Consider the following 115,343-nt stretch of genomic DNA (forward strand, 5'->3'; position numbering starts at 1 on the left):
GAACTACGGCCTCGGCCGCAACTGGCCGGTCTACCTGTCGACCAAGAACACGATCCTCAAGGCCTATGACGGCCGTTTCAAGGACATCTTCCAGGAAGTCTACGAAGCCGAATTCAAGGATCAGTTCCAGGAAGCCGGCATCGTCTACGAACACCGCCTGATCGACGACATGGTCGCATCGGCGCTCAAGTGGAACGGCAAGTTCGTCTGGGCATGCAAGAACTATGACGGCGACGTGCAGTCGGACCAGGTGGCACAGGGCTTCGGCTCGCTCGGCCTCATGACGTCGGTTCTGATGTCGCCCGACGGCAAGACCGTCGAAGCAGAAGCGGCCCACGGCACCGTCACCCGCCACTACCGCATGCACGAGCAGGGCAAGGCGACGTCGACCAACCCGATCGCGTCGATCTTCGCATGGACCGGCGGCCTCAAGTATCGCGGCAAGTTCGACGGCACGCCCGACGTGACGCGCTTTGCCGAAACCCTTGAACGCGTCTGCATCGAGACGGTCGAACAGGGCCACATGACCAAGGATCTCGCGATCCTCATCGGCCCCGACCAGGCATGGATGACCACGGAGCAGTTCTTCGAAGCCATCCGCGTCAACCTCGAAAAGGCGATGAGCGACTGGAAATAATGGCATGACGCGGACCGGCGGCACGCGCCTTGAAGTAAGGCAGGCAAAGCTGGCAGATGTGCCAGCGATCCAGCGTCTTATCTCGCGTGCCTACCCGGAACTCCCCGGCTACACAGCCGGGGTAATCCGCGGACAGTTGAACAATTTCCCGGAAGGCCAGTTCGTCGCCCTCTTCAATGGCAAGATGGTGGGTTACTGTGCCGCGATGCGGATATCAGGCGAAATCGCGCTGAAACCGCACGATTGGGAGGAAATCACCGGCAACGGCTTCGGCTCGCGCCATGATCCCACGGGAAATTGGTTATACGGCTATGAAATGTGCGTCGATCCGAAGCGCCGCGGCCTTCGGATCGGACAGCGCCTCTACGATGCCCGAAAGACTCTTGCCGAACGGCTCGAGCTTTCGGGCATTGTCTTTGGTGGCAGGATGCCCGGCTATTCGCGCGTTCGCCGCAAGGTGGACGGGCCGGACGACTATCTTCAGAAAGTGGTTGAAGGGAAACTTCGAGATCCCGTCATCACGTTCCAGCTGCAAAACGGCTATGAACCCATTGGGGTTCTTAAGAATTATCTCCCCGAGGACAAACGCTCACTGGGCAATGCCGCGCATATGGTGTGGCGCAACCCCTATGTCGACGAAATGTCGCCGCCCGCTTTTCGCGTTCCCCGCGATGTCGAAAGCGTCCGTCTGGCCACCTGCCAGCTTCAGGCGCGTGCGGTTGAAAGCTTTGAAGAATTTGTTCGGAACGTCGAATATTTCGTTGATGTTGCAGCAGATTATCGTTCAGACTTCATCGTATTCCCTGAACTTTTCACGCTGCCCCTCCTCTCCTTCGAGACGCGCAAGCTGACGCCTGTCGAGGCGATCGATGCGCTCACGGCCTATACGCCGCGGATCGAGAAGGAACTCGCGCGCATGGCGCTTGAGTACAACATCAACATCATCGGTGGATCGCACCCGACGCAGATGGAAGACGGCGACATCCATAACGTCGCCTTTGTCGCGCTGCGCGACGGCTCGACGCACACCCAGGAAAAGATCCATCCGACGCCGAACGAACGCTATTGGTGGAACATCAAGGGCGGCGATTCGATCGATGTGATCCAGACCGATTGCGGGCCGATCGGCATCCTTATCTGCTATGACAGCGAGTTTCCGGAACTGGCGCGGCGCCTCGTCGATCAGGGCGCCCGGATCATCTTCGTGCCCTTCTGCACGGACAGCCGCCAGGGCTATCTGCGCGTCCGTTACTGCGCACAGGCCCGCGCGATCGAGAACCAGTGCTTTGTGGTCCTCTCTGGCAATGTCGGCAACCTGCCCAATGTCGACAATATGGATATCCAATACGCCCAGAGCTGTATCCTGACACCCTGCGACTTTCCCTTCGCGCGCGACGGCATTGCGGCGGAGGCGAGCGAGAATGTCGAAACGCTCACGATTTCAGACGTCAATCTCGCCGATCTCACCTGGGCGCGCGCCGAAGGCACCGTCCGCAACCTCACCGATCGGCGGTTCGACCTCTATCACATCGAATGGGATGCCGGTCACCATGCAGACCGGCCACCGGCAGGCCCGCCGCCCAAGCATCAGAACAGCCCCGGCGGCGGCTGAGCGCCCGGTTCAGTTGGCCCGTGCCTCCGCGATCATGCGCTTGGCGATTTCCTTTTCGCCCATGATCGTTACATCTGCGCCCAGCTTTTCGAGATAGAGCACTTCGTCATCCGAATGCGCGCGGGCGACGATGCGGATATCAGGGTTGATGCTGCGCGCCTTTTCAACGATCTGCCCCGCCTCGAAGCTTTGCGGGATTGCGACGAACAGCATCCGGGCCTTTTCGATCCCGGCGTCGCGCAGGATGTCCGCACTCGCGGCATTGCCGATCAGCACCGTCACATTCTCACCCTCGGGCCCCTCGGCCAGATCGGGCTGCGCCTCCACCACGACGATTTTCTCGCGCGCGGCCGTCAGGCTGGCGCCAACGATCCGCCCGACACGGCCATAGCCGATGAGAACGACATGGCCGCGCGGCTGCGCTGCCGCCGGTTCGATTGTGGCGTCGAGCCCTGTCGTCGGTGCATCGGGCTCGCGCTTGGTCAGCCATTTCGCGGCGACCGAGAATACCAGCGGATTGAGCATGATCGAAATGATCGCGCCTGCGAGAATGAGGTCGCGCGCTTCGGGCGGAAACAGCTTCAGCCCAACGCCGAGCGTGGCGAGAATGAAGGAAAACTCACCGATTTGCGCAAGGCTCGCAGAGATGGTTGCCGCCGTGCGCCGCGATTTTCCGAAGGAGCGCACGATCCAATAGGCGGCCAACGACTTGCCGATCATGATGATCGCGATCGTGCCAAGCAAAGGCAGCGCGGCCGTCATCAGGATATTCGGGTTGAACAACATCCCGACCGAGACGAAGAACAGCACTGCAAATGCATCGCGCAGCGGCAGCGTTTCTTCGGCCGCGCGCTGGCTGAGGGGGGATTCGGAGAGGATCATGCCCGCGAAAAAGGCGCCCAGCGCAAAGGAGACGCCAAACAGCATCGCCGCGCCAAACGCCACGCCCAGCGCAATGGCAAGCACGCTCAATCGGAACAGCTCACGCGATCCGCTATGCGCCACGACATGGAGCATCCAGGGAACGACGCGCCGCCCGACGATCAGCATGAACGCCACGAACGCCACCATCTTGCCGATGGTGAGGAACAACGACAGCCCCAGTTCCTTGCCGCCATGCGCCCCGGCCAGCGCCGGGATGAGCACGAGCGTCAGCACCATCATCAGATCTTCGACGATCAGCCAGCCAATCGCGATGCGGCCGCGCTCAGTGTCGAGAATTCGCCGTTCCTGAAGCGCGCGCAGCAGCACGACCGTGCTCGCGACCGAGAGCGACAGGCCGAACACCACGCCGCCGACCATGCTCCACCCCATCAGATGGGCCAGCCCCATGCCGAGCAGCGTTGCAACCGTGATCTGGGCGATCGCGCCCGGTATCGCGATCTTGCGGACGGCGAGCAGATCCTTCAGCGAAAAATGAAGGCCGACGCCGAACATGAGCAGAATGACGCCAAGTTCGGCGAGTTCATTGGCGAGCCGCTGATCAGCGACATAGCCGGGCGTGAAGGGACCGACCACAACCCCGGCGAGAAGATAGCCCACGAGCGGAGGAAGCCGTAATTTGAATGCAAGCCCACCGAAAATGAACGCAAGGACAAGCCCTGCTACGATGATCGCGATTAACGGTGTGGCATGCGACATGCGGGCAGGCTTCTCCTCGGGCTGATATGTATTTCTTAGAAAGGTAAACGGTAATTTACGACCCTGAGCGCGATTTTTTATGACCGTCGCGCTAGAAATTGCCTCGGGCAGACGCGATGATGCGTCATGGCCTTCGGAACCAGTTCCACATTCATCAGCGATTCCCTTGTGATTCTTGGCGCGGCGGGGATCATCATCCCCTCCTTCGCGCGCTTCCGGATCAATCCGGTTATCGGTTTCATCCTTGTCGGCATGCTGGTCGGCCCGGCCGGGCTCGGCGCCTATGTCGCCGAAGCCCCGTGGCTACGGCATGTCACGATTACCGATCCCGAACGCATAGGGCCGTTTGCCGAACTGGGCGTCATCCTCCTTCTGTTTTCAATTGGTCTGGAACTGTCCTTCCGGCGCCTCTGGACGATGCGACGGCTTGTCTTCGGGCTTGGCCTCACCGAACTGCTGCTCTGTGCGCTGGCTATCGGTGCGACGCTTGCGATGCTTGGCCAGAACTGGCCTGGCGCGATCGGCCTCGGCCTTGCGCTCGCCCTTTCGTCCACCGCGCTCGTGCTGCCCATGACGGGCACCAAATCCCCCGTCGGCCGCAGTGCCTTTGGCATGTTGCTGTTCGAGGACGTCGCGCTGGTCCCGATCATTTTCGCGCTGGGCGCGCTGGCGCCCACATCGGCCGATGGCGGCATCGAAGGGCTCGCACGGACGCTCTGGATCGGCGGGGCCACGGTGGCCGCGATGCTCGTCCTCGGGCGTCTCATCTTGCCGCGCCTCTTTGCGCAGGCCGCGCGGACCAAGAGCCCGGAGCTTTTCCTCTCGGCCAGCCTTCTCGTCGCCATTCTCGCCAGCATCGCCACCTCGGCCGCTGGCCTGTCGCCCATTGTCGGCGCCCTGCTCGCCGGCATTCTCATCGCCGAGACCGAATATGGCGCCGAAGTGGAAGTCATGACCGCACCCTTCAAGGGGCTGGCGCTGGGCGTTTTCCTCATTTCGGTCGGCATGACGCTCGATCTGCGCGTGATCGCAGCCAATTGGCAGCAACTGATCCTCGCGGTCGCGGGGGTCGTGATTGCGAAGACGGCGATCACCACGCTCCTCTTGCGCCTGTCGGGTTCGCGGCCCGGCGTTGCCGCTGAAACGGGGCTGCTGATGGCATCGCCTTCGGAAACAACGCTCATCGTTCTGGCGGCGGCGGCACAGGCGCAGTTGATCATGCCCTCCACCGCAGCCTTCTGGCAGATCGTCACCGCGCTGGGGCTCACCATCACCCCGCTTCTTGCCCGTGTGGGGCGCAGCGTTGCGCGCCGTGTGGAAATGGCCGGCTATGACCAGTTGCCGCAGGAACCCGAAACCGAGGGGCGCACCGTCGTCATCGGCTATGGCCGGGTCGGCTCGCTCGTCGCCGAGATGCTGCGCCGCCACGGCATGCCCATGGTCGCGATCGAATCGAACCCCGACACCGTGGCCACCGCACGGCGCGAAGGGCTACCCATATTTCTGGGCGACATCAGCCGCCCGGGCATGATCGACCGGCTTGAGCTTGAGCGCGCGCGCGCCGTCATCCTCACCATGGACGATCCGGTGCAGGCGATCCGTATCGCGGAGAAGATCCGCAAGCGCCATCCCGATCTGTCGATCATCGCGCGTGCGCGCGATGCCGATCATGCCGCAGCGCTATACCGTGCGGGGGTTACCGACGCGGTGCCCGAGACGCTCGAAAGCTCGCTGCAACTATCGGAAGCGGTGCTGACCGATCTCGGCATCGCCATGGGGCCGGTGATCGCGTCGATCCACGAACGGCGCGACGCCTTTCGTCAGGAAATCAAGGAAGCGGGGATGCTCGATCGCGAGCCGCGCCTTGGTGGGACGCGGCTCGCCGATATCTGAACGTCAGGCGTTGACGCTTTCAAGGGCTGCCCGCGCAGCCTGTAGCGCATCTTCGGCCTTGTCGCCGTCGGGGCCACCGCCCTGCGCCATGTCCGGACGGCCGCCGCCGCCCTGCCCGCCCAGCGCGGCCACGGCAGCGCGCACCAGTTCGACCGCGCTGACGTCACCGGTCAGGTCGCTGGTCACGCCGGCAGCCACCGATGCGCGGCCATCATTGACGGCGATCAGCAGCGCGACGCCCGAACCCAGCCGGGTCTTCATCTCGTCGACGGCACCGCGCAGCCCCTTAGGATCGAGCCCTTCGACGATCTGCGCAAGGAAGGCATAGCCGCCCACCTGTTCGGGGCCGGCGGCTTCGGCCTTGCCGCCCCCCATCGCCAGCGCCTTCTTGGCGTCGGCGAGTTCGCGTTCGAGGCGCTTGCGCTCTTCCATCAGTGCGGCCACGCGGGCCGGCACATCTTCGGGTGCGGCCTTGAGCGTGGCGGCGGCTTCCTTCAGCCGCTCATCACGGCCGTTCAGCCACAGGCGGGCGCCTTCGCCGGTCAGCGCCTCGATCCGGCGAACGCCGCTCGAAACCGCGCTTTCGGAGACGATCTTGAACACCGCGATATCGCCCAGCGCGTTCACATGGGTGCCCCCGCACAGTTCGACCGAATAGGTCTTGCCGGCATCCGCGCCCATTGAAAGCACGCGGACTTCGTCGCCATATTTCTCACCGAACAGCGCCAGCGCACCGGCCGCGACGGCATCGTCGGGGGTCATCAGGCGCGTCGTCACCGCATCATTGCCGCGGATCTGCGCATTCACATCGGCCTCGATCTGCGCGATATCTTCGGCGGACAGCGCCGAGGGGTGCGAGAAGTCGAAGCGCAAACGATCGGGCGCGACAAGGCTGCCCTTCTGCGTCACATGGCCGCCAAGGCGGTTGCGCAGCGCCGCATGCAGCAGATGGGTGGCGCTGTGGTTGGAGCGCAGCTGCGCACGACGATCTGCATCGATCGCAAGATGCACGGTTTCGCCAACCGCAATGCTGCCGCTTTCGATCGTTGCCTGATGGGCATGGAGGCGACCAAGCGGCTTCGAGGTGTCGTTGACGACCGCCTTCAGCCCCTTGTCGTTGCCGATCACGCCGGCATCGCCCATCTGGCCGCCGCTTTCGCCGTAGAACGGCGTCTGGTTGGTCAGGATGACGACGCTGTCACCGGCCTGCGCGGTATCGACACGCGCACCGTCCTTGACGATCGCGACCACCTGGCCCTCGCCTTCGGCGGCGCTGTAGCCGATGAATTCGGTGCCGCCGAGTTCCTCGGCAATGTCGAACCAGACTTCGTCCGAAGCCTTTTCGCCCGACCCCTTCCACGCCGCGCGGGCCGCAGCCTTCTGCTCCGCCATGGCGGCGTCGAAGCCTTCACGGTCGACCTTCAGCGACTGGGCGCGCAGCGCGTCCTCGGTCAGGTCGTAGGGGAAGCCAAACGTGTCGTAGAGCTTGAACGCGGTTGCGCCCGGAAGCGTGTCGCCGACATTCAGCCCGGCGGTCGCTTCGTCGAGCAGCTTCAGGCCGTTGGCCAGCGTCTGGCGGAAACGGGTTTCCTCCTGCAGCAGCGTCGCTTCGATCAGCGGCTGCGCGCGCACCAGTTCCGGATAGGCAGCGCCCATTTCGGCGACGAGCGCGGGCACCATGCGGTGCATCAGGGGTTCCTTCGCGCCCAGCAGATGCGCATGGCGCATCGCCCGGCGCATGATGCGGCGCAGCACATAACCACGGCCTTCGTTCGCCGGCAGGACGCCGTCGGCCACAAGGAAGCCCGACGACCGCAGATGGTCTGCGATCACGCGGTGGCTTGCCTGATTGTCGCCGGTCGTCAGGGTTTTCGTGAGTTCACCCGACTCGGCGATGAGCGCCTTGAACGTGTCGGTATCGTAATTGTCGTGCACGCCCTGCAGAACGGCCGAAACGCGTTCAAGGCCCATGCCGGTATCGATCGAAGGACGCGGAAGATCCCGAACGATCTCATTGTCTTCCTGCTCATATTGCATGAAGACGAGGTTCCAGATCTCGACGAAACGGTCGCCATCTTCATCCGGGCTGCCCGGAGGGCCGCCAAAGATGTGATCGCCGTGATCGTAGAAGATTTCGGAGCACGGACCGCACGGGCCGTTATCGCCCATCGCCCAGAAATTATCCTTGGTCGCGATACGGATGATCCGGCTTTCGGGAAGACCGGCAATCTTCTTCCAAAGCTCGAACGCCTCGTCGTCGGTGTGATAGACGGTGGCGGTCAGCCGATCGGGCGCGATACCCCATTCGCGGGTGAGCAGCGTCCAGGCATGGGTGATTGCCTGTTCCTTGAAATAATCGCCGAACGAGAAATTGCCGAGCATTTCGAAGAAGGTGTGGTGCCGGGCGGTATAGCCGACATTGTCGAGATCGTTGTGTTTGCCACCGGCGCGTACGCATTTCTGCGACGAGGTTGCCGTCACATAGTCGCGTTTCTCAAGCCCCGTGAACACGTTCTTGAACGGCACCATGCCGGCGTTGACGAACATCAGCGTCGGATCGTTATGCGGAACGAGCGGGGCCGATGAAACACGGGCATGACCCTGACCCTCGAAATAATCGAGGAAGGAGCGGCGAATGTCGTTGGTCGAAGTCATGCCTGCCCAATAAGTGAGCAAGCGCGACGTGAAAAGGCCGCTTTTGTTCCCGATACGCCAAAAAATTAGGCGATCATGCCTCTTTTGCGCTCTGACGGCGCTGGCGCGGCGGGGTTCCGCGCACTAAGAATCAGTCATTGCGTCACAATGTGCCCCGCGTGGGAACATCGTCTCCCGCCGCGTTCGGCAAGATGGCGGCCGTATTTTCCGGCCAGGGAGAGGATGCATGGAAAAGAAAAACGCCACGCGTGTCATCGCCCTGGTGGGGCCACCCGGAGCAGGCAAGACCAGCTTGATGGAAGCGCTGCTGTTCGCGGCAGGCGCGGTGGGCAGACAGGGCAATGTCGCGGCCGGATCGAGCGTGGGGGATGCCAGCCCCGAAGCCCGTGCCCGGGGCGGATCCACCGAAATCAATCTCGCCCGGCTGGAATTTCTGGGGGAGCACTTCGTGATCGTCGACACGCCGGGATCGATCGGCTTTGCGGCTGACGGCGATGTCGCCCTGCCCGCTGCCGACATGGCGCTGGTCGTCATCGACCCCGATCCGGAGCGCGCCCTTCTCGCCGAACCGTTCCTGCGTAGGCTTGAGGCCGACGGCGTCCCGCATGCGGTGTTCGTGAACAAGGTGGATCAGTCGCGTGGATCGATCCGCTCGTTGCTCGCCGCGCTCGAACCCGCCAGCGCGGCCACGCTCGTCGCCCGGCAAATCCCGTGGCGTGAAGGAGACAAGGTCGTCGGCTTTGTCGATCTCGCGCTGGAACGCGCCTATCGCTACCGGCCGGGTGGACCGTCCGAAGCGATCGACATTCCCGCCGAGCTTGCGGAACGCGAGGCGCAGGAACGCACCCATATGCTCGAACAGCTCGCCGATCATGACGACGCGCTGCTCGAACAGCTGATCGCCGATGAAATGCCGAGCCCCGAAGCGGTTTTCGCCGATCTCGCCAGCGAAACGGCGCATGGGCAGGTGGTACCGCTGCTCTTCGGTTCGGCGCAGGCCGGCTTTGGCATCCGGCGGCTGCTCAAGCTGCTGCGCCACGAATGCCCAGATGCCGCGGCGGCCGCCGAGCGCCTCGGAATATCGGGGCCTGCCGCCTATGTCTTCAAGGTAACGCACGGCAATGCGGTCGGCCGGCTCGCGCTGGCGCGTATCTGGGGGGCCCCGCTTGCCGAAGGCGCCGAGCTTGTCGCCAGCGACGGTCAATCGGCCCGCGTAGGCGGGCTGTTTTTTGTCCAGGGCAGCGCCACCGAAAAAACCGCCCGCGTCGAGCACGGCGATATCGCAGCCATCGCCAAGGTAGACATCGCCCGCACCGGAACCCTGCTCGGGATCAACCAGCCCCCGTCGGGCGAACAGCCGATCGGGCAAAGCCCGGCGCCGCGCAACAGCGCGGTCGCGATCGTGACGCGCAATCGCCAGGACGATGTCCGCCTGTCGACCGCGCTCCACAAGCTCGCCGAAGAGGACCCCGCGCTCGACTGGGGGCATGACGAGGCGACGCACGAGATGCTGCTCCGCGGGATCAATGAAGAGCATCTCCAGAATGTCCTCGCGCGGCTCCAGCGGCGCTACAGCGTCGCGGTCGATACCCACCGGCCGCAGGTGGCGTACCGGGAATCGGTTCGCAAATCAGTGACCCAGCGCGGACGCCACAAGAAGCAATCCGGCGGGCATGGCCAGTTCGGCGATGTCGTGATCGAGCTTCATCCCGCCGATCGCGGTGCCGGTTTTTCGTTCGCCGATCGCATCACCGGCGGCGCCATTCCGAAACAATGGATACCCGCCGTCGAAATGGGCGTGCGCGATGCCATGCAAAAAGGGCCGCTGGGCTTTCCGGTCGTCGATATCGGGGTGACGCTCGTCGATGGCGGGTTCCACAGCGTCGACAGTTCCGAGCTTGCCTTTCGCACCGCGGGCCGGATCGCCATGGCCGATGCTCTGGCGACCGCATCCCCCTATCTCCTTGAGCCGGTGTGTCAGGTGACGATCTATTCGCCCGGCAGTGCCACGTCGCGGATCAGTTCGGCGGTTTCCAGTCGGCGCGGACAGGTGCTTGGGCTTGCGCCCCGCCCCGGCTGGTCGCGCTGGGACCAGATCGACATGCTTCTACCCGAGGCCGAACTCCACGGGCTGGACGCCGAACTGCGCTCGCTCAGCCAGGGACTTGCCAGCTATTCAGCGCGCTTCGACCATCTCTCCGAACTCAGCGGAAAACAGGCGCAGGAGGTGATCCAGAACGCGCGCGCATCCCCCGGCTGAACCCTCTAAATTTGGGCGGTCCTTGACCTCGCGGCCTCGATCCTTTTCTTAGTGCGGCTTAAGAACAGGGGAATGCCAGTGGCGAAACGCCTAACCTATTATATTCTCGCCGCGCTCGTGCTCGGCATCCTGTGCGGATGGGCCCTCAACGCCACGATCGGGGACGGAAGCCCCGAATCCGCGCAGACGCTTACCGATATTGCCGGTTATTTTTCGATCGTAACGACGATCTTTCTGCGCCTGATCAAGATGATCATCGCCCCCCTGGTGTTTGCGACGCTGGTATCGGGCATCGTCCATATGGGCGACACCTCGGCGCTCGGCCGGATCGGGCTGCGCACCATGGTCTGGTTCATCAGCGCCAGCCTTGTTTCGCTAACGCTTGGCCTCGTGCTCGTCAATCTGCTGCAGCCCGGCGTCGGGCTCGACTTTGCGGTGCCCGCCGCCAATGCGTCGAGCGGCGTCGAAAAGACGGCGTTCAACCTCAAGGACTTCATCAGCCATCTCGTCCCCGCTTCGATGATCGAGGCGATGGCCAAGAATGAAATCCTGCAGATCGTGATCTTCTCGCTGTTCGTCGGCGTGGCGATCACCGCCGTTGGCGAAAAGGCCGAAACGCTGGTGAAGGCGGTCGAAGGTCTGGTCGAGGTGATGCTCCAGATCACCGATTATGTGATGCGCCTGGCGCCGATCGCGGTGTTCGCCGCGGTGGCCGGCACGCTCACCGAACGCGGGCCCCAGGTGCTCGGCGATCTCGCCTTCTTCATGGGCAGCTTCTATCTCGGCCTCGGCACGCTTTGGGTTGTGCTGATCGGCGTCACCTTCTTGATCGTCGGGTCGCGGACCAAATTGCTCGTCCGCTATATTCGCGAGCCGATCCTGCTCGCCTTTTCGACCGCCTCGTCCGAAGCCGCCTATCCCCGCACGCTCGCCGCGCTCGACCGGTTCGGCGTGCCGCCGCGCATCGCAAGCTTCGTGCTACCGCTCGGCTATTCATTCAATCTCGACGGCTCGATGATGTACATGACCTTCGCGGTCATCTTCATCGCGCAGGCTTACGGCATCGATCTGACGCTGAGCCAGGAAATCACGATGCTCCTCGTGCTGATGATCACCTCCAAGGGGATTGCCGGCGTTCCGCGCGCGAGCCTCGTCATCATCGCGGCGACATTGTCGATGTTCGAAATTCCCGAGGCCGGCCTGCTGCTGATCCTCGCCGTCGATCATTTCCTAGACATGGGGCGTTCGGCCACCAACGTCATCGGCAATGCCGTGGCGAGCGTGGTCGTCGCCAAATGGGAGGGCAAGCTCGATCCGCTCGAACCGGCGGAAATCGAGCCGCCCCATGCCCCCTCAACCCACCATGTCTTCACCAATCCGGACAATCAGGAAAATCGGGGGCCGACCAGCTTCCGCGAATAGTTAAAGTCGTTCTGGATCAGACTGCCGGTCGCGCGTGTGTTTCCTCGCCGCGCGACACGGCGGCCGCGATCGCGAGATCGCCCGTTACGTTGAGCGTCGTCCGGCACATGTCGAGGAACCGGTCGACGCCCAGCACCAGCCCGATCCCCTCGGGCGGCACCCCCACCATCCCGAGTATCAGCGCGATCACCGGAAGCGATCCCGCCGGAACGCCGGCGGTGCCGATCCCGCCGAGGATGCAGATCACGACCACCATCACCTGTTGCCCGAAGGTCAGATCAACCCCGAAGAACTGCGCCAGGAACAGGACGGTGACCCCCTCGAACATCGCGGTGCCGTTCTGGTTCGCGGTGGCCCCGATGGTCAGCACGAAGCGCGACACACGCGGCGGAAGACCGAGCTGATGCTCCGCCACCCGGAGCGAGGTGGGCAACGTGGCGTTGGACGAGGCGGTTGAAAACGCCATCACCATCGCCGCCTGGATCCCCCGGAAAAAGGTGATGGGAGACATGCCCGCCAGCAGCTTCACGATCGCGGGATAGACGACCAGCATCTGCAGCCCCAGCGCCAGCAGCACCACGCCGACATAGGCGCCGAGCCGCACCAGCAGTTCCCACCCGAAGATCGCCGCCAGATTGAACATGAAACAGGCCACCGCATAGGGCGCCATGCGGATGACGATCTCGATCAACCGCATGGTGACGTCGAAAATGCCCTGAACCACCTCCTGCAGCCGGTTCGCGGCGGGGCTGTCGACCAAAAGCAGCCCGATGCCGAAGAAGAGCGCAAAGAACATCACCGCCAATATGTCGTTTGCCGCCGCGGCGGAGACGATGTTGCTGGGGATGATGTTGAGCACCGCATCAAGCCCCTTGGGCGCATCGCGGCCGCCCGCGACGATCGCGCCGGCGCTGTTGCCGGCATCCGCGAGCATCGCCTGCGCTGTCTCAGCCGGCACGCCGGCCCCCGGCTGCAACAGATTGACCGTCGCCACCGCGACAAGGACGGCGATGCTGGAGACCAGGATCGTCATCACCAGCGTCTTCACCCCGATGCGGCGCAGCGCGCGGATATCACCCATTTCAGCGATGCCGATGATCAGCGCCGAAAAGAGCAGCGGGATGACCAGCATGAACAGGAGGCGGAGGAATATCTGGCCGATCGGCTGGGTGACGTAGCGGGTGACGCCGTCCACCCAGGCGGCATCGGGGGCCGTCAGGTGGACCGCCATCCCCGCCGCCAGCCCGACGACGAAACCTATGAGCATCTTCATCTGAAGCGTCATGCCCGGCCTCCCAGCCACCCCAGTTCAATCCGCAAAGGCATAGGGACCACCCTTGTCGAGTGCCGCCCGGTAGGCGGGACGCGCATGAATGCGTTCCAGCCATGCGGACAGGTTGGGATGATCGCGCGCATTGAGCCCGGCGCGCTGCTGCGCGGCTTCCAGCGGAAAACTCATCATGATGTCCGCCGCGGTGAAATTATCCCCGGCAAACCAGGGCCGGGCGGAAAGCTCCTGTTCGAGCCAGGTCAGATGCTGGTCGATCATCGCCTGAATGCGCGGGCGCGCGGGTTTGCCGAGCAGCCCCAGCCTGCCGATCACGAGCATCACCAGCAGCGGCGGCATCAGCGAACCTTCGGCATAGTGCAGAAACTGGCGATAGCGCAGGATTTCGTCACGGTGCGGCGCGGGGCCGAGCCCCCCATCGGCAAGCTCGACCAGATATTCGACGATTGCGCCGGTTTCGACGATCACGCGCCCACCATGTTCGATCGCCGGGGATTTACCGAGTGCATGCACCCGGCGCAGTTCGGGCGGCGCCAGCATCGATTTGGGATCGCGTGCATAGCGCTTGACGTCATAATCCAGCCCGAGTTCCTCGAGCATCCACAATATCCGCTGCGACCGCGAATTTTCGAGATGATGAACGACAATCGACATCGGTACCCCCTGCTGTTCCAGCGGATGAGAACCGGCGCATAACCCCCTGATGTTCAAAGGGAGGAGCCGAAACCCGCCACGCAGAGAAGCCAACGCGCGGGCGCGTCGGATCGTTTCATTCAATCAACGGTATAGTGCGGAAGTGAGCGTTGAAATCGAACGAGCCGCGACAAAAGCGACATGAGATTTGGGAATCTGTCTCAGGCACAAAAAAGCCCGCCATCGAAATGGCGGGCCTTTTCATCGCTTGATGGAAGGGGACGCGAGCCCCCTGCCCTTATGCGTCGTCGTCGGGTTCCGGCCCGACCATCATTTCCTCGGCCACCGCGTCGGTGCGGGTGCGGATCGCCTTTTCGATGCGTTCCATGATCTCGGGATTTTCGCGCAGATAATTCTTCGAATTTTCGCGGCCCTGACCGATACGGATCGAATCATAGGAGAACCAGGCACCCGATTTCTCGACAATCCCGGCCTTCACGCCGAGATCGAGGATTTCGCCGACCTTCGAGATGCCTTCGCCATACATGATGTCGAATTCGATCTGCTTGAACGGCGGGGCAACCTTGTTCTTCACCACCTTCACGCGGGTGGTGTTGCCGACGATATCGTCGCGATCCTTGATCTGGCCGGTGCGGCGAATGTCGAGGCGGACCGAGGCGTAGAATTTGAGCGCGTTGCCGCCGGTGGTGGTTTCCGGGTTACCGTACATCACGCCGATCTTCATACGGACCTGGTTGATGAAGATGACAAGGCAGCGCGAACGGCTGATCGAACCGGTGAGCTTGCGCAGCGCCTGGCTCATCAGGCGTGCCTGCAGTCCGACATGGCTGTCGCCCATTTCGCCTTCGATTTCCGCGCGCGGAACAAGCGCGGCGACCGAGTCGATCACCAGCACGTCGATCGCGTTCGAACGCACCAGCGTATCGACGATCTCGAGCGCCTGCTCGCCGGTGTCGGGCTGCGAGACGATCAGTTCGTCGATGTCGACGCCGAGTTTCTTGGCATAGACGGGATCGAGCGCGTGTTCGGCGTCGACAAATGCCGCCGTGCCGCCATTTTTCTGCGCCTCGGCGATCGCGTGGAGCGCCAGCGTCGTCTTGCCCGAGCTTTCCGGACCGTAGATTTCGACGATACGGCCGCGCGGGAGCCCGCCAATGCCGAGCGCAATGTCGAGCCCGAGCGAGCCGGTCGAGATCGCCTCGATCTCCATCTTCTCGCGCGAGCCCAGCTTCATGGCCGAGCCCTTGCCAAATGCGCGGTCGATCTGCGCCAGTGCCGCTTCGAGAGCCTTTTGCCTGTCCATATTCTCCGTCTTCTTCTCGGAATCGATGAGCTTCAATTGTGCCGACATGGCTTGCTCCCTCTCGTAGATCGAACCGCGTTGACGTTCAACGTGGCGCAATGCGTACAGCATTTGTTCCGACGGAACAAGAGTGGAACAAATAGAGTTTCAGGCCGTCACCCCACGGGTCTGCGCGCCCGAAGTGCCTGTGCGAGCGTCCCGTCGTCGAGATAATCGAGTTCGCCCCCAACGGGCAGCCCATGGGCGAGCTGGGTGATGCGGATCGGGAAATTTTCCAGACGCTCGGCGATGTAATGCGCGGTCGTCTGCCCCTCGAGCGTGGCGTTCATGGCGAGCACCACCTCGTCAATGCCCCCTGCCTCCACCCGGCGGATCAAGCTGTCGATCCCCAGATCCTCTGGGCGCACCCCCTCCAGCGCCGAAAGCCGGCCGCCGAGCACATGGAAGCGCCCCGGAAACAGCCGGGCGCGATCGAGCGCCCAGAGATCGGACACCTCCTCCACCACGCACAGCGCGCGCGGATCGCGGCGCGCATCGGCACAGATGCCGCACGGATCGGACGTGTCGACATTGCCGCAAATGCCGCAGGTGGTGAGCTTTTCGTTCACCGCCTCCAGCGCACGGAGCAGCGGCGCCATCGACGTCTCCCGCTTTTTCAGGAGGTGGAGCACCGCCCTGCGCGCGGAACGCGGGCCAAGCCCGGGCAGCCGCGCAAGGGCCTGTGTCAGCAATTCTATCTCGGGCGATATCATGGCGGCATTGATAAGGGGTTGCGCAAGCGTCTGCCAAGCGGTTGAGAGAGATTATGCGCATTGCTTTCATGGGAACCCCCGATTTCGCCGTCCCGACGCTCGACGCCCTTGTCGGCGCCGGTCATGATGTCGTCGCCGTCTACAGCCAGCCGCCCCGCCGCGCGGGCCGCGGCAAGGCGCTGTCGCCCACGCCCGTCCATCGCCGGGCGGAAGAGCTTGGCATTCCCGTCATGACGCCGGTTTCGCTGAAAGGTACCGAGGAACAGGCCGCCTTTGCCGCGCTGGATCTCGATGTCGCGATCGTCGCGGCTTACGGCCTCATCCTGCCGCGCGCCATTCTCGATGCGCCGCGCCATGGCTGCCTCAACGTCCACGCCTCGCTCCTCCCCCGCTGGCGCGGCGCGGCGCCCATCCACCGCGCCATTCTGGCCGGGGACGAGACGACCGGCGTTACCATCATGGGGATGGAGGCCGGGCTCGACACCGGGCCGATGCTGGCGACGATCAAAACGCCCGTTGACGCCAAGACGTCGGGCGAACTCACCGCCGAACTCGCCGCCAGCGGCGCGACGCTGATGGTCCGCGTGCTGGCCGATCTTCCCACGTACCCGCCCGTCCCCCAGCCCGAGGACGGCGTCACCTATGCCAGCAAGATCGACAAGGCCGAGGCGCGGATTGACTTCACCCACGCCGCCGACGCCATCGAGCGCCAGATCCGCGCGTTCAACCCGCTGCCCGGCGCCTTTTTCGAACATGGCGGCGAGCGCATCCGCATCCTTGAAGCCAAAGTAGAAGCGGAGAGCGGTGCCCCCGGGAGCGTGATCGACGACACGCTCGGCATCGCCTGCGGCACGGGGACGCTCCGCCCCGTGCTCGTCCAGCGCGCCGGGCGCGGCGCCATGGCGCCCGCCGATCTGCTGCGCGGTTATCCGATCCCCAAGGGCACGGTGCTCGCATGACGCGCTATGCGCTCACGGTTGAATTTGATGGCCGCCCCTTCATGGGCTGGCAAAGGCAGGCGCACGGCCCCTCGGTGCAACAGACGATCGAGGATGCCGCGCACAAGCTGACTGGCGAGCCGGTTGTCGTCCACGCCGCGGGGCGCACCGATGCGGGCGTGCACGGCGTGGGCATGCGCGCGCATCTGGAGATCGAAAAGCCGCTGACCGCGTTTCGCCTGATGGAGGCGCTCAATTCGCTGATGCGCCCCAATCCGGTCGCGATCCTCGACTGCGTGCCCGTGGCCGATGACTGGCATGCGCGCTTTTCTTGCACGGGGCGGCGCTATGAATATGTCATCGTCAACCGCCGCGCGCCGCTGACGCTCGACAAGGGCCGCGCCTGGCGCGTGATCCACCCGCTTGACGCAGGCGCCATGCACGATGCCGCGCAAAGACTGGTCGGACGCCATGACTTCACGACCTTTCGCTCGGTGCACTGCCAGTCCGAAAGCCCGCTAAAGTCGCTCGACCGTCTCGATGTCGAACGCGATGGCGATAACGTCGTGATCCACGCGGCCGCGCGGTCCTTCCTGCACCACCAGGTGCGCTCGATGGTCGGCTGCCTCGCGCTGGTCGGTCAGGGACGATGGAGCGCGGACGACCTGCAGGCCGCGCTTGAAGCCTGCGACCGCGCGGCGCTGGGCCTCAACGCGCCGCCCGACGGGCTCTATTTCGTCGAGGCGACCTACCCCGCCTGACGGCCCGGGCCGAACAGCCTTGCAAGGGTTCGGTCGAGGATCAGAAGCTGCCATAGCAGCGCGCCGTGGTCGGCGCGGCCGTCGAGATGCGCGTCGATCAGCGCGGTCAGTTCGGCCCGGTCGAACCGGCCGCTCTCGATCAACGCCGAGCGGTCCGCCAACCGCCGGATCGCGGGGGCCAAAGGCCCACGCAGCCAGTGCGCCACGGGCGGCGGCGTTTCGCGTGCCTCTGCACCAATCACCTCTCCGGGCAAATGCCCTGCCATGGCGCGGCGCAACAGCCATTTGCCCTGCCCGCCACGCTGACGCGCACGTGCGGATTGCGACCGCGCGAAATCCATCATGTCGCGGCTAAGAAAGGGCAGATGCAGCGCGATGCCCGCGGCCTCGGCGCTGCCTTCATGGCGTCGCAGCACATTGGCGGGGAGTTCGATCACGATGTCGGCATATTGCGCCCGCGCCATCGGATCGCCCGAGGCAGCCTCCATCGCCTCGAAATAGCGCTGCTCCGCCCGGTAATCGCCCATTTCCTGTTGCGTCCTGGCGCTCAGCAAGCCGCGGCGGGCCTCGAACGACGTCGCGATCCGTGCTTCGACCGCGCGCAGGATGGCGGCCTCTCTGACGCGAGATGAAATCGAATTTATTCGATTATTTTTAAAAACATTACTGGCAATCTTTAAAATATTTTCGAGAATGTGATTGTTCGGATAAAGTCCATGGTCGCCGAAAAACTCGTCGCCCCCCGCCCCCGCCAGAACATCCCCGACATGCTCCGCCGCAATCGCGGTGCGGCAGAAGCGACCAAGCGCCTCGACATCGCCCTGCGGTTCATCGAACGCGGTGACAAAGGCATCGATCGACGCCAGCATCTGTTCGCTGGGCAGGCCGACTTGCTTATGCGCGGTCGCGTAGCGTTCGGCGAGCGGCGCGGTCGCGGCATCGCCCTGCGCCTTGCCATCCCAGCCGGGATCGATCGCGAGTGTCGGCACGGCGCGGCTGCTCGCCTCCGCCATCAGCGCGACGATGGCCGCGCTGTTCACGCCGGTTTCGACCACCGTTCCGGCAGTACCCGAATGTGTGACCTGCGCGATCGATGCGCGCAGTGTTTCCAGCAAAGCGGGCGCACCTGCCCTGGTGTTGGCCTTCTCATCGATTTTGAACTGCGCATCCCACCAGCGCACGGGCACGGGCAGATCGCGCCCCCGCTCGACGATGAGGTAATGACCGGCCGGCAGCTTGTGGACCCCGGCCAACAGGCAATTGTCATCGGGGACGAAGCCAAGCGCCAGATAATCGTCGAGCGCCGTTACGTTTATCTGCTTTCGAAACAAGGGGTTGGTAGCAAGCCCGGACAGGCTGGACGAAAAGACAAGCGCGCCGTCCGCCATGGCCGCAAGATGGAGCGTGCGGACGCCGACGCGGTCCCGCGCCAGAAACAGCCGCTGATTGGCGCCGTCATGGAGCGCAAGGACGAACTTGCCCTCAAGCTGCTGAAGCAGCTTCGGCCCGCTGTACCGCCAAAGGCGCGCGATCAGTTCGGCGGGGCTGTCCCCGTCGAACCCCTCGCCCGTCTCGGTAAGCATGGTGCGGAGGTCAGCGGCATTATAGAGCCGCCCGTCGAACGCGACGGCGATCTGGCCGGCATCGTCGGCCCAAATATCGGCGTCCTTGGCCGCGCCCAGCCCCAGCCCGGCGGTACCCCAGCTTCGGGCGGTCGCATGGGCATGGACATTCGCGCCCAGCGCCATCGCCTCCACCCGCGCGAGCGAAACGGGCTTGGGCGTACCGAGATGAAATGCACCTGAAATCATTATATTACAGAATGATAATTTGCATTTATTACACTCAACATGAACTAATCGAGCAGGATTTCAGGCGCCGGGCCATGGCCGAGAAACGCCGAGGGGCTGGCGCTGGCGCCATATGCCCCGGCCATGAACACCGCGACGATATCGCCCACCGCGCCGCGCGGCAGGAAGACCTGATCGCCCAGCTTGTCGAGCGGGGTGCACAGGCAGCCGACGACATTCACGACCTCCGTGCCTTCCGCACCGAATTGACTGGCGAGCGCGAGCGGATAGTTGCGCCGCACCACCGTGCCGAAATTGCCGCTTGCCGCCAGCTGGTGATGGAGGCCGCCATCGGTGACCAGAAAGGTTTCGCCGTGGCTCGATTTGCGGTCGAGGATGCGGGTGAGATAGACGCCCGCCTCGCCCACCAGCCAGCGGCCAAGCTCGATGGCAAAGCCGGTCGCTTCGAAACCGCTGGGTAGGGCCGCCAGCGCCTCCCCCAGCGCGGTGCCGATCCGTTCGATATCGAGCGGCTTTTCATTGGGGAAATAGGGGATGCCGAACCCGCCGCCGAGATTGACGTGCGGGGCCGCTGTGCCGATTTCCGCGCTGAGGCGCACCGCGAGCGCCAGCGTGGCGGCCTGGGCATCGACCAGCGCCTCCGCATCCAATGCCTGCGAACCGCCATAGATGTGAAAGCCGTGCCATTCGGCCCCCGCGCCGATAATCCGCTTCGCCAGCGCGGGCACATCGACGGCGTCGACGCCAAAGGCGGTGGGGCGGCCGCCCATCCGCATCCCCGATCCCTTCAATTCGAAATCGGGATTGATGCGGATCGCGAGCTTGGGGCGCAGCCCGAGCCCCGCGCCGATCGCGATCGCGCGGTCGATCTGGCGTTCGGATTCGCAATTGAGCGCGACGCCCGCACGAATGGCGGCCTCGATCTCGGCATCGCGCTTGCCCGGCCCGGCAAAGGACATGGTTTGTGGCTGCGCCCCGGCATCGAGGGCAATGCGCATCTCGCCCACCGACGCCACATCGATCCCGTCGGCGATCTCGACCATCAGCCGGACGAGCGGCGCGAAGGGGTTGGCCTTCATCGCATAATGGAGCGCGAGCCGTTCGGGCATCGCCTGCCGCAGGCTGTGCATCCGCGCGCGCAGCATGGCGCCGTCATAGACGAAGAGCGGGGTTTCGCCCGCGGCGTCCACGATCGCGCTTGCCGTCTTGCCGCCAATCAGCAGCTCGCCATCCTGAGCGGTGAATGCGGCGGGAACGGTTCCCATCGGCTTCATGCGGCATACTCCTGACGGATCGCGGTGCGATCCAGCTTTCCATTGGGGTTGCGGGGTAAATGATCGACGAAACGGATCTCGCGCGGGAACATATAGCCGGGCAGTTCGGCCTTGATCCAGGCGGTCAGACGCGCATGGGCGTCCTCTTGCGAAAGCCCCTCCGGCGCGCGCGCGATGAGCAGGATCGCCTGCCCCAGCCGGTCATCGGGCACACCGAGCGCGACGGCTTCGGCAACGCCGCCGCTCGCGATCGCGGCTTCCTCGATCTCGGTGGGGCTGACGCGGTTGCCCGCAGCCTTGATCATTTCGTCGGCGCGCCCCGAAAAGCGGAGCAAGCCTTCGGCATCGCGGACCACGGTGTCGCCCGACCACACGGCCACCCCGCCCAGCTGCGAGGCGGCGGGCGCGGGCTTGAAGCGTTCGGCGGTCCGTTCGGCATCGTTCCAATAACCTTGGGCGACGAGCGGCCCGGCATGGACAAGCTCACCCGGTTCATCGTCTGCGGTGAGGCTGCCATCGGGGCGAACGACCAGGATCTCGGCAAAGGGAATGGCCTTGCCGATCGACGAAGGATGCGCGTCCGTCAGGCCCGGATCGAGATAGGTCGAGCGAAAGGCCTCGGTCAGGCCGTACATGAGGTAGAGCGCGGCATTGGGGAACAGCGCGCGCAGGCGCCGGACCATCGGCACGGGGAGCGCGCCGCCGGTATTGGTGAGGCGCCGGATACTGGCGGCGGTTTCGTCGGCCCAGTTCGCCTCGGCGAGCTGCACCCAGAGCGGCGGCACGCCCGCGATGCTGGTGACGCCAAAGCGTTCCACCGCCTTGATGACGTCACGCGGCGTCAGATAATCGAGGGGCACCGCGCAGGCGCCCGCCGCCCAGGTCGAAAGCAGCTGGTTTTGCCCATAATCGAAGCTGAACGGCAGCGCGCCCAAAACCTTGTCGTCGGGCTGCACCTTCAGATAATGCGCCACGCTCACCGCGCCGAGCCAGAGATTGGCGTGGCTGAGCATCACCCCCTTGGGCCGGCCGGTCGACCCCGAGGTGTAGAGGATTTCGACCAGATCGAACGGGTCGTGCGCCGATGGCGGCATGACGGCGTCGCCGGGCAGTGCATCCTCATCGGTCTCCACCGCGCAATCGCCGAGATCGGCTGCGCTCAGCATCGCGGCGCGCGCGGGCTGGGTGATGAGCAGCCGTGCGCCGCTGTCCGCCAGAATATGCGCGACCTGCGCGTGCTTCAGCAGCGGATTGACCGGCACATAGACGAGCCCGGCGCGCGCCGCCGCCAGTGGCAGGATCACCGCAGCGCGCGTCTTGGGGAGCCAGGCCGCGATGCGATCACCGGGCTTCAACCCTTTGGCAAGGAGCCCGCTGGCATAGCGCCCTACCCAGTCGTCCAGATCGCCATAAGTCAGCGTTCCGAAGCGCGCGTCGACGGCAGTCGCGTCGCGATCGCCACCAAGAACGAGATGATCGAGCGGCTTTGGATCAGGCGATGGGGCTTGCACTGGGGCTCCTTTGAGGGGCAACGAGAAACAGACTGACATCGGGGGATAGCGACTTGTGGGTTAAGGGGGAATATTTCGACGATTTCGATCGTGCAGAAATTGCAGCGCGCGGCGTGCTCGATCGCGACGCGCAGCCCCGGCTGTTCGACCGGATCGCGTGGTTTCGCGCGGTCTGGGAAAACGCCCCGGTCGAAACCCGCCCCATGATCCTGCGCGCTACCGCCGGAAAGGCGCAGGCCTGGCTGTTCCTGACGCGCGGCGCCAACGGCGTCCTGTACGCGCTCACCACGCCCGAAAGCGCGGCGTTCCGCCCGATCTTCGTGAATGCCGATGACGCGACATGCCCCCGCCTGCTCTTCCCGCTGGTCCGCCGTCTGCGCCAATTGCGCGGGGTCGTCCGCGTCGAGCTGCCCTCGGTGCCGGTGGATGACGGCAGCGCAGAATTGGTTGCCCAGGCGTTCACCCGCGCCGGATGGGCCGTCCGCCGCCGCCCCGGGCGCGTGGCACTTTCAGGCGTAGCCGGCGAATTGCGGCCCGTTCCGGACGACACCCCAGCGCCCATCATCACCCAAGTGCCCGATACCCAGAGCTGGAACGCGCTGACGGCAGGCGCTGGGGGCGAGGCGCTTGCCGCGCTCGACACGCTCAAAGCCATTGCCGAGCAGGAAGGCGCAGCGGGCACGTTGCGTATCGGCCTTCTTCCCGCTTCCGCGGCCGGGGATGGTTGCATTGCCGCGCAAATCTGGCTGGTCGATCGCGGGCACGCGACGCTGCTTCATACCACATCGCCGTGCGGGGACGTTCAGGCCCAGCAGCTGTTGGCAGCACAGCTTCACAACCATGTCATCACCCATGACGGCGTGACGTCATTCACCGCCAATGCGCTGTTTTCTGGCCTTTCGCTTCCCTTCCTCACCAACACGCAGGAAAGCGAAAATCTGTCCGCCTATAATGGGCGCAGATTGGCAAATGCGGGAAATGTGATCGCCGCGAAGATCGAAAATCTTGTGCGCAGCCATCGCTTGAATTAGGAAGCCCGCCAAATTTTCGGGTCCATTCAGGGGAAATTGCGTGACAAGTGCTGCTGCCGTCCAGGTCGAAGAAGCGGTCCGTGCCGTTCTCACCGAAGTTCTGGGTTTGGACGCCGACCGGGTTGCCGGTTTTGACGCGGATACCCCGCTGTTCGGCGCGCTGCCCGAACTCGATTCCATGGCCGTGGCCAGCCTGTTGACCGAGTTGGAGGATCAGCTCGACATCATTATCGATGATGATGAGGTGGACGGCGAAATGCTCGAAACCTTCGGCAATCTCACCGCCTTTGCGGTCGCCAAGAAGCTGGGCTGACCGAATATGCGGCGCGCCACCGGCGCGCCGCCATTCCCTTCGGGGATCAGGCCGGTTCCATCACGAAATCGGCTTCCGCCAGAAAGCGTTCGGCGTCCAGCGCCGCCATGCAGCCGGTTCCGGCCGCCGTCACCGCCTGACGATAAACCTTGTCCATGACGTCACCGCAGGCGAACACGCCGGGAACGCTGGTGCGCGTCGATCCGGTTTCGACGTCAAGATAGCCTTCGCTATCAAGCCGCAGATGTCCGCGGAAAATTTCGGTCGCCGGCGAGTGGCCGATGGCGACAAAGGCGCCGTCGGTATCGATGGTCGACAGCGCGCCCGTCTCGGTATCGCGCAGCTCGACGCCGACCAGACCTTCGGGATCACCGTCACCGACGAAACGCTCGACCGTCTTGTTCCACAGCACCTTGATGTTGGGGTGCGCGAACAGGCGTTCCTGCAGGATCTTTTCCGCACGCAGCGAATCGCGGCGATGGATCAGCGTCACATCCTGGCTGTGGTTGGTGAGGTAGAGCGCTTCCTCAACGGCGGTGTTGCCGCCGCCGATGACGACGACCTTCTTGCCGCGATAGAAAAAGCCATCACAGGTTGCGCAGGCGGACACGCCCTTGCCCTGCAGCAGATTTTCGCTTTCCAGCCCCAGCCAGCGCGCCGACGCGCCGGTGGCGATCACCAGCACATCGCCGGTATAGACCGTGCCGCCATCGCCGATCAGGCGGAACGGACGCTGGCTCAGATCGACCTCAACGATCGAATCATACATCATCCGCGCGCCGACATGCTCGGCCTGCGCCTGCATCTGTTCCATCAGCCACGGGCCCTGGATCACATCCTTGAAGCCCGGATAATTTTCCACATCGGTGGTGATCGTCAGCTGACCGCCGGGCTGCATGCCCTGCACGACGATCGGCGCCATGCCCGCCCGGGCACCGTAAATGGCGGCGGTCAGTCCGGCCGGTCCGGAACCAAGGACCAGCATGCGGGTGGAATGGGTGGCGGTCATGCAGCGATTATCCCGTTGAGCAGTGATGCAAAGCAGCCAGATAGGGGTTCAACCCGTCGCTGCGCAACCGCCAACCCATATTGAAAGCATTGGGGGTCAGAAACGAATGCTTGCCCCCACCCGGATGTCGCGGCCCGCGAGCGGCGCATAGTCGCCGATGATCGAGGCGTGACGACGCGCCTCGACATCGAAGATGTTGTTCGCGGCGAGGCGCAGCGTCAAAAGCCCCTCCGGCCCCATCGGGCGCCATTCGATCCGCGCATTGGCCATGGTGTAGCCGGGCGTCGTCGTCTCGAACGCGGCCACGCGGTCTTGCTTGGTCACGCGCTCGACCTCGATCCGGCCGACGATCGGATCGGACTGATATTCAAGCCCGCCCAGCATGCGCAGCGGCGGAATGAAGGGCGCCGGGCCGACGCCGTCGATCTTGACGCGGACATAATCGACCAGCGCATCGGCCACGATCTTGGCTTCACCGATCCGCATCAGCGTGGCGTTGGCCTCTGCCTCGAAACCATATTGCTTCGCCCCGCCCGCAGCAAAGGCATAGACCGGCAGATCATCCTCGATATCGCCCGTCGGCGCCTGATAGATGAAGTTCGAGAAATCATTGTAATAGGCTGAAAGCTCGATCGAGAAATCGCCGACCCGGCCGCGCAGCGTGGCTTCTGCGCCATTGCTCTTTTCCTTGCTGAAATCGGGATTGCCGACCTCGAACGATTGCGTCGCCAGATGCGGGCCGTTGGCGAACAGTTCCTCGGCGGTCGGCGCGCGTTCGGTGTGCGAGAGATTGAGCCCGAATTTCCAGTCATGCGCGAATTCGTAAAGCCCGCCGATCGACGCGGTGAAGGCGTTGAAGCTTTGCTGGGCTTCGGGCGTGCCCAGATCCTCGCTGGCATGCGCGCTGACGCTGCTATGCTCGTAACGCGCGCCGACTTCGGCACGGAAGCGACCGAAATCGAAATTCTGGACGGTGAACACCCCGCCCTGCTCGGTGCTCGTCGGCGGCAGGAACGCCTCATGGCCGACCACGTTGAAATCGCGCGTGAGATACTGGCCGCCGATCACGCCGCTCCACACGCCGCGCTGGCGCTGCGACAACTCCAGACGCCCTTCCAGCCCCTCATTGTAAAAGGCGGTAGCGACATGGCCGTCTTCCTCGATCTCGAAATGGCGATAATCGCCATAGCCGGCGCGCAGCCGGATCGCGTCGAACGGCCCGGTTTCGGGATTGACCTCGGCGCGCAGATCGGCGCGGTACTGGCGGACATCGAGCGTCGGTGCCTCGGCTTCGACATCGGGATCGAGCGAGAAGCGGATGGGCACGCCGTAGCGGTTGTCCGAGCGCGCGACCGAGAAACCGATCTTGCCCCCCTCCGCCACATAGCCAAGGCCAAGCGCGACTTCGCTGGTTTCGGCGGCGGTGTTCGGGATCTTGCCCTTCAGTTCGGCGAGTTCGCGAATTTCCGCCGAGGGCGACTGCGCCGCTTCGCCACGCAGCGGCTTGCTGAGAAGATAGCCGCCCGCGCGCAGATCATCCTGTTTGGCATAGCTGCCATCGGCATGGAGCACGAAGCCACCGCCCAGCGGCACGTCGATGGCCCCGGCGATCCGGCGCTCATCGGCCGCCGAGCCATATTCGGCATCGGCCTGCATATGCACCACTTCATCGGGCACGTTGCGCGGGATGCGGTTGTCGATCACGCTCACCACGCCGCCGATTGCCGACGATCCATAGAGAAGCGCGCTGGGGCCGCGCAGCACCTCGATACGCTCGGCGGTCAGCGGATTGATCGAAACGGCGTGATCCGCGCTCGCGCCCGAGGCGTCGAAGCTACCGATGCCGTCGATCAGCACGCGAATACGGTCGGCCTGAAGCCCGCGCAAGATCGGCCGCGACGAGGACGGCCCGAACGACGTCGCGCTCACGCCCGGCAGCGCGGCGAGCGTCTCGCCAATCGTCGTGCGGCGGCTGGCGTCCAGTTCCACCCCGCTCAGCACCGAGGCGCCGCCCAGAAGATCGGCGCGGTCGCGCTGAAGCGCGGTGACGACGATTTCCGGCCCTTGCGCCTCGTGCATGATGGGCTTTGCACGCGCGGCACCGGCATCGGCGGATTGTGCAAGCGCGGGGACAGAGGTTCCGGTGACAAGTAATGCAACGAACGAAATGGCGGACTTCATGGCGACTCCCTTGGTTGCCGCCATTGATAAGGTGACTTTATATCATGTCAATGGCACACGGTGCGCAATCATCACATCACGCCGATGGCTGGCGTGGCCCAGTTCGGTGCATCGACGCTGGGCCACGCCTGTCGCAATCTGCCCGCGCGTCAGCCCCAGCCGCCGCCAAGCGCCCTGAACAGATCGATGCGCGCCGAGCTGAACTGCTGTTCTGAATTGGACAGTGCAAGCCGGGCATCGATCAGTGTCTGCTGCGCAACAAGGGTGTCGAGCAGCGAGATCGATCCCGCCCGGTAGCGCGTCTGCGCCAGTTGGAACGCGTTTTCCGCGCGCGCGCGGGCATCGCGCAAGGCCAGGTTACGGCGGCGTTCGGAATCGAAGGCGGCAAGCGCCTGTTCGACTTCCTTGAGCGCGCCGATCACCTTGCCGTCAAAGGTGGCAAGCGCAGCTTCGCCTTGCGCCTCGGCCTGACGCACCCGCGCGCGGGCGACCGCAATATTGGGGAAGCTCCACGACAGAAGCGGCCCGAGGGAAAAGCTGAAACTATCGCTGCCCCTGACCATGTCGTTGCGCAAGAAATTTCCTTCACCCCCCAGGCTGATCCTTGGATAGAGATCGGCCATGGCCACGCCGATGCGCGCGGTGTCGGCAGCCAGGCGCCGTTCGGCTTCGCGCAGATCGGGGCGACGACGCAACAGCCCCGCCCCATCGCCGATCGGCAAGGCGGCCACAGGGGCAGGCGGCTTGGCGCACCGGCGGGCCTCTTCGGGGATATCGGCCGGCTGGCCACCGAGCAGTGCCGACAGTTCGAGCAGTGCGATACGGTGGCGGCTTTCGAACGGCGGGATCGCTGCCCGCGCATTGGCCACGGCGGTTGCCGCGCGTTCGACGTCGAACTGCGACGCCGAGCCGGCCTTGTGCTGGGCCGTGACGATGCGAAGGCTGTTTTCCGCCGTATCAAGCGACAGCTTGGCGATCGATGCGGCATCGGCAAATGCACAGGCATCGCCATATGCGCGGGCCGTTTCGGCTGCGACGACGACACGCACCGCGTCGCGCGCGGCGGCAACCGCCTCGGTATCCGCGCGCGCCGCAGCGATCGCACGACCGACCCGGCCGAACAGATCGACTTCCCATGAAACGGCCAGATTGCCGCTGTGCGTCCATTGCGTATCCCCGCCGCCATTGGCGGTGCCAATCATGGCATCGCCATATTGCGAGCCCGCCGTAATGTCGGTGGACGGCAGGCGGCCGGCCCTCGCCTCGCCCAGCACCGCGCGGGCGCGGGCAAGATTGGCGTTGGCCACGCGCAGATCGGTGTTCGCCGTCAGCGCCCGCGCGATCAGGCCATCAAGCACCGGATCCTCATAGAGCCGCCACCAGTGATCGGGCAGATCCGCGTTCGGGTCGGTGCTCTGCGCCGATGTGGTATAGGCCCCCGCCCCGCGCGCCGCGATTTCGGGCGGGCGATAATCGGGGCCAACGGCGCAGGCCCCCGCCAGCAGCGGGAGAAGGAGCGTAGAATAACGAAACTTATGCATGAGCCGCCTCCGTTTCGGCGATCTGCCTGGCGCGCGCACTGCGGCCGGCCGCGCGGTGATCGCGCGCGACGAGGCTGTAGATGGTGGGCAGTACGAAGAGGGTGAACAGCGTGCCGATGAGCATGCCCATCACCACCACAATGCCAATGGCGAAGCGGCTTGCCGCCCCCGCCCCGCTGGCAAAGAGCAGCGGAATGAGCCCCGCCACCATTGCGGCGGTGGTCATCAGCACCGGGCGCATCCGCACTGCGGCCGCCTTGCGGATTGCGGCGACACGATCAAGGCCCTCGCTATGCTGCATCTCATTGGCGAACGACACCATCAGGATGCCGTGTTTCGAGATCAGCCCGATCAACGTCACCAGCCCGATCTGGGTGTAGATGTTGAGCGTGGCAAAGCCGAGATAGAGCGGCACGAGCGCACCGCACACCGCCAGCGGCACCGTCACAAGGATGACAATGGGATCGCGGAAGCTTTCAAACTGCGCCGCCAGAACAAGGAAGATCACGATCAGCGCAAAACCGAAGGATATCGTCAACCGATCCCCCTCGGTGACATATTGCCTGCTGTCGGACAGCCAGTCGACCGTCATCCCCGCAGGCAGTTCCTGCGCGCTCAGGAATTCGACCGCCTGCCCCATGGTGACGCCGGGCGCGAGCACCGCCGAAAGCGTGGCGGAGTTCATCTGGTTGAATTGCGGCAGGCGATTGGCTTGCGGATGCATGTCGATCTTGACCACCGTGGAAAGCGGGATGAGCGTTCCCGACTGGGCCTTCACATAGAACCGGCCCAGATTGTCGGGCGTCAGCCGCCGATCGCGCGGGACCTGCGCGATGACGTCATAGGAACGGTCGTGCCAGTTGAAGCGGTTGACGTAGTTTTCGCCGACCAGCGTGGCGAGCGTGCCCGCGATATTATCCATGGTGACACCCAGTTCACCGGCTTTCGCGCGGTCGATGGTGATGCGTGCTTCGGGGCTGTCAAAGGCAAGGTCGCTGTCGACGAAAACGAACAGCCCACTGCCCCAGGCCGCCCCCTTGATGCGTTCCAGCGTCCGGTAGATCACGGGGAAATCCTCAGGCGAACGGATGACCATCTGTACCGGCAAGCCGCCGCTGCCCGCCGGAAGCGGGGGCGGTTGAAACGCCGTCGCATACACCCCGGTAATCCCCGATCCATCGGCGTTGAGTTGCGCCTGAATGTCATCGGCGCTGCGATCGCGATCCGCCCATTCCTTCAGGATCACGCCGCCAAAGCCGTTATTGGCGCCGTCCGTGCCATTGCTGAACCATGAGCTGACATATTCGGGCAGCGTCTTGAACATCGCCTCGACCTCTCGCCCGAAGCGCGCGGTATAGTCGATATTCGCATATTGCGGGCCCTTGGTCTGGACGAAGACATAGCCCTGATCCTCTTGCGGCGCGAGTTCGCGCTGCGCGCCCGAAAAAAGGATCACGATCCCGCCGAGCACGCCAATGCCGACAAGCAGGACGACCCCGCGCGCGGCGAGCGTGCGGCCAAGAATCCGGTCATACCCCGCCGTCATCCGCGCCATATTGTGCTCGATCGCCTGCGACAGCCGGCCTTCGGACAATTTGTCGTTGAGCAGGAAGCTGCTCATCATCGGCGACAAGGTAAGCGCGATCACCCCGGACACGATCACCGCGCCCGCCAGCGTGAAGGCGAATTCGCGGAAGAGCGCCCCCGTAAGCCCGCCCATCAGGCCGATGGGGGTGTAGACCGCAGCAAGCGTGATCGTCATCGCGATCACCGGGCCGACGATTTCGCGCGCGCCCAGCAAGGCCGCCTGAACCGGCGACAGCCCTTCTTCGATATGGCGATGGATATTCTCGACCACGACGATCGCGTCGTCGACGACCAGCCCGATCGCCAGCACCATTGCCAGCAGCGTCAAAAGGTTCAGCGAAAAGCCGAAGGCAAGCATCAATGCCGCCGCGCCGACCAGCGAAAGCGGGATGGTGACGATCGGGATGATGACGGCGCGCAGCGAGCCGAGGAACAGGAAGATCACGATCACCACGATCACGATCGCTTCGATCAGGGTATGGGTGACCTCATCGATCGACGCATGCACGAAATGGGCGACGTCGAACTGGCTGGTGACCTTCAACCCCGGCGGCGCAACGCGCTGGATACCGGGCAACAGATCCTTTACCGCAGCCACGATTTCCAGCGGGTTGCCGTCGGGCGTCGGCGAGATGGCGATGAACACGCCGGTCCGGCCGCTGCTGCTGGCGCTGCTGTCGTAATTCTGGCCACCAATCTCGATCGTCGCGACATCGCGCAGCCGGACGATGCCGTCAGAACCCGTTTTCACGACCATGTCGCGAAAATCGTCGATATTGGTGAGGTCGGTCGCGGCCGTGATGTTGATCGCGGTCAAGGCGCCTTTGAGCTGGCCGGGGGCGGCCTGGACGTTATTGGCGCGCAGCGCGGCGGCGACTTCGCCTGCCGACAGGCCCCGTGCTGCAAGCTTGTCCGGATCGAGCCAGACGCGCATCGCCAAAGTCTGGCCACCGCCCATATCGGCCGAGGCGACGCCCGGCACCGCAGTGATCAGCGGCTGGGCGACGCGGGTCGCGAAATCGGTGATTTGCGGAACCGAGAGCGTGTCGCTGACAAAGGCGACATATTGCACCGCCGAGGCACCATCGGTGATCTTGGTGATGACGGGATCGGTGGCACCGGGCGGCAGGCGGAACTTGACCTGCTGCACCTTGGCAAGCACCTCGGTCATCGACCGATCGGCATCGGCGTTGAGCACGAGCTTCGCCTTCACCTGGCTTCGGCCCTGGCTTGAGGTGGAGGTGAGATATTCAATGCCGTTCGCCGTCGCGATCGCCTGTGCGATCGGGGTGGTGACGAAACCCTGCATCACATCCTGCGTGGCACCGGGATAGCTGGTATCGACGACGATCGTCGCGCTTTCCATATTGGGATATTCGCGGACCTGCAGCAGGAACATCGACGCGCCGCCAACGAGCAGGATGAGCAGGCTGACGACGACCGCCAATATGGGCCGGCGGATGAAGAGATCGGTGAACTTCATCGTCAACGCTCCCCAGCCGTTATCAGGCGGGCCACGCGGACTTCGGCACCGGGTTGGACACGCAACTGGCCTTCCGCGACGACGACGTCACCGGGCTTCAGCCCCCGCGTCACCGCCACATGATTTCCAACGCGCCGTCCGGTCGTCACCGAAACCGCTTCCGCCTTGCCGCCCTGCCGCGCCTTCGCGCCGCGCACGACGGTGACGCTGTCCCCCGAAGCCGAGGTCTGGATGGCCGTTGCCGGAAGCACCAGCGCGCCCTGTTCGGGCGGCAGATCGAGCGCGGCGGTCACATACATGCCCGGGCGAAGCGCGCGGTCAGGATTGGCGAGCAAGGCCTGAACCATGATGTTCCGGCTTTCTTCGCCGATGCGCGGTTCGACCGTGGTGACGCGCGCGGTGAAGGCGCGGCCGGGCCAGGCATCGGCCGAAACACGGACGCTGCCGCCCATGCGAATGCGGGACAATTCCTGCTGCGGCACCGTGAAATCGATATAAAGCTGATCGAGGCTGGTGAGCGAGACAACCGGATCGCCGGGGTTCAGATATTGCCCCGGATTGACCCGCCTGATGCCCAGATCGCCCGAAAACGGCGCCGAGATGCGTTTTTGCGCGATCCGCGCATCGATCTGTCGAACGGCGGCCATCGCCTGATCATATTCGGCCTGGCGTTGCTGGAGCACTTCGCGCGGCTCGGCGCCGGTGGGCGCCAATTCGCGCGACCGCGCCAGCTGCGTCCGGGCCAGTTCCGCCCGCGCAGCCGCGGCGGCCCGGTCGGCGCGCTCGGGCGCATCGTATAGCTGAACGAGCGCCGCCCCCTGCCCGACGCGGCTCCCCGCTTCAAAGCGGATCGCGGTGACACGCCCGGCGACTTCGGGCGCGAGCATCACCTCTCGCACCGCGCGCAGCGACCCCACCGCTTCAAGCGCGGCCGGCAGGTCGGTCGGTTCAACGACGGTCGCGATCACCGGCGTGGGCGGTATGGCGGGCTGGGCCGGCGCGGCATTGCGCCAGCTGCGCCATCCGAACAGCAATGCGAACACAAGGCCAAGCGCAACCAGCGCAATTACCGCCTGGCGTGTACCAACCCAGCGCGTCGGCTTGTCCCGCATATCCGGCGCGGCATCCTCATCGGCGATCATCTTCGTCCTTCCTGAACATCAAAATCGACTCTTAGTCGAATTTATTGCGAATCAATATTATTAACGCCCGATCGGGTCAATCGGGTCGCGTGTTGCAAAATTTGCAGCTAGGATAAGGTTCGATGGCATCGACCCGCAGACCCTCTCTTCCCGCGCGCATCCGGCGCGAGCGCCTCGCCGGCGCGCCGCGCGGCCCCCGCAAGCACGATGTACGGCGCGATGCCTTGCTCGACGCCGCCGCCCTGCTGTTTGTCGAACGGGGCCAGGCGTCGACGACGATCGACGACATCGCAACGCAAGCCGGGGTCGCGAAGGGCACTTTCTACCATTATTTCAAGGATCGCGCTGCCATGCTGGAGGCGCTGCGCGACCAATATTCGCGGCATTTTCTGGAGCATGTCGACGCAGCGATTGCGCCGTGCCCGGACAATGCGTGGGACGCGCGGCTCGGCATCTGGATCGAAACCACTATCGCCTATTATCTCGCGACCTATGCGCTGCACGATGTGCTGTTTCATGAACCGGCGATCGCGCACCGCCATCCGATGGGAAATGAGCCGATTGTCCAAAGCCTCGCCGCGCTGATTGGCGGGGGCGCTGCGGCCGGGACCTGGGCCGTGGACGAACCCGTCGCCGTGGCCGTCATCATGTTTTACGGGCTTCACGGCGCGGTCGACGAAGCCATCGTCACCAGCGGCGATACCGAGGCGATCGCCCCCCGCATGACACGACTGTATCGCAACATGATCCGCCCCGGCTGAACCGGGCAGACATGCCTTTGCGATCGGGCAAACACTCAAATCCTGCTCCCTTGTTCGAATCGGGGAGCCACTCCATAGAACCTCAACCAATGTTGAGGTAAAGCGATATTTGACGATGGCCCGACTTACCAGCGAGCAAGCACACCGCGCACTGAGCGTGGGCGAGGTCGCGGCGCGCGCCGGCGTTCCCGTTTCCACGCTGCATTTCTATGAGCGCAACGGATTGATCGAAAGCACGCGCAACAACGGCAATCAGAGGCGTTATGGCCGGGGCGTGTTGCGCGCGATCGCCATCATCAAGGTCGCACAGCGCGCGGGCATTCCGCTTGCCGTCATCAGGGACCGGCTGAACAGCCTTCCCGCCGACCGCGCGACGATCACTGCCGCCGACTGGCGCAGGCTGTCTACCGAATGGCGCGACGAACTCGACGATCGGATCGCCCGCCTTATCCGGCTGCGCGACCAGATGGCGTCGTGCATCGGTTGCGGCTGCCTGTCGATCGACGATTGCCCGCTTCGCAACCCCGGGGACGAGCTCTCCGAAATGGGAAGCGGCCCGCGCCTGCTGGACCCCGAATGAGCGCGCGCATAGCATCGCCCCAAGCTCGCTATTGCGACTCGTTACTATTATCGTTAACCTCCTGAAATCCGCTGGACCGGGACGGAAAGATGCGTGCCAAGCACTTTTCCGGCTGTGCTGCGCACGCCATGCGCAGCCCTGCCCCAACCGACTGGATCTTTCGGCAAACTCATAGGGGGAATTACATGCTCAAGCCTCTTCTCACGAGCGCGATGCTGTTCGCCGCGACCGCCCCGGCCGCCGCGCACGAAATCTGGATCGAGCGCGACGCAACCGGCCCGGCACGAATATATTTCGGCGAACCCGCAGCGGACGTCGCCGAGCCGGGCGAACCCGATGCGGCGCAACTGAAAAAGCCGCTTATTTTCCTGAGCGACCGGACCAAGCCGATCGCCGCCCGGCTGGTGGGCGATCATCTCGACGCGGAAGCGCCCGGCTCGGCAGACCTCCGGCTATACGACACCTCCGCCTTCGATCCATGGGACCATGACGGCGTAAAGAATGCCGCGATCTTCCATGCGCGCGAGGGGCGCCGGGAAACGGTGGCAAAGCTTGATTTCGAGATCGTGCCCCTTGCGGCCGATGCCGACCGGTTCAGGGTTCAGTTCCAAGGCAAGCCGATGCCCAGCACCGCTGTCACCGTGATCGCCCCCGGCAAGTGGCAAAAGACCCTGCGCACCGATGATCAGGGCATCGTCGCCGTCCCCAACAAGGGTGCAGGACGCTATATCATCGTCGCCAGTCACGGTGAGGATGCGAAGATGGATGTCGGCGGCGTAACGGCCGAAAAGCTCCACCATGTCACCACGCTGAGCTACCGCACCAACTGACCTTTCCCGCCATATTCAACCCTGCGCCGCCCGTGGCGGCGCAGGGCGTTTGGAAACGACCAGAGCCAGCCCTTCGCAACGCACAAGCGGTTCATTACAAGCGGACGCTATGGACCGATATGTTGTTATCTCTGGGTGTTCGGGTGGTGGCAAATCGACGCTGCTGGCTGAATTGAAAAGGCGGGGCTACGCGGTCTTTGAAGAGCCGGGCCGCAAGATCATTGCCGAAGAGAGGCTGGGATCGGGACGCGCATTGCCCTGGGTCAACCTTATGGCATTTGCAGAGCGGGCGATCGAAATGTCGCTTGAGGACCGAGAGCGGGCAAAAAATCTGCCCGGGATGGTTTTTTTTTGATCGCGGCCTCATCGATGCAGCCGCCACGCTCGAATATGCTACGGGCAAACCGGTCCTGAAGTCCTACGCAACAGCGCGTTACAATAAGCTGGTTTTCATGACGCCACCTTGGCCGGAAATTTACGTTGGTGACGACGATCGTCAGCACGGCCTGGAAGAAGCGGTGAACGAGTATGAGCGGTTGCTGACGGCATTTTTGTCGCTTGGCTACGACATCCAGTTACTGCCAAGGGTGGCGGTGAACAGCCGAGCAGACTTCATTATGGAGCGCCTTGGATTGGCTTGAACCTCGCCCAAAGCGGGTTGCCCCACCTCGGTCATCTGACAGCCTGGCGCCCTATCGCGCGGAGGGGGATTCCGGAGCGATCCAGCCGCCGCCCAGCGTCTGATGAAGCGAGATTGAGGCGGCCAGCCGGTTGCCGCGCGCCTGGGCCAGCCGGTCGCGCGCGGCGTAGAGCGTGCGCTGGGCATCGAGGCTGGCGGTGATTTCCTCCACCCCCGCACGGTAGCGCGCCTCGCTCGCGGCAGCCGCACGCGCCGCTTCGTTCGCCTGCACCTCCAGCGCGGCAACCGCGCGGTCGAGGCTGGAGATCGCGGTCAGATCGCGCTCGACTTCGGAAAAAGCCTGCAGCACGGCCTTGCGATAGGCGGCTTCGCGTTCGCTGCGGACACCGCGCGCCGTATCGCGTGCGCCCGCGAGGCGGCCATGATCGAGCAGAGGCTGGGTCAGCCCGGCGACGAGATTGTAGAAGGCCGCGCTTGGCCCTGCCCCGCCTTCGACCCCACGCGCGGCGGTCAGGGTGATACTGGGGAGCATCGCGGTGCGGGCCGCCTCGGCATCCGCCACCGCCGCCGCGAGCGCGGCGTGCACAGAGGCGATATCGGGCCGACGCCGGAGCAGATCCGACGACAGACCCGGCACCACAGCCGGCATATGCGCGATCGCCGCCAGCCCCTGCCCCGCAACGTCGAACCCCTGCGCCTGCCGTCCGACCAGCAGCGCGAGCGCGGCGCGAAACTCGCCTTCGGCCTGATCGAGCGCGGCAAGGTCGGCCTCCTCCCCCGCAACCAGCGCATGTTGCGCCGCGACATCGCCCGCAAGCGCAACGCCGACCCGGCTCATCGCCTCTACCCGCGCCAGCAGCGTGCGCGCCGCGCGCAGGTTCAGCCGGCCGATCGCCTGCCGATCGCGCACCGTCATCAACCCGGCATAGTTGCGAACGACGTCGCCCGTCACCATCAGCCGAACGGTATCCTGATCGAAGCGCGAGGCAAGCAGGCTGAAGCGGGCGGCGTTGCGCCCCGCGCGGTAACGTCCCCACAGATCGACTTCATATGCGGCGGTAAGTTGGGCGCCCCAGCGCTCGGCAACCACCGATGCTGCACCGTCGCTGCGCGCCGCCGATCCCTCGACCTGCACGCCGGGCAAAAGCAGCGCCCCCGCGCTTCGCGCACGCCCCCGGGCCTGTTCGACACGGCCCAGCGCCATGCCGATATCGGCATTGACGGCGTGCGCCTCGGCAATGAGCGCGTCGATTTCGGGACTGCCATAGCCGCTCCACCAATTCGGCTGCGGCCAGCGTGCCTCCCCCGACGCCAGATCGCCCCGGGCAAGCGGCAGCGCGGCCGGGGCCACCGCATGATCGGTTGCAGCACAACCGGTCAGCAACAATCCCGTGACTGCCGCGACAGCGGATATGAATTGAGGCGAATATCGCGACATTGTGCGCAACCCTATGAAACTCCTTGCCCGATCTGGCTGATGTCATTATTGATAATGACAATCAATTAGAAAAAGACTCAGTGGAGTGATTGGTTTGGATCGGGAAGCTTTGCCGGCTGCGCGGCGGGTGCGTGGGCGGATATTGTCGGGGGTGGCCGGACTATTTGTCCTGGCAGGGGGTTTCTGGTGGTTGGGCAACACAGCCGCGCCCGAAGAAACCAAAGCGGATTCCCCCGCCATCGTCCGCATTGCACAGGCGCAGTCAGGCCCATTCGATGTCGAGATCAAGGCGCTTGGCACCGTGACCCCGCTCGCCAGCGTAACGGTGCGCAGCCGGGTGGACGGCGAATTGGTACGCGTCCATTTTCGCGAGGGCCAGCATGTAGCCAAGGGCCAGCTTCTCGCCGAGATCGACCCGCGCCCTTACCGCGCAAACCTGGCGCAGGCCGTGGGCGAACGGCAGCAAAGCGAGGCGCAACTGACACAGGCCCGGCGCGAGCTGGCCCAGCATCGCACGCTCGCGCGTGACGGCTATACCACGCAGACCAAGCTCGATCAGCAGCAGGCGTTGATCGGCCAGTTCAGCGGCGCCGTCGCGGCCAACGATGCGCGGATCGCCGATGCCCGGCTGCAGCTTGAATTTGCCGCGATCCGCGCGCCCATTACGGGCCGGATCGGGCTGCGCGGGATCGATGCCGGCAATCTGGTGCGCGCGGGCGACACCGCCGAGATCGCCACGATCACCCAGATGCAGCCGATATCGGTGATCTTCACCATCCCCGAAGCGCAGATTGACGCGGTGCGCGCGGCGATGCAGGCCGGTGCCCTCAAGGTCAAAGCCTGGGATCGCGGCGAACGCGCCGAGCTGGCAGAAGGCCGGCTGGAAACGATCGACAACCGCATCGATCCCGGTTCGGGCACATTGCGGCTGCGCGGAACATTTTCAAATGCCGACGAACAGCTTTTCCCCAACCAGTTCGTCAATATAAGGCTGGGGCTGCAGACCGTTGCGAATGCGGTGACCGTGCCTGCGGCGGCCGTGCAGCAAGGCAATACGGGGCCGTTCGTCTATATCGTCGACAAGGCCGGCCTTGCCCGGCGCCGCGAGATCGCCCCCGGGCCGAGCGACGGGGAGCGGATGCAGATCTTGCGCGGCGTGGTTCCGGGCGAGCGCGTCGTGCTGGAAGGTTTCGACCGCGTGAAGGACGGGGGAAAGGTGGAAATCGTCGCCCGTTCGGCGGGCGTTCCCGCCGCGAAATGACCGCCCGGCCATGAATATTTCGCGCGGTTTCATCCTGCGCCCGGTTGCCACCGGGCTGCTCATGGCGGCTTTGCTGCTGTCCGGGCTGATCGCCTATCGGTTGCTGCCGGTCGCGGCGCTGCCCCAGGTCGATTATCCGGTCATCCAGATATTCACCTTTTATCCCGGCGCCAGCCCGGACGTGTCCTCGAGCGCGGTCAGCGCCCCGCTGGAACGTCGTTTCGGCCAGATCCCGGGGCTGCGCCAAATGTCTTCGAGCAGTTCGGGGGGCGCGTCGGTCATCACGCTGCAATTCGCGCTGGAAGTGCCGATGAGCGTGGCCGAACAGGAAGTGCAGGCGGCAATCGCCGCCTCCGCCACGTTGCTGCCCGATGATCTGCCGACCCCCCCGGTCTATCGCAAGGTCAATCCGGCCGATACGCCGATCATGACATTGGCGATCAGCTCGCCCGCGCTGCCATTGCCCGAAATCTACGACATGGTCGACACGCGCATGGCGCAGAAATTGTCGCAAACGCCGGGCGTGGGCATGGTCAGCCTGGCCGGCGGGCAGCGCCCTGCGGTGCGCCTGCAGATCGACCCCGCCGCACTGGCGGCCCGCGGCCTTGATATGGAGGATGTACGCGAAGCGATTAACACCGCATCGGTAAACCAGCCCAAGGGCAGTTTCGACAGCCCGACCCGATCGATCATGATGGACGCCAATGACCAGCTTTCCTCGGCCGAGGAATATCGGTCGCTGGTGATTGGCTGGTCGAATGGCGCACCGCTGACATTGGGTGAGGTTGCGCGCGTGGAAAGCGGCGCCGAAGACCGCCGCCTTGCCGCCTGGTCGGGCCCGGTTCCGGCGGTTCTGGTGAACATCCAGCGTCAGCCGGGTGCCAATGTGATCGACGTGGTCGACCGCGTTCGCGCCAGCCTGCCCGCGCTTACCGCCGGACTGCCCGCGTCGGTCAAGGTGGATGTGCTGACCGACCGCACCGAGACGATCCGCGCCTCGGTCCACGGTGTGCAGGTGGAGATGGTCTTCGCCATCGCGCTGGTGGTGTTGGTGACCTTTCTGTTCCTGCGCAACCTGCCGGCGACGGTGATCCCGGGCATCGCCGTGCCGTTGTCGCTCGTCGGCACGTTCGGGGTGATGTATCTGCTCGGTTTCAGCCTCAACAACCTGACGCTGATGGCGCTGACGATCGCCACCGGCTTCGTCGTCGACGATGCCATCGTCATGCTCGAAAACATCGCCCGCCATCTCGAAAAGGGTGAAAGCCCGATGCAGGCGGCGTTGAAGGGCGCGGGCGAGATCGGTTTCACGCTGGTATCGCTGACCGTCAGCCTGATCGCGGTGCTGATCCCGCTCCTGTTCATGGGCGATGTCGTCGGCCGGCTGTTCCGCGAGTTCGCGGTCACGCTGGCGGTGGCGATCGCGCTATCGCTGGTGATCTCGCTGACGCTGACGCCGATGATGTGCGCGCGCATGCTGAAGCCGCACGCGCCCGCCACGCGCGAAGGCCTGCTCGACCGCGTGATCGCGCGCTACGAAGCGCTGCTGGACAAGGCGCTGGATCGGCAACCGCTGATGCTGGGGCTGATGCTGGGCACGTTGCTGCTCACGGCTTTGCTCTATTTGGTCGTCCCCAAGGGCTTTTTCCCCGTGCAGGATGCCGGTGCCGTTCAGGTGGTTACGCAGGCGCCCGAGGATATTTCGTTCGCCGCCATGGCCGAACGACAACAGAAACTGGTCGATGCGATCCGCACCGACCCGGCGGTGGCCACCGTCTCGTCGTTCATCGGGGTCGATGCCAACAACCCCACGCTCAACAGCGGGCGCATGCTGGTGAACCTGAAACCCCATGCTGACCGTGACGGCGCGCTGACGGTGATCGACCGGCTCGGCATCGCCACGGACAGGATACCCGGCATCCGCGCCTATATGCAGCCGGTGCAGGAACTGAACGTCGACGACCAGACGAGCCGCACGCAGTACCGCCTCAGCCTTTCCTCCCCGGATGCAAAGCAGTTGGCGGAGTGGACGCCCAAATTCATCGAGCGCCTGCGCGCGCGGGGCGCACTGGCCGATGTTGCCGACGATCTGCACGCGGGGGGCCTGCAGGCCCATGTCGAGATCGACCGCGCGGCCGCCAGCCGGCTGGGCATCAACGCGAGCGATATCAACGCCGCGCTCTACAACGCCTTCGGCCAGCGCCAGATCACGACGCTGTTCACCCAGGCCAATCAATATCGCGTCGTGATCGAAGCCGATCCGCGCCTGCAACAGGGGCCGGACGATCTGGGCCGAATTTTCGTCAAGGCAGCGGACGGAACGCCCGTCCCGCTGGCGGGTCTGGTCCGTGTCGAGATGCGTTCGGCACCGCTGATGCTGAGCCGTATCGGCCAGTTCCCCGCCGCGACGATCGCGTTCAACCTTGCCCCCGATACATCGCTGAGCGGTGCGGTGGCGGCGATCGACGCGGCCTGGGCCGAACTGGGCGCACCGCCATCGGTGACGATGGCCTATCAGGGCGCTGCGAGCGCGTTTCAAGCGTCGCTGGACAGCACGTTGTGGCTGATCCTGGCAGCCGTGGTGGTGATGTATCTGGTGCTGGGCATGCTGTATGAAAGCACGGTCCACCCGATCACGATCCTTTCGACGCTGCCCTCGGCGGCGGTGGGTGCGTTGCTGGCGTTGCTGATCGCGCAGGAGCCGCTCGACCTGATTGCGGTGATCGGGATCATCCTGCTGATCGGCCTCGTCAAGAAAAACGGGATCATGATGGTCGATTTCGCGCTGGAGGCCGAACGGCGCGAAGGCCTGTCCCCGCGCGAAGCGATCCGCCGCGCCGCGCTGCTCCGCTTCCGCCCGATCCTCATGACGACGCTCGCCGCCCTGTTCGGTGCGCTGCCGCTGATGTTCGCGCAGGGCGCCGGGGCCGAGCTGCGCCATCCGCTCGGGCTTGTCATGGTCGGTGGGCTGATCGTCAGCCAGGTGCTGACCCTGTTCACCACGCCGGTCGTCTATCTCTGGTTCGATGGCCTGGCCCGGCGGCTGCGCGCCCGGCGGAGCGGCGACGACGCCGAGGCGCTGCGCGCGACATGATTGCCCGTTTCTTCATTATGCGACCGGTGGCGAGCGCCCTGCTTGCGCTGGCGATGATGCTGACGGGCCTGCTGGCCTGGCGCATGCTGCCGACCGCACCGCTGCCCGAGGTCGACTTCCCCGCCATCGCGGTGGAGGCCAGCCTGCCCGGCGCCAATCCACGGACCATGGCAGCGGCGGTGGCGGTGCCGCTGCAGCGCGCGCTGGGCAGCATTGCCGGGATCCGCATCCTCGAGGCGACCAGCGGCCAGGGCACGGTCGAGATCGTCATGATTTTCGAGCTTGGGCGCGATATCAACGACGCCGCGCGCGACGTTCAGGCCGCGATCAACGCCGCACGGGGCCAATTGCCCTCAGGAATGCCGTCCGAGCCGGTCTATCGCAAGCTCAACCCCAGTCAGGCGCCGATCATGGCGCTGGCGCTGTCATCGGACAGCTTGCCGCCTGAACGGCTATATGACGAGGCTTCGGCCATCCTTGCGCAAAAGCTGTCGCAGGTGCCGGGCGTCGGCGAGGTATCGATCGGCGGTGCCTCCCTGCCCGCGGTGCGTGTCCAGCTCAACCCGCATGCGCTTGCCGCGCAGGGCATTGCGCTTGACGAAGTGCGCGAGGCGATCGCCCGGTCCAATGCGCTGACCCCGCTCGGCATGACCGAGCAGGGCGATCGCAGCTGGACCATCGGCAGCAACGCGCAGCTGCGCGCCGTCAGCGATTATGAGATGCTGGTGGTCGCGCGCCGCCCCAATGGGCTGGTCCGCCTTGCCGATGTGGCGACGGTGACCGAGGCGACCGAAAACCGCTATGCCATGGGCTTTCACAATGATCGCCCCGCCGTCTTGCTGACGGTGCGCCGCCAGCCGGGCGCCAATATCGTCGCCACCACCGACGCCATTCAGGCGAGCCTGCCCGGATTGCGCGCGCTGTTGCCCGCGCAGACCAAGCTGGAGGTCGTGCTCGATCGTTCGCCGGGCATCCGCGCGACCATTCGCGAAGCGCAGCTTGCGCTTGCGCTGTCGGTTGGGCTGGTCATTCTCGTCGTCGGGCTGTTCCTGCGGCGCTGGCACGCGGCGGTGATCCCGAGCCTTGCGATCCCGGTGGCGCTCGTCACCAGCTTTGCCGCCATGTGGGCGCTTGGGTTCAGCCTCAACAATCTGTCGCTGACAGCGCTGATCGTCGCCGCGGGGCTGGTGGTTGACGACGCGATCGTGGTGCTGGAGAATATTTCACGTCATATCGAGGCGGGCCTTTCGCCGCGTCGCGCCGCGCTGCGCGGAACGCGCGAAGTTGGCTTCACGCTCATTGCCATGAACCTGTCGCTGCTCGTCGTCTTCATCGCGATCCTGTTCATGGGCGGGGTCATCACGCTGCTGTTCCGCGAATTCTCGCTGACGCTGGCGGCGGCGATGCTGATTTCGCTCATCGTTTCACTTACACTGACCCCCGCGCTCTGCGCGCGCTTGCTGAAGCCGACGCCAGCCAAGACCCGGCGTGCCGGCTGGCCCGCGCGCATCGCCGCCTTTTACGAACGCACGCTGGATATCGCGCTGCGCCACCGGCGGATGACGCTGGCGCTGCTTGCGGGCGTCATGGCGATCAATGTCGGGCTCTACATCGTCATCCCGAAGGGGTTCCTACCCGAACAGGACACCGGCCAGCTCACCGCGTTCGCGCGCGGCGACGACGGCATGTCTTTCCAGCTGATGCAGCCCAAGATCGAGACTTATCGCCATTACCTGCTCGCCGATCCGGCGGTTGCCGATGTCGTCGGCCAGGCAGGCGGGGAGACCGGGATCAACAATGCCAGCATGATGATCCGCCTGAAGCCGATGTCCGAACGGCGCGAAACCGCCGGCGCGGTGGTTGAACGGCTGCGCGCGGGCATGCCCAAGGTGCCGGGCGGCGTGCTCTGGGTGAATGTCGATCAGGATATCCAGCTGGAGCCCCCCGGCCAGCAGGGTCAGGATTTTCACCTGCGGTTGCTCTCTCCTAAGCTCGAGGGCCTCAAGGACTGGCAGCGCAAGGCCGCCGCCGCGCTTGAGGCATTGCCCGAGCTGACCGATGTCGACGGCCGCGCCGATGGCGGCAATCTGCAGATCAACCTCGACATCGATCGCGATGCGGCGGCCCGGCTGGGTGTCGACATGCGCACGATCACCGGCGTGCTCAACAACAGTTTCAGCCAGCGGCAGGTGGCCACGCTCTACGGCGATCTCAACCAGTATCGCGTGATCCTGGAACTGGAGCCGCGCTACACCACCGATCCCGGTGTGCTTGATCTCGTCCACGTCATTGCCGCCGATGGGCGGCGCGTGCCGCTAACCGCATTTACCACGCGGACACAGGGGCTGGCGGATGACTGGATTCCCCACCGCGACCAGTTTGCCGCGCGCCGTGTCAGCTTTTCGCTCGCCCCCGGCGTCGCCCCCGAACAGGCGGCAGCGGCGATCGACCGCGCGGTGGCCGGACTGATGCTGCCCAATGACGTACAGGCGAAAATGGCTGGCGAACTCGATATCGCCGGGGCCAGCGCGCAAAGCCAGCCACTGCTGTTGCTGGGCGTGATCCTCGCGGTGTTCATCGTGCTTGGCATATTGTACGAAAGCCTGCTGCACCCGCTGACGATCTTGTCCACCCTGCCTTCGGCCGGGGTCGGTGCGTTTCTGGCGCTTTGGCTGACGGGGTTCGAATTCTCCCTGATCGCGCTGCTCGGCCTGTTCCTGTTGATCGGCATGGTGATGAAGAACGCGATCCTGATGATCGATTTCGCACTCGCCCGGCAACGCCGTGACGGGCTGGATCCGCTGGAGGCGATTCGCGAAGCCGCGCGGCTGCGGCTGCGGCCGATCCTGATGACCAACATGGCGGCAATGCTGGGCGCCCTGCCGCTGGTGCTGGGCATGGGCGAAGGCGCGGAAATGCGCCAGCCGCTGGGCATTTGCATCGTCGGCGGATTGCTGGTGAGCCAGTTGCTGACGCTCTACACGACGCCGGTGGTCTATCTCGTCGTCGAACATCTTGGCGCGAAATTCCGCAACCGTGCCGGGCGCGTGCCGGCACAGGAAACGCCGATAGCGCCCCGGTGAAGGGAGGCTATCGGCGTTAGATTTCAAACGCTTTAAACCAGACCCGCGACAAGCGCGAACAGCCCGCCCCCGAGAAGGAGCCAGAGCCATGCCCGGCTGAGCCGGGGCGCATGGAAGACGGCGATCGAGATGCCGGAAAATACCGCGAAGGAGGCAATAGTGGGTCCAAGCGTGGCCTCTACCGGATCGCTGCCGGCGACGATCAGCAGGCGCGAGAGGGCGATGGTGAATAGCAGCGCAACGGCATAGGCGCCGACCGTGCCGGCAACCACGCGGAAGAAGACGGAAAGACGGGTCATCGGCCCTTCCCCCCGATATGAGCAAGGATGCGGGGGCGATTGCAATTGGCCGCAACGACCAGCCCGGCCGCAACCGTCCACCAGCCGAATATTGCGACAAGGCCGTAGTCCCAGCCATGCCCGGCAAGCGCCACGACAAGGCTGATTACAAGCGCGCCATATCCGCAGATACGGCCCGCCCTGGCCCTGTGTTCGGGCAATTTGCGGCCGAACCAGTCGGACTGGTGCCGCGCCATGGTCAGCATGAGGGCCGCAAACCCGCCTGTCGCGCACAAGAACGTAAGGCTATCGATCAGGATCGGTTTCATGACAGGACCTCTGCAATCTTGCCCGTCCGGCGCGCGGGGCGATGGGAACGATGAGTTGCGGCCTTGCGGGCGGCCAGCGCGAAGGAAAACGCCATGCAAAGCGCGATCAGGTCGAACCCGGCAAACACCCAGTCGTCGGTTGCAAGGCTTGGAAAAAGGCCGCGTTCGGTGACCATGGCACTAACGACCGGGACCGCGAGCCATAGCAACGCGCAGGCCCCGAGCGCCTCGATCCAGGCCGCGCGCATGCGCCGCGCCGCACCCCAGACGAGCACCGCCCCCCACACCGCGAACAGGATATTGATCTCCCAATCGGCGCGGTGCGCCATGCCAAGGGGCAACAGCCGATTGGCCAGGAAATAGGCAGCGATACCCGCAGGCGCGCCGACGATCACGCCCAGATTGAGGCGCCCGGTCAAGGCAAAGCCGAAATGGGGAGCCGATGGATCGGGCAGTTTTGCACGGCGCTTGACGGTCCACAACACCATGCCGGTGGCGATCATGACGGTGCCAGCCACCCCCGACAGGAAATAGAGCCAGCGCAGCGCCGGTGCCGCGAAATCGCCCCGATGCAGCGCGATCATCACCCGCTGCGTGGCGCTGGCGGCGCCATCATGATGGGGCGCGGGCGCGAGCGGAAGCCCGGTAACAGCGTTCAGTTCCCGCTTTTCATGGCTGCTGCTTATGGCGTCGACCACCGGATAGAACATGGCATGGGCCGCCGCATCGCCGGGCAGATCGATCGAGATATAGCTGGTTTCAGCAACACCCCAGCCGGATCGCTCGACAAGCTGCGACAAGGGCAGAACCGGCGCCCTGGTTCCGCTCGCGACGATCGTCTCGCGTGCGGGAAAAGCGGCCTCATAATAGGCGTCGAAATCCTTGAAGTTCGCGCTGATCGCCCAGGGCATCAGCGTAAAGACAAGCGTTACCAGACCGGTATAGGTGATCATCAGGTGAAATGGCAGCGCGAGAACCGCGGTGACATTATGCGCATCCAGCCAGCTTCGCTGCCCTTTGCTGAAACGCAGCATGAAGAAATCGGCGAAGATTTTCTTGTGCGTTACAATTCCCGAAATAATCGCGAGCAACATGGCGAGCGCCGCAAGACTGACAATGATGCGCGCCCAGGAAACCGGCATCGCATGAAGATCGAAATGAAAGCGGTAGAGAAAATACCCGCCTTCGGTGTCGCGCACCGCGAGTTCACGGCCGGTGGCCGGATCCAGCCTGATTTCCTGTCGGTCGCGCCAGGATGCGCCGGGCATGATCCATGACGCGACAAGCGCATCGCCGCCGCGCACGCCGGGTATCCGGACGCTCCAATTTTCGGCCCCCGCAGCGCGCTCGGCAAGGATCTGGCTCGCGGCATCAAGCGCGGTTGCGCTGACCGGCGCAGCGCGCACTTCCGGGCGCATCCACGCATTGATCTCCTGCTCGAAATAGGCCGTCGTTCCGAACAGGAAGATGACGAAGACAATCCAGGCGGGGATCAACCCCGCCCAGGTGTGCAGCCACGCCATGGACTGGCGGAACGATGCCTTCATCAGAATTTTCCGCGCAACGAGACGAGGAAGTTGCGGGGATCGCCATAGAAATTGCCGTAACCAGGGCTTCCAATGGTGACGTAATAGTTCTTGTCGAAGACGTTGTTGAGATTGGCGCTGATCGAGAATTGTTCGCTGACGGCATATTCGGCACGCAGCGACCAGACCGAATAGCCCGGAACCTTGAACTGATATTCATAATAGGGGCCGTCATACAGCCCGGTTGCCGGATTAAGCTCCTGCACCCAGCCCGACCGGAAATTCGCGCTTTGCGCGGTAACGCCCCCGCCGATGCTCAACCCCTTCAAGCGGCCTTCCTTGAAGGCATAATCGGTGAACAGCTTGAACAGATGCTTTGGGGTGATCTCGGCGAACTGCGCGTCATTCTTGCGCGTATTCTTGTTGTCGTTGAACGTGTAGCCGAGCGAAACCTGCCAGCCGGGCAGGATTTCCCCATTAACCTCGGCTTCGAAGCCCTGGCTCTTGAGATTGCCGTCGCGGATATAGCAGCAATTATCGGTCCAGCCCGCGGGCGGATTGCTGGGATCTGCGGCCGAGGCGCCCTTTTTGCGGACACGGTAGACAGCGAGCGAGCCGGTCAGCTTGCCCCCGAACAAATCCCCCTTGATGCCCGCTTCATAATTCGTCCCGGTGACCGGATCGAGCGGCGTGCCGGGGCGCGGCCCGGACATGAGATTGGCCTGCGATTGGTATATTTCGGCATAGCTGGCGTAGAGGCTGACATGTTTGGTGACGTCGAGAACCATGCCGGCATAGGGAACGAACTTGGTTTTCTGGTCGGTCAGCGAGCTGATTTGGCCGGTGACGAGGTTGCGGGTCGCGGTGCGATCCTTCACCACGAGACGGCCGCCGCCGATAAGCGATAGCGGCGCAATCGGCCGAATGCGCAGCGAGCCATAGAAACCGACGCGCTCGACATTGGTGCGCCCCTGATACCCCCAGGCGGGCGGATAGGCGATTTCCGGCGGATAGTCCGGATCAAAGACATTGCCCGGACCATAATAGGTCCACAGGCTGCGATTGTCCGTGCGGTTGCGCGTATAATCGACGCCGAAAACGATATCATGCTTCTGGCCAAAGGCCTGGAAACTGCCGGTCGTGTTGAAATCGAGCGCCAGTTCGCGCACCTTGGCCGCCGCCTGATAATACCACCAATCGGTGCCCGAGAAGTCGACAGGGTCGACCGCATTTTCCATTTCCGCCGCATTGGTCCGATCGTTCGAACGGCTGTGATTGGCGTTGAGGGTCAGCGTCCAATCCTTGCCGATCGACTGTTCGATCCGGCCATAGGCGACGTCGATGTCGCGCGTGATCGTGCTCCACGGCGCGCCCATGTTCGTGCTGCGTGGAAAGCCGATATCTTCGCCGTTGCGATACCGCGCCAAGCTGACGTTAAAACCCTTATGCTTGTCGAACTGGTGCGTGTAGCCCGCAACGATCAGCGTGTCGGGCGCCGGATTATATTCGATCGAACCATGCGCCAGCCAGCGATCGTCCGACTTGAAATCCTGAAACGCGGCGCCGATGTCGTACACCCCGATCGCGCGCGCGCGCAGGCTGCCATCGCTGGTCAGCGCGCCGGTGACATCGGCTTCCGCCCGCGCACGATCCCAACTACCAAAGGTCATCGCCGCGCGGGCCTGCGGATCGGCAAGCGCGCGCTTGCGGGTGAAATTGATCACCCCGCCCGCTTCCCCGGCACCGAACAGGCCATCGGCGCCGCGGATCAGCGCGATTGAATCGAATATCGTGGTATCGAGATCGCCGGTGATGCTGGACGTCTGGCCGCTCGCACCGCCATCGAAGCGCATATTGGTGATCGTAAGCCCGCGCGATGTATAGGCCGACGACAACCAGGCGCGGTCCACGGTCACCCCGGTCATCTGCTGCATGACATCCTCGACGGTGAGCAGATTTTGATCCTCGATCCGCGCCCGCGTCATCACGGTAACCGACTGCGGGATCTCTCGCAGGGTCTGCTTGGCCTTGCCGATATTGGTTGCGGCGGCGGCATAGCCATCGCTCCCCTCGGTCAGCGTCGGATCGGCTTCGACCCGGTGCCCGGTAACGGTGATGTTCGAAACGCCGTCGGCCGCGCCTCGTCCCGGTGCTGCGCTGTTACTGGCCAGCAGCAACGGCCCGCCACTGCCGTCACCCTGCTGCGCCATTGCAACTTGCGGCAAGGCGCACCCCGCCATCAACACGACCAGCGACCGCGCCAAGACCAGCGACCTGTGGTTTCGAAACTCGATTCGCGCGGTCATTACGCCCCCTTTACCGTTGTCATCATTGCGAAATTTCCTCGTTGAAACGGAATGCTTTCGGCTTGTTCACCCCGCCGCTAATGCAAATGCGATCGAGTCGCAATATCATATCTGAATGACAGATGAGCGAAATATTGCCGACGCCCATGCCCGTTCCGAACCGCCCTTGCAGTCGCGATCGATTCGCATTAGCGAGCAAACCTTGTGCTGAAGGATGCCCGATGAAGACAAGTTTGTTGCGCTCAGAACGGCTTTCGCCGCAAAGCAGTGCCCCGCCATATTTGCAGGCCCGGCCATGAAACGGCTGATCGCGCTTGCCATGGCCCTTGCCTTGCCTGCTGCGTCCCCTGCGGTTGCGGCCCCCTGGCAATTGTCCGGATCGGATGTCGTGTCGCTCAGCGCGCCCGATGGGCACAGTTATCAGATCATGATCGCATGGCCCGAGGGCGCGCCGCCCGCCACTGGCTGGCCGGTGCTCTGGATGCTAGACGGCGCCGACAATTTCGCGACCGCAGCGCTCACCGCGCGCCGGCTCTCACGCGTCAGCGAGCGATCGGGCGTGGGGCCCGGTGTGATCGTTGCGATTGATTCCGGGCCATTGGCGCGCCGCGTCCTCGATTACACCCCTCATGTCCCGGGCTATCGCATCCCCGAGGGCGCGCCCGCCTCCGGACTGCCCATTGGCGGTGCCGATGCGTTTCTGGGCTTCATCGCCAAACAGGCCCGGCCCTATGTCGCCCAGCGGCTGAAGATCGATCCCGCGCGCGAAACGCTGATGGGACATAGCCTTGGCGGGCTGGTCGCGCTTCACGCCCTTGCCTCGGGCGCTGAATTTTCACGCTATGTCGCGATCAGCCCTTCGCTCTGGTACGGCAATGGCGCGCTGGCACAGAGCATCGCGCGCGCGCCCTTGACCGCAGGCCGCCAGCTTCTGATCGCGCATGGGGATCGCGAGGGCGGCCCATCGGGGGGCGCTTCCGCCGAAACCATCGTGACCGCGCTCAAGCACCGCGGTGTCGATGCGCGCCACAGCGTTCTTGCCGGCCAGGCCCATGGATCGACCATGCTCGCATCGATGGCGCAGGGCGTGACCATCGCCTTCGCCACGGAGGCAAAGCCATGATGGCCGTTGCCGGTGGGATCGTCATATTGGCGGCCGCCATTGCGCTTTATCTCGCCTCGGCACACCAACAACTTGCCCCCGGTCTGCGCGGTGGGCGGCGACTTGGCTGGGGCGGGCTTGTGGCTCTGGTAATCGGCACCGTGCTCATCCTGCGCTGGTCGGGCCCGGCCACCGCCCTCTTCATCGCGGTGACGCTGGCGATGCTGGTCTGGTCGGTTTTGCCGCCCGTCATCGCATGGTGGCGCGGCGCGCCGGAGAGCCGCCGATGAAGCCACCTCTCACCAGTCGGAACTGGTTCGGCAAGGCAAGCGCCGGGGTGATCCTGGGCTTTCTCCTCGCGCTGGGATGCGCCGGACTGGTCAAGCTTTCAATGGGCATTGGCGAAGCCTTTTTCTCGACCAAGGGGCAGTTCGCGATGTGGCTGATGTCCCCCGTCTGGGCGCTCACGATCAGCCTGTGCTTCCTGTTTCGATCCGGCCTGCGCGCCTGGACCTGGCTTGCGCTTGGCAACTTTGTCGTCTGGCTGCCGATCATCATCTCCGGAGGCCTTGTGCGATGAAACTGCCCACCGACCTTGTGAAGATGTACAAGGAAATCCACGGCTGGGTGGGCATCATTTCCGGGCTGGCGCTGTTCATCGCATTTTACGCCGGCGCGATCACCATGTTCGAAACGCCGCTTCAGCGCTGGGCGTCCCCGCCGTCCCGCCTCGCCCCGGCACCCAGCCTCGAACGGACGCCCGAGCTTGTCGCCAAGGTTCTCGCCGCGCATCCCGAAGCCGCCAAGGGCTATGAACTCCATCTGCAAACCGATTCAGCGAACCCGGCCCGGATGAGCTGGACCGTGCGCGGCGAAGGCGGTGACCACGACGCCGGTACGACCCATTATGCAGCGCTCACCCCCGATGGCGGGTTGCAGGTTGAAAGCCGGGGCCCGTCCGAGGTTGCCGAGCTGATCGATGTGCTGCACCAGCAGGTTGGCCTGCCCTTTGCGCACGAAGTGTCGATGCCGATCATGGGGGCGATCGCGCTGCTTTACATGGTCGCCATCGTTTCCGGCCTGATCGTGCTGCTGCCCAGCCTTGTCAGCGACCTGTTTGCATTGCGACTGGGGCGCAACGTCAAGCGTATGTGGCTCGACATGCACAATGTCGTCGGGCTGTTCAGCCTGCCTTTCCATATCATCATGGCGCTGACCGCGATCGTCTTTGCCTTTCACGATCAATTCTACGACGCGCAGGATGCAGCCTTTGGCCGTGGCGAACGCCCCGCCGTGACGCAAAGCATCCCGGTTACCGCTTCCCCCCTGCCCCCCGCGCAGATCGTCGCGCGCCTGAGGCAGCAGGCGCCGGGCTTCACGCCGCTGCGGCTCGATTATCATCAGGACCCCGGCGAACCGGCGACGCTGCGTGTCGAGGGGCATGACGCGCGCTACGGCCACCGTGCGCCGACCTACGGCATTGCCGGGGTCGATCCCTATGACGGCACCATCATCGGCACCGATTACATGCCCGGTCATCAGGATGGCTGGTCGGCGACGGTCACCAGTTTCTTTGCCCTGCATTTCGGCAATTTCGGCGGCAATCCGATCCGGTGGTCCTATTTCCTTCTGGGAATTGCGGGCGCCTTCCTCTTCTACACCGGCAATCTGCTCTGGGTGGAATCGCGCCGCAAACGCGAGCGCAAGGCCGGTGCCGTTGTTCAAAGCCGCTCTACCCGCATCCTCGGTGCACTGACCGTGGGCGTTCCCATCGGTTGCATCGCGGGCATCTCGGTGACGCTGGCCGCCGCCAAATTGCTTGGTGAGGCGGCGCGCTACGATGCGCACAGCGCCATTTATTATGTGGTGTTCGTGCTTGCCGTCGCATGGGCGCTGCTGCGCGGGGCCGCGCGCGCCGGGATCGAACTGCCACTGCTGGCAGCCGCCACGATGCTGACCATCCCCGCCGCCAGCCTCATCGCCGGTGCAGGCTGGTATGACGGCCCCGCACTGCTTGTGGTGGATATTATCGCCATCGTCGCGGCCGGCGCGCTGGTGGTGATGGCGCGGGCCGCGCGAAACCGCGCGAAGGATGGCCCGCGCGACAGCATCTGGGCGGGAAAATCCGACGCCGGGCTGGCCGAGGCAACATCAAATCCGTGCTGAAGCACATTTCCATTTGTAATAATGACTCGCATTAGCTAGTCGACCCGCAAAAGGATCATCAGGGGACATTCATGATCGCTCGTACCGCCAAAGTCGTCATTGCCGGATTGCTGGGAAGCGCCAGCTGGACCGCCGTCATCGCGCAAACGCCCGCCAATGACGGTTCCGGCCAGGATATTGTCGTGACCGCCGCCGGCTATGAACAGCGCATCGCCGAGGCCCCTGCCAGCATTTCCGTTCTGACGCGGGAGCAGTTGGAAACGCGGCCCTTCACCTCGCTGGAAGATGCCGTCCGCAATATCGAGGGCGTGAGCGTCGTCGGCGACAGCCCCAACAGCACCGATATCGTCATCCGCGGCATGCCGGGCGAATATACGCTGATCATGCTCGACGGCCGTCGACAGACCACGCGCGAGACGATGAACCGGGGCACGGGCGGCGTGCAGGCCAACCTGATCCCGCCGCTTGCCGCGATCGAGCGGATCGAGGTCGTGCGCGGCCCGATGTCGTCGCTCTATGGTTCGGACGCCATGGGCGGCGTCGTCAACATCATCACGCGCAAAGTGCCCGAAAAGCTGAGCGGTTCGGTGACGCTGGGCGGTATCGCCCAGGAAGACGGACGCTATGGCAACACGACGCTCGGCAATTTCTGGATCGGGGCGCCCATCGTCTCGGATACGGTGGGTTTCCAGATTTACGGCGGCGTGAACGACCGCGCCGAAGATGATATCTTCTTCCCGAATTCCTTTACCACCGGGGCCAACCGCGTCCGCGATCGCAACATCAACGGCAAGTTCACAGCCATTGTCGCGCCCGGTCATGATATCTCGCTGGAGGGCGGCTATAACCGCCTGTCCTATACCGAGACGCCCGGCCGTTCGACCGATATCGACAGCACCCGCTTCGTCGAGCACCATCGCCGCAATTATCAGGCACTGACCTATAATGGCGACTTTGGCGCCGCGATCGCGCGCGTTGCCGCGTTCCGCGAACAGGAAAAGAATGAAACCATCGACGATGGCGAGACGCTCAACGAGCCCAATCTCGTCAACTGGACCGTGGATTCGACCGTAACCCTGCCGATGGGGACCTGGAACACCATGACGATCGGTGGCCAGTATATTCACACCAAGGTGAAGGGCATTGCCGGCCAGGACAATGTAAGCGGCTATGTGAACACCAATGTGGCGACCCGTGAATCATGGGCGCTGTTCATCGAAGACCAGTTGAAGCCGGTCGACGGGCTGATCATCACCGGCGGCGCGCGCGTCGATCATTATGATCAGTTCGGTTCCCACTTCACGCCGCGCGCCTATGTGAACTACACCTTCCAGCCCGGCTGGACGGTACGCGGCGGCATTGCCCGCGGCTTCAAGGCGCCCACATTGCGGCAGAGCATCGCGGATTACTGCATGAGCACAGGCGGCGGATCGCTGGTGCGCGGCCCGCTGTGCGGCAATCCAGACCTGGAGCCGGAAGTGAGCACGACCAAGGAAGTGGGCTTGCGCTATGATGGCGCGGGCAAGCTCGGCTTCGGCGCGACGCTGTTCCACACCAATTTCAAGAACAAGGTGGTCAGCTTCGATTCCGGTCTGGACGACCCCGTCAACCCTGCGCGCCCGCTCTATGTGTACGACAATATCGACCGGGTGGTCATCAAGGGGGTCGAGCTCAACGGCACGCTGCCGATCGGTCCGTCCGTGTTGCTGACTGCAAACTACACCTACACGGATTCGGAACGCCGCGGCGGTGGCGAACCGGCCTTCGACGGCAGTTCGCTCGACGGCAAGCCGCTCGACAAGACGCCTGAGCACATGGCCAATATCCGCCTCGACTGGCAGGCCACGGACAAGATCTCCGCCTATGCCCTCGCTTATTATACCGGGCGCCAATATTATTCCGGTTTCCGCAACGGCGCCGTCCGTACCCGTGAACGGGAAGCCAGCACCACCTTCGATTTCGGCGTGAACTTCACCGTTACCGAGAATTTCTCGCTCAAGGCGGCCGTCCTCAACCTTACCGACAAGATCGTCCCCATCGACGATCGTGGCCGTTTCGACGGACTGGACGGCAACTGGATGGTCGATGAAGGCCGTCGCTTCTGGGGCACCGCGACGTTCACTTTCTAAAGCGTCGTACCGCCAGTACTGCGCGTAACCGGCGGTGTTCGCAAAATTCGTCAGGTACAAATGAGGCGACGGTTCACCGGAACCGTCGCCTCATATTTTAGCCGATCCCAGACGGTTGCGCGTTGGCGTTGATCAAGGCGCTTCAAGCACGCTGAAGTTGCGCCATCACCCGCACACTTGCTTTGATCGCACGGTCAGGAAAGATATTCGGCTCCGCCTTCAACGCCGAGCACCTTACCTGTCACCCAACGCGATGCGTCGGATGCAAAGAACAGGCAGGCGGCGGCGATATCCTCGGGTTGCCCAAAGGTGCCGAGCGGAATGAATTTGAGCATGTTCTGGGCTACGTCGGGAGCACTTTCGAAATAGCCCGCAAGGGAATCGGTCAGAATAGGCCCCGGTTCAATTACATTGACTCGAACATGGGGTGCGTAATCCTGGGCAAGATTGCGCGACATCTGATTTAATGCCGCCTTTGCCGCACCATAAGCGCTGAAATTCTTCTGCGCAAAGCGCGCCGCAGCAGACGAAATATTGATGACGGAACCACCACCGGCGTCACGCATCGCGCCGGCAACTTTCTGCGTCAGCAGGAAAGCCGGGGTCACGTTCCAGATGAGTGCTTCATTGAACTGTTTGGCGCTGGTCTTGTCGGGGTCATTCGGGCCCGATCCCCCGGCATTGTTCACAAGAATGTTGATTTTCCCGAATTCAGACAATGCGCGCGCGACCATGGCATCAAGAGATGCTTCATCATTCACATCGCAAACAACTGCGAGCGCACGACGACCCAAGCCCTCTATTTCACGCGCGACGACATCTATGTCCTTCTGCTGGCGCGCGGCCAGAACGACATCGGCTCCAGCCTGCGCCAGGGCTATCGCGCACGCACGACCGATACCTCGGCTCGCACCGGTCACGATCGCAACCTTGTCCGTTAACGCAAACATGGCAGGAACGTTGGTCATAGGCCAATCCACCTCAGAAAAATCGCAAGACACTTGAAGGCACCGCTAGGCGCTTCCCCCAAAGGGGTAACGGCCTCCGTCAATGGAGCCAAGCAGTTAGGTCCGATTTTACGAGAGGCGGCGACATGCTCGCATACTCTATCGAGGGACAGTACCTCGATCGCCGCGCCCCTGAAGGTCGCGGGGGGCCAAACCCCATCATTTCCGAAAGTGATTGTAACGATGGTAGCGGAGGAGGGACTTGAACCCCCGACACGCGGATTATGATTCCGCTGCTCTAACCAGCTGAGCTACTCCGCCCCATGGGCAACGCGCTAACGGCGTGGAGGGGCCTATAAGGGGCAGATTTCCGTCGGTCAACCAGCTTTTCAATCATTTGAACATGTGTCGTGAAATTGGTGCCCAGGCGCCCATATCATAGGCCCAGCAGGCAAGCCCCTTGATCGCAACGGCGCGCCCGATCAGCTCTGGCGGCAGCTGTTTTTGCGTGGCGCGGGCAACCTCGGGCGCGACCTTGTTCTCGATCGTGACATGCGGCGTCCAGCGCGCCTGATCCTGCGGGACGAGCAAGCCGAAGAACGAATCGCCAAGTTCTGCACGAATCGCCTCGAGCCCCGGGCTTTCGATTCGCAGCGCCGTCCCCTGCCCCAGGTTCATGACGCCGCTCACCCGCGCGCGCGGCGCCGGGCCACGCACGGCGTCCGCCAGACGGTGGCGCAGTTCGCCCGCGATCGACGGCGGCAGATGATGGAAGAGGGTGAGGTGTGCCGGCAGCCGGTTGCGCGCGGCGGGATAATGGCGGCGCCGCAACGCATCGAGCCAGGCAAGGTCGTCGGCCCCGATCACCGCCGAAACGATGAGCGGGGCCGCGATGTCAGATCTCCACCTGACTGCCCAGTTCGACAACCCGGTTGGTGGGCAGGCGGAAGAATTCCATGGCGCTTTCCGCGTTGCGCAGCATCCATGCGAACAGCTTTTCGCGCCACACCGCCATGCCGGGACGGGAGGATGGCAACAGCGTCTGCCGCGCGAGGAAGAAGCTGGTATCCATCATCTTGAATTCCGGGCCACAGCCCGTGACCAGCTTCAGCGCCGCGGGCACATCGGGCTCTTCCATGAAGCCGTAGCGGATGACGACGCGGTGGAAGCCGTGACCAAGATCCTTGAGCCCGCAGCGCTCCCCGGTCTTCACAAAGGGCACATCCTCGATCTTTACGGTCAGGAGGATCACGCGTTCGTGCAGCACCTTGTTGTGCTTGAGGTTGTGCAGCAGCGCGTGGGGCACGCCGTCGGCGGTTGAGGTCATGAAGACCGCCGTGCCGGGCACGCGCGTCGCCGAATTGGCGGCCGAGTTGACGAACACCGCCACCGGCATCGCCGCCTCGCGCATCCGATCGAGCATCAGTTCGCGCCCCTTGGCCCAGGTCGTCAGCAGCGTGAACGCGACCAGACCGATGAGCAGCGGGAACCAGCCACCATCTGGCACCTTGGTGAGGTTGGCCGCGAAATAGGTGATGTCGACGATGAAGAAGATCGCGAGCACCAGCGCCGCAACGAACTTGTTCCAGCGCCACAGGCTGAACAGGACGACCGCGAGCAGGCAGGTGTCGATGAACATCGCGCCGGTGACCGCGATGCCGTACGCTGCCGCCAGATTGCTCGACGAACCGAAGAACAGGACGAGCAGCAGCACCATCACCATCAGGAACCAGTTGATGACGGGAATGTAGATCTGGCCCGCCGCGCTCGCGCTGGTGTGGAGGATGCGCAGACGCGGAATGAAGCCGAGCTGGATCGCCTGATGCGTCAGCGAGAACGCGCCCGAGATCACCGCCTGGCTGGCGATGACGGTTGCGAGCATCGCGAGGATGACGAGCGGGAAGCGCAGCGCTTCGGGCGCGAGCAGGAAGAACGGGTTCTTGATCGCTTCCAGCGCCTCGGCGGGGCTGAGCGACAGGATCATCGCACCCTGCCCCAGATAGTTGAGCATCAGCCCGGGCAGGACGAAATAGAGCCAGGACAGGCGGATCGGGTTACGCCCAAAATGCCCCATATCGGCATAGAGCGCCTCGGCTCCCGTCACCGCCAGCACGACAGACCCGAGCGCGAGGAACGCGGTGAACTTGTCGATCCTGAAAAATTCGATCGCGTAATAGGGGTTGAGCGCCATCAGGATCGTCGGGTTCTTGACGATATGCATCACCCCGAACACCGCGAGCGTGACGAAATAGGTCATCATGATCGGGCCGAAAAGTTGCCCCACCTTGGCCGTGCCGTGCGCCTGGATCCAGAATAGGCCGATCAGGATGGTGACGGCGATCGGGATGACCCAGGGCCCAAAACGCGGATCGACGGTCACCAGCCCTTCGGATGCCGAAAGCACCGACATGGCCGGGGTGATCATGCTGTCGCCATAGAAAAGCGCGGTCGCGAACACGCCGAGCATCACGATGGGCGCGCTCCAGCGCGTCCCCTTGGATTGCCGGTTGATGAGCGCGAGCAGGGCAAGGCTTCCGCCCTCCCCCTTATTGTCCGCGCGCATGATGATCGACACATATTTGATCGTGACGACGATCGTCATCGACCAGAAGATAAGGCTCAACACCCCATAGATGTGCATCTGATCGGGGGTGAGCGGGTGGTGCCCCGCAAATGTTTCACGGAATGCATAGATCGGGCTGGTCCCGATATCGCCGAACACGATCCCGATAGCCGCCACGGCCAGCTTGGCCAGAGGCTGGTCGTTTCGGGCTTCGGAGTGCGGATTCTCCACGGCCGTTGCTGTAGTGCTCATGGAGCGTTCAGTTCGCTCGGGCGAGAATGACGAAGGTCATGGAATGAACAACTCACATTGCCAATAGGCGAGAGGGCGCCCTAGCATTTCGTTCCGCCTCCATCAACATGGTGTAAGTTATCTGAACTTGGGCGCTTTTTATCGCATGCCGCGCCTTGCCCGCCGCTTGGCGATGGGCAATCGCCGCTTTCGGCATTACGAATCGGATAAACTGCGCTGAGGCAGCCGTTCCGCGGTTCAGGAGAAACACTATGAAGATCGGCGTCCCCCGCGAAATCAAGAATCACGAATATCGGGTTGGGCTGACCCCGCCCTCCGTCGCGGAACTCGTGGCCGCAGGGCACAGCCTGTTCGTCGAGACCGGCGCGGGCGCGGGGATCGATTTTTCGGATGCGGATTATATCGCGGCGGGCGCCACCGTGCTGCCGAGCGCGACCGAGATATTTGCCGCGGCGGACATGATCGTGAAGGTGAAGGAGCCGCAGCCGCAGGAAATTGCGATGCTGCGCCCCGATCATATTCTTTTCACCTATCTCCACCTCGCCGCCGACAAGGCACAGGCCGAGGGGCTGATGCAATCGGGCGCGACCTGCATCGCCTATGAAACCGTTACCTCACGCACGGGTTCATTGCCGCTGCTCAAGCCGATGTCCGAAGTGGCCGGGCGCATGGCGATCCAGGTCGGCGCGCATTATCTGGAAAAGGAACAGGGCGGCCGCGGCGTCCTCCTAGGCGGCGTACCGGGCGTCGCACCCGCGCGCGTCGCCATTCTGGGCGGCGGTGTCGCGGGCGTGAACGCCGCGCAGATCGCGGTGGGCATGCGCGCCGACGTCACCATCTACGATATTTCCAATGAGCGGCTGGCCGAACTCGACATGTTCTTCGGCAGCCAGATCAAGACCGCCTTTGCCTCGAAATCGGCGATCGCAGCCGCCGTGCGCAATGCCCATCTCGTCATCGGCGCGGTGCTCGTCCCCGGCGCGGCGGCGCCCAAGCTGGTGACGCGCGAGATGCTGAAGACGATGAAGCGCGGATCGGTGATCGTCGATATCGCAATCGATCAGGGCGGCTGCTTCGAAACCTCGCGCCCGACCACCCATGCCGACCCGGTGTTCGAGGTCGAGGGCGTGACCCATTATTGCGTGGCCAACATGCCCGGTGCGGTTGCCCGCACATCGGCCTTCGCGCTCAACAACGCGACGCTGCCCTTTGCGCTAAAGCTCGCCAATCTGGGCGCCGAAGCGGCGATGCGTGCGGATGCGCATCTGGCGGCCGGTTTGAATGTAGCGGGCGGCCAGATCCGCCACCCCGCCGTGGCCCAGGCGCTGGACCTGCCCTATTCGCCCTGGGGCTGAGCAGGCGCCGCGCCTTCGGGCGCGGGCATTGCGGGGGGCATGCCCCCCATCTGCATCTGGCCCATCTGCATCTGGAGCGCGCCAAGGCGTGCCTCCAGATCGGCGCGCCACGGCGCTTCCTTGGGCGTCTCTGCGAGCAGTTCGCTCCATAGCGCCGCCGCCTTGTCGAACTGCCCCGATTGCGCCAGCGCCAGCCCCATGAAAAAGGGCGGACCGGGATGCTTGGGTGAGAGCGTTGCGGCCTTCTGAAACGCGAACTGCGCGGCGGGCGAAATCATGCCGTCGCCGTGGTTTACCAGCGCATTGCCGAGCCCAACCCACAGATCCGGGCTGTTCGGCGCCGCCTTGACGGCACCACGCATCACATTGACCGCCGCGCGCGTCGAGCCCAGCTTGCCATAGGTATCGGCAGTGTCGAGCCACTGCGCCTCACCGCCGAAACGGCCCATCATCGCCTTGCGCTGTTCCACCAGCGCGGGATCGATATTTGCCGTGTGTTCGCGCGCGCGAATGGGGGTTCCGGGCGTGCCGGGGTGCCCTTGCCAGGCATAGCCCGCCAGCCCGAGCAGCAGCGCCGCGCCGATAAGCTCATAGGTCATGCGCGGCGCACCGCCGAACTTGACGAGCAGGCCGAAGACGATGGCCGCCATCCCGATGACGATAAGCCAGCCCATCAGTTCTTCTTTCCTTTCCGGATCCGGCCGCGCGCCAGCCATGCCCCGCCTGCGAGCAACAGGATCGGCGCGATCCAGAGCGGTGCCGTCTCTCCGCTAAGCACGGGCTTGTAGCTGACCCACTGGCCATAGCGCTCGATCATCCAGCGCCGGATGTCTTCGGGCTCTTCGCCCTTCTGGATGCGTTCGCGCACCAGCGCGCGCATGTCGCCCGCCATTTCGGCATCGCTGTCGGCGATCGACTGGCCCTGGCAGACGATGCAGCGCAGCGTTTCCATCAGCGCAACGGCCTTCGCCTCCTGCGCCGGATCAGCGAGCTGGGTGTCCGCCAGTTCGGCGGCGGGCATGATCGAATCCGCATGGGCGATGCCCGTGGACGCGGCGAGCAGGCAAAGGGCGAGGATCGTTCTCATCGCGCCTTCCGCAATTCTTCCATCAGCTTGGGCACATCATCGGCGCGCACATCGCCGATATGCTGATAGCGGATGATCCCCTTGGCATCGACGACGAAGGTTTCGGGCACGCCCGACGACCCCATCGCCAGCTGGACGCCGCTTTTCATGTCGGCGCCGATCGCGGCATAGGGATTGCCGTTGCGCGCCAGAAATGCGCCCAGATCGGCCGGATTGTCGCGGATGGCGATGCCGTGGATCGTCACCCCCTGCTTCGCCATCGCCTCCAATATCGGGGCCTCGGCGATGCAGGGCAGGCACCAGCTGGCGAAGATGTTCAAAAGCTTGGGCTCGCCGCCGACGAAATTCTTCGAACTCAGCCCCGCGCGCCCGTCATAGGCCGCGGGCAGCGTGAATTCGGGCACGGGCTTGCCCACCATCTTGGACGTGATGGTCCGGTCTCCCGGGTTGATCAGGCCATAAGCCACGACGCCGAAAAACAGGCTGAACAATGCCAGCGGAACCCAAAGAATAGCGCGCTTCATCCTGCTCCCTGCCTTACGCATAAGCCTTGCGTTGATAGGCGATCCGCTCACGGCGCGTGCGGCCGATCAGCGACAGCAATCCGCCCAGTGCGATGAGGCCGCCGCCGATCCAGATCAGCGTTACCCAGGGCTTCCACCACAGCCGCAGCTGCCAGCGGCCCTGAGCATCCTCTTTGCCGAGCACGGTGTAAAGCTGCCCGTCCACCCGCGTGGCGATCGCCGCCTCGTTGGTTTCGGTGGGCGGGCTCGAGAACATCCGTGCCTGCGGCTTCATTTCAAACGGCTTGCCGTCGCCTCGCTGGGCGACAAGCGTCGCCTCGATCGCGGTCCAGTTGGCACCGGCCACCGGCTCGATCTTGTCAAGGCGCACGCTGAACGGGCCGACATGCTGGGTTTCGCCGAGGCGAACTGCCGCCAGCGTTTCCTTCGAGAATGCGGTTTCGGCCGCCATCCCCGCCATGCTCACCGCGACGCCCAGATGCGCGATCACCATGCCCCAGGTGAAAAGCGGCGTACGACGCAGATTGCGCTTCCAGAGCGGCGCGATGCTGGCCACCGCGACGCCGCCGGCAAGCACCAGCGCGGCAAGCGGCATGATCGCCGTGCCGGGTGCGAGAATCACGAGCGCGAGCAAGCTGGCCGCGCTCACCAGCAACGGCACCGCCAGACGCACGAGCAATTTCTTCGCATCGTCGCGGCGCCAGTTGAGGAGCGGCCCCGCCGCCATCACCGCCACCAGAACCAGCGCGATCGGGCCCGTCGCCGTGTTGAAATAGGGCGGGCCAACGGACAGCTTTTCGCCCGATACGGCCTCTGCCGCGAGCGGATAGAGCGTGCCAATGAGGACGATGCCGAGGATGGCGGAGAGCAGCAGGTTGTTGGCCACCAGCGAGCCTTCGCGGCTCACCAGTTCGAACTGCGATCCTTCGCGCACCGTGCCGACGCGCAAGCCATAGAGCGCGAGCGCGCCGCCGATATAGATGACCAGCAGCGCGAGGATGAAGCTGCCGCGCGTCGGATCAACGGCAAAGGCATGGACCGAGGTGAGGATGCCCGAGCGGACGAGGAAAGTGCCCACCATCGACATCGAAAAGGCAACGACCGCGAGCATCACCGTCCAGGCGCGAAGGCCATCGCGGGTTGCCAGCACGGTCACCGAATGGAGGAGTGCGGTTGCCGCGAGCCAGGGCATGAGCGAGGCGTTTTCGACCGGGTCCCAGAACCACCAGCCGCCCCAGCCCAGTTCGTAATAGGCCCAATAGGAACCGGCAGTGATGCCGATCGTCAGGAACACCCAGCTGATCAGCACCCAGGGGCGCATCGCCCGCGCGAAATCCGCGCCGACATCGCGCGTCACCAGCGCGCCGACCGCAAAGGAAAACGCGATCGAAAGCCCGACATAGCCGAAATAAAGCGTCGGCGGATGGAAGGCGAGGCCGGGGTCCTGCAACAGCGGGTTGAGCCCCTGCCCTTCGGCAGCGGCGGGCACCAAGCGCGCAAACGGGTTCGAGGCAAAGAGCAGAAAGGCGTAGAACCCCATGGCGATGAACGCCTGCGCCGCCAGCGTCGCCATCAGCGTGCGCAATTGCAGGCGATATTCGAAGATCGCAACCAGCGCGCCCGATACCGCGAGCACCGACACCCACAGCAGCATCGAGCCTTCGTGATTGCCCCAGGTTCCCGCGAATTTATAGAGCCAAGGCTTGGCCGAATGGCTGTTCGCCGCGACCAGCGCGACCGACATATCGGAGCGCAGGAACAGCCAGATCAGCAGCCCGAAGGCCATGGCGGCAAGCGCGCCCTGGATGACAGCCACGGGGCGCACCGCCTGCAACAGCGGATCGCGCCCGCCGGTCAACCCGATAACGCCCAGCGCGAACTGGAGAGCGGCCAGCGCAAAGGCCAGCCAGAGTGCGGCCAGGCCGGCTTCTGCGATCATTCCACCTTGCCCGTCTTGTGCTGATTGCCCTCAAGCTGCGGCGGCATGTAGCGCTCGTCATGCTTGGCAAGAATATTGTCGGCCACGAACGTGCCGTCATCGGCAAAGCGTCCTTCGGCGACGACGCCCGAATTTTCCTTGAACAGATCGGGCACGATGCCCTTGAAGCGCACCGGCACCGTCGCGTCGCCGTCGCGCACGACAAAACTGATCGTCACGCCGTCGGCTTCATGCTTGATCGATTTATCGGCCACCATGCCGCCAAGGCGGATCGCTTGCCCCACCGGAACGCCCGCGCGCTGGACGTCTGCGGGCGAATAGAAATAGGCCGCCTCGTCCTTGAGCGCCGACATGGCGAGCAGCGCCGCGCCAATCAGCGCCACGACCGCAACGATGCCCAGCGTCAGCCTTTGATGCTTGGCCTTCACCGGTCGCGCCTCAGGCTATCGGCAAGGACTTCGGCCTTGCGCATGGCGGCAAACGCCCAGACTGAAACCCCGATCGTGGCGGCGATGGTGCAGCCATAGGCCGCGATGATGAAAGGCCAGTGATTCATTCTTCTTCTCAGCCCTGCGCCATCCGCCGCAACCGGGCGTCGACGCGGATTTCGGCCAGTTGCGCGCGCATCCGCATCAGCGTGATCGCGCCAAACAACAGGGTGAAACCCAGCATGGTAAGGCCCAGGGGCCACAGGATGGTGCCGTCGATCGACGAGCCCTTGAGCGTGATGCTCGGGCCCTGGTGAAGCGAATTCCACCAGACGACGGACCGGTTGATGATCGGGATGTTGACCGCGCCCACCAGCCCGAAAATGGCGGTGACGCGGTTCACGCTGCCGCGTTCCTCGCTGGCATTGGCAAGCGCGATATAGCCGAAATAGAGGAACAGCAGGACGAGCATCGAGGTCATCCGCCCATCCCATTCCCACCAGGTACCCCAGGTCGGGCGCCCCCAGATCGATCCTGTGACGAGGCACAGCGCGGTGAAAAGCGCGCCCGGCACCGCCACGGCACGCGCGGCGACCCCCGCCAGCGGGTGGCGCCAGACAAGCTGCATCAGGCTGGCGATCGCGATGCCGGTCCAACCGCCCGTACCCAGCCAGGCGGCGGGCACGTGCACATACATGATGCGGACGCTTTCCCCCTGCAGATAGTCTGGCGGCGTGAGGAAGAGGCCGCACGCCATCCCGATCGCGATCAGGAACGCCCCGCCCCAGCCAAGCCAGGGGGTAAGCGGCCGCGCGATCTTCAGGAAACGAGCCGGATTTGCGAAACCGTGCATCGGAGAAGCGACGAAACCTCAATTAGTTCGCGACTGAAACAAGCCGCATTGCAATCGCGCGGCCTTCTGCCATCAACGCGACTGCTAACGCAAGCATTTCGGTCGCGCATCCGTGCTATCCCGGATTGCGCGACCGATGTTTCAGGGACTTCCGATGGCAGGGCGGATCAGGCCCGGCCGATCAGCCGCATCGCGATCCGATCGGCAACGTCGGACGCCGGATCACCGGTCGCTTCGCTCTCGTCCCAGATCTGGTGCAGGCGCCCGGCGATCCGGTGGATGCGCGCCTCTACCTCGGCCTGATCGCCATGCTTCAGATATTCAAGGCCGACATTGATGATGCCGCCGGCGTTGATCACATAATCGGGCGCATAGAGGATGCCGCGTGCCTTGAGGCGGTGGCCGTCCGCGGGCGTCGCCAGCTGGTTGTTCGCGCCGCCCGCGACGACGGTGGTGCGCAGCGCCGCGATCGACTGTTCAGTGAGCACCGCGCCCAGCGCGTTGGGGCTGATGATATCGGCTTCGACGGTGAGGATCTCGTCGGGAGCGATGGCGGTCGCGCCCAGCTCCGCCGCCATGGCCTTGGCCCGCTCGGCATTGACGTCGGCGATGGTGAGGCGCGCGCCTTCGGCCGCCAGCAGCCGCGCCACGCGCCCGCCGACGCTGCCCAGCCCCTGCACCGCGACATGCACGCCGGCCATATCGGTCTTGCCAAGCCCGCGCTCGGCCGCCGCCTTCACGCCAAGGAACACGCCCAGCGCCGTAAATGGCCCCGGATCGCCACCGGCGCTGCCCTTTTCAACCGGCAGGCCCGCGACATGGCGGGTTGCGGTCGCGATCTGGATCATATCGGCATCGTTGATCCCGACATCTTCGGCCGTGACATAGCGCCCGGCGAGCGATTCGACGGCCCGGCCAAAGGCCGCGAGCAGTTCGGGGGTTTTCTGGACGCCGTCATTGGCGAGGATCACGCCCTTGCCGCCGCCCAGCGGCAGATCGGCCATCGCGTTCTTGAAGCTCATCCCGCGCGACAGGCGCAGCGCATCGGTGATCGCCTTGTTCTTGTCGGCGTAGTTCCAGAAGCGCGCGCCGCCCATGGCGGGGCCAAGGTGGCTGCTATGGACGCAAATGACCGCGGTTAGCCCGCTCGCAACGTCGCGAAACAGGTGCACACCTTCGTGATCGTCGAAATCCGGATATTCCCAAACCGAAACCATTGGCCCATCCAATCGCAGAATTAAAATTACGCAATGACGTAATAATATTCGCCAAGCCTCTGCGCCAGCCGTTTCTTCAACTATCGGAAAAATGGTTCGGCCAGCGGGAGTTGCCGTCAAATCCTAGCACGAGCGCCGAACAGAATCAGCAGTCGACGACATAAGCCGGGGCCAGAAAATATTATCAATGTCGCTGTGCTGAATAACCACTTCCTCTTGGGAAAGTGGGGCGATCGAGGGGACTTGAACCCCCGACCCCCGGTACCACAAACCGGTGCTCTAACCAACTGAGCTACGATCGCCATATGCCCGTGTGGGCCGGTCGCGCTCATAAGTGGATGCTATCCCAGCGTCAAGCGGCCCTGCGTCAGAAATGGCCGTTTTCCGAAAAAATATATCCATTCCCCACCTGCTTGAAGCCGACGCCCAGCAGCGCGGCACCCAGCGCGGGCGATGCTTCGGGGATTGCGAAGCTCAACCGATAGGTGGCGTCCCCCCGAATTATCAGGGTCAGCCTTTCCATCCCCGACTGGCTTTGCAGCGGAACCGACAGCGCGTCGCCATCACAGCGCAGGTTGCCGCTCAGCGCTTGCGGCAAGATCACACCGGCAAGGGGGGACGGATCAACGCTGGCATGCGCCCTGCCCGTCGCCTCGACACAGGCGCCATCCGAGAAGCGCGCGGTCACGCCTTCCAGCTGGAGCGATTCGACCGGCAAGGGCGCGAACATCTTCCGCACGGGCACGGTCAGATCGACATTCTCGACGCCAGACCCACGAAAGGATGACACCAGATCGATGCGGCGCGAATCGCTTTCGTCGCGAAAGGCGAATCGCGCCTCCCCCTTCAGCAGCGAGAGGGGCGAGAGCCAGGCGTGCAGATCCCCGACCGTTTCATCGCCCAGCCGCGTGTCTACGAAGCGCCCAGCCCAGACGCTTCCGCGCACCTCGCGCGCGGCAAAGCCGAATGCGCCAAGCGTGTTCGACGGCACCGCCAGCCGCATCGGAAAAAAGACGAGCAACATCGCCGCAAGCGCCCCGGCGAAGATGCCGGCCTCAAATTTGGTCGGCCGCATCACCGAGCCCGGCTCCGAAAATCGACCTGGACGTTGAGCGTCCGGTCGCTATTGGCGCGCGCCACCAGCCGCTGCGGTACGATGCCATGGCGTTCGAGCGAGGCGACCCATTGGAACAGCGCAATCGGGCGCGCCGAGGCGATGGTGATATTGGCCTGATCGGCGCCCGAGGGCTGCGACGGGCCCGGCACGAAGCCTGTTTCGGATGCCGATCGGCTGACAAAATCGGAAAGCGGCATGCCAAGGGCTGCTGGCTTGGCCTTGCGGAAGGCGGCAAGCGCATCCGCCTGCTCGGCAAGCCGGGCATGATCGCCCAGCGCGGTTTCATAGCGCAACCTGGCATTGCTCTGCGCGCTCAGCATGCCGATCACGGCCAGCCAGATCGCCACCAGCGCCATCAACGCGAACATCACGCCGAGCATCCGCTGTTCGCGCGGGCTGCGCTCGCCCCACCACATCTTCCAGCGCGCGTTCATTTCGCCCTCACACTATATTCGGCGACGAACCGCCCGGCCACTTGCTGGGGGGCAGAGCCCTGCCCGCTGAACCCGAATTTCTGGAGGCTGGCGACAAAGGCCGCCTGATCGTCTGCCGCCTGCGTCGCCACGCTGATGCGCACGGTTCCATCCAATCCGAAATCATAGGCCGTCAATTCGGCGTTGGGGACGCTGCGTACCGCCGCAAACACCGCCGCAGTGCTGGGCGCAAAGCCCGCCCCGCCCCCGCGCGCGGCCGTCAGTTCATCCTGAAGGGTGGCGATTGCCCCCGCATCGCTCGCGGCGCCCGGGACAAGGCTGCGGGCAAGCGCCGCTGTATCCGCCTCAACCTTGGCCGCCGCGTGGTTGTAGCGCAGGATCTGCACGACCGGCACCAGTGCCGATATGCCGATGATCGCGGCTATCAGCACACCGATCCGCCGGAATGCCGCGCGATCGGGCTTCCATTTGGTGCTGCGCGCATAGTCCCCCTGGCGCAGGTTTATAAGCGGCCGATCGATGAGAGCGGGCAGCGCACGCGCCACATCCTCCTCGCTCAGGCGCTGCGGAATTTCGCCGCCCAGGATCGCCTGTGTCAGCACCGGCTCATCGGCAAAGGCACTGCTGCCGCCGACGATCATGTCCTGACCAAAGATGCTGGCCACGGCAAAGCCCTGATCAGGCCGCGCGACCAGCACCGAGGCGGGAATGATCGCCTCGGGATCGAGCCCGTGCGCCTGCACCGCGCCCAGCCAGCGGTCCATCAGATGCCGTGCAACCGTCGCCACCGCACGGGTGCCGTCAGCCCCTTCGTCCGCGCCCACGGCAATGTGCAGCGTCTCGATCGGCGAAATGCTGTTTTCCGCCGCGAGCAGGCGCGCGGCGCCCCGTGCCTGCGCCTGGGTAAGGCCGGGCAGCTCGGCCCAGTTCATCGTCACGTCCTGCGCGGGGACGACGGCGATCACGCGCCCCTCGCGGTGGGTGAGCGTTGCCACATCATCGCCCTGCGCGCTCGCGGCCGCGCCGGATATCTTTTGCCACCCTATCCGGTCGTCATGGCCCAGTGTCAAAATCAGGAAGTCTTGGTCGTTCATTCGGGATAGCCCCATTGGCGCCTTACCAGTCGTGCAGGGCGAAGGCCGCCATCCACAAGTGCTGTTTCGTGCAGTTCGGTGCGGCCGAGCCCGATCGTGATGTCGAGCGTGAACCACCGCGTCTTCAATTTGGTCTGTTCGGTCACCTGCTGCCCCGGATTAAGCGCTTCCAACGCAGGAACTGCCCAGAAACGAACAAGGCTTTCATAGCCTTGCGCGGGCCTCTGCGCGAGCATCTTGCGCGCGGTGACAAGGTCGAGCCGCCCGGGCAGCAGCATCGCGAACAGGGGCGCCTGTTCGGGCGACAGCGTGTTGACGTTGATCGGCGACAGCTCGTGATCGGGCAAGGCGCACACCCATGGCCGCAACCGTTCATATATTTCGGGCGTGACCCCCGCCATCACGCGCAGTTCGCTGACGTCCTGAACCGGGACATTGGCCGCCAGATAGGGCGATGCCAGATCGCCATAATATTCGTCTTCGGCGCCGCCCGGCTGCGCCACCTGATCGCTGTCGATCCAGTCGTTCGCCGCCGCGGCGATACGCTGCGCGACGGCGGGCGGGATTTCAATCAATTCCATCAACGCCTTGAACTGCGCGGCGGCGACCGGATTGGCCTGGGTCCGTCCCTCCGCCGATCCACTCACCAGACTGTTCAGGTTGAAACAATTGCCGCCGTCGGTGACGCGCAGTTGCGCCCGCCCGCCGGGAAGCGGGAGATCGACCGTGCGGCCATGCCAGCCGCCCGCCAGCGTCGTCACCGCCGCGTCGTTTTCCAACAGGCTTTCGATCCGCACCAGCGCAATCGCCTCGGCCGCCTGCGAATAGGCGCGCGCCTGATCGATCGCGGCGCCATTGGCGGCCAGATGCGTCGACAGGCGGAGCTTTTCCAGCCCCGCCGCCGCCAGCACCGCCATGACGGCGACGAGCAGCAGCACGCTGAGCAGGGCCGCGCCCCGTTCTTCAGGCCGCCCGTTCAATTGCCCGATCCGACCAGAAAGAGCTGGCGGATCTCGGCGCCGTCTGTGCGCGCGACGACGAGTTCAAGCGCCTGCGGCAGCGCATCGGCGCGGGCGGATTCCCAGCGATCGAACCATTCGCCCTTCACCCGGAAGCGCAGCCGCGCGGCCGTCACATTTTCCATCAGCACCGCGGGTTCGAGCGCGGCCGCGCCGTCCGCCATCGCATAGGCAGTGCGTTCGATCCGCCCGTCCACCAGCCGGTATTCGACCTTCTGGAGCGCCGAGCGATTGCTTCCGGAAGGATTGCTCCACCCCCCGCGGACCAACGCGATGCGGAAATCATCGGCCGAAGCCTCGAACGCCGGAACCCGGTCCCCTGCCTCGTTGCGGCTGGTACGCGGCAAGGCCTGCCCCAGATCGACGCTGAGCGCGGTATCCATTCGCCGCAGTTCGGCCATTTCGTCCAGCCGCTTTCCGGCGGCCTCCTGCCCGCGCACACTGGCGCCGAGCAGCGCCACCCCGGCTGCGGCGAGCATGCTGAAAATCAGCAACGCCACCATCAGTTCGACGAGCGTGAAGCCGCGTTCAGCCCCCCGCGCCGTCATGACACCCGCCGCACGACGACAAGCCCGGCAAGATTGCGCCCGGCCTCATCCTTCACCGAAATGTTGATGCGCAGCAAACGGGCATCGCCGGGGCGCAGCGTCTCGCGTTCCCACAACCAGCGGCGGCCGCCATTCACCGTCTCGCCACTGAGTTTGCCAAGCGTCGGCGCCACCGGATCGGCCTGGGCCTCCACCGCGATGTTCCGGGCGACGATCTGCGCAATCGTCTTTTCCTCGAGATCACCGGTGTTCGACAGGATCGTACTGTCGAGCCGCAGCAGCGCGAGCGCCGCGAGGCTGAAGATCGCGAGCGCCACGAGCATCTCGATCAGCGTGAAGCCGCGCTCATTCGCCGACACGGACGGCTCCGTTCTGCCCGATGCGGACGGTGACGGCCTCGCCGGACCGAAACAGCCGCACCGCCATCGCCTCGCTGGCCAGCCCCGTGCTGTCGAACGTCACGCTGCCGCGCGCATCGCGGCCGATGGCCAGCCGGGTGCCCTCCGCCCATTCGGTCCGCCCCAGCGCGCGCTGATCCAGCGGCGCCCATGCGCCGCCCGAGCGCGCCTCGAAGCTGTAGCCAAGCGGATCGAGCAGCACGCGCATGTCGCGCCCCTCGATCATCGCCTCGTCCCGTACGGTGAGGATGCGCGCGGCCAGCCGTTCGGCATCGGTGCGCAGCCGCCCGCGCGGATCGGGCATCGCGACGACGACGATGGCGGACATCAGCCCGAACAGGGCAAGCACGATCATCAGCTCAACGAGCGTGAAACCCTTTTCGTGCGAACCCTGCATGGCGGCGTCAGTCTATCGGCCAATCAGCGCCAGTTGCCGATATCGGCATTCTCGCCCTCGCCGCCTTCCTGGCCGTCTGCGCCGAAGGAATAGACGTCGAACGTGCCGTTGCGGCCCGGATTGGCATAAAGATAGGGGCGGCCCCAGGGATCGTCGGGCAGGCGCTTCACATAGCCGCCGGGGCGATAGCGATCGGGCTGGGCAAGCCCCGCCGGCGGCTGAACCAGCGCGCGCAAACCGTCGGCCTGTGCGGGGTAGACGAGGTTGTCGAGCCGGTACATTTCAAGCGCCTGTTCGAGCAGCGCGATATCCGCTTCGGCCTTTTTGGACATCGCCTTTTGCTGGCTGGGCATCACGTTGATGACGACGATCGTCGTCAACAGGCCGATGATCACGATCACCACCATCAGTTCGACGAGCGTGAAGCCGCGTTCGCGCTTCTTGCCCACGCGCGCGGGCGTCTCGGTCGATACCGCCTGCATGGCAGGATCATTGCCCGGCGCGGGCGCGGTTTGATTGAATTGGGTCATGACGTCCTCAAATGCCGGCAAGCGACTGAAGTTGCAGGATGGGAAGAAGGATGGAAAGAACGATCAGCGCCACCAGCCCGCCCATCACGACGATGATAGCCGGTTCGAGCAGCGACAGCGCAGTCGCGGTAAACCCGTCGAATTCGCGTTCCAGATAATCGGCCGCGCGTTCGAGCATGATGTCGAGCTTGCCCGCCGCCTCGCCGCTCGCGGCGAGATAGACGAGCAGCGGCGGAAAAACCTTGGCGCGGCGCAGCGCCGCCGAAAGGCTACCGCCGCCGCGAATGGCCTCGACGATGTCTTCCGATGCCGCACGCAGCGCGTGGTTGTGCACGGTCTGCGTCGTCAGGATCAGCCCTTCGAGCAGCGGCAGGCGGCTCGCCACCATCGTCGACAGCGTCCGCGCCATGCGCGCCGCGTGCAGATCGCGCGTCAGCCGCCCGATCAACGGCAGCCCCAGCAGTCCGCGATCGAAACGCAGCCGCAGGCCCGGATCCTGCAGCAACCGCCACGCCCCGACGCCGAATAGCGCCAGCCCCAGCAGCAGCGCCCACCACCAGTTCACCAGAAATTCGGAAAGGCCGATCACCAGGCGCGTGAGCAAGGGAAGCTGCTGCCCGACCGAATCGAACTGCTCCACCACCTTGGGCACGACGAACATCATCAGCGCGATGACGACGAACATCGCGACGATCGCAAGCACCACCGGATAGGCGAGCGCGCTCATCACCTTGCCGCGCACCTGCGCCTGCCGTTCCATCAGGTCGGACAGCCGCTCGAGGATGACGGGCAAGGTGCCCGAGCTTTCGCCCGCCGATATCATCGCGCGGTACAGCGGCGGAAAGCTCTTCGGTTCGCGCCCCATCGCCTCGGACAGGCGGCGTCCCTCAACCACGCCGCCATGGACCGCACCCAATATGCGGGCGACATGCGGTTTTTCGGTCTGCCGCGAAATCGTGCGGAGCGCTTCCTCGAGCGGGCTCACCTGCGCCAGCGTGGCGAGCTGGCGGGTAAAGAGCGTCAGATCCTTGCTGCCCAGACGGCGGCGCGCCACACGCTGCGACGACAGGAGCGCCGCACCGCGCGCCGCCCGCCCGCTGCCAGGTTCCAGCTGCACGACATAAAGCCGTCGTCCTTCAAGCCGGCCCCGGGCCTCGTCCAGCGAGGGCGCGGCGATGCTGCCGCGTTTCTCTCTGCCCGCCGGATCGAGGACCCGATAATCGAAATCAGGCATCCACCGCGTCCCGGCGCGAAATCCGCACGGCCTCTTCGGGCGTGGTCAGCCCCTCGCGCACCAGCTTGCGCGCCGCTGCACCCAGATTGGGCGCGCGCAGGAAGGCATGGCGCGCGATGATCGCCTCGTCGCCGCCATCGTTGATCAGCCGGCGGATCGTCTCGTCGACGCGCACTGCTTCGAACACGCCGATCCGGCCCTTGAAGCCGGTATGGTTGCAGCTCGCGCAGCCCACCGGCTCGTAGATGACCGTGCCCGGATCGAAACCAAGCAGCGAGCCGACCGAGCCCGATGCCTGCACCGGGCGCCGGCAATCGCCGCACAGCCGCCGCACAAGGCGCTGCGCGATCACCGCGCGCAGCGTCGAAGCCAGCAGGAACGGCTCGATCTTCATGTCGCGCATGCGGGTGATGGCGCCCACCGCGTCGTTGGTGTGGACGGTCGAAAGCACGAGGTGCCCGGTGAGCGACGCCTGAACCGCGATCTCGGCGGTCTCGCGGTCGCGGATTTCGCCGACCATCACGACATCGGGGTCCTGCCGCAGGATTGCACGCAGGCCCGCGGCAAAGCTGAGACCGACCTTGGCGTTCACCTGGGTCTGACCGACGCCTTCGATGGCATATTCCACCGGGTCCTCGACCGTCAGGATATTGCGCGTCCCGTCGTTCAAAAGACGCAGGCTGGCATAAAGCGTCGTGGTCTTGCCCGAACCGGTCGGCCCGGTGACGAGGATGATGCCGTTGGGCTCGCTCAGCGCGCTTTTCAGAACCGCGTGGGTTTCCGCGCTCATGCCCAGCACATCGAGGTCGATGCCCGAATTTTCCTTGTCGAGGATACGCAGCACCACGCGCTCGCCCGCGCGGCTGGGAAGCGTGGAGACACGCACGTCGAGCAGCTTGCCGCCCAGCGACAGCCCGATGCGGCCATCCTGCGGCACGCGACGTTCGGCGATGTCGAGGCGCGCCATCACCTTGATGCGGCTGACCACCACGGGCGCCACATGCGCCGGCATGCGCAGCGTCTCGCGCAGCACGCCGTCGATGCGCATGCGCACGACAAGCCCGGTTTCATAGGGCTCGATATGGATGTCGGACACGCCCTGCCGAGCGGCATCGGCGATGATGCCGTTGATCAGCCGGATCGCGGGCGCATCGTCGGCGGTGTCGAGCAGATCGTCCGCCGTGGGCAGATCGGTCGCCAGCAGGTCGAGATCCTCGCCCAGCCCCAGCGAACCCGCGGCGGCCGCCGCCGCCTTGCCGTCCATGGCATAGCGTTCGGACAACAGCCGATCGAAATCACCGGGATCGACGAAGCGCACGTCAAAGGGCTGGCCGACATAGCGCCGCACTTCAAGCAGCGCGCGGGGATCCGCCCCCTGCCGCACGGCGACGTCGAAGCGGCCCCCCTCGCCCTCATTGAGGATGATGCCGAACTTGCGCGCAAAGCCGTAGGGGATATGGAGCAAAAGGCTCGGCGCCGTCGGCTCGATAGCCTCGACGGCGCTCGCCTCGGGTGGCTTGCCGTCCTCGTTCGACGAAGCCCCGCGCCGGATTTTCATTTCCGCCCCCCGCTCTGCTCGCGTGCGTCGACACGGATCGACTGGCTCGAATTATTCTGGCGGATCACCGGATCGGCCGATGCCGCCGGGTCGACGCCGGCCGGTGCCGGTTGCGGCAATTGTTCGGCCGGGATCGGCGGCGCCATGTTCATATAATCGCGCACCAGTTCGTCGAGCGTCGGTTCGCGGTCGGGCCGCGCCAGCAACTGATCGCGGCGGGCATAGCCATAACGCTGTTCGGCGATCGCGCGGGCATCGCTCGAATCGCGGACGATCGTCGGGCGGATGAAGACCATGAGATTGGTCTTGTTGCGCTGACGCGATTTCGAACGGAACAGCGCGCCCAACCCGGGCAGATCACCGAGAAACGGGATCTTCTCGATCGTTCGGCGTTCATTGTCGTCAAGCAGACCGCCCAGCGCGACGATCTGGCCGTCGTCGACCGTGATCGTCGTCTCGATCTCGCGCTTGTTGAGGATCAGTTCGCTGAAATCGGACGAGACCGGCCCGGCGATCGAGCTTACTTCCTGCCTGAGGAACAGCTTGATCGCGCCGCCCGCGTTGATCTGCGGCTTCACCTCGAGCTGGATGCCGACATTCTGGCGCTGCACCGTGCGAAAGGCATTGTCGAAATTGTTGGACAAGGCCTCACCGGTCGTCACCGGGATTTCCTGGCCGACCAGGATCTTCGCTTCCTGATTGTCGAGCGTATAGATCCACGGCGTCGACAAAATATTCGATTTATTGTCTGATTTCACCGCATTGATGATCGCACCGAAGATCGCGTTCGAACCGATGTTGAACGCCATCCCGCCAATGCCGCCGCTGGCGTTCAGGAGTTCCTCAACCGCCGCCTTGTCGAGCGCGTCGCTGATCGCGGAGCCTTCGCTCGTCGTCACGACGTCGCCGTTGATGACCGTGGTGGTGCGGTCGAGTTCGCGCGCGCCGATGGCGCCCGCAATCACGCCGATGCGCGGCGCGACGTTGGAATAGTTGGTGATGCCATAGGGCATCCCGCTGCCGGGCTTGCCGCCGAAGAGGAACTGGACACCCAGCTGGCGCGCCGCGATGTCGGACATTTCGACGATGATCGCCTCGACGAGCACCTGCTCGCGCCGCGTGTCGAGCTGCCGCACCACCTCCCCCAGCTGGCGCTGCATGTCGGCAGGCGCGGAAATGACGATGGCGTTCGCCCCTTCGAACCGCGTCACGATCGCAGGCCCCCGCCCCGGCACGCCGCCAAGCGCCGCAACGCCGCCGCCATTCGACGTCGCCACGGCAGATGCAGCCGCAGGAAGCACCCCGCCAGCGGCCGACTGGGCCGGGGCTGATGCCGCCTGCGTAACGGGCTGCCCAACGAGTTGCTGGAGCACCGGGAGCAGATGCCCCGCATCGGCATGTTCCAGCCAGATCACGCGGATTTCGGTGCCGCTTGCGGCGCGCTTGTCGAGATCGCGGGCAATGTCCGCAAGCCTCGAAACCGTGCCAGTATCGCCGCGCAAGGCAATGGAATTGCTGCTGTCTATCGGCACGATCATCGCCGCAGGGCCGCGCGCATTTTCACCCCCGCCGCCAGCGCCCACCAGTTGCTGCAGCGAGGTCGCGATTTCGCGCGCGCCGGCATTGCGCAGCGCGATCACCGTGGTCGACGAGCCATCGCGGTCGATCCGTTCGATCAGTGCACGGATCCGGCGGATATTATCAGCATAGTCCGCGACGACGATCGAATTGCCACCGCGATTGGCGGTGACCGATCCCTCCTTGCTCACCAGCGGCCTGAGCGTTTCGACCGCCGAGGGCGCCTCGATCGAGCGGAGGCGGAAAACCTCGGTCACGAAGCTGTTCTGCGCGCTGCCGCGCGTGCCCACCCGCCCCGGCTGCGCGGCGGCAGAATCCGCGGGCTGGATGCGAAAATTGCCGCCGCCGGTAGGGATCGCCACCAGCCCGTTCGCCCGGAGAGTGGAGAGGAAAACCTCGAAATATTCGGATTTGCTGAGTGGCCGGTCGGTCACGACCGAAACCTTGCCCTGCACCCGCTGGTCGATGATGAAGGTCCGTCCGGTTACCCGTGCGGCATCCTGGATGAAGGCGCGGATGTCCGCGTCACGCACATTGAGCGTCTGCTGCGCGGCCAACGGCTGGGCGAACGCGATGGCAAGGGCCGTTGCCGCACCGACAAGAAATCTGTTCATTAGCTCGCAATCGAAATGGAAATGGGAAGGACATTGCCGCCGCGCTCGACGGATACCGAAATGTTGAAACCGGGCGCCGCCGTCGCGAAGACGCGCTGGACATCCGCGACATTGCTCACCGGCTTTCCGTTGATCTCGACGATGATGTCGCCTTCGCGGAAACCAGCAGCCTGATACGCCGAACCATCACCCGCCGCGCGGACGACCAGCCCCGAAATCCGGCCGCCTTCGCGGCGTGGCAGGAACTGAAGCCCGGCCTTGATCTGATCGGCGGTGATCCCGCCGCCGGGGGCCATATCGGCGGCAGTGGGAGGGGCCGCGCCCTCGCCCGCTTCGCCGGTGCCCGCACCGTTCGACTGGTCGAGGAAAATCTGCTCGGCCGCACCGCCGCGATCGATCGTCACACTGTCGAACGCGACCGCCTTCAGCGTAACGCCGGGCAGGATTTCATCGCCGACGCCGTAGCTGTTCTGCTGGCCATCCGGCCCCGCGATGATCGCCGAGCCCTGCCCCGACACCTCGTCTAGGCGCGTGCCGAACAGCGTCAGCTGCAGCGAGGTGACCACGCCACCGGCATCGGGCGCGACGCGGAAAAACGGATCGAAGCTGCGGAACAGTTCGGGCGCCTCGGCGGCGATCGCTGCGGCGCGGCTATCGGGCCGCCACTCGCCGACCGGGCCGATCGGCGTCACGGCGATATAGATCAGGCGGGCGCACTGTGCGGCGAGCGCGCACAGCAGCACGGCCTCGGCGAGGCGATATCCGTTCTGTTGCGGCAGGCGCCGAAGCAGGCTTCGGGCACGATGATCGAGACTTAGACGCATTGTGCTCCCCCAAGAGACCGCTGCGCTAGACCGACATTGTTACAGGCAGATGTCGGTCATATTGCCGTCCGATGACTATGGGGCGCCATGCCCCAAGGCAAGCAGCACCGTTAACGCGACGCAAGAAAAACCACGCGGAAACACCCTAGGCCTCCGCGTGGTCAGAGTTCTGGTTTTGGAAAGGCTCAGAGCTTCATTTCGATGCCCAGCGACAGCGAGGTGCCGACGTCGTAGCGGTTCACATCGATGCGATTATCGCCGGCCTGCTGGAATTCGCGGTAGCGTTGCCCAGTCAGATTGCGCGCCTGAAACTTCAGCTCGAATTCGCGCCCCGCGATGTCCAGCGCTTCGCGCGCCACGAAATCGAGGCGGATGCCGGGGCGCTCGATGATGTCGGGCTGCACCGCCTGCCCCTGAATGGGGCCGCGATTGGTGATGCGGTCGCTGGCATAGGTCAGCATCAGCGTCTGCTGCGAAAGCCCGCCATCCTTTTCGAGCCCGATCTGGATGTTGGCGATATGATCGGACTGGCCGGTAAGCGGCCGCGCCCGGTTCGCGGCAAAGAAGTTCGATGCCAGGATGGTGTTGCCGAACGAGTCGGTCACCGTGTCATCCGCGCCGAATTTGATCTTCGACTGGGTGTAGGTGTAGTTTCCGACCAGCACCAGCTTGCGATCCGCGAAGAATGCGCCGCCGAATACATTGTCCAGCGGGACGAACTTCTGAAGCTCCAACTCGGCGCCGTAAAGCTGCGCCTCGGGCACGTTGATGAAGCTGGTCTGGAGCGTGTTGCCGCCGGCAAGGAAGCCATAAGCCTCGATCGGGTTCTTGATCTTCTTGTAGAAACCGGCGGTGCTCAGCCGCTGATTTTCCCCGAAATACCATTCGAACCGCGCCTCGGCGTTGAACAGCGTGCTGTCCTTCAGGAAGGGGTTGCCGAAATATTGGCGGTCGCTTTCGGGGTCCTGATAGATCTGGAGCGCAAGCTCGCGGAACTGCGGGCGGGCGATCGTCTTGGACGCCGCGACGCGCAACTGCATGTCTTCGGCAAAGTTCCAGGTGATCGTGCCGCTCGGCAGCCAGTAGGAATTGTTGATCCGCGTCGCCGGAACGCTGGTCGCGCCGCTGAACAGCGAAACCGGGGTCACCTGCTGCTGCGCATCTTCAAAGCGGACGCCCGCCGCCACACGCACCAGCGGGGTCAGCTCGGCTTCGACCTGGCCGTAACCGGCGTGGACGTCCAGCCCGGCAGTATAGGCCGCGGCACCCGACTGGCCCGAGGTTTCGGTCAGCTGGATGTTGTAAGTATAGATATTATAATCGGACAGCAGATAGTCCGGGCGTTCCTGCGCGACAGCACCCAGCGCACCGCCCGCCGGGACGAAGCGGAACTCGCGCCGTTCGGCGTCACGCTCGGTCTTCGAATAGGCATAGCCCGTGCTCAGCTTGATCGGCATCCCGGTGGGCAGATCATAGCCGAAATCGATCCCACCGGCATAGACATCCTCGTTCAGCGTGCTGAACGCGATACGCGCGCTCTGCCCCGGAGAGGTCAGGTTGTTGACGAAGTCGTCGACCGTAGCGTCATAGGCATAGCTGAAGCTGCGCTCATAGGGCGCGTCGCGCTTCGAATTGGCATAGGTGCCACGGACATCGACCGAGAGATCGTCGAACTTGAACTCGCCGAGCAACTGGGTGTCGAACAGCTGGCGTTCGAACCAATAGCTGTTCTGCGTGATGATCGGGGTGTCGTCGTCAAGGCTGAGGCGATCGAACCCGCGCGACAGGCGGCCCTGCTTGATCGTGTCGTGGATATAGACATTGGTCCAGCGCAGCTTGTGTTCGCCCCATTCATATCCGACGCCGAGCATGCCGTTCGCGACGATGCGGTTGTCGGTGATGACCGAACGGAAATCGCGGGCGGGCGCGCCTTCGAGCAGCGGATCGTTCGAACCCTGCTGGATCGCGTCGCGCGTGCGCCATTCATTGCCGAACGAGGCGCTGGCGATCAGGCCCAGCGTGCCATCGCCCACTTCCCAGCGGTCGCCTGCTTCGAGGCTGGCGGAAAAATTGGCCGGGATATCGTTGTTGCGCTGGAGCAGCGCGGTCGGCGCGTTGGTCAGGCTGGCGGTGATGTCCTGCATGTCGCGGGCGGTGAAGTCCGCGCCCTCGGTGATCAGCTTGCCGCTGTTGAGCGCGGCCTTGAGCGGGCCCGAAACGCTGCGCGCACCATCGTCATACCCCAGCCAGTCGGTATCGCTGCCATAATAGGTGTAGCCGAGCTTGCCCGTCGTCTCGCTGTCCCCCGAAATGCCGACGCCGATCTTGAAAAAGGGCTCGTCGGGGATGGCCTTGGTGTTGAGGTCGATCACGCCGCCGCCGAACTCGCCGGGATATTTCGCCGAATAGCTCTTCTGAACGACGGCACTCGCAATCAAACTGGCGGGAAAGATGTCGAGCGGCACGACGCGCTTCAGCGGTTCGGGCGACGGGAGCGGCGATCCGTTGAGCAGCGCCAGCGAATAACGATCGCCCAGGCCGCGCACATAGACATAGCCGTTGCCGACGACGCTGAGCCCGGTGACGCGGCCCAGCGCGCCCGCAATATCACCTTCGCCGGTGCGCTGGATATCGGCATCCGACAGGACGGAGACGACCTCGGCGGTCGCGCGGATCGGCTCGGGAATATTCTTGCCGAGGACGACGATTTCATCGACGGCAGCATCATCGGGCGCAGAGGCGGCGGGCGCGGCATCGACGGTGGCCATTGCCAGGGTAACCGGCTTTGCCTCACCCGTTTCAGGGCTGGTCTGGGCGATGGCGGCAGGCGCCACCAACGCGGTCGTGATCAGCAGCATGCTACCACGGATGAGCGGCTTTTTCATGAATGTCCCCGGACATTTATACTAGGAATATGGGGACGACGCGCACGGCGCCGTCCCCGCTGTGCCTTTTGATCAGGCCGTGGGCAGCGCCGTGCAGGCCGCGCTGCTGCCGAAATTGGCGGTCGCGGAGTCACAGGTCCAACCGCGATACCAGGTGTCGTTCGCGTCCTTGACGGCGCCGATATAGGTGGTGCGCGTGAAGAAGGCGTTGATCGTCGATGCGTCGAAGGCGGTTACCCCGGTTTCGGCGGCGCCGTTGACGAACACATTGACCAGCGATGCCGTGAAGGCCGAGTTGTTGTTGGTGCCGGCGTTGAACGCCGCCGCCACATCGGCTTCGTTGCCATCGGTGCGGAAGGCACCGCCGCCGCACTGCATGACGACCGACTGGAACACCGGCGGACCCTGCTCGTCCAGCGCGCCATTGGCCGCCTGCGTCGTCTGCGCATCGTCCATGTCGAGGCAGAAGCGCGGCGTCGTGATCACGCCGTTCATCAGCGTATAATCGGTGCCGCCGCGCATCAGCACCGCGTTCGAACCGGTCGACGCGGCGGTCTGGCGGTGGACGAAGGTGAAGTTCGCCATCTTGGTGTTCTGGCGCGGCAGCGCGTCGTTGTTGCCGCTGGTATCGGCTTCGATGATCGCATCGCCGCTGTTGCCGCCCGCGCGCTGCACCGCGATCACGAACTGCATATAGCCCTTGTAGCCAAGGTCGGTGTCGATGCTGTCGTCATCGGCGCCGGTGACGATCAGATACTTCACATTGTTGCGGCCACCGAAAAATTCGACGCCGTCGTCCGAGCTGTTGTGGACCTGGATATATTCGAGCTTGGTGCCCGAACCGACGCCCCCGGTGGTCAGTCCCTGAAGCTCGTTGCCCGGCGCGATTTCAAAGCCCGAATAACGGATCTGGACGTAACGCAGCGTGCCGCTGCTGTCGGCGGGCGTCGCGCCGCCATACATAGCGTTGGTGGTGCCTTCGATCTGCTGCTGGCAGCCGACGCTGCCCCCGGCGACCGCCGTGTTGCAGTCGCTGATCGGCGCGCGGCCGAGCAGGACGATACCGCCCCACAGGCCCTGGCTGTCATCGGTTGCGGTGCCGACGACATTGGCGCGCGCGGTGAAGATGATCGGCTTGGCCGCAGTACCCTCGGCATTAATCTTCGAACCACGGTTCACGACGAGGAAGTCGTTACCCGACGAGGCGAAGACGACAACGCCCGGATCGACGGTCAGCGTTGCCTGCTTGCCGCCAGCGGCAAGGCCGTCGCCGCCCATGTCCACGCCGACATCGACACGGCCCTTGAGCGAATAGAGCGTGCCCGCGCTATAGGGCAGCTGCAGGCTGGCGCTGATCACGCCACTCAGTTCGCAGTTGCGGCGGTTGGAAATGACGCCCGCATCGGTGGTGCCCTGCGGGCAGCTGGCATCGGGCGTGCCCGGGGTCGGGTTCGTCGGATTGGTCGGGTTGGTCGGGTTGGTGGGGTTCGTCGGATTGGTCGGCGGAACGATGATGCTGCCATCGCCGGGCGATGCGACGTCGTCTGCACCACATGCGGCCAGAGTGCTGAGCGCGCACCCGGCGAGCAAGATCGAGCTAATCCGTTTGATCGAGGCCATGTCTTAAATGCTCCGGCTATCCGGTTTCGGAAATCAGCGGGTGACGCTGCCGGCCGAATCGCCGCCCCCGTTCCACCCTGCGAAGCCGTCCCTAGGCATGGCGTGTGACGCGCTCGTGCGACGCGAATGACGGCTGCGTTACTGAAATGTGACGAATGCGTGACATCGCCATTTATGTGCCATTTATGTCACACGCACCTGCCCACATCGGAACCGGCACGTAATATTTATCCTGCGTTCATCTTCGCCCCACGATGTTCCCGGCCATTGGGGGAATCGCGCCTTTATTGGTCGAAACCCACCACGTTTCCTGATTTCCAGAGGATGAGATAATTCATGCGCAGCCTTTTAGCGGCCACCTGCCTGACACCCGTTGCCCTTGTGTCGGTGATGGGCATGGCCCACGCCGAAACCGTTATCGGGTCTTCGGTGACGACGCCGTACCAGACGTCGACGGCCAATGCCGGTGCGGCCGATGATCTGCGCGTTTCCAGCGCCGGCACGGTAAAGCCCGCTGCGGGCACCGCGATCACGATCGACAGCAGCAACAGCGTCACCAACGAGGGCACCATCCAGGTCACCGACGCGAACGACGCCGTCGGCATCCTCGCCAATCCCAATCTGTCCGGAAACATCACCAACAGCGGCAAGATCACGATCGACGAAAGCTACACCCCCGCCGACAGCGACAAGGACGGCGACGAGGACGGCACCTTCGCGCAGGGCGAGCGCCGCTTCGCGATCCGCGTGGCCCCGGGCGGCACTTTCACCGGCAACATCGCCAACAGCGGCGCGATCGTGGTCGAAGGCAATAACAGCGCGGGCATCGCGGTCGACAGCGCGCTCAATGGTTCGCTCTCGAACACCGGCACCGTTTCCGTCATCGGCGACAACAGCGTCGGCATCCGCGCGGGCGATGTTTCGGGCGATGTTTCGCTGAGCGGCAGCGTCACCGCCAAGGGCGCCAATGCAGTGGGCGTTGCGCTGGACGGCGATATCGGCGGCAAGCTGGTGGTTCAGGGCACGATCGCATCGACCGGCTATCGCTCGACCACCGCGCCCAGCGACGTTTCCAAGCTCGATGCGGACGATCTGCTTCAGGGCGGCGCCGCGCTCAGCATTTCGGGCAATGTCGCAGGCGGGATCCTGCTCGACGTTGCACCGGCCGATAACGACGCGAACGACGACGACGAGGATGATGACGGCATCAAGGATGCCAACGAAGGCAACGCCTCGGTCCAGAGCTATGGCGCGGCCCCGGCGATCCAGATCGGCTCGGCAACCGACGACATCACGATCGGCGCGGTCGCAGGCAGTGCATCGGGGCATGGCCTCGTCATCAAGGGCACCGTCGGCGCATCGGGCGTCTACAAGGGCGTCGACGCCAACGCGCTGGTGATCGGCGGCCAGGGGGGCGCAGTCGACATCGTTGGCGGCATGACCGTCTCGGGCACCATTGCCGCGGTTTCATCGGGCGGTGACGCAACCGCCATCCGCATTGGCGATGCCGCCAGCGTCGATACCATCACGATCAGCGGCAAGGTCGAAGCATCGGGCGGCGAAGCCGCGACGTCGCAGGTTTCCGCCATCGCCATCGATGCCGGCGCCGATGTCAGCACGATCCGCAACAGCGGCACGATCGCGGCAGGACGCACCGGCGCCGACGGCACCGCCTATGCCATCGTCGACAAGTCGGGCAGCGTTTCCTTGATTGAGAATAGCGGCGCGATCGGCATCAGCGGCGCGGCCGCCGGCACCGACAAGGGCATTGCGATCGATCTTTCGGCAAACACCAGCGGCGCCACCATCCGCCAGACAGTCGTCACCAGCGGCAGCCCCCAGATCGTCGGCAACATCCTGCTCGGCTCGGGCGATGATGTTCTCGACATTCAGGACGGCACGGTGCGCGGCAACACGGTGTTCGGCGCGGGTGCCAACCGGCTCCAGCTGTCCGGCGACGCCACCAACACCGGCAACGTCACCTTCGGCGCCGGCAATGACGCGATGACGCTTTCGGGCACCGCCGCGCATAACGGCAAGGTCGATTTCGGCGGCGGCGCCGATCAGCTTGAGCTCGCGGGCACGTCCAGCTTCACCGGCGAACTGCTGGGCAGCGCCGGCCTTGCGGTCACGGTGGGCGGTGGATCGCTCAACGTCACCAACGCAGCACCGGTCTCCCTCGCCTCGCTTTCGGTCGGCGCGGCCGGCAGCCTCGGCGTCACGATCGACGGCGCGGCGAACACCGCAACGCGGTTCGACGTGGCCGGTGCCGCCGATTTCTCCGATGGCGCAAAGATCAACGTCTCGCTCGCCAGCATCGCCAATGCCGAGGGCAGCTATGAAATCGTCCGCGCCGGTACGCTCACGGGCAGCACCGGCCTGACGAGCAACGACGTCAACCTGCCCTTCCTGTTCAGCAGCGCGCTCACCGCCGATGAGGTTGCCGGCACGGTGACGCTCGACGTCCAGCGCAAGAACGCCACCCAGCTCGGGCTCAACCGCTCGGAAGCCTCGGCCTATGAAGCGATCTACGCCGCGATCAGCGCGGATCAGCCGATGGGCGACGTTTTCCTGGGCTTCCGCGATGGCGACAGCTTCCGCGGCTCGCTGCGCCAGATGCTTCCCGATCATGCCGGCGGCGTCTTCGAAAGCGTGACCCAAGGTTCGCGCGCGGTGGCCCGCGTGCTCGCCGATCCGCGCGCACCGTTCAAGACGCAAGATGGCTGGGGCTTCTGGCTGCAGCAGGTGGCATGGGGCACCAGCAAGGGGCTGGGCGACACCGCCTCCTACGACATCAGCGGCTGGGGCATGTCGGGTGGCGCCGAAATCATCACCGGCGTCGGCAATTTCGGCCTCTCGCTCGCCTATCTCAACGGCAAGGACGGTGACGGCAAAACCCAGAACGAGGTGATCGCCAACCAGCTTGAAACCGCCGCCTATTGGCGGGGCAACTGGGGCGGGCTCAACACCTGGGCACGCGCATCGGCCGCCTATGTCGATCTGGAAAGCAGCCGCTTCTTCAACGGCACGAACGCCGCCGGCATTGTCAGCCGCACCGCGCGCGCGGATCGCAAGGGCACGCTCTATTCGGCATCGGGCGGGCTTTCCTATCTCATCCAGATGGGCCGCCTCAGCCTGCGTCCCGGCGCCTCGATCGATTATTATCGCCTGAGCGAAAAGGGCTATACCGAGCGCGATGGCGGTGCTGGCTTCAACCTGATCGTCGACAAGCGCACGAGCGACGAGCTCGCCGCATCGGGCACGCTGGCGCTTGGCTATGATCTGATGAAGCGCAGCCCCGAAGATGGCTGGCTACGCGCCGAAATCGAAGGCGGGCGTCGCCAGCTGATCGGCGGCGGCCTGGGTGTCACCACCGCGCGCTTCGAAGGCGGCAACAGCTTCACGCTCACCCCCGAAGAACGCGAAAGCGGCTGGATCGGCGCGCTGCGCCTCAGCGGCGGCAATGCCGGCTTCCGCGTCGGCGGCGAATTCAGCGCAGAGGAACAGTTCGGCCACGCGGCCGTCGCCTTCCGCGCGACGCTCCAGATCGGTCTCTGACGCCGTAGCCATGCCCAATAAGGGGGCCCGCATCCCATCCGGGGTGCGGGCCTTTTTTTGTGTCCTCAGCCTTTCGGGGCGACCGGCATCCGGGCGCACGCAGAATTGCAACGCCCTGAGCATGCGGAGGATAGCCGGCGGCAATTTCTATCGGCTTAACATGCTTAAGCGCCGCCTCGCGGATGTTAGCAAAAGCGCTAATATGGCCCCGTCGCGCTCGCCCGTGTCATGGCGTCTCATTAGCTCCGGAGAACCAATGGGGCAGCGCGACGACCCTGCTCATGCCTGTTGCGCAGCAGAGTGACGCAAGCCGCTGCGCCGCGCCGCGCGGAGTGGAAAGTTCTTCGATTTCAGAGAGAAAGCGTGGTGGGCGCGGCAAGGATTGAACTTGCGACCCCACCCGTGTGAAGGGTGTGCTCTACCACTGAGCTACGCGCCCACGCTTGGGTCCGGAAACTTCCGGTCGGCTCTTTCGTGCCGGTGCCGGGTCCTTACTGGGTAGATCGCGATACCGCAACACCCATTTTCGAAAGAAATGCGCGCTTTTCGCAGCGATGCGGCGAAAGCGGCAAGGTCAGGCGCGCCGGTAATCCGTTTTGTGCGCGCCTGCCCTGTGGCCCGGCATGTCGCCGGGCCGCACGTAAATCAGTTCACCGCATCCTTGAGGCCCTTGCCGGGCTTGAACTTGGGCTGCGACGATGCCTTGATTTCCATGGTCTCACCCGTGCGGGGGTTACGACCGGTAGACGCCTTACGCTTGGACACAGAGAAAGTCCCGAAGCCGACGAGACGGACCTCGTCACCCTTGGTCAATGCAGCGGTAATTGCGTCAAAAACACCTTCGACAGCCTTGCTCGCATCGTTCTTGCTCAGACCCGATGCATCGGCAACGGCGCCGATGAGCTCTTGCTTGTTCATGCCCTTAGAACCCCCTTAAAAATCGTGGATGATTCAATGTGCGGCTTTTGCCGGGGCGCAGTAAGGCGGAGCTTTGCGGGCCTGTCAAAGCAAAACCTGCAATTTTGGCCGAAAAACCCCATGAAATTCGGGGTTTTTCGGCCAAATGCGGTTAATGGCGAACAGTGTCGCCTTCAGGAAGGCCAGTAGCGCCCTGTTGCGGGGGCTGGGTCGCCAGTTCATCTGCTTCGGTCCAGTCGATCGGCTCAAGCGAATCGGCCAGCGCCAGCTTCAGAACTTCATCGACATGCTTGACCGGAACGATCTTGAGCCCGTCGCGAATATTCTGCGGGATCTCGGCCAGGTCCTTTTCATTCTCGGCCGGGATCAGCACGGTCTCGATACCGCCGCGCAGCGCGGCAAGCAGCTTTTCCTTGAGCCCGCCGATCGGCAGAACGCGGCCGCGCAGCGTCACTTCGCCGGTCATCGCGACCTCGCGGCGCACCGGGATGCCGGTGAGCGTCGAGACGATCGTGGTGACCATGCCGATGCCGGCCGAGGGACCATCCTTGGGCACCGCGCCTTCGGGCAGGTGGATATGGATATCCTTGCGTCCGAACACGCTGGGCTTGATCCCGTACGCCGGCGCGCGGGCACGGACGAACGAGAATGCCGCCTGCACGGATTCGGTCATCACCTCACCCAGCTTGCCGGTCGTCTTCACCTGCCCCTTGCCGGGAACGGTGACGGCTTCGATGGTCAGCAGTTCGCCGCCCACCTCGGTCCAGGCCAACCCGGTGACCGCCCCGATCTGGTTTTCCTCTTCGGACAGGCCATGGCGATATTTCTGGACGCCCGCGAAATCGGACAGATTGTCGGGCGTGATCACCACGCTTTCGTATTTGCCTTCGAGAATGCGGCGCAGCGCCTTGCGCGCGAGCTTGGCGATCTCACGCTCAAGCGTACGCACCCCCGCTTCACGGGTATAACGCTGGATCAGCGCACGAAGCCCCTCGTCTGTCAGCTCAAACTCGCCCGGCTTCAGGCCATGCGCCTCGATCTGCTTGTTGATGAGGTGGCGGCGCGCGATCTCGACCTTCTCGTCCTCGGTATAGCCTTCGAGCCGGATGATCTCCATACGGTCGAGCAACGGCTGCGGCAGGTTGAGCGAGTTCGCCGTCGTCACGAACATGATGTCCGACAGGTCGACATCGACTTCCAGATAATGATCCTGGAACTTCGAATTCTGTTCGGGGTCGAGCACTTCGAGCAGCGCCGACGCCGGATCGCCGCGGAAATCCTGACCCAGCTTGTCGATCTCGTCGAGCAGGAAGAGCGGGTTCGAGGTGCCGGCCTTTTTCAGGTTCGACACGATCTTGCCCGGCAGCGAGCCGATATAGGTGCGGCGATGGCCGCGGATTTCTGCTTCGTCGCGCACGCCGCCCAGCGACTGGCGCACGAACTCACGCCCGGTCGCCTTGGCGATCGAGCGGCCGAGCGAGGTCTTGCCGACACCCGGAGGGCCGACGAGGCAGAGGATCGGCCCCTTCAGCTTGTTGGTGCGCGCCTGCACCGCGAGATATTCGACGATGCGGTCCTTCACCTTTTCGAGCGCATAATGATCCTGATCGAGGATCGCCTGCGCCGCCGCGATATCCTTTTTCAGCTTCGACTTGCGCCCCCAGGGCAGGCCAAGCAGCACGTCCAGATAGTTGCGGACGACGGTGGCCTCGGCCGACATCGGCGCCATGGTCTTGAGCTTCTTGAGCTCGGCGGTCGCCTTGGCGCGCGCTTCCTTCGACAGCTTGAGCTTGGCGATCTTCTGCGTGAGTTCGGCGATCTCGTCGCCCTCGCCTTCCTCGCCTTCATTACCCAGCTCGCGCTGGATCGCCTTCAGCTGTTCGTTCAGATAATATTCGCGCTGCGTCTTTTCCATCTGGCGCTTCACGCGGCTGCGGATCTTCTTTTCGACCTGCAGCACGCCCAGTTCGCCTTCCATGAAGGCGAACGCCATTTCGAGACGGCGCGAGGGATCAAGCTCGACGAGCAGCGTCTGCTTGTCGGCCACCTTGATCGAAATGTTCGACGCAACCGAATCCGCCAGACGCGAGGGATCTTCGATCTCGCTCAGCTGCACCGCGGTTTCGGCCGGAAGCTTCTTGTTGAGCTTGGCATAATTTTCGAACTGGTCGACGACCGAGCGCATCAGCGCCTTGACTTCGGCGCCCTCGGCTTCGCGCTCGGCAATCATCTCGACCGTCGCGGTCACGCACGGGCCATCGGTATCCACCGACTGCAGCGACGCGCGCTGCTTGCCTTCGACAAGAACGCGAACCGTGCCATCGGGAAGCTTCAGGAGTTGCAGGACGGTCGCAATCACGCCGACATCATAAAGCTCGTCGCGGCCTGGATCGTCTTCCGCCGGGTCCAGCTGGGCCACGAGGAAGATTTCCTTGTCGGCCTCCATCGCCTTTTCAAGGGCCACGACCGATTTGTCGCGTCCAACGAAAAGGGGAACGATCATGTGGGGAAATACCACAATGTCGCGAAGGGGCAGAACGGGATAGGACTGTGTCATGCTTACTCCAAAATGCCCAATCGGGCATCGCTAGACTCATTATATGGGAGCCAGCGCAAAAGCATCAATGTTCATGAATGTTCTTACGTACAATCGTGTCAGCGTAAGGAACAGATAAAGAGCGAAAAAATCTTTCGCAGACCGCCTCAATTGTCAATTTATGCAAAGGCGGAGCACCCGGCCGGCACCCCGCCCTCTCGCGGCTCAATGCCGGTGCTGGGTCATCCGGTCGACATAGGCGATGCCGATGGCCGATGCGATGAAGCACATATGGATGATCGCCTGCCACATCACACCCGTTTCGGTGACACGGCCCGCCGGCGTTCCCAGCGCCCCCGCCTCGATGAACGAGCGCAGCAGGTGGATCGACGAAATGCCGATGATCGCCATCGCCAGCTTTACCTTGAGCACGCCGGCATTCACATGACTCAGCCATTCGGGCTGATCGGGATGCCCTTCAAGGCGCAGGCGCGACACGAAGGTTTCGTAACCGCCCACGATCACCATCACGAGCAGGTTTGAAATCATCACGACATCAATGAGGCCGAGCACGACCAGCATGATCTGCTGCTCGGTAAACTCCCAGCTGTGCATCACGAGATGCCACAATTCCTTCAGGAACAGGAAGACATAGACGATCTGGGCAACGATCAGCCCGACATAGAGTGGAAGCTGCAGCCAACGGGAACTGAAGATCAGAAGCGGCAACGGCCGCAACGGTGCGGCAGTGGTTTTATCGGTCATCGTTCAGGGGATACTCTCTTGCAGAAACAAAACCGGCCCCGAATTGCGTCGGGGCCGGTTGAAATCAGGAACGGGCCAGGGCTCAGGCGGCGTCGCCGGTCTGCGCCTTTTCCTTCTGGGCAAAGACGCGGACGGGGTCCTTGCGGCCTTCGACCACATCCTTGTCGATCATCACCTCGTCGACGCCGTCCATCGACGGGAGGTCGAACATGGTGTCGAGCAAAATGCCCTCGAGGATCGAGCGCAGGCCACGCGCACCGGTCTTGCGGTCGATCGCCCGCTTGGCGACGGCCACCAGTGCCTCGTCGGTGAAGCTCAGCTTCACTTCCTCCATCTCGAACAGCTTCTGATACTGCTTCACCAGTGCGTTCTTGGGCTCGGACAGGATCTGCACCAGTGCATCGGTGTCGAGATCCTCAAGCGTCGCGATGACGGGCAGACGACCCACGAATTCGGGGATCAGGCCGAATTTCAGCAGATCCTCGGGCTCGCCCTGGCGCAGGATATCGCCGGTGCGGCGTTCCTCGGGCGCGGCGACATAGGCGCCGAAACCGATGGACTTGCCCTGCAGGCGATCGGCGATGATCTTTTCGAGGCCGGCAAACGCACCGCCGCAGATGAACAGGATGTTCGTCGTGTCCACCTGCAGGAATTCCTGCTGCGGATGCTTGCGGCCGCCCTGCGGCGGAACCGAAGCGGTGGTGCCTTCCATCAGCTTGAGCAGCGCCTGCTGCACGCCTTCGCCCGAAACATCGCGCGTGATCGACGGGTTTTCGGCCTTGCGGCTGATCTTGTCGATTTCGTCGATATAGACGATGCCGCGCTGGGCGCGTTCGACATTATAGTCGGACGCCTGGAGCAGCTTCAGGATGATGTTCTCGACATCCTCACCGACATAGCCGGCCTCGGTCAGCGTCGTCGCGTCCGCCATGGTGAACGGCACGTCGAGGATGCGCGCAAGCGTCTGGGCGAGCAGCGTCTTGCCGCAGCCCGTCGGCCCCACGAGCAGGATGTTCGATTTCGCGAGTTCGACATCGGCACCCTTGGCGCCGTGGTTCAGTCGCTTGTAATGGTTGTGCACCGCAACCGACAACACGCGCTTTGCCTGCTTCTGGCCGATCACATAATCGTCCAGAACGTCGCAGATTTCCTGCGGGGTCGGAACCCCGCCATCCTTCTTGGCCACAAGCGCGGTCTTGGTTTCCTCGCGAATGATGTCGTTGCACAGGTCAACGCACTCATCGCAAATGAAAACCGTCGGGCCGGCGATGAGCTTGCGTACTTCGTGCTGGGATTTTCCGCAGAACGAACAGTACAGGGTGCTCTTGGAATCGCCGCCGCTCAACTTTGTCATCTAATCATCCTTGGGCCCGATACCGGGGCCGTTTGTTCGGCAGCCATCCTAGACTGCGTTGCTTCCATCCCACAATGCCGAATTTGCGCGAACGAAAATCAGGCTGCCTGGGATGTTTCGCTGGCCGGCTCGGGACGCTTGTCGAACACTTCGTCGATCAGCCCGAAAGCCTTGGCTTCGTCGGCCGACATGAACTTGTCGCGTTCCATCGCGCCTTCGATCGTTTCCAGCGGCTTGCCGGTGTACTTCGCATAGAGCGAATTCATGTTGTGCCGAATGCGGAGGATTTCCTTCGCCTGAATTTCGATGTCCGTCGCCTGACCCTGCGCACCGCCCGAGGGCTGGTGGATCATGATGCGGGCATTGGTCAGCGCCACGCGCATGCCGGGTTCGCCGGCCGCCAGCAGGAACGAGCCCATCGACGCCGCCTGGCCGATGCACACCGTGCCGACACGCGGACGGATATATTGCATGGTGTCGTGAATCGCCATGCCGGCCGTCACCACGCCGCCCGGCGAGTTGATGTACATGTAAATGTCCTTCTTCGGATTTTCCGATTCGAGGAACAGCAGCTGGGCGGTGATGAGCGAGGCCATATGGTCTTCAACCTGCCCCGTCACGAAGATGATCCGCTCGCGCAGCAGGCGCGAATAGATGTCGAAGCTGCGCTCGCCGCGATTCGACTGCTCGATGACGATAGGGACGAGAGCGTCGTGAAGAGGATGCATGGGTAGAATATGTCCTTTGCCCGTTTGATAAGGGCCAACATCGGCGTTTGGCGGAGCCAGTTCAAGAGGGAACGCCCCGGAAAGCGCCAAAACCGCCTCGGACGCGCTTTGCAGCCCCTAGATTAGCGCATGCACGACACCTTCGCGGGGCAAAACCGGCCGGCGCCCTCATCAAAAGACAGGGCGAAACGCCCTCCCTTTCCGGTCATACCAGCCCGATTTCGGGTCTAACAACACCTGTCAAATTCAGTGATATTATATTTTATATTCAGTGTCTTACTTGACCAATCTCGACGCCATGGCAAATTTCAGCAGCGTCGTGCCGGGCGCAACCGCATGCGCTGAAAGCCCAATGCAAAAAACGGGCCCGGCCCTGTCCGGCCACGCCCGCTTCATCATCCGCTATGCGCAAACGTCAGAGGCTGCCGGGCGCCGGATGCGAGAGATAGGCCAGGCGGCGCACCTCGAGACGGCCGCGCACGACGGTATCGAGCATCAGCCCGGTGAACAGGCTGAGCGATGCGAGGATCATAAGGCCGGTCACCAGAACGGCGGTCGGCACGCGCGGCACCAGCCCGGTCTGCGCATAGGTGATGCCGAGCGGAACCGCGAGAATGATCGCGAGCAACGCAAGCATGCCAGCGACGACGCCGAAGAACATCGTCGGGCGTTCGTTGCGAAACAGCGTGACGATGGTGTTCAGGATACGGAAGCCGTCGCGGTAGGTCGACAGCTTCGACACCGAGCCTTCCGGGCGCGCGCCATATTGCGTCATCACCTCGGAAACCGGCATCTTCAACTCCAGCGCATGGACGCTGATTTCGGTCTCGATCTCGAACCCGGCGGAAAGCACGGGGAAGCTCTTGACGAAACGGCGGGAAAATACACGGTATCCGGACAGGATATCGCTGAAGGTACGACCGAAAAGCCGGGCCAGAATGCCGGTCAGCATCGCATTGCCGAAACGGTGGCCACGGCGATACGCCGCCTCCACTTCCGACTTGCGCGCCCCGACGACCATGTCGAGCTGTTCTTCCCAGAGCCGCTCGACCAGCTTGGGGGCTGCGGCATGATCATAGGTCGCGTCGCCATCGGCCATGACATAGATGTCAGCCTCGATATCGGCGAACATGCGGCGAACCACATTGCCCTTGCCCTGCATCCGTTCGGTACGGACCACGGCGCCAGCGGCGCGCGCAACCTCTACGGTGCGGTCGCTGCTGTTATTGTCATAGACATAGACGATGGCGCCAGGCAGCGCCGCACGGAAACCCGCGACCGTCTGAGCGATCGCGGCTTCCTCGTTATAGCATGGCAGGAGGACAGCGACACGAAGGTCTGCCGGCAGGTTCACGCCCGCATATCCCGAAACTGTATCAACCATCCCCCGGCCTGATGCTTACTTCTTCGGTGCCGACTTCTTGGCAGCGGGCTTCTTTTCCGCAGCCGGCTTGTCTTCAGCCTTGTCGTCCGCCTTCTTGGCAGCAGCCTTCTTGGCCGGCTTTTCGGCGGCGTCTTCAGCCTTGTCGTCTGCCTTCTTGGCAGCCTTCTTGGCCTTGGGCTTTTCGTCGTGGCTGTGGTCGTGGCCGCAACCCGGGCCATGGACATGGCCTTCGTCGCCTTCGGCTTCGATCGCGGCTTCCAGTTCGTCGCGCGTCACGGCACGATCGGTGACTTCGGCCTTGTCGAACAGGAAGTCGACAACCTTGTCTTCATACAGCGGTGCGCGGAGCTGGGCAGCTGCCATCGGTTCCTGCTGGATGTACTGGATGAAGCGTTCACGATCCTTCGGCGCGTACTGCTGCGCGGCCTGTGCGATCAGGCGGTTCATTTCCTGCGCGCTGACTTCGACGCCATTGGCCTGGCCGATTTCCGAAAGGAGCAGGCCGAGACGGACGCGGCGGACGGCAATGGCGCGATATTCGTCGCGGTCGCCTTCCATTTCCTTCAGCGCAGCTTCGGGGTCGGCTTCATGGCTGGCTTCGTGCTGCAGCTGCGCCCAGATCTGGTTGAATTCGGCTTCCACCATCGAGGGGGGAACGTCGAAATCATGCGCATCGGCGAGCTGGTCGAGCAGCTTGCGCTTCATGTGCGTGCGGGTCAGGCCGTTCAGTTCCTGCTCCAGCTGGCCCTTGATCAGGCCGCGAAGCTGGTCGATGCCTTCGAGGCCCAGCGCCTTGGCGAATTCGTCGTCGGCCTTGGCTTCCTTGGGGCTGCGCACGGCGGTGATGACGAGGTCGAACGTCGCAGGCTTACCCTTCAGCGTTTCGACGTTGTAATCTTCCGGGAAGGTGACTTCGATCGTCTTTTCGTCATTGGCCTTCACGCCGACGAGCTGGTCTTCGAAGCCGGGGATCAGACGACCCGAACCGATTTCGATCGACATGCCTTCGCCGGTGCCGCCTTCGAACGCAACGCCGTCAACCTTGCCGACGAAATCCATCACGACGAGGTCGCCGGTCTTCGCCTTGTGGCTCTTGGCGGCGTCTTCGAACTGCTTGTTGGCGTCGGCCATGCCCTGCAGGGCTTCGTCGATCTTGGCTTCCTCGACCTCGACGGTCAGGCGCTCAAGCTTCAGACCGTCGATCTTCGGCGCTGCGATTTCGGGCAGCACTTCGAGTTCGATCTTCACTTCGGCGTCCTTGCCGGGCGCATAGCCTTCAGCGAGTTCAACCGAAGGCTGCATCGCGGGACGCAGCTTGTTGTCGCCGATCAGCTTCTGCACGCCTTCCTGGATCGAGCTGTTCAGCGCGTCCTGCTGCAGCGCTTCGCCGTGCATCTTGCGGACGAGATTGGCGGGCACCTTGCCGGGGCGGAAACCGGGCATGCGCACCTGAGGTGCAACAGACTTGATTTCCTTTTCCACTCGCGCGTCGATGTCCTTGGCGGAGATGGTGAGGGTGTAGGCCCGCTTCAGGCCCTCGTTCAAAGTCTCGACAGTCTGCATCTCTTCTCAAACGCCTTCATTATCAGGATTCTGTCTGGCTCGTGCCTTTTGCGCTCGCCTGAGGCGAAACTGGTGCGGGCGAAGGGACTTGAACCCCCACATCTTGCGATACTGGAACCTAAATCCAGCGCGTCTACCAGTTCCGCCACGCCCGCATAAAGGACCGCCGGTCGGCGGCGTCTATAGCAGGCACACGAACGAGAGCAAGGCGAGATTACACCTCGATTACACCTCGCGTCGCGTTCGGCACCCGCTATTATTCGTTCAGGCCAGCGCCTTCTTCAACAGTTCATTGACGACCTTGGGATTGGCCTTGCCCCCCATGGCCTTCATCGTCTGGCCGACGAAGAAGCCGAACAGGGCTTCCTTGCCGCCCTTATACTGCTCAACCTTGTCGCCATTATCGGCCAGCACCTTGGCGATCACCGCCTCGATCTCGCCGGTGTCGCTGGTCTGCTTCAGGCCCTTTTCCTCGACGATCGCGCCGGGGTCCTGCCGGGTTTCGAGCATGATCTCGAACACCTGCTTGGCGAGCGTGCCCGAAAGCGTGCCATCGGCCACCAGCTTCAGCAGCTCGGCACCCTGCTTGGGCGAGACGGGGCTGTGCTCGACATCGAGACCAAGGCGATTGAGCGCACCAAAAAGGTCTGAAATCAGCCAGTTGGAAGCCGATTTTGCCATGGCGTTATCACCACAGGCAGCCAGCAGTTCCTCGAACCAGCGCGCGGTTTCCGCCTCGGCGGTCAGCACGGCAGCGGCATAGGCGGTTAGGCCCAGCTCGCCTTCATAGCGCTTGCGCTTGGCGTCGGGCAGTTCGGGAAGCGAGGCGCGGCATTCCTCAAGGAACGCATCGTCCAGCTCCAGCGGCAGCAGATCGGGATCGGGGAAGTAGCGATAATCATGCGCATCTTCCTTCGAACGCATCGAACGCGTTTCGTTGCGGTCGGGATCATAGAGGCGCGTTTCCTGCACCACCTGGCCGCCCGACTCGAGCACATCGACCTGACGGCTCGCCTCATGCTCGATCACCGCCATCACGAAGCGGACCGAATTGACGTTCTTGGTTTCGGTACGCGTACCGAATTCCGCGCCCGGACGGCGGACCGACACGTTCACGTCGGCGCGCATCGAGCCTTCTTCCATATTGCCGTCGCACGAGCCGACATAGCGCAGGATCGAGCGCAGCTTCTTCACATAGGCGCCGGCTTCCGCGGGCGAACGCATGTCGGGGCGCGAGACGATTTCCATGAGCGCCACGCCCGACCGGTTAAGGTCGACATAGCTGCGCGTCGGGTGCTGATCGTGCATCAGCTTGCCGGCGTCCTGCTCGACATGGATGCGCTCGATGCCGATGCGCTTGGTCGGGCTATCGGGATCCTTCTCGTCGAGCGTGACCTCGATCGCGCCCTCGCCCACCAGCGGATGGTAGAGCTGCGAGATCTGATAGCCCTGCGGAAGATCCGCGTAGAAATAATTCTTGCGGTCGAAGCGCGACCATTTGTTGATCTGCGCGTCGATCGCCATGCCGGTGCGCACCGCCTGGCGGATGCACTCCTTGTTGGGCACGGGCAGCATGCCCGGCATCGCCGCGTCGATCAGCGAAACCTGGCTATTGGGCTCCGCGCCGAACGCGGTCGCCGCGCCCGAAAAGAGCTTGGCGTTGGAGGTGACCTGCGCATGGACCTCGAGGCCGATCACGACCTCCCACTCGCCGGTTGCGCCCTGAATGCGATATTCGCTCATCTTACCACCACTGCTCCGGACGCGCGGCAAAGCCTGCGCGTTCCTCGATTGCCAACCCCGCATTGAGCACGCCCTGTTCATCGAGCGCCTTGCCGATGATCTGAAGGCCCAGCGGCAGCCCCTGCGCGTCGAGCCCGCCGGGCACCGACATTGCGGGAAGGCCGGCCAGCGACGCCGGCACGGTGAAGACGTCGTTCAGGTACATCGCAAGCGGATCGGCCTGCTTTTCGCCCAGCCCGAACGCCGCCGACGGCGCGGTCGGTGCCAGCAGCAGATCGCAGCTCTTCCAGGCATTGTCGAAATCCTGCGCAATGAGCGCGCGGACCTTCTGCGCCTGGTTATAATAAGCGTCATAGAAGCCTGCGGACAGCACATAGGTGCCGATCATGATGCGGCGCTTCACCTCGGGGCCGAAACCGGCGGCGCGTGTGGCGGCGTACATGTCCTGCAGGCCGGCGCCTTCGGGCAGTTCGCGCTTGCCGTAGCGCACGCCGTCATACCGTGCGAGGTTCGACGAGGCTTCCGCCGGCGCGATGATGTAATAGGCGGGCAGCGCATATTTGGTGTGCGGCAGCGAAACCTCGACGATTTCGGCGCCCGCATCCTTCATCCAGGCAATGCCCTGTTCCCACAAAGCCTCGATCTCGGCGGGCATGCCATCGACGCGGTATTCCTTGGGAATCCCGATCTTCTTGCCCTTGAGGTCGGTCGACAGCGCGGCCTCCCAATTGGGCACGGCGAGATCGAGCGAGGTCGTGTCCTTGGCGTCGAAACCGGCCATCGCCTCGAGCATGATCGCGCAGTCGCGCACGTCGCGCGCCATCGGGCCCGCCTGATCGAGCGAGCTGGCAAAGGCGATCGTGCCCCAGCGCGAGCAACGGCCATAGGTCGGCTTGATGCCCGAAATGCCGGTGAAGGCCGCAGGCTGGCGGATCGAACCGCCGGTGTCGGTGCCGGTCGCCGCCGGGCAAAGCCGTGCGGAGATGGCTGACGAGCTGCCGCCCGACGAACCGCCGGGGGCGAGCGGTGCATTGCCGCCATCGTTGCGACGCCAGGGCGAGATCACATTGCCAAAGGCGCTGGTTTCGTTCGACGACCCCATGGCGAACTGGTCGAGGTTGAGCTTGCCGAGCATGCCCGCGCCCGCCGCCCAGAGATTGGCGGAAACCGTCGATTCATAGGTCGGCGTAAAGCCTTCGAGGATGCCGCTTGCCGCCGTCGTCTGCACGCCCTTGGTGCAGAACAGATCCTTCATGCCAATGGGCACGCCGGACAGGGGCTTCAGATCACCGCTCTTGCGCGCGGCGTCGGCCGCGTCGGCGGCGGCCAGCGCATGGTCGGGCGTTTCGACGAGGAATGCGTTCAGCGCCTTCGCGCCCGCCACCCGGTCGATGAATGCGGTTGCAACTTCGCGCGCGGAAAAGCTGCCGTCGCGCACACCGTCGCGGATGGCGGCAACGCCAAGATCAGTGAGATTGGACACTATTCGATCACCTTCGGAACCGCGAAAAAGCCGTGTTCGGCCTGGGGCGCGTTGGCCAGAACGTCGTCGCGGCAATTGCCGTCGGTCACGACATCCTCGCGCAGGCGCAGATGATTGGGGATGACGGCCGTCATCGGTTGGACGGCGCTGGTATCAACCTCACCCAGCTGTTCGATCCAGCCAAGGATGTTGTTGAGTTCGGGCACCATCGCCTCGGCCTCGGCCTCGGTCACGGCAATGCGCGCGAGCGAGGCGATTTTCTTTACGGTTGCGGTATCGACGGACATGAAGGCCTTCAATCGGACTTGCAGACGAAAAGCGCGGCTAGCACCCGCCGCGCCCGGCTTCAAGTGAAGAGGCTATTCGAATGTCTCGCCAACGGGTTTGCCGTCCAGAAATACCTGCTTGCGCGTCACGGTTTCGATCGTGAATCGCCCTTCGCGGATCGCCTCTGCCTCGGCCGCCCGATCCTCCGCCTCGCTGCCATTCTGGCCGCCCCACTCCCTCGCCCGGCGCACGTCCCAGCCGCCCTGCGGCAGGCGGCGTGCCTGCGAGACATTGATGGCGCACTCCTTGCACTGGCGCACGACCAGAACGGCAGTGTCTGCCCCGGCCTCGTAATAGATCCCGTTCACGGTATCGGGCCCGGTCGCGAGGCTGAACGCCTCCAGCAAGCCATCGGGCAGCGGCACCGCCTTGGGCTTGACGGTGATCGTCGCACGCACCGTGTCGGCGGCAACCCTTCGCTCGGCGATCTCACGCAGATCCCAGCGGTTCGCCACCTTCAGCGCGCGTTCGGCCTCTGCGCGGATCGCTGCGTTCGGCGATTTTGCCAGCCGGTCGAGCGCCTTTTGCCCGGACGCGCCGAAATCGAAGCGCAGCGCCGCCCAGTCGAACCGGTCGGGCCGCACCTTCCCGCTTTCCAGCCGCGCCACTTGATCGCGCGTCGAGATCGCGTTGAAATTGAGGATGGGAAGCGCAAGGAACAGCGCGAGCGCGCACAGCCCGATCGCCAACTTCATGTTGGCCGGGCGGATCGCCTCCATCCAGTCGCGGCGCTTCCACAGGATGATCGCGAGATAAGCTGCGCCGTAAATGATCGCGATGACATCAAAGGTGATCGCCCAGAGGCGGTCGGGCGTGAACCCATATTGCCCCACGCGCGTCAGCGTCGAAACCAGCGCGATCACCGCGAGGGGCAGGATGACGACGCCCAGCGCCACCGCGGCATAGCCCAGCACCCGGTGCTTCAGCCGGGTGTCCTCGCCATTGCCGATCACGCCATTGGCGAGGATCAGCGCGCCTACGATGCAGGAGAGCAGGATCGGCGTGGTCGAGCGCGTCGCGCTCCACAGCGCATCCAGCCCGGTGAACGGCAGGCTGGCGAGAAACAGCACCAGCCCGATCGCAAGCACGGGCGCCAGCACGGCAAGGATCGCGACGATCACGCGCTGCAGCGGCCGGACGATCCGGTCCTGCTCGCGCAGCACGCCCACCGCGGTGCCGAACGCACCGCCCATCAGCGGCCGCCAGAACCATTCCTTGTCCAGCAGATCCTTGAGCAGGCTGATCTTGATCAGCGCGAAAAGCTCGGAAAGCAGCAGCGTGAGCAGGAAGACGATACCGACGAAAATCCAGCCCGCGATCCAGATCACGACATTGGTGAAGGCATGGTCATGCGCCTCGGCATAGGGAAAGCGCAGCCCTCCGGCATCGCGCGCCGCCTGAAACAGCGGCGCGGCAATCGCCACGCACAGAAAGATCGACAGGAAGCGCCAGCTTTCAACGTCGCTCCAGTCGGCAGGTGAGCCGTTGAGATAGAGGATCAGCGCGGTCGCGCCGCCCGCAACCAGCGAAAAGACCACCGCCCACCGCCAGCGCTCGCGCTCCAGCGTAAAGGCGAACAAAGTGGCGCTCGCGGAGATGAAGACCGCCAGCGTCAGCGGAATGAGCGCTTCGTAACGAACGCGCTCCCCAACGAGGAAATGCACCGCAAGCGCAGCGACGGCGCCGATACCGCCCAATATCCACGGCCGCACGGGCCAATCGGGACGCCCCTGCTCGTTCACCGCTGCCATGCCTGCTCCTGCCGAATCCGTTTTGATGAAAGGATGTTAGCCAAGACAAGGCGTTGTACCAAACGTCGCGATTGCGTCCCCCGCGCGGCTCATGCACAGGGTATGCCGATATCTGCCCCCGGCTGATGGAGATACACTTGGCCCGCAAGTTCCTGAATGTCATTGCCGTGCTGATCGTGCTCGGGCTCGTCATTGCGCTCGCTTACCGCCTGTTCGGTGTTCAGCTGATGCGCACCGCGATGGTGCCGAGCGTCGAATTCGTCGCGCAGCCGGGCGTGCAGATGACCGCCTATGCCGATCCCGATATGTGGATCTCGCGCCCCGACCGGGCCGAGGGCGATCCCGCGCGCTGGGTTCCGCAAGGCGCAGCACCGGCGGAACCGGGCGAGGCCGCGCTCTTCTACATCCACCCCACCTCCTATCTCGAGCGCAGCCAGTGGAACGCCCCGCTCGACGACAAGGAAGCCAATGACCGCGCCGCGCTCTATATTCGCGGGCAGGCCAGCGCGTTCAACGCGGTCGCGCAGATCTGGGCGCCGCGTTATCGCCAGGCGACCTTCGGCGCCTTCCTGACCGACAAGCCCGAAGCCGCGCGCGCGCTCGACCTCGCTTATGGCGACGTCGCCGCCGCGTTCGACCGTTTCGTTGCCGAAGCGGGCGACCGCCCGATCATCCTGGCCGGGCACAGCCAGGGCTCGCTCCACCTCACCCGCCTGCTGCGTGAAAAACTGGCCGGCACCCCGCTCGCCAGGCGCGTCGTCGCCGCCTATGTCGTCGGCTGGCCGATCTCGCGCGCCACCGATCTGGGCGCCCTTGGCCTGCCCGAATGCGCCAGCGCCGATCAGTCGGGTTGTCTCCTCAGCTGGCAAAGCTTTGCCGAGCCCGCCGATCCGGCGCTCATCCTCGAAACCTACGGCGCCTCGAAGGGGTTTGACGGGCGCCCGCGCGCCGGCACCCCTATTATTTGCACCAATCCGGTCACCGGCACGCCCGGCGGCGCGGCGGCGGCATCCGCCAATCTCGGCACGCTCGTCCCCACCAAGGACCTGCAATCCGCCGATCTGGTTCCCGGCCATGTACCCGCACGTTGCGCCGAAAACGGCTTTCTGCTGATCGGCGATCCGCCGCAGGTGGGCAATTATGTCCTCCCCGGCAATAATTACCATGTCTACGACTATAGCCTGTTCTGGGGCAGCGTCCGCGCCGACGCCGCGCGCCGACTGGCCAATTACAAGGCTTCGCACAAATGATCACGACCGACCGCTTTGCCTTTCGCGAGGCGCTTCCCGCAGGCGGACGCCTGATCGGGCTCGACATCGGCACCAAGACGATCGGCACCGCCTTTTGCGACGCCGCATGGACGATCGCGAGCCCGGCGGAAACGATCCGGCGCACCAAGTTCGGCAAGGACAAGGAAGCGCTTCAGGCGCTGATCACCCAGCAGCAGGTGAAGGGCATCGTCGCGGGCCTGCCGCTCAACCTCGACGGCAGCGACAGCCCGCGCACCCAGTCGGTCCGCGCCTTTGCCCGCAATATCGAGGATATCGGCCTGCCGATCTTCATGTGGGACGAACGCTGGTCCACCGCCGCGGTCACCCGTACCCTGCTCGACGCCGATGCCAGCCGCGCCCGGCGCAGCGAACTCGTCGACAAGCTGGCCGCCAGCTACATCCTCCAGGGCGCGATCGATGGGCTCAGCATGTGCTGAGCGCCGATGCGCTCCTCCTCATCGGCGCCGGCCTGATCGCCATCAACCTCTGGGCCTTTGCCCAGTTCGGGATCGACAAGGCCCGCGCCCGGGCGGGCGAGCGCCGCATTCCCGAGGCCGTCCTGCTGCGCCCCGCGCTGTTCGGCGGCATTTTCGGTGCCTATCTCGGCCGTTCCTGGTTTCGGCACAAAACGCGCAAGGCCAGTTTTTCATGGCGGCTGCACCTCATTGCGATGGTTCAGGCGGGTATCGCGCTCGGGCTTTTATGGGCCTGTGCCACTGCCGCTTGAACTTGTTCGCGTGCGGGCGTAAGCGGCAGCTTTAATGTCAGACGCAACATTCCTTTCGCCGAGCGGCCTTACCGGCGCCCAGCTCTTTCCGCACAGGCACCTCACCGGCATTGCCGGTCTCCAGCCTCACGAAATCACCTTTCTGCTCGACGAGGCCGAACAATGGGTCGACCTCAATCGCCGGGCGGCAAAGCATGACGGCCGGTTGAGCGGCCTCACCCAGATCAACGCCTTTTTCGAAAATTCGACGCGCACGCTGCTGTCGTTCGAAATCGCGGGCAAGCGCCTGGGCGCCGACGTGGTCAACATGCACGCCGCGCAGTCGAGCGTGAAAAAGGGCGAAACGCTCATCGACACCGCCGTCACGCTCAATGCGATGCGCGCCGACGTCATCGTCATCCGCCATCAAAGCTCGGGCGCGGTCCAACTGATCGCCGACAAGGTCGACTGCCCAGTGCTGAACGCTGGCGACGGCCGCCACGAACACCCCACCCAGGCGCTGCTCGACGCGCTCACCATCCGCCGCCGCAAGGGGCGCATCGCGGGCCTCACCGTCGCGATTTGCGGCGATGTGCTGCACAGCCGCGTCGCGCGCTCGAACATCCTCGCGCTGCGCTCGCTGGCCGCCGATGTTCGCGTCATCGCCCCGCCCACGCTGATGCCCCCGGCGATCGAACGGATGGGCGTCACCGCCTTCTCCAATTTCGACGAAGGGCTTGAAGGCGCCGATGTCGTCATGATGCTGCGCCTCCAGAACGAACGCATGGCGGGCGGCTTCATCCCCTCGCCGCGCGAATATCACGCGCTTTACGGCCTCACGCCCGAACGGCTGAAGCGCGCCAGGCCCGATGCGCTCGTCATGCACCCCGGCCCGATGAACCGCGGCATCGAAATCGACAGCAGCGTCGCCGATGATCCGGAACGCTCTGCCATCACCGAACAAGTTGAAATGGGGGTCGCCGTCCGCATGGCCTGTCTCGATGTTCTCACACGACGCCAACGCGGTGTGGAGGGCTGGGCATGACCATGCGCGCCATCCTCAACGGTCGCCTCGTCCTCGATCAGGGCGCACCCACGCCCGGCGGCGTGCTGGTACAGGGCGACACGATCGTCGCCATCGGCCAGTTCGACGTGCCCGCCGATGCTGACGTCATCGATGCGCAGGGCGGGCTGATCGCGCCGGGCATCGTCGATCTCGGCGTGTTCGCGGTCGATCCGCCCGCCTGCCGCGCCGGCGGCATCACCCGCGTCGCGCTCATGCCCGATCAGTCGCCGCCGCTCGACGAACCCGGCCTCATTCAGCGCGCCGCCGCCTCGGGCAAGCCCGATCATCTCTGGGTTCACCCCATCGGCGCCGCCACGCGCGGGCTTGAGGGGACCGAAATGGCCGAATTCGCGCTCATGCAATCGGCGGGCGCGCGCGCCGTTGCCACCGGCCGCCGCGGCATCGCCTCGTCGGGCGCGATGCAGCGCGTGCTCGCCTATGCGCAACCGCTCGGGCTGATGCTCATCACCCATGCAGAGGACGATGGTCTGAGCGCCGGCGCGGTCGCGACGAGCGGCGAAATCGCCACCCGGCTCGGCCTGCCCTGCGCCCCGGCCATTTCCGAAGCGATGGCCATCGCGCGCGATCTCGCGCTGGCCGAGATCACCGGCGCGCATGTCCATTTCCGCCAGGTCACCACCCAGCGCGGGTTCGACCTCATTCGCGAGGCGAAGGCCAAGGGCAATGTGAAGCTGTCGTGCGGCATCACCCCGGCGCATCTCTATCTGTCGGATATCGAAACCGCCGATTTCCGCACCTTTGCGCGCCTGTCCCCGCCGCTGCGCGACGACAGCGATCGCAAGGCCGCGCTGGCCGCCATCGCCGACGGTACGATCGATGTGCTCTGTTCGGGCCATGATCCGCGTGGGCCCGAAGACAAGCGCCTGCCCTTCGCCGATGCGGTTGCCGGCATGGCGGGTGCGGAAACGCTCCTCGCGCTGGCGCTCGGGCTGGTGCGCGACGGGCTGATCGACGAGGCCGGGCTGTTCCGCCTGCTCGCCGCCAATCCGGCGCGGCTGCTTGGGCTCAATGCCGGTCGCATCGCCGTCGATGCGCCCGCCGATGTCATCGTCGTCGATGTCGATGCGCCGTGGAAGATCGATTCGGATCGCATGGTCGCGCGTGCCGGCAACACGCCGTTCGACGGCCTGCCCGTTCAGGGCAAGGTCCGCCATCTGCTAAAGGGCGGTCAGCCGGTCGGCTGACCCGCCCGAAAGGGTGTCAGCGCGCGGAAGCCAGCCGCGCGCCCGCCCCTTGCGCCCATTGCACGGGCATTTCCTTGGCCGCCGCGCGGACAAAGCAGCTTTCACCGGCATTTTGCATCCGGGTACACAGTTGCTCCGCGCTCCGGCGATCGCCGAAATCGCCAATCGCGACGCGGTAAAGCCGCCCGCGCGCACCGCTCATGCTCGCGGTCGGACGATAGCTGCTGAGCTGACCGTAACGCCGGATCGCGCCCGCCCAGGCCGTTGCCGCACGCTGTTCACTGCCATAGGCACCGATCTGGACGACATAGCGTCCCGCCGCAACGCGCTCCCCCGTGGGCATCGCCATCGGTGCACGCACCGGCGCCTGCACCGCGCTGCGCACATGGCTGGCCTGCACGGGCAGCGGCTGAACAATCTCGCGGTACGGCGCGAAGGTGACCTTGCGAACGGGCGTTACCAGCGCAACCTGCGTTACCGGTTCGGAGACCGCTTCGGTCGCCATAGCGTCCTCCGCCTCCGCTGCCGGGGTCGGTAGCTCGATCGAAATCGCCGAGGCAACACGCACGTCCTGTTCGGCCGCGCGCGGCCCACCAAGCGCCAATCGCTCGGGCTGGCCGGCATCGCGAACTGGTGAAACACCCAGTATAACAGGCACTTGCGAGCCCTTGTTCGACGGATCGGTGAAGCGGGCCCATTCGGCCATCCGCCGATCAAGCGCATCGGCATGGACGTCCTGCGCCGCGATCGCGCGCGCTTCGCGCCACTTGCCGGCAATCGCATAGGCCAGCGCCAGATTTTGCCGCGTCCGGCTCGTCGCACCCTCGGCACGCGCCGCACTTTGCAGCAGCGCAATCCCCCCATCCGCGTCGCCGGCAAGCGCAAGCGCAAGCCCCTTGTCCCCGGCAGAGATCGCATCGTCGGCGGTCTGAAGCGTGTTGAGCGCGCCTTCCGCCTTGCCCAGCGCAATCTCGACAAGCGCGAGGTTCAATCGGGCGCGTGCATTGTCAGGATCCAGCGTCAGCGTATCGGTGAAGGCCGTCTCGGCCGAATTCAGCCGCCCGGCGCGCAGATAGGCTTGGCCCAGAAGCGCGCGGTAATCCGCACGCTCGGGTGCCGCGCCGACAGCGTCCTCGGCTGCCTCGACCGCGCGGCCATAATCCTGCGCGTTGAGCGCCGCGCGCGCCGCCTCGGCGCGTTCTTCGGCGATCACCGGATTGGCCGCCACGGCTGCGCCAGAGCGCAGGTCGATCGGATTGCCGCCCGTGGCCGCAAGACCGATCACCAGCGCCGAGGCCGCCAGTTTCAGCACAGCATGTTTCATCGTCGCCCCGCCTTCGGCTTTTGCCGTCTGTTCAATTTCGTTCAGGCACATGTCTGACAAGCCCTTCGAGATCAGGTATATTCTCGAGAAAACTATCCAACGCCTGCGTAACGATCGACTGTGCCGAATCGCGCGAGATCGCGCAAGCCAGCCTGAGCTTCAAATGGCGTTCCGGGTCCAGACGCAGCGTAAACGCCGCCTTGCCCTTGCGGGTCGCCGCCGCTTTCTGCAGCCGGGAAATCGCGATCGTCGGCAGCGGCAGGGCTTCAGCGGGCGCCTTGGCACGCGCGGCGCGCTTGCTGCCCGTGGTCAGCACCGGGGCCACCAGCGTGCTTTCGGGTTCGGGTTCCTCCTCGCCCGCGTCTGTCGCGACGGCGGCGGGCTCTTCGGCCGGGGTCGGGGCCGGGGCGGCGGCACGCGCCGCAATGGCTTCGTGCTCGGCATCCAGTTCGCGTGCGAGCACGCGGCGTTCCAGCAACACGTTCGGGATCGCCGGCATCGACACGGTGGGGCCATGCGCGGCGCCTCCCAGCGCGTCGGCATCGACGCCCATGTCGTTCCAGCCCAGATCTTCCTGCAGCGCAAAGCTGCCAAAACCGCTAAACCCCTGCGGGCGCATGGCGGGCTTGGCCTGGCCTTTGCGGGCGAGCAGCCCCGAGGACAGCGATGCGATGGGTTTCAGTTCGCCTGAAAGCATGGTGCGATACTCCTTACTGGCCGATCACCCGGCGGCCGAAGCCACCAACGGGCCGTGCGGCAACGGCAATCCCCATCTGGGGCGCGCTGAACACGGTACGGCGGAAATTCTTTTCGAGGCGGTCCGAGATATAGCCCCAGAGTTCGGTCACTTCCTGCGCCGAACGCCCCTTGGGATCGACCTCCATCACCGTGCGGCCATCGATCATCGAGGCGGCGAAATCGGTACGGTGGTGCAGCGTCACCGGCGCGACCGTGCCGTGCTGCGACAACGCAACCGCGGCCTCATAGGTGATCCTCGCCTTGGGCGTGGCGGCGTTGACGACAAAGATCAGTGGCTTGCCCGATCGTTCGCACAGATCGACCGTCGCCCCCACGGCGCGCAGGTCGTGCGGGCTCGGCCGCGTCGGGATGACGATCAGCTCGGCCACCGAAATCACGCTCTGGATCGCCATGGTGATGGCGGGCGGCGTGTCGATCACCGCCAGGCGAAAGCCCTGCTGGCGCAACACTTCAAGGTCGGATGCCAGCCGCGCCACGGTGGTCTGCGCATAGGCCGGAAAATCGGCCTCGCGCTCGTTCCACCAATCGGAAAGCGAGCCCTGCGGATCGATATCGATAAGGACAACGGGGCCGGCGCCCGATCGCTGCGCCTGCACGGCAAGATGCCCCGACAAGGTCGTTTTGCCCGATCCACCCTTTTGTGATGCCAAAGCCAGTACGCGCATTATTCCCCCCACGCATCTCAAGTCCTGGAGCAACAATGTCCGGCATCAGCTTAAAAATCCGGTTAATGCGCATTTTTGACGCCAAGCCACTGTAAAACCGACGCCAAACCGCGCTATTATGATTGCTTGGGCGATGCGGGCGCCAATGTTTCGGGGGCGATGATGAAAAAATCTGGCTGGTTTTTTGCCGGGCTGATGCTGGCGGCAACGCCCCCCGCCCTGGCGCAGGTCGACGCCATGCCTCCATCCCCCGAGCTTCTCCTGCGCGCCGATGGCGGCGACGCCGATGCGCAGTTCGATCTGGGTGAATTCTACAAGGCGCGCGCCGCCGGGCGCGGCTCCGATCTGGTCTCCGCCGAAAACTGGTATCGCAAGGCCGCCGGTCAGGGCCTGCCCCGTGCCGAGGACGAGCTTGGCCTCGTCCTGTTTGAAAACGGCAAGCCCGCCGAGGCGCTGCCACTGCTCGAAAAATCGGCCGGGCGCGGCGATTCGCGTGCCGAATATCTGCTCGGCACGATCCTCTTCAACGGCGATGTCGCGGCGCGCGACTGGGTTCGCGCCTATGCGCTGATGCTCCGCTCCGCCGCGTCCGGGCTCGAACAGGCGGGCTATACGCTGACGCAGATGGATCAGTTCATCCCGGTCGATGATCGCCGAAAGGCCGCGCTGCTCGTCCGGCAGGCCGCCATTGCGGTGTCGGATGCGCCCGCGCCCAGTCACGACGCGCCGGGCGCCAGCTATGCCGCGCCGCGCCTGCCAACGATGCCTGCACCGGCCACGCCACCCGCTCCGCTGCCAACCGAGCCAAAGCCCGTCGCCCTTGCCGACCGGTCACCGGTCATCGCGCCTGCTCCACCGCGTCCGGTCACCCCGCGACCGAACCATGCCAGCGGCGGGGCATGGCGCATCCAGCTCGGCGCCTTTTCCGAGGCCGATCGCGCGAGCGCGCTCTGGAAAACGCTGCGCCCCAAATTCGGCGCCGATGCGCCCGCTGTTCATTTCGTGAAGACCAGCGGGCTCACCCGCGTCCAGATCGGGCCATATGCCTCGGCGGCCGATGCCCAGCGCGAATGTGCGCGGTTGCGGCGCTGGGGACAGGCGCAGTGCCTGCCCCTCAAGCCCTGACCGCTCGAATCAGGCGATCACCCAATCCTTGCGCGCAATGCCCTGCGCATAAAGCAGCGCGCTCAGATCGCCGTAGATGATGCGCGCATCGGCCGCAGCCGCTGCCTTTTCCTTGGCATGATAGGCAACGCCCAGCCCGGCCGCCTCGATCATCGGGATATCGTTGGCACCGTCGCCCACCGCCATGCTCGCCGCCGCATCGAGACCAAGCGCCGCAAGCTCTTCCTTCAGCACATTCTGCTTGGTCAGCGCGCCGACGATCGGGCGCGCCACGGTGCCGTCGAGCACATCGCCACCAATCCCCAGCACGTTCGAAACCGCGCGTTCGAAGCCGATCTCCTGCGCCACCGCATCGGCAAAGACGGTGAAGCCGCCCGAGACGAGGATGGTGCGCGCACCGCGGGCGCGCATCGTGCGGACAAGCTCGACCGCCCCCGGCATGATCTTCACGCGTTCGGTGCGGCAGGTATCAAGCGTCGAGACCGGCAACCCTTTCAGCAGCGCCACGCGCGCGTCGAGCGCTTCCTCGAAATCCAGTTCGCCGCGCATCGCGCGTTCGGTCACGTCCGAAATCTCGGCCTTCAACCCAGCATAATCGGCGAGTTCGTCGATGCACTCGATCGTGATCATCGTCGAGTCCATGTCCGAAATCAGCAGCGTCTTCTCGCGCCCCGCCTCGGCCTGGACGATGACGTCGATGCCCTCGATCGCGCGTTCCAGCGCGGCCTGCGCCGCCGCGGGATCGCTGGTAAAGGGAATGTCCGCGGCCTTGCCCTCATCGATCCAGCGCGCCTCGCCGGGCGCGCAGCCGGCATCCTTCAGGCGGGCGAAGAAGGTTGACATATCGCCCTGCGTCATTTGATCGGCTGCTATGATGGTCGCGATGAACAAGACTCATACCCCTAAACGTCAGAAGGTCGTGCTTATTGCGGGGCCGACGGCAAGCGGCAAGTCGGCTTTGGCCGTCCGGCTGGGACAGCACCTCCCATCCCTTGTCATAAACTCGGATTCCGCACAGGTTTACAGTGATTTGCAGGTTCTTTCGGCAAGGCCATCCGAAGATGAAAAGGGCGGTGTGCCGCACCATCTCTTCGGCTATATCGACGGTGAAACCGCCTGTTCGGCCGCGCGCTGGGCCGAGGATGCGAAGCAGGCCCTTGCCCTTGCCGCGCGCGACGAACGTCTCCCGATCCTCGTCGGCGGCACCGGCCTTTATATGCGCACGCTGCTCGACGGGATCGCCCCCGTGCCCGAAATCGACGAAGCGCTACGCGCCGAGATCCGCGCGCTTCCCGTTGCCGAGGCGCACCACCTTTTGCAGCAGCACGATCCCGCCGCCGCCGAACGGCTGAACCCCGCCGATACCACGCGCGTTGCCCGCGCGCTTGAGGTTGCACGCGGCACCGGACGCACGCTCGCCGACTGGCAAGCGCAGCGCGTGGGCGGCATTCAGAACGCGATCGATCTCGTCCCGCTCATCCTCCTCCCCCCGCGCGACTGGCTGTTCGAGCGGATCGAGCGCCGCTTTGGCGTCATGGTGGCGGGCGGCGCGGTGGACGAGGTGGAGCGCCTTCTCGAACGCGAGCTCGATCCCGCGCTCCCGGTGATGCGCGCGATCGGCGTGCCCGAGATAAGCGGCTGGCTTCGGGGTGAGATTTCGCGCGCGGCGATGCTCGAACTGGGCACCATCGCCACCCGACAATATGGAAAGCGGCAATATACCTGGTTTTCGCGCCAGCCCCCCGCGACATGGCCTGTCTCAAATGAGAAATTAGATGATTCTGAAATTGACCGATTAGCAATTAAATTGCGAGACGAGGTGTTGACAGTTTAGTTTATTATCCCTAGCCAGCCCAACTTGCCCTGGCCGCCAATCCCGGTGTTTGGCTGGGGTCTGTGCAATTTTTCGGAGGATAAGATGACGGCGGAAAAGTCCGGCGCGGACATATTGGTCGAGGCCCTGATCGATCTCGGGGTCGAGGTCGTATTCGGCTATCCGGGCGGCGCTGTACTTCCCATCTATGATGCGCTCTTCAAGCAGAAGCGCATCAAGCACATCCTCGTCCGCCACGAACAGGCAGCCACCCATGCGGCCGAAGGCTATGCGCGTTCGACCGGCAAGCCCGGCGTCGTGCTCGTCACCTCGGGCCCCGGTGCCACCAATGCCGTCACCGGCATCACCGACGCGCTGATGGATTCGATCCCGATGGTCGTCATCACCGGCCAGGTGCCCACCGGCCTCATCGGCTCGGACGCGTTCCAGGAAGCCGACACCGTCGGCATCACGCGCCACTGTTCGAAGCATAACTATCTGGTGAAGGATCCCGCGCGCCTCGGCGACACGATCCACGAAGCCTTCCATATCGCCACCTCGGGCCGCCCCGGCCCGGTCGTCGTCGATATTCCGAAGGACGTTCAGGTCGCCAGCGCGAAATATCGCAAGCCCGGCGTGATCCAGCACAAGACCTATCGTCCGCAGATCAAGGCCGATCAGACGCTCATCGAAACCGCGGTCGACATGCTGGCCGCGGCCGAGCGCCCGATCTTCTACACCGGCGGCGGCATCATCAATGCGGGCCCAGCGGCCAGCCAGATCCTGCGCGAACTGGCGCGGATCACCGGCGCGCCGGTCACCTCGACGCTGATGGGCCTCGGCGCTTTCCCGGCCTCGTCGGACCAGTGGCTGGGCATGCTCGGCATGCACGGCACCTATGAAGCCAATCTGGCGATGAACAAGGCCGATCTCATCATCGCGCTCGGTTCGCGCTTCGACGACCGCGTCACCGGCCGCCTCGATGCCTTCGCGCCGCATTCGAAGAAGATCCATGTCGATATCGACCGGTCTTCGATGAACAAGACCGTCCATGTCGATCTGCCCATCCTCGCCGATGTTGGCCGCGCGATGGAAGACATGGTCCGCGTCTGGAAGTCGCGCCAGCACCAGAAGAACGACCTGTCGGGCTGGTGGGCGCAGATCGCCGAATGGCGCGCCAAGAACAGCCTCTCCTATCCGGCATCGGATAGCGAGATCATGCCGCAGGAAGCGATCCGCCGCCTGTGGGAAGCGACCAAGGCGAAAAGCCCGGTCATCACCACCGAGGTGGGCCAGCACCAGATGTGGGCGGCCCAGCATTTCCACTTCGAACAGCCCAATAAGTGGCTGACCTCGGGTGGGCTCGGCACGATGGGCTACGGTCTGCCCGCCGCGATCGGCGCGCAGCTCGGCAACCCCAACACGCTGGTGATCGACATTGCGGGCGAAGCCTCGATCCAGATGAACATCCAGGAACTGGCGACGGCGACGCAATATCGCCTGCCGGTGAAGATTTTCATCCTCAACAACGAATATATGGGCATGGTTCGCCAGTGGCAGCAGCTCACCTATCAGAGCCGCTATTCCGAAAGCTATTCGGATGCGCTGCCTGATTTCGTGAAGCTGGCCGAGGCTTATGGCTGGACGGGTATCCGCATCGAAAGCCTCGACGAACTCGACGCCGGCATCCAGAAGATGATCGACACGCCCGGACCGGTGCTCGTCGACTGCCGCGTGGCCAAGCTCGCCAACTGCTTCCCGATGATCCCCTCGGGTGCGGCCCATACCGACATGATCCTGCCGTCCGACGAGGTTTCGGGCGAAATGGACGACGAAGCCAAAGCGCTGGTCTGAGAACGGAATTTATCCATGCACATGAAGCAAGAAGCGCAAGAGCGTCATACGCTCGCCGTCATCGTTGACAACGAAGCGGGCGTTCTGGCCCGCATCGCAGGGCTGTTCACCGCGCGCGGCTACAATATCGAAAGCCTGACCGTCACCGACATCAGCGAAGACGATCTGATCAGCCGCATCACCATCGTGACGAGCGCGTCGGCGCCGATGATCGAACAGATTATCGCGCAGCTCGATCGCCTCGTGCCCGTCCACAAAGTGGTCGATCTCACCGCACTCGGGCAGCATGTCGAGCGCGAGCTTGCGCTGGTGAAGGTCGCCGGCAAGGGCGATCACCGGATCGAGGCGCTGCGCCTCGCCGATGTTTACCGTGCGCGCGTCATCGACGCGACCACGTCGAGCTTCGTTTTCGAAGTGACCGGAGGGTCGGACAAGATCGACACCTTCATTTCCCTCATGCGCGAGGTTGGTTTGGTCGAGGTCGCCCGTACCGGCATCGTCGCCATTTCCCGTGGCAGCCAAGCCGCCTGAACTCTTTAAGACAAAGGACTGATACTATGCGTGTTTATTATGATCGCGATGCCGATCTGGGCCTGATCAAGTCGAAGAAGATCGCGATTCTCGGTTATGGCAGCCAGGGCCACGCCCATGCCCAGAACCTGCGCGACAGCGGCGTGGCGGAAGTCGCCATCGCGCTGCGCCCCGGTTCGGCATCGGCCAAGAAGGCCGAAGGTGCCGGCTTCAAGGTTCTGCCGAACGCAGAAGCCGCCAAGTGGGCCGACATCATCATGATCCTGGCGCCCGACGAGCATCAGGCCGCGATCTATGAAAACGACATCAAGGGCAATCTGCGCCCCGGTGCCGCACTTGCCTTTGCTCATGGCCTCAACATCCATTTCGGCCTGATCGAAGCACCCGCCGACATCGACGTCATCATGATCGCGCCCAAGGGCCCCGGCCACACCGTGCGCGGCGAATATGTGAAGGGCGGCGGCGTGCCCTGCCTCATCGCGATCCATCAGGACGCTTCGGGCAACGCGCACGACATCGCGCTTTCCTATGCAGCCGGCGTCGGCGGCGGCCGTTCGGGCATCATCGAAACCAACTTCCGCGAAGAATGCGAAACCGATCTGTTCGGTGAGCAGGCCGTGCTCTGCGGCGGCGCCAGCGCGCTGGTCCAGGCCGGTTTCGAAACGCTGGTCGAAGCCGGTTACGCACCGGAAATGGCCTATTTCGAATGCCTTCATGAGCTGAAGCTGATCGTCGACCTGATGTATGAAGGCGGCATCGCCAACATGCGCTATTCGATCTCGAACACCGCCGAATATGGCGACATCAAGACCGGTCCGCGCATCATCACCGAAGAAACGAAGAAGGAAATGAAGCGCGTTCTGGAAGATATCCAATCGGGCCGCTTCGTGAAGGACTTCGTGCTCGATAACCGCGCCGGCCAGCCCGAACTCAAGGCCAGCCGTATCGCGGCCAAGCGTCACCCGATCGAGGAAACCGGCGCCAAGCTGCGCGCCATGATGCCCTGGATCGGCGCGAACAAGCTGGTCGACAAGGAAAAGAACTAAGCGCTTCGCCCGGCTGGTTTTCAGGCCAGCCGGGCACGGCCCCGTGCTTGGCCTGTTGGTGGTGCCGCCCAAAAACGCTATGGGCGGCGCACCTCAGGAGTAAGACCGATTTCTCTGTTCCACGCTTTTCAAAGCCAGCTCGATGCGCTCGCCGCAGAGAACCGGCTTCGCAGCCTCGCCCCGCGTCAGGGGCTCGATTTCGCCTCCAACGACTATCTCGGCCTCGCCCAGTCGCCCGCGCTGCGCGACGCGCTTGTCGAGGGCATCGCCCAGGGCATCCCGGCCGGTTCCGGCGGATCGCGCCTGCTGCGCGGAAACCACGCCGAGCATGAAGCGCTCGAATACGCCGCCGCCCGCCATTACGGCACCGAGGCCGCGCTTTTCCTCTCCACCGGCTTTGCCGCCAATGCCGCGCTCTTCGCCACGCTGCCCCAGCGCGGGGATCTCGTCGTCCACGACGCGCTTATCCATGCCAGCGCGCATGACGGCATGAAGCTCGGCCGCGCCGAACGCGTCGCCGCCGCGCATAATGACGTCACCGCCTTTGACGACGCCATTGCCGCATGGCGCCGCGCCGGCGGAACGGGCCGCGTCTGGATCGCGGTCGAAAGCCTTTATTCGATGGACGGCGACACTGCCCCCGTCACCGAACTGGCCGCCCTCGCCCAGCGGCACGAGGCCTTCCTGATCGTCGACGAGGCGCACGCCACCGGCGTTTTCGGCGAACAGGGGCGCGGGCTTTCTGCCACCGTCGCCGGGCTCCCCAACGTCATCACGCTCCACACCTGCGGCAAGGCGCTGGGGTGCGAGGGGGCGCTGCTCTGCGCGCCGCGCGTGCTCATCGACTTTCTCGTCAACCGCGCGCGCCCCTTCATCTTCTCGACCGCGCCCTCGCCGCTCATGGCCTATATGGTCCGCCGCGCGATCGGGCTGGTGTCCAGCGATCCGGCGCGCGCGACCGCGCTGCGCGCGCTGGCCGACCATGCCGGCGGCGAGCTTCATAACCGGCTCGGCGTGCCGCGCACGGGCACGCAGGTCATTCCCGTCGTGATCGGCGACAATGGCCGCACCATGGCGATCGCCGCCCGGCTTCAGCAGGCGGGCTTCGACGTGCGCGGCATCCGCCCGCCCACGGTGGCGCCGGGCACCGCGCGCCTGCGGCTTTCGATCACGCTCAATATTGGTCAGAGCGATGTCGACGCGCTCGTCGATGCGCTCGAAGACGCCGTGGAAAATATCCCCGCATGACCCATTTCGTCGTCACCGGTACCGATACCGATATCGGCAAGACCGTCTTTTCCGCGGCTCTCACCGCAGCGCTCGGCGCCAGCTACTGGAAGCCCGTCCAGTCCGGGCTCGAAGGCGGCACCGACAGCGAACGCATCGCGCAACTGACGGGGCTCAACGATACCGGCCATCCGCGCATCTTTCCCGAGCATTACCGCCTCGTCACCCCCGCCTCGCCGCACCTCTCGGCCGAGATTGACGGGGTCGAGATCGATCCCGCCGCCATCACCCCGCCGGTCTGCAAAGGCCCGCTGGTGATCGAGGGCGCGGGCGGCGCGCTCGTCCCCGTCACGCGCACGGTGCTCTTCGCCGATCTCTTCGCGCGCTGGCAGCTGCCGGTGATCATCTGCGCGCGCACCGGCCTCGGCACGATCAGCCACACGCTGATGACGATCGAGTCGCTCCGCAGCCGTGGCGTTCCGATCCACGGCATTACCTTTATCGGCGACGCCATGCCCGACAGCGAGGCCGTTATCCCCGAAATTTCGGGCGTCCGCCGTCTCGGCCGCCTCGACCGCCTTTCCCGGCTCGATCGCGACAGCCTGATCGCTGCCTTCGACGCCGGCTTCGATATCAAGGATTTCCAATGACCCGTTCGCCCGTCTGGCACCCCTTCACCCAGCACGGCCTGGGCGAACCCGTTCCCCTGATCGACCGCGCCGAGGGCGCCGCGATCTACAGCGCGGACGGCCAGCGCTGGATCGACGCGATCTCTTCCTGGTGGGTGGTCACCCATGGCCATTGCCATCCCCGCATCATGGCCGCAATCCGCGCGCAGACCGAAAAGCTCGATCAGCTGATCTTCGCGGGCTGGACGCACGAACCCGCCGAAAAGCTCGCCGCCGCGCTGGTCGCCATGACCCCCGCGCCGCTCTCGCACGCGTTCTTCTCTGACAGCGGATCGACGAGCGTCGAGGTCGCGCTCAAAATGGCGCTTGGCTACTGGGCGCATATCGGCGAACCGCGCGAGCGCATCCTCGTGATGGAACACAGCTATCATGGTGATACCATCGGCGCGATGTCGGTCGGCGCGCGCGGAGTGTTCAACAAACCCTATGAGCCGCTGCTCTTCGATGTAGGCACCATCCCCTATCCCGCCGCCGGGCGCGAACAGGAAACGCTCGACGCGCTCGAGGCCGCCTGCCGCGAAAAGCCCGCCGCCTTCATCGTCGAACCGCTGATCCTCGGCGCGGGTGGCATGTTCTTCTACACCCCCGCCGTGCTCGCCGAAATGCGCCGCATCTGTGCGGCGCACGGCGTGCTCTTCATCGCCGATGAGGTGATGACCGGCTGGGGCCGCACGGGCACGCGCTTTGCCTGCGATCAGGCGGATATCGTTCCCGA

General features: G+C 64.4%; 95 protein-coding genes, 4 tRNA genes and 1 pseudogene (2 of these 100 cut by a window edge). 37 read left to right on the plus strand and 63 right to left on the minus strand.

Going from position 1 to position 115,343, the window contains the following annotated elements:
• A protein-coding gene (locus QYC26_RS00815; protein WP_317513515.1) for an NADP-dependent isocitrate dehydrogenase crosses the window boundary here: on the plus strand, window positions 1-637 show its 3' portion. 584 nt of this gene lie to the left of the window's left edge; 637 of the gene's 1,221 nt are visible here — the last part of the coding sequence; its start codon lies beyond the left edge, outside the window; the stop codon is at window positions 635-637.
• Between the two features lie 4 nt (window positions 638-641).
• Entirely contained in the window at window positions 642-2,249 is a 1,608-nt protein-coding gene (locus QYC26_RS00820) for a GNAT family N-acetyltransferase (RefSeq protein WP_317513516.1), read from the plus strand.
• Between the two features lie 9 nt (window positions 2,250-2,258).
• Here the strand turns inward: QYC26_RS00820 and ybaL are convergent, their stop codons facing one another.
• Window positions 2,259-3,890, minus strand: coding sequence for a YbaL family putative K(+) efflux transporter (gene ybaL, locus QYC26_RS00825; RefSeq protein WP_317513517.1), 1,632 nt, complete (start codon window positions 3,888-3,890; stop codon window positions 2,259-2,261).
• 126 nt (window positions 3,891-4,016) lie between these two features.
• Here ybaL and QYC26_RS00830 point away from each other — a divergent pair, with 126 nt between their 5' ends.
• The gene (locus tag QYC26_RS00830; protein ID WP_317513518.1) at window positions 4,017-5,783 is read left to right on the plus strand and encodes a cation:proton antiporter; all 1,767 of its coding nucleotides are present in this window, start codon (window positions 4,017-4,019) and stop codon (window positions 5,781-5,783) included.
• A gap of 3 nt (window positions 5,784-5,786) precedes the next feature.
• Here the strand turns inward: QYC26_RS00830 and alaS are convergent, their stop codons facing one another.
• Window positions 5,787-8,438, minus strand: a complete 2,652-nt coding sequence (alaS, locus tag QYC26_RS00835; RefSeq protein WP_317513519.1) for an alanine--tRNA ligase — start codon at window positions 8,436-8,438, stop codon at window positions 5,787-5,789.
• 226 nt (window positions 8,439-8,664) lie between these two features.
• Here alaS and QYC26_RS00840 point away from each other — a divergent pair, with 226 nt between their 5' ends.
• Entirely contained in the window at window positions 8,665-10,698 is a 2,034-nt protein-coding gene (locus tag QYC26_RS00840) for an elongation factor G (RefSeq protein WP_317513520.1), read from the plus strand.
• A gap of 78 nt (window positions 10,699-10,776) precedes the next feature.
• On the plus strand, window positions 10,777-12,120 hold the full coding sequence (locus tag QYC26_RS00845; protein WP_317513521.1) for a dicarboxylate/amino acid:cation symporter: 1,344 nt from the start codon (window positions 10,777-10,779) through the stop codon (window positions 12,118-12,120).
• Window positions 12,121-12,136: 16 nt separating this feature from the next.
• On the opposite strand, the gene QYC26_RS00850 is transcribed toward QYC26_RS00845, so the two are convergent.
• The 4 genes from QYC26_RS00850 to recR form a co-directional block, all read right to left on the minus strand.
• On the minus strand, window positions 12,137-13,405 hold the full coding sequence (locus QYC26_RS00850) for a dicarboxylate/amino acid:cation symporter (RefSeq protein ID WP_317513522.1): 1,269 nt from the start codon (window positions 13,403-13,405) through the stop codon (window positions 12,137-12,139).
• Between the two features lie 24 nt (window positions 13,406-13,429).
• A complete protein-coding gene (locus QYC26_RS00855; protein ID WP_317513523.1) occupies window positions 13,430-14,062 on the minus strand; it encodes a glutathione S-transferase in 633 nt (210 codons plus the stop codon).
• 277 nt (window positions 14,063-14,339) lie between these two features.
• Window positions 14,340-15,413 (minus strand): recombinase RecA, encoded by a 1,074-nt coding sequence (recA, locus tag QYC26_RS00860; RefSeq protein WP_317513524.1) that lies wholly within the window; start codon window positions 15,411-15,413, stop codon window positions 14,340-14,342.
• 107 nt (window positions 15,414-15,520) lie between these two features.
• Window positions 15,521-16,117, minus strand: a complete 597-nt coding sequence (gene recR / locus QYC26_RS00865; RefSeq protein WP_317513525.1) for a recombination mediator RecR — start codon at window positions 16,115-16,117, stop codon at window positions 15,521-15,523.
• Window positions 16,118-16,170: 53 nt separating this feature from the next.
• Between recR and fmt the strand changes: the two genes are divergently transcribed.
• Together fmt and truA are read left to right on the plus strand one after the other, a co-directional pair.
• Window positions 16,171-17,076 (plus strand): methionyl-tRNA formyltransferase, encoded by a 906-nt coding sequence (gene fmt, locus QYC26_RS00870; protein ID WP_317513526.1) that lies wholly within the window; start codon window positions 16,171-16,173, stop codon window positions 17,074-17,076.
• Window positions 17,073-17,816, plus strand: a complete 744-nt coding sequence (truA, locus tag QYC26_RS00875; protein ID WP_317513527.1) for a tRNA pseudouridine(38-40) synthase TruA — start codon at window positions 17,073-17,075, stop codon at window positions 17,814-17,816. The genes fmt and truA overlap by 4 nt, the downstream gene beginning before the upstream one ends.
• On the opposite strand, the gene QYC26_RS00880 is transcribed toward truA, so the two are convergent.
• The 3 genes from QYC26_RS00880 to QYC26_RS00890 are packed head-to-tail and all read right to left on the minus strand — an operon-like array spanning window position 17,804 to window position 22,451.
• Window positions 17,804-19,627, minus strand: a complete 1,824-nt coding sequence (locus tag QYC26_RS00880) for an asparagine synthetase B family protein (RefSeq protein WP_317513528.1) — start codon at window positions 19,625-19,627, stop codon at window positions 17,804-17,806. The two genes, truA and QYC26_RS00880, sit on opposite strands and share 13 nt — an antisense overlap.
• 44 nt (window positions 19,628-19,671) lie before the next feature.
• Window positions 19,672-20,901, minus strand: coding sequence for a pyridoxal-dependent decarboxylase, exosortase A system-associated (locus QYC26_RS00885; RefSeq protein WP_317513529.1), 1,230 nt, complete (start codon window positions 20,899-20,901; stop codon window positions 19,672-19,674).
• Entirely contained in the window at window positions 20,898-22,451 is a 1,554-nt protein-coding gene (locus QYC26_RS00890) for an acyl-CoA ligase (AMP-forming), exosortase A system-associated (protein ID WP_411197613.1), read from the minus strand. The genes QYC26_RS00885 and QYC26_RS00890 overlap by 4 nt, the downstream gene beginning before the upstream one ends.
• Before the next feature lie 14 nt (window positions 22,452-22,465).
• On the opposite strand from QYC26_RS00890, the gene QYC26_RS00895 reads away from it, so the two are divergent.
• The gene (locus QYC26_RS00895) at window positions 22,466-23,443 is read left to right on the plus strand and encodes a hypothetical protein (RefSeq protein WP_317513531.1); all 978 of its coding nucleotides are present in this window, start codon (window positions 22,466-22,468) and stop codon (window positions 23,441-23,443) included.
• Between the two features lie 40 nt (window positions 23,444-23,483).
• A complete protein-coding gene (locus QYC26_RS00900) occupies window positions 23,484-23,756 on the plus strand; it encodes an acyl carrier protein (protein WP_317513532.1) in 273 nt (90 codons plus the stop codon).
• A gap of 46 nt (window positions 23,757-23,802) precedes the next feature.
• Here QYC26_RS00900 and trxB read toward each other — a convergent pair whose 3' ends face one another.
• From trxB to QYC26_RS00925, 5 genes are all read right to left on the minus strand, one after another.
• Window positions 23,803-24,765, minus strand: coding sequence for a thioredoxin-disulfide reductase (gene trxB, locus QYC26_RS00905; protein ID WP_317513533.1), 963 nt, complete (start codon window positions 24,763-24,765; stop codon window positions 23,803-23,805).
• Window positions 24,766-24,861: 96 nt separating this feature from the next.
• Window positions 24,862-26,946, minus strand: coding sequence for a TonB-dependent receptor (locus QYC26_RS00910; RefSeq protein WP_317513534.1), 2,085 nt, complete (start codon window positions 26,944-26,946; stop codon window positions 24,862-24,864).
• Between the two features lie 149 nt (window positions 26,947-27,095).
• A complete protein-coding gene (locus QYC26_RS00915; RefSeq protein ID WP_317513535.1) occupies window positions 27,096-28,487 on the minus strand; it encodes a TolC family protein in 1,392 nt (463 codons plus the stop codon).
• Window positions 28,480-31,557 carry an efflux RND transporter permease subunit gene (locus QYC26_RS00920; RefSeq protein WP_317513536.1) on the minus strand — a complete coding sequence of 1,026 codons (3,078 nt, stop codon included), beginning with the start codon at window positions 31,555-31,557 and terminating at the stop codon, window positions 28,480-28,482. The genes QYC26_RS00915 and QYC26_RS00920 overlap by 8 nt, the downstream gene beginning before the upstream one ends.
• A gap of 2 nt (window positions 31,558-31,559) precedes the next feature.
• Window positions 31,560-32,699, minus strand: a complete 1,140-nt coding sequence (locus QYC26_RS00925; protein WP_411197614.1) for an efflux RND transporter periplasmic adaptor subunit — start codon at window positions 32,697-32,699, stop codon at window positions 31,560-31,562.
• 122 nt (window positions 32,700-32,821) lie between these two features.
• On the opposite strand from QYC26_RS00925, the gene QYC26_RS00930 reads away from it, so the two are divergent.
• The 5 genes and pseudogenes from QYC26_RS00930 to QYC26_RS00950 all read left to right on the plus strand — a co-directional run bounded on the left by QYC26_RS00930 (window position 32,822) and on the right by QYC26_RS00950 (window position 35,511).
• A complete protein-coding gene (locus QYC26_RS00930) occupies window positions 32,822-33,460 on the plus strand; it encodes a TetR/AcrR family transcriptional regulator (RefSeq protein ID WP_317513537.1) in 639 nt (212 codons plus the stop codon).
• Window positions 33,461-33,575: 115 nt separating this feature from the next.
• Window positions 33,576-34,040, plus strand: a complete 465-nt coding sequence (gene soxR / locus QYC26_RS00935) for a redox-sensitive transcriptional activator SoxR (protein ID WP_317513538.1) — start codon at window positions 33,576-33,578, stop codon at window positions 34,038-34,040.
• Window positions 34,041-34,225: 185 nt separating this feature from the next.
• On the plus strand, window positions 34,226-34,870 hold the full coding sequence (locus QYC26_RS00940) for a DUF4198 domain-containing protein (RefSeq protein WP_317513539.1): 645 nt from the start codon (window positions 34,226-34,228) through the stop codon (window positions 34,868-34,870).
• A gap of 109 nt (window positions 34,871-34,979) precedes the next feature.
• Window positions 34,980-35,039: pseudogene (locus tag QYC26_RS00945) on the plus strand (hypothetical protein); the annotation flags it as partial.
• A 52-nt stretch (window positions 35,040-35,091) separates the two neighbouring features.
• Window positions 35,092-35,511: an AAA family ATPase gene (locus QYC26_RS00950; RefSeq protein WP_317513540.1), complete on the plus strand. Its 420-nt coding sequence runs from the start codon at window positions 35,092-35,094 to the stop codon at window positions 35,509-35,511.
• A gap of 51 nt (window positions 35,512-35,562) precedes the next feature.
• Here the strand turns inward: QYC26_RS00950 and QYC26_RS00955 are convergent, their stop codons facing one another.
• Window positions 35,563-36,897 carry an efflux transporter outer membrane subunit gene (locus QYC26_RS00955; protein ID WP_317513541.1) on the minus strand — a complete coding sequence of 445 codons (1,335 nt, stop codon included), beginning with the start codon at window positions 36,895-36,897 and terminating at the stop codon, window positions 35,563-35,565.
• Window positions 36,898-37,138: 241 nt separating this feature from the next.
• Between QYC26_RS00955 and QYC26_RS00960 the strand changes: the two genes are divergently transcribed.
• Genes QYC26_RS00960 through QYC26_RS00970 form a run of 3 tightly spaced genes read left to right on the plus strand, consistent with a single transcriptional unit; the run spans window position 37,139 to window position 44,386 of the window.
• Entirely contained in the window at window positions 37,139-38,209 is a 1,071-nt protein-coding gene (locus QYC26_RS00960) for an efflux RND transporter periplasmic adaptor subunit (RefSeq protein WP_317513542.1), read from the plus strand.
• A 10-nt stretch (window positions 38,210-38,219) separates the two neighbouring features.
• Window positions 38,220-41,303, plus strand: a complete 3,084-nt coding sequence (locus tag QYC26_RS00965) for a multidrug efflux RND transporter permease subunit (protein ID WP_317513543.1) — start codon at window positions 38,220-38,222, stop codon at window positions 41,301-41,303.
• Window positions 41,300-44,386, plus strand: coding sequence for an efflux RND transporter permease subunit (locus QYC26_RS00970; RefSeq protein ID WP_317513544.1), 3,087 nt, complete (start codon window positions 41,300-41,302; stop codon window positions 44,384-44,386). The genes QYC26_RS00965 and QYC26_RS00970 overlap by 4 nt, the downstream gene beginning before the upstream one ends.
• 32 nt (window positions 44,387-44,418) lie before the next feature.
• On the opposite strand, the gene QYC26_RS00975 is transcribed toward QYC26_RS00970, so the two are convergent.
• From QYC26_RS00975 to QYC26_RS00990, 4 genes are read right to left on the minus strand one after another with little or no spacing between them, the layout of a single operon-like run.
• Entirely contained in the window at window positions 44,419-44,685 is a 267-nt protein-coding gene (locus QYC26_RS00975; RefSeq protein WP_317513545.1) for a hypothetical protein, read from the minus strand.
• Window positions 44,682-44,993: a DUF3325 domain-containing protein gene (locus tag QYC26_RS00980; protein ID WP_317513546.1), complete on the minus strand. Its 312-nt coding sequence runs from the start codon at window positions 44,991-44,993 to the stop codon at window positions 44,682-44,684. The genes QYC26_RS00975 and QYC26_RS00980 overlap by 4 nt, the downstream gene beginning before the upstream one ends.
• Window positions 44,990-46,540: a PepSY-associated TM helix domain-containing protein gene (locus tag QYC26_RS00985; protein WP_317513547.1), complete on the minus strand. Its 1,551-nt coding sequence runs from the start codon at window positions 46,538-46,540 to the stop codon at window positions 44,990-44,992. Before QYC26_RS00985 ends, QYC26_RS00980 begins: the two co-directional genes overlap by 4 nt.
• Window positions 46,540-48,825 carry a TonB-dependent siderophore receptor gene (locus QYC26_RS00990; RefSeq protein ID WP_317513548.1) on the minus strand — a complete coding sequence of 762 codons (2,286 nt, stop codon included), beginning with the start codon at window positions 48,823-48,825 and terminating at the stop codon, window positions 46,540-46,542. Before QYC26_RS00990 ends, QYC26_RS00985 begins: the two co-directional genes overlap by 1 nt.
• Window positions 48,826-49,120: 295 nt before the next feature.
• On the opposite strand from QYC26_RS00990, the gene QYC26_RS00995 reads away from it, so the two are divergent.
• The 5 genes from QYC26_RS00995 to QYC26_RS01015 all read left to right on the plus strand — a co-directional run bounded on the left by QYC26_RS00995 (window position 49,121) and on the right by QYC26_RS01015 (window position 54,222).
• On the plus strand, window positions 49,121-49,948 hold the full coding sequence (locus QYC26_RS00995) for an alpha/beta hydrolase (RefSeq protein WP_317513549.1): 828 nt from the start codon (window positions 49,121-49,123) through the stop codon (window positions 49,946-49,948).
• Complete coding sequence (locus QYC26_RS01000; RefSeq protein ID WP_317513550.1) at window positions 49,945-50,217, plus strand: hypothetical protein; 273 nt, start codon at window positions 49,945-49,947, stop codon at window positions 50,215-50,217. The genes QYC26_RS00995 and QYC26_RS01000 overlap by 4 nt, the downstream gene beginning before the upstream one ends.
• Entirely contained in the window at window positions 50,214-50,507 is a 294-nt protein-coding gene (locus QYC26_RS01005; protein WP_317513551.1) for a hypothetical protein, read from the plus strand. Before QYC26_RS01000 ends, QYC26_RS01005 begins: the two co-directional genes overlap by 4 nt.
• A complete protein-coding gene (locus QYC26_RS01010; protein ID WP_317513552.1) occupies window positions 50,504-52,093 on the plus strand; it encodes a PepSY-associated TM helix domain-containing protein in 1,590 nt (529 codons plus the stop codon). The genes QYC26_RS01005 and QYC26_RS01010 overlap by 4 nt, the downstream gene beginning before the upstream one ends.
• A 71-nt stretch (window positions 52,094-52,164) precedes the next feature.
• The gene (locus QYC26_RS01015; protein WP_317513553.1) at window positions 52,165-54,222 is read left to right on the plus strand and encodes a TonB-dependent receptor domain-containing protein; all 2,058 of its coding nucleotides are present in this window, start codon (window positions 52,165-52,167) and stop codon (window positions 54,220-54,222) included.
• Between the two features lie 194 nt (window positions 54,223-54,416).
• Here QYC26_RS01015 and QYC26_RS01020 read toward each other — a convergent pair whose 3' ends face one another.
• The 4 genes from QYC26_RS01020 to QYC26_RS01035 all read right to left on the minus strand — a co-directional run bounded on the left by QYC26_RS01020 (window position 54,417) and on the right by QYC26_RS01035 (window position 57,984).
• On the minus strand, window positions 54,417-55,190 hold the full coding sequence (locus tag QYC26_RS01020) for a glucose 1-dehydrogenase (RefSeq protein WP_317513554.1): 774 nt from the start codon (window positions 55,188-55,190) through the stop codon (window positions 54,417-54,419).
• A 223-nt stretch (window positions 55,191-55,413) separates the two neighbouring features.
• A tRNA-Met gene (locus QYC26_RS01025) sits at window positions 55,414-55,490 on the minus strand.
• Window positions 55,491-55,562: 72 nt separating this feature from the next.
• A complete protein-coding gene (locus QYC26_RS01030) occupies window positions 55,563-56,036 on the minus strand; it encodes a 2'-5' RNA ligase family protein (protein WP_317513555.1) in 474 nt (157 codons plus the stop codon).
• 28 nt (window positions 56,037-56,064) lie between these two features.
• The gene (locus tag QYC26_RS01035; RefSeq protein ID WP_317513556.1) at window positions 56,065-57,984 is read right to left on the minus strand and encodes a potassium transporter Kup; all 1,920 of its coding nucleotides are present in this window, start codon (window positions 57,982-57,984) and stop codon (window positions 56,065-56,067) included.
• A gap of 251 nt (window positions 57,985-58,235) precedes the next feature.
• On the opposite strand from QYC26_RS01035, the gene ald reads away from it, so the two are divergent.
• A complete protein-coding gene (ald, locus tag QYC26_RS01040; protein WP_317513557.1) occupies window positions 58,236-59,339 on the plus strand; it encodes an alanine dehydrogenase in 1,104 nt (367 codons plus the stop codon).
• Here ald and QYC26_RS01045 read toward each other — a convergent pair.
• From QYC26_RS01045 to QYC26_RS01155, 23 genes are all read right to left on the minus strand, one after another.
• A complete protein-coding gene (locus QYC26_RS01045; RefSeq protein WP_317513558.1) occupies window positions 59,321-60,013 on the minus strand; it encodes a tetratricopeptide repeat protein in 693 nt (230 codons plus the stop codon). The genes ald and QYC26_RS01045 overlap by 19 nt on opposite strands.
• The gene (locus tag QYC26_RS01050) at window positions 60,013-60,426 is read right to left on the minus strand and encodes a cytochrome c-type biogenesis protein (RefSeq protein WP_317513559.1); all 414 of its coding nucleotides are present in this window, start codon (window positions 60,424-60,426) and stop codon (window positions 60,013-60,015) included. The genes QYC26_RS01045 and QYC26_RS01050 overlap by 1 nt, the downstream gene beginning before the upstream one ends.
• Window positions 60,423-60,950: a DsbE family thiol:disulfide interchange protein gene (locus tag QYC26_RS01055; RefSeq protein WP_317513560.1), complete on the minus strand. Its 528-nt coding sequence runs from the start codon at window positions 60,948-60,950 to the stop codon at window positions 60,423-60,425. The genes QYC26_RS01050 and QYC26_RS01055 overlap by 4 nt, the downstream gene beginning before the upstream one ends.
• A 13-nt stretch (window positions 60,951-60,963) precedes the next feature.
• A complete protein-coding gene (locus tag QYC26_RS01060; RefSeq protein ID WP_317513561.1) occupies window positions 60,964-62,889 on the minus strand; it encodes a heme lyase CcmF/NrfE family subunit in 1,926 nt (641 codons plus the stop codon).
• Window positions 62,886-63,317: a cytochrome c maturation protein CcmE gene (gene ccmE, locus QYC26_RS01065; protein ID WP_317513562.1), complete on the minus strand. Its 432-nt coding sequence runs from the start codon at window positions 63,315-63,317 to the stop codon at window positions 62,886-62,888. Before ccmE ends, QYC26_RS01060 begins: the two co-directional genes overlap by 4 nt.
• Complete coding sequence (locus QYC26_RS01070) at window positions 63,314-63,445, minus strand: hypothetical protein (RefSeq protein ID WP_317513563.1); 132 nt, start codon at window positions 63,443-63,445, stop codon at window positions 63,314-63,316. Before QYC26_RS01070 ends, ccmE begins: the two co-directional genes overlap by 4 nt.
• Before the next feature lie 8 nt (window positions 63,446-63,453).
• Window positions 63,454-64,170 carry a heme ABC transporter permease CcmC gene (gene ccmC, locus QYC26_RS01075; RefSeq protein WP_317513564.1) on the minus strand — a complete coding sequence of 239 codons (717 nt, stop codon included), beginning with the start codon at window positions 64,168-64,170 and terminating at the stop codon, window positions 63,454-63,456.
• 167 nt (window positions 64,171-64,337) lie between these two features.
• Window positions 64,338-65,387, minus strand: a complete 1,050-nt coding sequence (locus QYC26_RS01080) for a Glu/Leu/Phe/Val family dehydrogenase (protein ID WP_317513565.1) — start codon at window positions 65,385-65,387, stop codon at window positions 64,338-64,340.
• Between the two features lie 225 nt (window positions 65,388-65,612).
• Window positions 65,613-65,689 (minus strand) — tRNA-His (locus QYC26_RS01085).
• A 65-nt stretch (window positions 65,690-65,754) separates the two neighbouring features.
• Complete coding sequence (locus tag QYC26_RS01090) at window positions 65,755-66,462, minus strand: type II secretion system protein N (protein WP_317513566.1); 708 nt, start codon at window positions 66,460-66,462, stop codon at window positions 65,755-65,757.
• Window positions 66,462-66,938, minus strand: a complete 477-nt coding sequence (gene gspM, locus QYC26_RS01095; protein ID WP_317513567.1) for a type II secretion system protein GspM — start codon at window positions 66,936-66,938, stop codon at window positions 66,462-66,464. The genes QYC26_RS01090 and gspM overlap by 1 nt, the downstream gene beginning before the upstream one ends.
• Window positions 66,935-68,032: a type II secretion system protein GspL gene (gene gspL, locus QYC26_RS01100; RefSeq protein WP_317513568.1), complete on the minus strand. Its 1,098-nt coding sequence runs from the start codon at window positions 68,030-68,032 to the stop codon at window positions 66,935-66,937. The genes gspM and gspL overlap by 4 nt, the downstream gene beginning before the upstream one ends.
• Window positions 68,029-69,012: a type II secretion system minor pseudopilin GspK gene (gene gspK / locus QYC26_RS01105; protein WP_317513569.1), complete on the minus strand. Its 984-nt coding sequence runs from the start codon at window positions 69,010-69,012 to the stop codon at window positions 68,029-68,031. Before gspK ends, gspL begins: the two co-directional genes overlap by 4 nt.
• The gene (gspJ, locus tag QYC26_RS01110; protein ID WP_317513570.1) at window positions 69,009-69,599 is read right to left on the minus strand and encodes a type II secretion system minor pseudopilin GspJ; all 591 of its coding nucleotides are present in this window, start codon (window positions 69,597-69,599) and stop codon (window positions 69,009-69,011) included. Before gspJ ends, gspK begins: the two co-directional genes overlap by 4 nt.
• Window positions 69,596-69,958: a type II secretion system minor pseudopilin GspI gene (gene gspI / locus QYC26_RS01115; protein ID WP_317513571.1), complete on the minus strand. Its 363-nt coding sequence runs from the start codon at window positions 69,956-69,958 to the stop codon at window positions 69,596-69,598. The genes gspJ and gspI overlap by 4 nt, the downstream gene beginning before the upstream one ends.
• Window positions 69,945-70,394, minus strand: a complete 450-nt coding sequence (locus QYC26_RS01120; RefSeq protein ID WP_317513572.1) for a GspH/FimT family pseudopilin — start codon at window positions 70,392-70,394, stop codon at window positions 69,945-69,947. Before QYC26_RS01120 ends, gspI begins: the two co-directional genes overlap by 14 nt.
• A 23-nt stretch (window positions 70,395-70,417) precedes the next feature.
• Window positions 70,418-70,876, minus strand: a complete 459-nt coding sequence (gene gspG / locus QYC26_RS01125; protein ID WP_317514971.1) for a type II secretion system major pseudopilin GspG — start codon at window positions 70,874-70,876, stop codon at window positions 70,418-70,420.
• Between the two features lie 55 nt (window positions 70,877-70,931).
• Complete coding sequence (gene gspF / locus QYC26_RS01130) at window positions 70,932-72,158, minus strand: type II secretion system inner membrane protein GspF (protein ID WP_317513573.1); 1,227 nt, start codon at window positions 72,156-72,158, stop codon at window positions 70,932-70,934.
• Window positions 72,151-73,716, minus strand: a complete 1,566-nt coding sequence (gspE, locus tag QYC26_RS01135) for a type II secretion system ATPase GspE (RefSeq protein ID WP_317513574.1) — start codon at window positions 73,714-73,716, stop codon at window positions 72,151-72,153. Before gspE ends, gspF begins: the two co-directional genes overlap by 8 nt.
• Entirely contained in the window at window positions 73,713-75,908 is a 2,196-nt protein-coding gene (gene gspD / locus QYC26_RS01140; protein ID WP_317513575.1) for a type II secretion system secretin GspD, read from the minus strand. The genes gspE and gspD overlap by 4 nt, the downstream gene beginning before the upstream one ends.
• Window positions 75,908-76,732: a type II secretion system protein N gene (locus QYC26_RS01145; protein ID WP_317513576.1), complete on the minus strand. Its 825-nt coding sequence runs from the start codon at window positions 76,730-76,732 to the stop codon at window positions 75,908-75,910. Before QYC26_RS01145 ends, gspD begins: the two co-directional genes overlap by 1 nt.
• Before the next feature lie 185 nt (window positions 76,733-76,917).
• The gene (locus tag QYC26_RS01150; RefSeq protein ID WP_317513577.1) at window positions 76,918-79,617 is read right to left on the minus strand and encodes a TonB-dependent receptor domain-containing protein; all 2,700 of its coding nucleotides are present in this window, start codon (window positions 79,615-79,617) and stop codon (window positions 76,918-76,920) included.
• Window positions 79,618-79,689: 72 nt separating this feature from the next.
• Entirely contained in the window at window positions 79,690-81,237 is a 1,548-nt protein-coding gene (locus QYC26_RS01155; protein WP_317513578.1) for a hypothetical protein, read from the minus strand.
• Window positions 81,238-81,573: 336 nt separating this feature from the next.
• Here QYC26_RS01155 and QYC26_RS01160 point away from each other — a divergent pair, with 336 nt between their 5' ends.
• A complete protein-coding gene (locus QYC26_RS01160; RefSeq protein WP_317513579.1) occupies window positions 81,574-84,795 on the plus strand; it encodes an autotransporter domain-containing protein in 3,222 nt (1,073 codons plus the stop codon).
• Between the two features lie 364 nt (window positions 84,796-85,159).
• On the opposite strand, the gene QYC26_RS01165 is transcribed toward QYC26_RS01160, so the two are convergent.
• The 13 genes from QYC26_RS01165 to QYC26_RS01225 form a co-directional block, all read right to left on the minus strand.
• A tRNA-Val gene (locus QYC26_RS01165) sits at window positions 85,160-85,234 on the minus strand.
• A gap of 206 nt (window positions 85,235-85,440) precedes the next feature.
• Entirely contained in the window at window positions 85,441-85,713 is a 273-nt protein-coding gene (locus tag QYC26_RS01170) for an HU family DNA-binding protein (RefSeq protein ID WP_317513580.1), read from the minus strand.
• Window positions 85,714-85,864: 151 nt separating this feature from the next.
• Window positions 85,865-88,270 carry an endopeptidase La gene (gene lon / locus QYC26_RS01175; RefSeq protein WP_317513581.1) on the minus strand — a complete coding sequence of 802 codons (2,406 nt, stop codon included), beginning with the start codon at window positions 88,268-88,270 and terminating at the stop codon, window positions 85,865-85,867.
• A gap of 204 nt (window positions 88,271-88,474) precedes the next feature.
• Window positions 88,475-89,014, minus strand: coding sequence for a TIGR00645 family protein (locus QYC26_RS01180; RefSeq protein ID WP_317513582.1), 540 nt, complete (start codon window positions 89,012-89,014; stop codon window positions 88,475-88,477).
• 82 nt (window positions 89,015-89,096) lie between these two features.
• The gene (clpX, locus tag QYC26_RS01185; protein ID WP_317513583.1) at window positions 89,097-90,368 is read right to left on the minus strand and encodes an ATP-dependent Clp protease ATP-binding subunit ClpX; all 1,272 of its coding nucleotides are present in this window, start codon (window positions 90,366-90,368) and stop codon (window positions 89,097-89,099) included.
• A 98-nt stretch (window positions 90,369-90,466) separates the two neighbouring features.
• On the minus strand, window positions 90,467-91,096 hold the full coding sequence (gene clpP / locus QYC26_RS01190) for an ATP-dependent Clp endopeptidase proteolytic subunit ClpP (RefSeq protein WP_317513584.1): 630 nt from the start codon (window positions 91,094-91,096) through the stop codon (window positions 90,467-90,469).
• Between the two features lie 415 nt (window positions 91,097-91,511).
• Window positions 91,512-92,480: a glycosyltransferase family 2 protein gene (locus QYC26_RS01195; RefSeq protein ID WP_317513585.1), complete on the minus strand. Its 969-nt coding sequence runs from the start codon at window positions 92,478-92,480 to the stop codon at window positions 91,512-91,514.
• A gap of 15 nt (window positions 92,481-92,495) precedes the next feature.
• Window positions 92,496-94,043, minus strand: coding sequence for a trigger factor (gene tig / locus QYC26_RS01200; RefSeq protein WP_317513586.1), 1,548 nt, complete (start codon window positions 94,041-94,043; stop codon window positions 92,496-92,498).
• A 70-nt stretch (window positions 94,044-94,113) separates the two neighbouring features.
• A tRNA-Leu gene (locus QYC26_RS01205) sits at window positions 94,114-94,198 on the minus strand.
• Window positions 94,199-94,307: 109 nt separating this feature from the next.
• Window positions 94,308-95,786, minus strand: coding sequence for an Asp-tRNA(Asn)/Glu-tRNA(Gln) amidotransferase subunit GatB (gene gatB / locus QYC26_RS01210; RefSeq protein WP_317513587.1), 1,479 nt, complete (start codon window positions 95,784-95,786; stop codon window positions 94,308-94,310).
• A gap of 1 nt (window position 95,787) precedes the next feature.
• Window positions 95,788-97,269, minus strand: coding sequence for an Asp-tRNA(Asn)/Glu-tRNA(Gln) amidotransferase subunit GatA (gatA, locus tag QYC26_RS01215; protein ID WP_317513588.1), 1,482 nt, complete (start codon window positions 97,267-97,269; stop codon window positions 95,788-95,790).
• Window positions 97,269-97,556 carry an Asp-tRNA(Asn)/Glu-tRNA(Gln) amidotransferase subunit GatC gene (gatC, locus tag QYC26_RS01220; RefSeq protein WP_317513589.1) on the minus strand — a complete coding sequence of 96 codons (288 nt, stop codon included), beginning with the start codon at window positions 97,554-97,556 and terminating at the stop codon, window positions 97,269-97,271. Before gatC ends, gatA begins: the two co-directional genes overlap by 1 nt.
• A 72-nt stretch (window positions 97,557-97,628) precedes the next feature.
• Window positions 97,629-99,347, minus strand: coding sequence for a DUF4153 domain-containing protein (locus QYC26_RS01225; protein WP_317513590.1), 1,719 nt, complete (start codon window positions 99,345-99,347; stop codon window positions 97,629-97,631).
• A gap of 137 nt (window positions 99,348-99,484) precedes the next feature.
• Here QYC26_RS01225 and QYC26_RS01230 point away from each other — a divergent pair, with 137 nt between their 5' ends.
• From QYC26_RS01230 to QYC26_RS01250, 5 genes are read left to right on the plus strand one after another with little or no spacing between them, the layout of a single operon-like run.
• A complete protein-coding gene (locus QYC26_RS01230) occupies window positions 99,485-100,597 on the plus strand; it encodes a DUF3089 domain-containing protein (protein ID WP_317513591.1) in 1,113 nt (370 codons plus the stop codon).
• Window positions 100,594-101,055: a Holliday junction resolvase RuvX gene (gene ruvX, locus QYC26_RS01235; RefSeq protein WP_317513592.1), complete on the plus strand. Its 462-nt coding sequence runs from the start codon at window positions 100,594-100,596 to the stop codon at window positions 101,053-101,055. Before QYC26_RS01230 ends, ruvX begins: the two co-directional genes overlap by 4 nt.
• A complete protein-coding gene (locus tag QYC26_RS01240; RefSeq protein ID WP_317513593.1) occupies window positions 101,049-101,345 on the plus strand; it encodes a DUF1294 domain-containing protein in 297 nt (98 codons plus the stop codon). The genes ruvX and QYC26_RS01240 overlap by 7 nt, the downstream gene beginning before the upstream one ends.
• Window positions 101,346-101,379: 34 nt before the next feature.
• Window positions 101,380-102,369, plus strand: coding sequence for an aspartate carbamoyltransferase catalytic subunit (locus tag QYC26_RS01245; protein WP_317513594.1), 990 nt, complete (start codon window positions 101,380-101,382; stop codon window positions 102,367-102,369).
• On the plus strand, window positions 102,366-103,595 hold the full coding sequence (locus tag QYC26_RS01250) for a dihydroorotase (protein WP_317513595.1): 1,230 nt from the start codon (window positions 102,366-102,368) through the stop codon (window positions 103,593-103,595). Before QYC26_RS01245 ends, QYC26_RS01250 begins: the two co-directional genes overlap by 4 nt.
• A 16-nt stretch (window positions 103,596-103,611) precedes the next feature.
• On the opposite strand, the gene QYC26_RS01255 is transcribed toward QYC26_RS01250, so the two are convergent.
• The 3 genes from QYC26_RS01255 to QYC26_RS01265 are packed head-to-tail and all read right to left on the minus strand — an operon-like array spanning window position 103,612 to window position 106,343.
• Window positions 103,612-104,919 carry a tetratricopeptide repeat protein gene (locus tag QYC26_RS01255; protein ID WP_317513596.1) on the minus strand — a complete coding sequence of 436 codons (1,308 nt, stop codon included), beginning with the start codon at window positions 104,917-104,919 and terminating at the stop codon, window positions 103,612-103,614.
• Between the two features lie 31 nt (window positions 104,920-104,950).
• Window positions 104,951-105,616 (minus strand): hypothetical protein, encoded by a 666-nt coding sequence (locus tag QYC26_RS01260; RefSeq protein WP_317513597.1) that lies wholly within the window; start codon window positions 105,614-105,616, stop codon window positions 104,951-104,953.
• Window positions 105,617-105,629: 13 nt separating this feature from the next.
• The gene (locus QYC26_RS01265; RefSeq protein WP_317513598.1) at window positions 105,630-106,343 is read right to left on the minus strand and encodes a ParA family protein; all 714 of its coding nucleotides are present in this window, start codon (window positions 106,341-106,343) and stop codon (window positions 105,630-105,632) included.
• Window positions 106,344-106,502: 159 nt separating this feature from the next.
• Here QYC26_RS01265 and QYC26_RS01270 point away from each other — a divergent pair, with 159 nt between their 5' ends.
• A complete protein-coding gene (locus QYC26_RS01270) occupies window positions 106,503-107,468 on the plus strand; it encodes an SPOR domain-containing protein (protein WP_317513599.1) in 966 nt (321 codons plus the stop codon).
• 9 nt (window positions 107,469-107,477) lie between these two features.
• Here the strand turns inward: QYC26_RS01270 and serB are convergent, their stop codons facing one another.
• Complete coding sequence (serB, locus tag QYC26_RS01275; RefSeq protein WP_317513600.1) at window positions 107,478-108,359, minus strand: phosphoserine phosphatase SerB; 882 nt, start codon at window positions 108,357-108,359, stop codon at window positions 107,478-107,480.
• On the opposite strand from serB, the gene miaA reads away from it, so the two are divergent.
• The 7 genes from miaA to QYC26_RS01310 form a co-directional block, all read left to right on the plus strand.
• Window positions 108,352-109,302, plus strand: coding sequence for a tRNA (adenosine(37)-N6)-dimethylallyltransferase MiaA (gene miaA, locus QYC26_RS01280; protein WP_317513601.1), 951 nt, complete (start codon window positions 108,352-108,354; stop codon window positions 109,300-109,302). The genes serB and miaA overlap by 8 nt on opposite strands.
• An 84-nt stretch (window positions 109,303-109,386) precedes the next feature.
• Entirely contained in the window at window positions 109,387-111,135 is a 1,749-nt protein-coding gene (locus QYC26_RS01285) for an acetolactate synthase 3 large subunit (RefSeq protein ID WP_317513602.1), read from the plus strand.
• 15 nt (window positions 111,136-111,150) lie between these two features.
• Complete coding sequence (gene ilvN, locus QYC26_RS01290; RefSeq protein ID WP_317513603.1) at window positions 111,151-111,666, plus strand: acetolactate synthase small subunit; 516 nt, start codon at window positions 111,151-111,153, stop codon at window positions 111,664-111,666.
• Between the two features lie 26 nt (window positions 111,667-111,692).
• Window positions 111,693-112,712: a ketol-acid reductoisomerase gene (gene ilvC / locus QYC26_RS01295; RefSeq protein ID WP_317513604.1), complete on the plus strand. Its 1,020-nt coding sequence runs from the start codon at window positions 111,693-111,695 to the stop codon at window positions 112,710-112,712.
• Between the two features lie 108 nt (window positions 112,713-112,820).
• Window positions 112,821-113,960: an 8-amino-7-oxononanoate synthase gene (locus QYC26_RS01300; protein WP_411197639.1), complete on the plus strand. Its 1,140-nt coding sequence runs from the start codon at window positions 112,821-112,823 to the stop codon at window positions 113,958-113,960.
• Window positions 113,957-114,589 carry a dethiobiotin synthase gene (bioD, locus tag QYC26_RS01305; protein ID WP_317513605.1) on the plus strand — a complete coding sequence of 211 codons (633 nt, stop codon included), beginning with the start codon at window positions 113,957-113,959 and terminating at the stop codon, window positions 114,587-114,589. Before QYC26_RS01300 ends, bioD begins: the two co-directional genes overlap by 4 nt.
• Window positions 114,586-115,343 carry the 5' portion of an adenosylmethionine--8-amino-7-oxononanoate transaminase gene (locus tag QYC26_RS01310; protein ID WP_317513606.1) on the plus strand. 490 nt of this gene lie beyond the right edge of the window, so 758 of the gene's 1,248 nt are visible here — the first part of the coding sequence; its start codon is at window positions 114,586-114,588; its stop codon lies off the right edge, out of view. Before bioD ends, QYC26_RS01310 begins: the two co-directional genes overlap by 4 nt.

It is taken from the genome of Sphingomonas sp. C3-2 (assembly GCF_033025475.1).
Taxonomy (GTDB): Bacteria; Pseudomonadota; Alphaproteobacteria; order Sphingomonadales; family Sphingomonadaceae; genus Sphingobium_A.

Coding starts and splice junctions, on each gene's coding strand:
- QYC26_RS01245 (WP_317513594.1), top strand. CDS start 101,380: ATGTCAGACGCAACATTCCTTTCGCCGAGCGGCCTTACCGGCGCCCAG.
- QYC26_RS01270 (WP_317513599.1), top strand. CDS start 106,503: ATGATGAAAAAATCTGGCTGGTTTTTTGCCGGGCTGATGCTGGCGGCA.
- QYC26_RS01265 (WP_317513598.1), bottom strand. CDS start 106,343: ATGCGCGTACTGGCTTTGGCATCACAAAAGGGTGGATCGGGCAAAACG.
- QYC26_RS00940 (WP_317513539.1), top strand. CDS start 34,226: ATGCTCAAGCCTCTTCTCACGAGCGCGATGCTGTTCGCCGCGACCGCC.
- trxB (WP_317513533.1), bottom strand. CDS start 24,765: ATGACCGCCACCCATTCCACCCGCATGCTGGTCCTTGGTTCCGGACCG.
- ccmC (WP_317513564.1), bottom strand. CDS start 64,170: ATGCACGGTTTCGCAAATCCGGCTCGTTTCCTGAAGATCGCGCGGCCG.
- ruvX (WP_317513592.1), top strand. CDS start 100,594: ATGATCACGACCGACCGCTTTGCCTTTCGCGAGGCGCTTCCCGCAGGC.
- gspJ (WP_317513570.1), bottom strand. CDS start 69,599: ATGACGGCGCGGGGGGCTGAACGCGGCTTCACGCTCGTCGAACTGATG.
- QYC26_RS01260 (WP_317513597.1), bottom strand. CDS start 105,616: ATGCTTTCAGGCGAACTGAAACCCATCGCATCGCTGTCCTCGGGGCTG.
- QYC26_RS00915 (WP_317513535.1), bottom strand. CDS start 28,487: ATGCATAAGTTTCGTTATTCTACGCTCCTTCTCCCGCTGCTGGCGGGG.
- gspD (WP_317513575.1), bottom strand. CDS start 75,908: ATGAACAGATTTCTTGTCGGTGCGGCAACGGCCCTTGCCATCGCGTTC.
- bioD (WP_317513605.1), top strand. CDS start 113,957: ATGACCCATTTCGTCGTCACCGGTACCGATACCGATATCGGCAAGACC.
- QYC26_RS01195 (WP_317513585.1), bottom strand. CDS start 92,480: ATGGTTGATACAGTTTCGGGATATGCGGGCGTGAACCTGCCGGCAGAC.
- ald (WP_317513557.1), top strand. CDS start 58,236: ATGAAGATCGGCGTCCCCCGCGAAATCAAGAATCACGAATATCGGGTT.
- gspE (WP_317513574.1), bottom strand. CDS start 73,716: ATGAAAATCCGGCGCGGGGCTTCGTCGAACGAGGACGGCAAGCCACCC.
- truA (WP_317513527.1), top strand. CDS start 17,073: ATGACGCGCTATGCGCTCACGGTTGAATTTGATGGCCGCCCCTTCATG.
- QYC26_RS00840 (WP_317513520.1), top strand. CDS start 8,665: ATGGAAAAGAAAAACGCCACGCGTGTCATCGCCCTGGTGGGGCCACCC.
- recR (WP_317513525.1), bottom strand. CDS start 16,117: ATGATATCGCCCGAGATAGAATTGCTGACACAGGCCCTTGCGCGGCTG.
- QYC26_RS01020 (WP_317513554.1), bottom strand. CDS start 55,190: ATGACCAACGTTCCTGCCATGTTTGCGTTAACGGACAAGGTTGCGATC.
- ilvC (WP_317513604.1), top strand. CDS start 111,693: ATGCGTGTTTATTATGATCGCGATGCCGATCTGGGCCTGATCAAGTCG.
- QYC26_RS00920 (WP_317513536.1), bottom strand. CDS start 31,557: ATGAAGTTCACCGATCTCTTCATCCGCCGGCCCATATTGGCGGTCGTC.
- QYC26_RS01120 (WP_317513572.1), bottom strand. CDS start 70,394: ATGCAGGGTTCGCACGAAAAGGGTTTCACGCTCGTTGAGCTGATGATC.
- QYC26_RS01035 (WP_317513556.1), bottom strand. CDS start 57,984: ATGAGCACTACAGCAACGGCCGTGGAGAATCCGCACTCCGAAGCCCGA.
- recA (WP_317513524.1), bottom strand. CDS start 15,413: ATGTCGGCACAATTGAAGCTCATCGATTCCGAGAAGAAGACGGAGAAT.
- QYC26_RS00910 (WP_317513534.1), bottom strand. CDS start 26,946: ATGAAGTCCGCCATTTCGTTCGTTGCATTACTTGTCACCGGAACCTCT.
- QYC26_RS01005 (WP_317513551.1), top strand. CDS start 50,214: ATGAAGCCACCTCTCACCAGTCGGAACTGGTTCGGCAAGGCAAGCGCC.
- tig (WP_317513586.1), bottom strand. CDS start 94,043: ATGCAGACTGTCGAGACTTTGAACGAGGGCCTGAAGCGGGCCTACACC.
- QYC26_RS01225 (WP_317513590.1), bottom strand. CDS start 99,347: ATGGCAGCGGTGAACGAGCAGGGGCGTCCCGATTGGCCCGTGCGGCCG.
- gspF (WP_317513573.1), bottom strand. CDS start 72,158: ATGCCTGATTTCGATTATCGGGTCCTCGATCCGGCGGGCAGAGAGAAA.
- gatC (WP_317513589.1), bottom strand. CDS start 97,556: ATGTCCGTCGATACCGCAACCGTAAAGAAAATCGCCTCGCTCGCGCGC.
- QYC26_RS01170 (WP_317513580.1), bottom strand. CDS start 85,713: ATGAACAAGCAAGAGCTCATCGGCGCCGTTGCCGATGCATCGGGTCTG.
- QYC26_RS00890 (WP_411197613.1), bottom strand. CDS start 22,451: ATGTCAGTCTGTTTCTCGTTGCCCCTCAAAGGAGCCCCAGTGCAAGCC.
- QYC26_RS00990 (WP_317513548.1), bottom strand. CDS start 48,825: ATGACCGCGCGAATCGAGTTTCGAAACCACAGGTCGCTGGTCTTGGCG.
- QYC26_RS00970 (WP_317513544.1), top strand. CDS start 41,300: ATGATTGCCCGTTTCTTCATTATGCGACCGGTGGCGAGCGCCCTGCTT.
- QYC26_RS01045 (WP_317513558.1), bottom strand. CDS start 60,013: ATGGGCTGGCTTATCGTCATCGGGATGGCGGCCATCGTCTTCGGCCTG.
- QYC26_RS00830 (WP_317513518.1), top strand. CDS start 4,017: ATGGCCTTCGGAACCAGTTCCACATTCATCAGCGATTCCCTTGTGATT.
- QYC26_RS01285 (WP_317513602.1), top strand. CDS start 109,387: ATGACGGCGGAAAAGTCCGGCGCGGACATATTGGTCGAGGCCCTGATC.
- QYC26_RS01150 (WP_317513577.1), bottom strand. CDS start 79,617: ATGAAAAAGCCGCTCATCCGTGGTAGCATGCTGCTGATCACGACCGCG.
- QYC26_RS00820 (WP_317513516.1), top strand. CDS start 642: ATGACGCGGACCGGCGGCACGCGCCTTGAAGTAAGGCAGGCAAAGCTG.
- QYC26_RS00925 (WP_411197614.1), bottom strand. CDS start 32,699: ATGATCGCCGATGAGGATGCCGCGCCGGATATGCGGGACAAGCCGACG.
- QYC26_RS00975 (WP_317513545.1), bottom strand. CDS start 44,685: ATGACCCGTCTTTCCGTCTTCTTCCGCGTGGTTGCCGGCACGGTCGGC.
- lon (WP_317513581.1), bottom strand. CDS start 88,270: ATGACACAGTCCTATCCCGTTCTGCCCCTTCGCGACATTGTGGTATTT.
- QYC26_RS01250 (WP_317513595.1), top strand. CDS start 102,366: ATGACCATGCGCGCCATCCTCAACGGTCGCCTCGTCCTCGATCAGGGC.
- QYC26_RS00850 (WP_317513522.1), bottom strand. CDS start 13,405: ATGACGCTTCAGATGAAGATGCTCATAGGTTTCGTCGTCGGGCTGGCG.
- QYC26_RS01055 (WP_317513560.1), bottom strand. CDS start 60,950: ATGAAGCGCGCTATTCTTTGGGTTCCGCTGGCATTGTTCAGCCTGTTT.
- QYC26_RS01255 (WP_317513596.1), bottom strand. CDS start 104,919: ATGAAACATGCTGTGCTGAAACTGGCGGCCTCGGCGCTGGTGATCGGT.
- QYC26_RS00930 (WP_317513537.1), top strand. CDS start 32,822: ATGGCATCGACCCGCAGACCCTCTCTTCCCGCGCGCATCCGGCGCGAG.
- fmt (WP_317513526.1), top strand. CDS start 16,171: ATGCGCATTGCTTTCATGGGAACCCCCGATTTCGCCGTCCCGACGCTC.
- QYC26_RS00855 (WP_317513523.1), bottom strand. CDS start 14,062: ATGTCGATTGTCGTTCATCATCTCGAAAATTCGCGGTCGCAGCGGATA.
- QYC26_RS01070 (WP_317513563.1), bottom strand. CDS start 63,445: ATGAATCACTGGCCTTTCATCATCGCGGCCTATGGCTGCACCATCGCC.
- QYC26_RS01155 (WP_317513578.1), bottom strand. CDS start 81,237: ATGGCCTCGATCAAACGGATTAGCTCGATCTTGCTCGCCGGGTGCGCG.
- QYC26_RS01145 (WP_317513576.1), bottom strand. CDS start 76,732: ATGCGTCTAAGTCTCGATCATCGTGCCCGAAGCCTGCTTCGGCGCCTG.
- miaA (WP_317513601.1), top strand. CDS start 108,352: ATGAACAAGACTCATACCCCTAAACGTCAGAAGGTCGTGCTTATTGCG.
- QYC26_RS01080 (WP_317513565.1), bottom strand. CDS start 65,387: ATGGTTTCGGTTTGGGAATATCCGGATTTCGACGATCACGAAGGTGTG.
- QYC26_RS00965 (WP_317513543.1), top strand. CDS start 38,220: ATGAATATTTCGCGCGGTTTCATCCTGCGCCCGGTTGCCACCGGGCTG.
- ybaL (WP_317513517.1), bottom strand. CDS start 3,890: ATGTCGCATGCCACACCGTTAATCGCGATCATCGTAGCAGGGCTTGTC.
- QYC26_RS01180 (WP_317513582.1), bottom strand. CDS start 89,014: ATGACCGATAAAACCACTGCCGCACCGTTGCGGCCGTTGCCGCTTCTG.
- ilvN (WP_317513603.1), top strand. CDS start 111,151: ATGCACATGAAGCAAGAAGCGCAAGAGCGTCATACGCTCGCCGTCATC.
- QYC26_RS00980 (WP_317513546.1), bottom strand. CDS start 44,993: ATGAAACCGATCCTGATCGATAGCCTTACGTTCTTGTGCGCGACAGGC.
- QYC26_RS01060 (WP_317513561.1), bottom strand. CDS start 62,889: ATGATCGCAGAAGCCGGCCTGGCCGCACTCTGGCTGGCCTTTGCGCTG.
- clpX (WP_317513583.1), bottom strand. CDS start 90,368: ATGACAAAGTTGAGCGGCGGCGATTCCAAGAGCACCCTGTACTGTTCG.
- gatB (WP_317513587.1), bottom strand. CDS start 95,786: ATGAGCGAATATCGCATTCAGGGCGCAACCGGCGAGTGGGAGGTCGTG.
- QYC26_RS00995 (WP_317513549.1), top strand. CDS start 49,121: ATGAAACGGCTGATCGCGCTTGCCATGGCCCTTGCCTTGCCTGCTGCG.
- clpP (WP_317513584.1), bottom strand. CDS start 91,096: ATGCATCCTCTTCACGACGCTCTCGTCCCTATCGTCATCGAGCAGTCG.
- soxR (WP_317513538.1), top strand. CDS start 33,576: ATGGCCCGACTTACCAGCGAGCAAGCACACCGCGCACTGAGCGTGGGC.
- gspL (WP_317513568.1), bottom strand. CDS start 68,032: ATGAACGACCAAGACTTCCTGATTTTGACACTGGGCCATGACGACCGG.
- QYC26_RS01090 (WP_317513566.1), bottom strand. CDS start 66,462: ATGCGGCCGACCAAATTTGAGGCCGGCATCTTCGCCGGGGCGCTTGCG.
- QYC26_RS00880 (WP_317513528.1), bottom strand. CDS start 19,627: ATGATTTCAGGTGCATTTCATCTCGGTACGCCCAAGCCCGTTTCGCTC.
- QYC26_RS01010 (WP_317513552.1), top strand. CDS start 50,504: ATGAAACTGCCCACCGACCTTGTGAAGATGTACAAGGAAATCCACGGC.
- QYC26_RS00885 (WP_317513529.1), bottom strand. CDS start 20,901: ATGAAGCCGATGGGAACCGTTCCCGCCGCATTCACCGCTCAGGATGGC.
- QYC26_RS01050 (WP_317513559.1), bottom strand. CDS start 60,426: ATGAGAACGATCCTCGCCCTTTGCCTGCTCGCCGCGTCCACGGGCATC.
- QYC26_RS01160 (WP_317513579.1), top strand. CDS start 81,574: ATGCGCAGCCTTTTAGCGGCCACCTGCCTGACACCCGTTGCCCTTGTG.
- QYC26_RS01015 (WP_317513553.1), top strand. CDS start 52,165: ATGATCGCTCGTACCGCCAAAGTCGTCATTGCCGGATTGCTGGGAAGC.
- gspG (WP_317514971.1), bottom strand. CDS start 70,876: ATGCAGGCGGTATCGACCGAGACGCCCGCGCGCGTGGGCAAGAAGCGC.
- QYC26_RS00985 (WP_317513547.1), bottom strand. CDS start 46,540: ATGAAGGCATCGTTCCGCCAGTCCATGGCGTGGCTGCACACCTGGGCG.
- alaS (WP_317513519.1), bottom strand. CDS start 8,438: ATGACTTCGACCAACGACATTCGCCGCTCCTTCCTCGATTATTTCGAG.
- QYC26_RS01000 (WP_317513550.1), top strand. CDS start 49,945: ATGATGGCCGTTGCCGGTGGGATCGTCATATTGGCGGCCGCCATTGCG.
- gspM (WP_317513567.1), bottom strand. CDS start 66,938: ATGAACGCGCGCTGGAAGATGTGGTGGGGCGAGCGCAGCCCGCGCGAA.